At 60.8% G+C, this 104,191-nt stretch carries 105 protein-coding genes and 1 pseudogene (1 of these 106 running past the window's edge); 61 read left to right on the top strand and 45 right to left on the bottom strand.

Features of this window, described 5'->3' with window-relative positions:
* Positions 1–203: 203 nt before the first annotated feature.
* Together CAF87_RS27890 and CAF87_RS27885 are read right to left on the bottom strand one after the other, a co-directional pair.
* Complete coding sequence (locus CAF87_RS27890) at positions 204–1,424, bottom strand: CaiB/BaiF CoA-transferase family protein (protein WP_085733815.1); 1,221 nt, start codon at positions 1,422–1,424, stop codon at positions 204–206.
* Between the two features lie 13 nt (positions 1,425–1,437).
* Entirely contained in the window at positions 1,438–2,619 is a 1,182-nt protein-coding gene (locus CAF87_RS27885) for an acyl-CoA dehydrogenase (protein WP_085712999.1), read from the bottom strand.
* A 158-nt stretch (positions 2,620–2,777) separates the two neighbouring features.
* Here CAF87_RS27885 and CAF87_RS27880 point away from each other — a divergent pair, with 158 nt between their 5' ends.
* The 11 genes from CAF87_RS27880 to CAF87_RS27830 all read left to right on the top strand — a co-directional run bounded on the left by CAF87_RS27880 (position 2,778) and on the right by CAF87_RS27830 (position 12,888).
* Complete coding sequence (locus CAF87_RS27880) at positions 2,778–3,677, top strand: LysR family transcriptional regulator (protein WP_085733816.1); 900 nt, start codon at positions 2,778–2,780, stop codon at positions 3,675–3,677.
* Positions 3,678–4,111: 434 nt separating this feature from the next.
* Complete coding sequence (locus CAF87_RS27875; RefSeq protein ID WP_085733817.1) at positions 4,112–5,233, top strand: Re/Si-specific NAD(P)(+) transhydrogenase subunit alpha; 1,122 nt, start codon at positions 4,112–4,114, stop codon at positions 5,231–5,233.
* 15 nt (positions 5,234–5,248) lie between these two features.
* Complete coding sequence (locus tag CAF87_RS27870) at positions 5,249–5,569, top strand: NAD(P) transhydrogenase subunit alpha (protein ID WP_003220416.1); 321 nt, start codon at positions 5,249–5,251, stop codon at positions 5,567–5,569.
* Positions 5,569–7,002 carry an NAD(P)(+) transhydrogenase (Re/Si-specific) subunit beta gene (locus CAF87_RS27865; protein ID WP_085733818.1) on the top strand — a complete coding sequence of 478 codons (1,434 nt, stop codon included), beginning with the start codon at positions 5,569–5,571 and terminating at the stop codon, positions 7,000–7,002. Before CAF87_RS27870 ends, CAF87_RS27865 begins: the two co-directional genes overlap by 1 nt.
* A 214-nt stretch (positions 7,003–7,216) precedes the next feature.
* Entirely contained in the window at positions 7,217–8,710 is a 1,494-nt protein-coding gene (locus CAF87_RS27860) for an acetyl-CoA hydrolase/transferase family protein (protein ID WP_085733819.1), read from the top strand.
* A 320-nt stretch (positions 8,711–9,030) separates the two neighbouring features.
* The gene (locus CAF87_RS27855) at positions 9,031–9,246 is read left to right on the top strand and encodes a DUF1127 domain-containing protein (RefSeq protein WP_003220409.1); all 216 of its coding nucleotides are present in this window, start codon (positions 9,031–9,033) and stop codon (positions 9,244–9,246) included.
* 256 nt (positions 9,247–9,502) lie between these two features.
* On the top strand, positions 9,503–9,712 hold the full coding sequence (locus tag CAF87_RS27850) for a DUF1127 domain-containing protein (RefSeq protein ID WP_085733820.1): 210 nt from the start codon (positions 9,503–9,505) through the stop codon (positions 9,710–9,712).
* A gap of 135 nt (positions 9,713–9,847) precedes the next feature.
* Positions 9,848–10,165 (top strand): DUF2388 domain-containing protein, encoded by a 318-nt coding sequence (locus CAF87_RS27845; RefSeq protein WP_085713004.1) that lies wholly within the window; start codon positions 9,848–9,850, stop codon positions 10,163–10,165.
* A gap of 107 nt (positions 10,166–10,272) precedes the next feature.
* Entirely contained in the window at positions 10,273–10,581 is a 309-nt protein-coding gene (locus CAF87_RS27840; RefSeq protein WP_085733821.1) for a DUF2388 domain-containing protein, read from the top strand.
* Positions 10,582–10,609: 28 nt separating this feature from the next.
* Entirely contained in the window at positions 10,610–10,930 is a 321-nt protein-coding gene (locus tag CAF87_RS27835) for a DUF2388 domain-containing protein (protein ID WP_085733822.1), read from the top strand.
* Entirely contained in the window at positions 10,927–12,888 is a 1,962-nt protein-coding gene (locus tag CAF87_RS27830; RefSeq protein ID WP_085733823.1) for a DUF4105 domain-containing protein, read from the top strand. The genes CAF87_RS27835 and CAF87_RS27830 overlap by 4 nt, the downstream gene beginning before the upstream one ends.
* A gap of 69 nt (positions 12,889–12,957) precedes the next feature.
* Here CAF87_RS27830 and CAF87_RS27825 read toward each other — a convergent pair whose 3' ends face one another.
* From CAF87_RS27825 to trpB, 3 genes are all read right to left on the bottom strand, one after another.
* Positions 12,958–13,401 (bottom strand): anti-virulence regulator CigR family protein, encoded by a 444-nt coding sequence (locus tag CAF87_RS27825; protein ID WP_085713007.1) that lies wholly within the window; start codon positions 13,399–13,401, stop codon positions 12,958–12,960.
* A gap of 120 nt (positions 13,402–13,521) precedes the next feature.
* The gene (trpA, locus tag CAF87_RS27820) at positions 13,522–14,334 is read right to left on the bottom strand and encodes a tryptophan synthase subunit alpha (RefSeq protein WP_085713008.1); all 813 of its coding nucleotides are present in this window, start codon (positions 14,332–14,334) and stop codon (positions 13,522–13,524) included.
* The gene (trpB, locus tag CAF87_RS27815; protein ID WP_085733824.1) at positions 14,334–15,566 is read right to left on the bottom strand and encodes a tryptophan synthase subunit beta; all 1,233 of its coding nucleotides are present in this window, start codon (positions 15,564–15,566) and stop codon (positions 14,334–14,336) included. The genes trpA and trpB overlap by 1 nt, the downstream gene beginning before the upstream one ends.
* Positions 15,567–15,678: 112 nt before the next feature.
* Here trpB and CAF87_RS27810 point away from each other — a divergent pair, with 112 nt between their 5' ends.
* The gene (locus tag CAF87_RS27810; RefSeq protein WP_085733825.1) at positions 15,679–16,596 is read left to right on the top strand and encodes a LysR family transcriptional regulator; all 918 of its coding nucleotides are present in this window, start codon (positions 15,679–15,681) and stop codon (positions 16,594–16,596) included.
* Here the strand turns inward: CAF87_RS27810 and CAF87_RS27805 are convergent.
* Positions 16,569–16,895 carry a YqjD family protein gene (locus CAF87_RS27805; RefSeq protein WP_007953918.1) on the bottom strand — a complete coding sequence of 109 codons (327 nt, stop codon included), beginning with the start codon at positions 16,893–16,895 and terminating at the stop codon, positions 16,569–16,571. The genes CAF87_RS27810 and CAF87_RS27805 overlap by 28 nt on opposite strands.
* Before the next feature lie 156 nt (positions 16,896–17,051).
* On the opposite strand from CAF87_RS27805, the gene CAF87_RS27800 reads away from it, so the two are divergent.
* Positions 17,052–17,267 carry a dodecin gene (locus tag CAF87_RS27800; RefSeq protein WP_003220389.1) on the top strand — a complete coding sequence of 72 codons (216 nt, stop codon included), beginning with the start codon at positions 17,052–17,054 and terminating at the stop codon, positions 17,265–17,267.
* A 128-nt stretch (positions 17,268–17,395) separates the two neighbouring features.
* Positions 17,396–17,620, top strand: coding sequence for a DUF1161 domain-containing protein (locus CAF87_RS27795; protein WP_085713011.1), 225 nt, complete (start codon positions 17,396–17,398; stop codon positions 17,618–17,620).
* 70 nt (positions 17,621–17,690) lie between these two features.
* On the opposite strand, the gene CAF87_RS27790 is transcribed toward CAF87_RS27795, so the two are convergent.
* Entirely contained in the window at positions 17,691–18,698 is a 1,008-nt protein-coding gene (locus CAF87_RS27790; RefSeq protein ID WP_085733826.1) for an LLM class flavin-dependent oxidoreductase, read from the bottom strand.
* 243 nt (positions 18,699–18,941) lie between these two features.
* Between CAF87_RS27790 and CAF87_RS27785 the strand changes: the two genes are divergently transcribed.
* A complete protein-coding gene (locus tag CAF87_RS27785; protein WP_065260634.1) occupies positions 18,942–19,373 on the top strand; it encodes an OsmC family protein in 432 nt (143 codons plus the stop codon).
* A gap of 102 nt (positions 19,374–19,475) precedes the next feature.
* Complete coding sequence (locus CAF87_RS27780) at positions 19,476–19,715, top strand: DUF1161 domain-containing protein (RefSeq protein ID WP_085733827.1); 240 nt, start codon at positions 19,476–19,478, stop codon at positions 19,713–19,715.
* Positions 19,716–19,721: 6 nt separating this feature from the next.
* Here CAF87_RS27780 and CAF87_RS27775 read toward each other — a convergent pair whose 3' ends face one another.
* Together CAF87_RS27775 and CAF87_RS27770 are read right to left on the bottom strand one after the other, a co-directional pair.
* Entirely contained in the window at positions 19,722–20,141 is a 420-nt protein-coding gene (locus tag CAF87_RS27775; protein WP_085733828.1) for a hypothetical protein, read from the bottom strand.
* A gap of 40 nt (positions 20,142–20,181) precedes the next feature.
* Positions 20,182–20,604 carry a hypothetical protein gene (locus CAF87_RS27770; protein ID WP_085733829.1) on the bottom strand — a complete coding sequence of 141 codons (423 nt, stop codon included), beginning with the start codon at positions 20,602–20,604 and terminating at the stop codon, positions 20,182–20,184.
* Positions 20,605–20,663: 59 nt separating this feature from the next.
* Between CAF87_RS27770 and CAF87_RS27765 the strand changes: the two genes are divergently transcribed.
* Positions 20,664–21,749 carry an aminopeptidase gene (locus CAF87_RS27765; protein WP_085733830.1) on the top strand — a complete coding sequence of 362 codons (1,086 nt, stop codon included), beginning with the start codon at positions 20,664–20,666 and terminating at the stop codon, positions 21,747–21,749.
* 3 nt (positions 21,750–21,752) lie between these two features.
* On the opposite strand, the gene CAF87_RS27760 is transcribed toward CAF87_RS27765, so the two are convergent.
* Both CAF87_RS27760 and CAF87_RS27755 read right to left on the bottom strand, forming a co-directional pair.
* Positions 21,753–22,403 carry an HAD family hydrolase gene (locus tag CAF87_RS27760; protein ID WP_085733831.1) on the bottom strand — a complete coding sequence of 217 codons (651 nt, stop codon included), beginning with the start codon at positions 22,401–22,403 and terminating at the stop codon, positions 21,753–21,755.
* A gap of 28 nt (positions 22,404–22,431) precedes the next feature.
* Positions 22,432–22,977 (bottom strand): gamma carbonic anhydrase family protein, encoded by a 546-nt coding sequence (locus tag CAF87_RS27755; RefSeq protein WP_085733832.1) that lies wholly within the window; start codon positions 22,975–22,977, stop codon positions 22,432–22,434.
* A gap of 89 nt (positions 22,978–23,066) precedes the next feature.
* Between CAF87_RS27755 and prlC the strand changes: the two genes are divergently transcribed.
* From prlC to CAF87_RS27740, 3 genes are all read left to right on the top strand, one after another.
* Positions 23,067–25,118: an oligopeptidase A gene (gene prlC, locus CAF87_RS27750; RefSeq protein WP_085733920.1), complete on the top strand. Its 2,052-nt coding sequence runs from the start codon at positions 23,067–23,069 to the stop codon at positions 25,116–25,118.
* Entirely contained in the window at positions 25,115–25,405 is a 291-nt protein-coding gene (locus CAF87_RS27745; RefSeq protein ID WP_007953955.1) for a YheV family putative zinc ribbon protein, read from the top strand. The genes prlC and CAF87_RS27745 overlap by 4 nt, the downstream gene beginning before the upstream one ends.
* 112 nt (positions 25,406–25,517) lie before the next feature.
* Positions 25,518–27,569 carry a M3 family metallopeptidase gene (locus CAF87_RS27740; RefSeq protein WP_085733833.1) on the top strand — a complete coding sequence of 684 codons (2,052 nt, stop codon included), beginning with the start codon at positions 25,518–25,520 and terminating at the stop codon, positions 27,567–27,569.
* On the opposite strand, the gene CAF87_RS27735 is transcribed toward CAF87_RS27740, so the two are convergent.
* Positions 27,556–28,200, bottom strand: a complete 645-nt coding sequence (locus CAF87_RS27735; protein WP_085733834.1) for a dual specificity protein phosphatase family protein — start codon at positions 28,198–28,200, stop codon at positions 27,556–27,558. The two genes, CAF87_RS27740 and CAF87_RS27735, sit on opposite strands and share 14 nt — an antisense overlap.
* Positions 28,201–28,500: 300 nt before the next feature.
* On the opposite strand from CAF87_RS27735, the gene CAF87_RS27730 reads away from it, so the two are divergent.
* The 3 genes from CAF87_RS27730 to CAF87_RS27720 are packed head-to-tail and all read left to right on the top strand — an operon-like array spanning position 28,501 to position 32,348.
* The gene (locus CAF87_RS27730; protein WP_085733835.1) at positions 28,501–29,247 is read left to right on the top strand and encodes a gluconate 2-dehydrogenase subunit 3 family protein; all 747 of its coding nucleotides are present in this window, start codon (positions 28,501–28,503) and stop codon (positions 29,245–29,247) included.
* Between the two features lie 2 nt (positions 29,248–29,249).
* Positions 29,250–31,034, top strand: a complete 1,785-nt coding sequence (locus CAF87_RS27725; protein WP_085733836.1) for a GMC family oxidoreductase — start codon at positions 29,250–29,252, stop codon at positions 31,032–31,034.
* Between the two features lie 12 nt (positions 31,035–31,046).
* Positions 31,047–32,348 (top strand): cytochrome c, encoded by a 1,302-nt coding sequence (locus tag CAF87_RS27720; RefSeq protein WP_085733837.1) that lies wholly within the window; start codon positions 31,047–31,049, stop codon positions 32,346–32,348.
* A gap of 53 nt (positions 32,349–32,401) precedes the next feature.
* Here CAF87_RS27720 and CAF87_RS27715 read toward each other — a convergent pair whose 3' ends face one another.
* Positions 32,402–32,704, bottom strand: coding sequence for a hypothetical protein (locus tag CAF87_RS27715; protein WP_085733838.1), 303 nt, complete (start codon positions 32,702–32,704; stop codon positions 32,402–32,404).
* Between the two features lie 233 nt (positions 32,705–32,937).
* Between CAF87_RS27715 and CAF87_RS27710 the strand changes: the two genes are divergently transcribed.
* The 3 genes from CAF87_RS27710 (at position 32,938) to CAF87_RS27700 (ending at position 36,583) form a co-directional block, all read left to right on the top strand.
* Entirely contained in the window at positions 32,938–33,996 is a 1,059-nt protein-coding gene (locus CAF87_RS27710; protein ID WP_085733839.1) for a PA0069 family radical SAM protein, read from the top strand.
* Positions 33,997–34,234: 238 nt separating this feature from the next.
* Positions 34,235–34,966 (top strand): carbonic anhydrase, encoded by a 732-nt coding sequence (locus tag CAF87_RS27705; protein ID WP_085690433.1) that lies wholly within the window; start codon positions 34,235–34,237, stop codon positions 34,964–34,966.
* Positions 34,967–35,056: 90 nt separating this feature from the next.
* The gene (locus tag CAF87_RS27700; protein ID WP_085733840.1) at positions 35,057–36,583 is read left to right on the top strand and encodes a SulP family inorganic anion transporter; all 1,527 of its coding nucleotides are present in this window, start codon (positions 35,057–35,059) and stop codon (positions 36,581–36,583) included.
* A gap of 54 nt (positions 36,584–36,637) precedes the next feature.
* Here the strand turns inward: CAF87_RS27700 and CAF87_RS27695 are convergent, their stop codons facing one another.
* Positions 36,638–37,270 carry a hypothetical protein gene (locus CAF87_RS27695; protein WP_085733841.1) on the bottom strand — a complete coding sequence of 211 codons (633 nt, stop codon included), beginning with the start codon at positions 37,268–37,270 and terminating at the stop codon, positions 36,638–36,640.
* 369 nt (positions 37,271–37,639) lie between these two features.
* Between CAF87_RS27695 and coxB the strand changes: the two genes are divergently transcribed.
* From coxB to CAF87_RS27675, 4 genes are all read left to right on the top strand, one after another.
* Entirely contained in the window at positions 37,640–38,767 is a 1,128-nt protein-coding gene (gene coxB / locus CAF87_RS27690; protein WP_085733842.1) for a cytochrome c oxidase subunit II, read from the top strand.
* Positions 38,768–38,849: 82 nt separating this feature from the next.
* A complete protein-coding gene (ctaD, locus tag CAF87_RS27685; RefSeq protein WP_085713028.1) occupies positions 38,850–40,436 on the top strand; it encodes a cytochrome c oxidase subunit I in 1,587 nt (528 codons plus the stop codon).
* A 27-nt stretch (positions 40,437–40,463) separates the two neighbouring features.
* A complete protein-coding gene (locus tag CAF87_RS27680) occupies positions 40,464–41,015 on the top strand; it encodes a cytochrome c oxidase assembly protein (RefSeq protein ID WP_085733843.1) in 552 nt (183 codons plus the stop codon).
* Positions 41,016–41,040: 25 nt separating this feature from the next.
* Complete coding sequence (locus CAF87_RS27675; RefSeq protein ID WP_085733844.1) at positions 41,041–41,928, top strand: cytochrome c oxidase subunit 3; 888 nt, start codon at positions 41,041–41,043, stop codon at positions 41,926–41,928.
* Positions 41,929–41,941: 13 nt separating this feature from the next.
* On the opposite strand, the gene CAF87_RS27670 is transcribed toward CAF87_RS27675, so the two are convergent.
* Complete coding sequence (locus CAF87_RS27670; protein WP_065260656.1) at positions 41,942–42,145, bottom strand: twin transmembrane helix small protein; 204 nt, start codon at positions 42,143–42,145, stop codon at positions 41,942–41,944.
* A gap of 71 nt (positions 42,146–42,216) precedes the next feature.
* Between CAF87_RS27670 and CAF87_RS27665 the strand changes: the two genes are divergently transcribed.
* Genes CAF87_RS27665 through CAF87_RS27645 form a run of 5 tightly spaced genes read left to right on the top strand, consistent with a single transcriptional unit; the run spans position 42,217 to position 46,125 of the window.
* Complete coding sequence (locus CAF87_RS27665; protein ID WP_085733845.1) at positions 42,217–42,957, top strand: SURF1 family protein; 741 nt, start codon at positions 42,217–42,219, stop codon at positions 42,955–42,957.
* Positions 42,923–43,516 carry a hypothetical protein gene (locus CAF87_RS27660; protein ID WP_085733921.1) on the top strand — a complete coding sequence of 198 codons (594 nt, stop codon included), beginning with the start codon at positions 42,923–42,925 and terminating at the stop codon, positions 43,514–43,516. Before CAF87_RS27665 ends, CAF87_RS27660 begins: the two co-directional genes overlap by 35 nt.
* Positions 43,517–43,526: 10 nt before the next feature.
* Entirely contained in the window at positions 43,527–44,606 is a 1,080-nt protein-coding gene (locus tag CAF87_RS27655) for a heme A synthase (RefSeq protein ID WP_085733846.1), read from the top strand.
* The gene (cyoE, locus tag CAF87_RS27650) at positions 44,594–45,493 is read left to right on the top strand and encodes a heme o synthase (RefSeq protein WP_085733847.1); all 900 of its coding nucleotides are present in this window, start codon (positions 44,594–44,596) and stop codon (positions 45,491–45,493) included. Before CAF87_RS27655 ends, cyoE begins: the two co-directional genes overlap by 13 nt.
* Complete coding sequence (locus CAF87_RS27645) at positions 45,490–46,125, top strand: SCO family protein (protein ID WP_085733848.1); 636 nt, start codon at positions 45,490–45,492, stop codon at positions 46,123–46,125. The genes cyoE and CAF87_RS27645 overlap by 4 nt, the downstream gene beginning before the upstream one ends.
* Before the next feature lie 60 nt (positions 46,126–46,185).
* Here the strand turns inward: CAF87_RS27645 and CAF87_RS27640 are convergent, their stop codons facing one another.
* The 3 genes from CAF87_RS27640 to CAF87_RS27630 all read right to left on the bottom strand — a co-directional run bounded on the left by CAF87_RS27640 (position 46,186) and on the right by CAF87_RS27630 (position 48,712).
* On the bottom strand, positions 46,186–46,956 hold the full coding sequence (locus CAF87_RS27640; protein WP_085733849.1) for a MetQ/NlpA family ABC transporter substrate-binding protein: 771 nt from the start codon (positions 46,954–46,956) through the stop codon (positions 46,186–46,188).
* A 74-nt stretch (positions 46,957–47,030) separates the two neighbouring features.
* Complete coding sequence (locus tag CAF87_RS27635; protein WP_065260662.1) at positions 47,031–47,705, bottom strand: methionine ABC transporter permease; 675 nt, start codon at positions 47,703–47,705, stop codon at positions 47,031–47,033.
* On the bottom strand, positions 47,705–48,712 hold the full coding sequence (locus tag CAF87_RS27630) for a methionine ABC transporter ATP-binding protein (protein ID WP_085733850.1): 1,008 nt from the start codon (positions 48,710–48,712) through the stop codon (positions 47,705–47,707). Before CAF87_RS27630 ends, CAF87_RS27635 begins: the two co-directional genes overlap by 1 nt.
* Before the next feature lie 194 nt (positions 48,713–48,906).
* Here CAF87_RS27630 and katE point away from each other — a divergent pair, with 194 nt between their 5' ends.
* Positions 48,907–51,114 carry a catalase HPII gene (gene katE, locus CAF87_RS27625; protein WP_256576063.1) on the top strand — a complete coding sequence of 736 codons (2,208 nt, stop codon included), beginning with the start codon at positions 48,907–48,909 and terminating at the stop codon, positions 51,112–51,114.
* Between the two features lie 121 nt (positions 51,115–51,235).
* Here katE and CAF87_RS27620 read toward each other — a convergent pair whose 3' ends face one another.
* From CAF87_RS27620 to zur, 4 genes are read right to left on the bottom strand one after another with little or no spacing between them, the layout of a single operon-like run.
* Positions 51,236–51,949 (bottom strand): PA5502 family lipoprotein, encoded by a 714-nt coding sequence (locus CAF87_RS27620; protein WP_085733852.1) that lies wholly within the window; start codon positions 51,947–51,949, stop codon positions 51,236–51,238.
* A gap of 37 nt (positions 51,950–51,986) precedes the next feature.
* Positions 51,987–52,775: a zinc ABC transporter permease subunit ZnuB gene (gene znuB, locus CAF87_RS27615; RefSeq protein ID WP_065260666.1), complete on the bottom strand. Its 789-nt coding sequence runs from the start codon at positions 52,773–52,775 to the stop codon at positions 51,987–51,989.
* Positions 52,768–53,553 (bottom strand): zinc ABC transporter ATP-binding protein ZnuC, encoded by a 786-nt coding sequence (gene znuC, locus CAF87_RS27610; protein WP_085733853.1) that lies wholly within the window; start codon positions 53,551–53,553, stop codon positions 52,768–52,770. Before znuC ends, znuB begins: the two co-directional genes overlap by 8 nt.
* Complete coding sequence (gene zur / locus CAF87_RS27605; RefSeq protein WP_011331783.1) at positions 53,553–54,035, bottom strand: zinc uptake transcriptional repressor Zur; 483 nt, start codon at positions 54,033–54,035, stop codon at positions 53,553–53,555. Before zur ends, znuC begins: the two co-directional genes overlap by 1 nt.
* Positions 54,036–54,101: 66 nt before the next feature.
* Here zur and CAF87_RS27600 point away from each other — a divergent pair, with 66 nt between their 5' ends.
* Positions 54,102–55,022, top strand: a complete 921-nt coding sequence (locus tag CAF87_RS27600; RefSeq protein ID WP_085733854.1) for a zinc ABC transporter substrate-binding protein ZnuA — start codon at positions 54,102–54,104, stop codon at positions 55,020–55,022.
* 40 nt (positions 55,023–55,062) lie between these two features.
* Here the strand turns inward: CAF87_RS27600 and CAF87_RS27595 are convergent, their stop codons facing one another.
* Together CAF87_RS27595 and CAF87_RS27590 are read right to left on the bottom strand one after the other, a co-directional pair.
* Positions 55,063–56,016 (bottom strand): homoserine kinase, encoded by a 954-nt coding sequence (locus tag CAF87_RS27595; protein WP_085733855.1) that lies wholly within the window; start codon positions 56,014–56,016, stop codon positions 55,063–55,065.
* A 60-nt stretch (positions 56,017–56,076) separates the two neighbouring features.
* Positions 56,077–56,367 carry a DUF2782 domain-containing protein gene (locus CAF87_RS27590; protein ID WP_085733856.1) on the bottom strand — a complete coding sequence of 97 codons (291 nt, stop codon included), beginning with the start codon at positions 56,365–56,367 and terminating at the stop codon, positions 56,077–56,079.
* Between the two features lie 74 nt (positions 56,368–56,441).
* Between CAF87_RS27590 and polA the strand changes: the two genes are divergently transcribed.
* Positions 56,442–59,246, top strand: coding sequence for a DNA polymerase I (gene polA / locus CAF87_RS27585; protein WP_085733857.1), 2,805 nt, complete (start codon positions 56,442–56,444; stop codon positions 59,244–59,246).
* Between the two features lie 426 nt (positions 59,247–59,672).
* Here the strand turns inward: polA and yihA are convergent, their stop codons facing one another.
* Positions 59,673–60,317, bottom strand: coding sequence for a ribosome biogenesis GTP-binding protein YihA/YsxC (yihA, locus tag CAF87_RS27580; RefSeq protein ID WP_085733858.1), 645 nt, complete (start codon positions 60,315–60,317; stop codon positions 59,673–59,675).
* Positions 60,318–60,508: 191 nt separating this feature from the next.
* On the opposite strand from yihA, the gene CAF87_RS27575 reads away from it, so the two are divergent.
* From CAF87_RS27575 to CAF87_RS27540, 7 genes are all read left to right on the top strand, one after another.
* Positions 60,509–60,814 (top strand): cytochrome c5 family protein, encoded by a 306-nt coding sequence (locus tag CAF87_RS27575; RefSeq protein WP_085713044.1) that lies wholly within the window; start codon positions 60,509–60,511, stop codon positions 60,812–60,814.
* Between the two features lie 32 nt (positions 60,815–60,846).
* Entirely contained in the window at positions 60,847–61,458 is a 612-nt protein-coding gene (locus CAF87_RS27570; RefSeq protein ID WP_065260178.1) for a cytochrome c, read from the top strand.
* A gap of 210 nt (positions 61,459–61,668) precedes the next feature.
* Entirely contained in the window at positions 61,669–62,310 is a 642-nt protein-coding gene (locus CAF87_RS27560; protein WP_085713046.1) for a thiol:disulfide interchange protein DsbA/DsbL, read from the top strand.
* Between the two features lie 14 nt (positions 62,311–62,324).
* The gene (locus tag CAF87_RS27555) at positions 62,325–63,203 is read left to right on the top strand and encodes an endonuclease/exonuclease/phosphatase family protein (RefSeq protein WP_085733859.1); all 879 of its coding nucleotides are present in this window, start codon (positions 62,325–62,327) and stop codon (positions 63,201–63,203) included.
* A complete protein-coding gene (locus tag CAF87_RS27550; protein ID WP_085733860.1) occupies positions 63,200–65,302 on the top strand; it encodes a diguanylate cyclase in 2,103 nt (700 codons plus the stop codon). Before CAF87_RS27555 ends, CAF87_RS27550 begins: the two co-directional genes overlap by 4 nt.
* Before the next feature lie 95 nt (positions 65,303–65,397).
* On the top strand, positions 65,398–66,177 hold the full coding sequence (locus CAF87_RS27545) for an N-acetylmuramoyl-L-alanine amidase (protein ID WP_085733861.1): 780 nt from the start codon (positions 65,398–65,400) through the stop codon (positions 66,175–66,177).
* Between the two features lie 72 nt (positions 66,178–66,249).
* Positions 66,250–67,866, top strand: coding sequence for an EAL domain-containing protein (locus tag CAF87_RS27540; protein ID WP_085733862.1), 1,617 nt, complete (start codon positions 66,250–66,252; stop codon positions 67,864–67,866).
* On the opposite strand, the gene CAF87_RS27535 is transcribed toward CAF87_RS27540, so the two are convergent.
* Complete coding sequence (locus tag CAF87_RS27535; protein ID WP_085733863.1) at positions 67,863–69,653, bottom strand: KinB sensor domain-containing domain; 1,791 nt, start codon at positions 69,651–69,653, stop codon at positions 67,863–67,865. The two genes, CAF87_RS27540 and CAF87_RS27535, sit on opposite strands and share 4 nt — an antisense overlap.
* Positions 69,654–69,663: 10 nt before the next feature.
* Positions 69,664–71,010 carry a sigma-54-dependent response regulator transcription factor AlgB gene (algB, locus tag CAF87_RS27530; RefSeq protein WP_085733864.1) on the bottom strand — a complete coding sequence of 449 codons (1,347 nt, stop codon included), beginning with the start codon at positions 71,008–71,010 and terminating at the stop codon, positions 69,664–69,666.
* 427 nt (positions 71,011–71,437) lie between these two features.
* Here algB and CAF87_RS27525 point away from each other — a divergent pair, with 427 nt between their 5' ends.
* The 5 genes from CAF87_RS27525 (at position 71,438) to CAF87_RS27500 (ending at position 75,782) form a co-directional block, all read left to right on the top strand.
* Positions 71,438–71,722 (top strand): hypothetical protein, encoded by a 285-nt coding sequence (locus CAF87_RS27525; RefSeq protein WP_085733865.1) that lies wholly within the window; start codon positions 71,438–71,440, stop codon positions 71,720–71,722.
* Between the two features lie 67 nt (positions 71,723–71,789).
* Positions 71,790–71,954 carry a DUF1328 domain-containing protein gene (locus CAF87_RS27520; protein WP_003177151.1) on the top strand — a complete coding sequence of 55 codons (165 nt, stop codon included), beginning with the start codon at positions 71,790–71,792 and terminating at the stop codon, positions 71,952–71,954.
* Between the two features lie 2 nt (positions 71,955–71,956).
* Entirely contained in the window at positions 71,957–72,421 is a 465-nt protein-coding gene (locus CAF87_RS27515; RefSeq protein WP_085733866.1) for an inhibitor of vertebrate lysozyme family protein, read from the top strand.
* A 697-nt stretch (positions 72,422–73,118) separates the two neighbouring features.
* Positions 73,119–74,450 (top strand): glutamate/aspartate:proton symporter GltP, encoded by a 1,332-nt coding sequence (gene gltP / locus CAF87_RS27505; RefSeq protein WP_011331769.1) that lies wholly within the window; start codon positions 73,119–73,121, stop codon positions 74,448–74,450.
* A gap of 102 nt (positions 74,451–74,552) precedes the next feature.
* The gene (locus CAF87_RS27500) at positions 74,553–75,782 is read left to right on the top strand and encodes a nucleoside recognition domain-containing protein (protein ID WP_085713054.1); all 1,230 of its coding nucleotides are present in this window, start codon (positions 74,553–74,555) and stop codon (positions 75,780–75,782) included.
* A gap of 3 nt (positions 75,783–75,785) precedes the next feature.
* Here the strand turns inward: CAF87_RS27500 and CAF87_RS27495 are convergent, their stop codons facing one another.
* From CAF87_RS27495 to CAF87_RS27455, 9 genes are all read right to left on the bottom strand, one after another.
* On the bottom strand, positions 75,786–76,412 hold the full coding sequence (locus CAF87_RS27495) for an ABC-type transport auxiliary lipoprotein family protein (RefSeq protein WP_085733867.1): 627 nt from the start codon (positions 76,410–76,412) through the stop codon (positions 75,786–75,788).
* Positions 76,409–77,347 carry an MlaD family protein gene (locus tag CAF87_RS27490; protein ID WP_085733868.1) on the bottom strand — a complete coding sequence of 313 codons (939 nt, stop codon included), beginning with the start codon at positions 77,345–77,347 and terminating at the stop codon, positions 76,409–76,411. The genes CAF87_RS27495 and CAF87_RS27490 overlap by 4 nt, the downstream gene beginning before the upstream one ends.
* A 1-nt stretch (position 77,348) precedes the next feature.
* Positions 77,349–78,152, bottom strand: coding sequence for an ABC transporter ATP-binding protein (locus tag CAF87_RS27485; RefSeq protein ID WP_085733869.1), 804 nt, complete (start codon positions 78,150–78,152; stop codon positions 77,349–77,351).
* Complete coding sequence (locus tag CAF87_RS27480) at positions 78,149–79,297, bottom strand: ABC transporter permease (protein WP_085733870.1); 1,149 nt, start codon at positions 79,295–79,297, stop codon at positions 78,149–78,151. The genes CAF87_RS27485 and CAF87_RS27480 overlap by 4 nt, the downstream gene beginning before the upstream one ends.
* Before the next feature lie 55 nt (positions 79,298–79,352).
* Positions 79,353–80,381 (bottom strand): DUF5924 family protein, encoded by a 1,029-nt coding sequence (locus tag CAF87_RS27475; protein ID WP_085733871.1) that lies wholly within the window; start codon positions 80,379–80,381, stop codon positions 79,353–79,355.
* Positions 80,382–80,476: 95 nt separating this feature from the next.
* Entirely contained in the window at positions 80,477–81,865 is a 1,389-nt protein-coding gene (locus CAF87_RS27470; protein ID WP_085733872.1) for a pitrilysin family protein, read from the bottom strand.
* Between the two features lie 94 nt (positions 81,866–81,959).
* Positions 81,960–83,618 (bottom strand): Na/Pi cotransporter family protein, encoded by a 1,659-nt coding sequence (locus CAF87_RS27465; protein ID WP_085733873.1) that lies wholly within the window; start codon positions 83,616–83,618, stop codon positions 81,960–81,962.
* Positions 83,619–83,831: 213 nt separating this feature from the next.
* Positions 83,832–84,599, bottom strand: a complete 768-nt coding sequence (locus CAF87_RS27460; protein WP_085733874.1) for a TerC family protein — start codon at positions 84,597–84,599, stop codon at positions 83,832–83,834.
* A gap of 70 nt (positions 84,600–84,669) precedes the next feature.
* A complete protein-coding gene (locus tag CAF87_RS27455; RefSeq protein WP_085733875.1) occupies positions 84,670–85,977 on the bottom strand; it encodes a CitMHS family transporter in 1,308 nt (435 codons plus the stop codon).
* A 324-nt stretch (positions 85,978–86,301) separates the two neighbouring features.
* Between CAF87_RS27455 and CAF87_RS27450 the strand changes: the two are divergent.
* A pseudogene (locus CAF87_RS27450) lies at positions 86,302–86,412 on the top strand (GFA family protein); the annotation flags it as partial.
* A 3-nt stretch (positions 86,413–86,415) separates the two neighbouring features.
* Here CAF87_RS27450 and CAF87_RS27445 read toward each other — a convergent pair.
* Positions 86,416–86,742: a DOPA 4,5-dioxygenase family protein gene (locus CAF87_RS27445; protein ID WP_085733876.1), complete on the bottom strand. Its 327-nt coding sequence runs from the start codon at positions 86,740–86,742 to the stop codon at positions 86,416–86,418.
* An 84-nt stretch (positions 86,743–86,826) separates the two neighbouring features.
* Between CAF87_RS27445 and CAF87_RS27440 the strand changes: the two genes are divergently transcribed.
* On the top strand, positions 86,827–87,486 hold the full coding sequence (locus CAF87_RS27440; RefSeq protein WP_085733877.1) for an NAD(P)-dependent oxidoreductase: 660 nt from the start codon (positions 86,827–86,829) through the stop codon (positions 87,484–87,486).
* A gap of 4 nt (positions 87,487–87,490) precedes the next feature.
* Here the strand turns inward: CAF87_RS27440 and CAF87_RS27435 are convergent, their stop codons facing one another.
* Complete coding sequence (locus tag CAF87_RS27435; RefSeq protein ID WP_085733878.1) at positions 87,491–88,441, bottom strand: LysR family transcriptional regulator; 951 nt, start codon at positions 88,439–88,441, stop codon at positions 87,491–87,493.
* A gap of 114 nt (positions 88,442–88,555) precedes the next feature.
* On the opposite strand from CAF87_RS27435, the gene betC reads away from it, so the two are divergent.
* The 3 genes from betC (at position 88,556) to CAF87_RS27420 (ending at position 92,674) form a co-directional block, all read left to right on the top strand.
* On the top strand, positions 88,556–90,070 hold the full coding sequence (betC, locus tag CAF87_RS27430) for a choline-sulfatase (RefSeq protein ID WP_085733879.1): 1,515 nt from the start codon (positions 88,556–88,558) through the stop codon (positions 90,068–90,070).
* 16 nt (positions 90,071–90,086) lie between these two features.
* Entirely contained in the window at positions 90,087–91,004 is a 918-nt protein-coding gene (choX, locus tag CAF87_RS27425) for a choline ABC transporter substrate-binding protein (RefSeq protein ID WP_085733880.1), read from the top strand.
* Positions 91,005–91,105: 101 nt separating this feature from the next.
* Positions 91,106–92,674, top strand: coding sequence for a SulP family inorganic anion transporter (locus CAF87_RS27420; RefSeq protein ID WP_085733881.1), 1,569 nt, complete (start codon positions 91,106–91,108; stop codon positions 92,672–92,674).
* 6 nt (positions 92,675–92,680) lie between these two features.
* On the opposite strand, the gene aroE is transcribed toward CAF87_RS27420, so the two are convergent.
* Both aroE and hemF read right to left on the bottom strand, forming a co-directional pair.
* On the bottom strand, positions 92,681–93,502 hold the full coding sequence (gene aroE / locus CAF87_RS27415) for a shikimate dehydrogenase (RefSeq protein WP_085733882.1): 822 nt from the start codon (positions 93,500–93,502) through the stop codon (positions 92,681–92,683).
* A 9-nt stretch (positions 93,503–93,511) separates the two neighbouring features.
* Complete coding sequence (gene hemF / locus CAF87_RS27410; protein WP_085733883.1) at positions 93,512–94,426, bottom strand: oxygen-dependent coproporphyrinogen oxidase; 915 nt, start codon at positions 94,424–94,426, stop codon at positions 93,512–93,514.
* Positions 94,427–94,578: 152 nt separating this feature from the next.
* Between hemF and CAF87_RS27405 the strand changes: the two genes are divergently transcribed.
* Positions 94,579–95,556: an NADPH:quinone reductase gene (locus CAF87_RS27405; RefSeq protein WP_085733884.1), complete on the top strand. Its 978-nt coding sequence runs from the start codon at positions 94,579–94,581 to the stop codon at positions 95,554–95,556.
* Between the two features lie 43 nt (positions 95,557–95,599).
* Here CAF87_RS27405 and CAF87_RS27400 read toward each other — a convergent pair whose 3' ends face one another.
* From CAF87_RS27400 to CAF87_RS27390, 3 genes are all read right to left on the bottom strand, one after another.
* Entirely contained in the window at positions 95,600–96,157 is a 558-nt protein-coding gene (locus tag CAF87_RS27400) for an L-threonylcarbamoyladenylate synthase (protein ID WP_085733885.1), read from the bottom strand.
* Between the two features lie 54 nt (positions 96,158–96,211).
* Positions 96,212–97,309: a DNA-processing protein DprA gene (dprA, locus tag CAF87_RS27395; RefSeq protein ID WP_371850995.1), complete on the bottom strand. Its 1,098-nt coding sequence runs from the start codon at positions 97,307–97,309 to the stop codon at positions 96,212–96,214.
* An 82-nt stretch (positions 97,310–97,391) separates the two neighbouring features.
* On the bottom strand, positions 97,392–98,417 hold the full coding sequence (locus CAF87_RS27390; RefSeq protein ID WP_085733887.1) for a LysM peptidoglycan-binding domain-containing protein: 1,026 nt from the start codon (positions 98,415–98,417) through the stop codon (positions 97,392–97,394).
* 169 nt (positions 98,418–98,586) lie between these two features.
* Here CAF87_RS27390 and def point away from each other — a divergent pair, with 169 nt between their 5' ends.
* The 5 genes from def to CAF87_RS27365 are packed head-to-tail and all read left to right on the top strand — an operon-like array spanning position 98,587 to position 103,150.
* Positions 98,587–99,093: a peptide deformylase gene (def, locus tag CAF87_RS27385; protein WP_085733888.1), complete on the top strand. Its 507-nt coding sequence runs from the start codon at positions 98,587–98,589 to the stop codon at positions 99,091–99,093.
* A gap of 56 nt (positions 99,094–99,149) precedes the next feature.
* Positions 99,150–100,109, top strand: a complete 960-nt coding sequence (gene fmt, locus CAF87_RS27380) for a methionyl-tRNA formyltransferase (protein ID WP_085733889.1) — start codon at positions 99,150–99,152, stop codon at positions 100,107–100,109.
* Positions 100,106–101,416, top strand: coding sequence for a 16S rRNA (cytosine(967)-C(5))-methyltransferase RsmB (rsmB, locus tag CAF87_RS27375; RefSeq protein ID WP_085733890.1), 1,311 nt, complete (start codon positions 100,106–100,108; stop codon positions 101,414–101,416). Before fmt ends, rsmB begins: the two co-directional genes overlap by 4 nt.
* Positions 101,417–101,438: 22 nt before the next feature.
* Complete coding sequence (gene trkA / locus CAF87_RS27370; RefSeq protein WP_085733891.1) at positions 101,439–102,815, top strand: Trk system potassium transporter TrkA; 1,377 nt, start codon at positions 101,439–101,441, stop codon at positions 102,813–102,815.
* A 20-nt stretch (positions 102,816–102,835) separates the two neighbouring features.
* A complete protein-coding gene (locus tag CAF87_RS27365) occupies positions 102,836–103,150 on the top strand; it encodes a tetratricopeptide repeat protein (RefSeq protein ID WP_085733892.1) in 315 nt (104 codons plus the stop codon).
* A 51-nt stretch (positions 103,151–103,201) separates the two neighbouring features.
* Here CAF87_RS27365 and CAF87_RS27360 read toward each other — a convergent pair whose 3' ends face one another.
* Both CAF87_RS27360 and tag read right to left on the bottom strand, forming a co-directional pair.
* Positions 103,202–104,089 (bottom strand): lysophospholipid acyltransferase, encoded by an 888-nt coding sequence (locus CAF87_RS27360; protein ID WP_085713088.1) that lies wholly within the window; start codon positions 104,087–104,089, stop codon positions 103,202–103,204.
* 40 nt (positions 104,090–104,129) lie between these two features.
* Positions 104,130–104,191, bottom strand: partial view of a DNA-3-methyladenine glycosylase I gene (gene tag, locus CAF87_RS27355; RefSeq protein WP_085713089.1) — the end only. Its footprint extends 496 nt past the window's final position; the window shows 62 of its 558 coding nt (coding positions 497–558); its start codon lies beyond the right edge, outside the window — the gene reads right to left on this strand; it ends in the stop codon at positions 104,130–104,132.

Below are 104,191 nucleotides of genomic sequence, written 5' to 3'. Positions count from 1 at the left end.
AACGTGTAACTCATTGAGTTTCAAGGAGTTTTCCGTTTCGACTGCGCCGGAAGTGGGGCGAATTATAGGCCTCCAGAATCTGCCGTCAACCCTTAATTTCGCTTTTCTTTCAATAACTTGCGGATGGGCTAAAAAACACTCAAGACCCTCTATATAGAAGAAGGATTCAGTACCCCTCCTATATAGATATATAGAGAGAACCCTCAGAGCACTCCATCCGCTTTCATCGCAGTCACTGCACCCGCCCCAAGACCCAGCACCCGCTGCAAAACCTCCAGCGTATGCTCGCCCAACAAAGGAGGCGCACGGCGATACTCGACAGGAGTCCGCGACAACCGGATCGGACTAGCCACCTGCGGCACCATCCCCGCCAGCGCGTGAGGCAGCTCAATCGCCAACCCGCGAGATTTCACCTGCGGATCCTCGAACACCTGCGACAGATCATTGATCGGCCCACACGGCACACCCGCTTGCTCCAGTTGAGCCACCCATTCGGCGGTCGTCTTGAAGACTGTCACCTGACGGATCAGCGGAATCAGTACCGCCCGGTTCGCCACCCGTAGCTTATTGGTCGCGAAACGTGGATCGTCTGCCCACTGTGGCTGCCCGGCCACCTCGGCAAACTTGCGGAACTGTCCGTCATTACCCACGGTAAGAATGAAGTCACCATCAGCCGTAGGAAAATCCTGGTACGGCACGATATTCGGATGTGCATTCCCTAGCCGCTTTGGCGCATTACCCGTCGTCAGGTAGTTCATCGCCTGGTTGGCCAGACACGCCACCTGTACATCCAGCAGCGCCATATCGATATGTTGGCCGCCGCCATCGTGATCACGGTGAGCCAGCGCCGCCAGGATCGCCACGGTCGAATACAGCCCCGTGAGGATATCCGTGAGCGCCACACCCACTTTCACCGGCCCGGCGCCCTCATCACCTTCAGGTCGACCTGTGAGACTCATCAGCCCGCCAAGCCCTTGGATCATGAAGTCGTAACCCGCGCGCTTGGCATACGGCCCGGTCTGGCCAAAACCGGTGATCGAGCAATAGATCAGATCCGGATTGATCGTCTTCAGCGACTCGTAATCCAGGCCATAAGCCGCCAGACCACCCACCTTGAAGTTCTCGATCAGGATGTCCGACTTGGCTGCCAACTCCCGTACCAGTTTCTGACCTTCGGGACGTGTGAAGTCGATCGTCACCGATTGCTTGTTGCGGTTGGCCGACAGGTAATAAGCCGCCTCGCTGGTATTCTCGCCGTAAGCGTCCTTCAGGAAGGGCGGCCCCCAGGCACGAGTGTCGTCACCATTGCCCGGGCGCTCGACCTTGATAACTTCCGCCCCAAGGTCGGCAAGAATCTGCCCGGCCCACGGACCGGCCAGCACTCGCGACAAATCCAGTACCCGCAGATGCGACAACGCGCCCATGGTCGCTCTCCTATTAATAGAACGCCTGCAGGCCGGTCTGTGCACGACCCAGGATCAGCGCATGAACGTCGTGAGTACCTTCATAGGTATTCACCACTTCCAGGTTGACCAAGTGACGGGCCACCCCGAACTCATCGGAGATCCCGTTGCCGCCCAACATGTCACGGGCCATGCGAGCGATATCCAGCGATTTGCCACAGGAGTTGCGCTTCATGATCGAAGTGATTTCAACCGCAGCGGTGCCTTCATCTTTCATGCGCCCCAGACGCAGACAGCCTTGCAGCGCCAGAGTGATTTCGGTCTGCATGTCAGCCAGCTTCTTCTGGATCAACTGAGTAGCAGCCAACGGACGACCGAACTGCTGGCGATCCAGGGTGTACTGGCGTGCGGTGTGCCAGCAGAATTCAGCCGCTCCCAACGCACCCCAGGAGATGCCATAACGAGCAGAGTTGAGGCAGGTGAACGGACCTTTCAGGCCACGCACATCCGGGAAAATGTTTTCTTCCGGCACGAACACGTTGTCCATGACGATTTCGCCAGTGATCGAAGCCCGCAGGCCGACCTTGCCATGAATCGCCGGAGCGCTCAGACCTTTCCAGCCCTTCTCCAGAACGAAACCACGGATGTCGCCCGCATCGTCCTTGGCCCAGACGACGAACACATCGGCGATCGGGCTGTTGGTGATCCACATCTTGGCGCCGGTCAGGCTGTAGCCGCCTTCGACTTTGCGTGCACGCGTAATCATCGCACCCGGGTCGGAACCGTGGTTCGGTTCGGTCAGACCAAAGCAGCCGATCCACTCGCCGGACGCCAGTTTCGGCAGGTACTTCTGTTTCTGTGCTTCGGTGCCAAATTCGTTGATCGGCACCATCACCAGCGAAGACTGCACGCTCATCATCGAACGGTAGCCGGAATCCACGCGCTCGACTTCACGGGCAATCAGGCCATAGCTGACGTAGTTGAGGCCGCTGCCACCATACTGCTCGGGGATGGTCGCGCCCAACAGGCCGACTTCGCCCATTTCACGGAAGATTGCCGGGTCAGTCTTCTCATGGCGGAAGGCTTCAAGAACACGTGGCGCGAGGCTCTGCTGGGCGAATTGCTCGGCAGTGTCGCGGATCATGCGTTCTTCTTCAGTCAGCTGTTGATCCAGCAGCAGGGGATCGATCCAGTTGAAGCTAGCTTTACCGCCCATGAGTGAGTCCTCGCAAATCGGGTGAATTAACGTGGCATTGATCCTAGGCCCGCTTCGCCATCCCGGCAAACGAGGATTTCGCATCCTGTTGTGCTAATTTCTCACTCCGAAACGTCGCCAAGTGCCTTATATGCGACGTATTAGTGAGGTTGACGTACATGCGCCGCAAGATACCCAGCACCACCGCCCTGATCAGCTTCGAGGCAGCCGCCCGCCACGAGAGCTTCACCAAGGCCGCCGAAGAACTTTCCCTCACGCAGGGCGCCATTTGCCGACAGATCGCCAGCCTTGAGGACTTCCTCAGTGTCGAACTCTTTCGACGCTCGCGACGCGGAGTGAAGCTGACCGAAGCGGGCCTTTCCTACAGCCGCCGGGTTGCCACCCAACTCGATGCCGTGGAGCGCGACACCCTGTCAGTGATGGGTCAGCAAGGCACCAACGTGATCGAGCTCGCTGTGGTGCCCACCTTCGGCACGCAATGGCTGCTGCCAAGACTCAAGGACTTTCAGCTCAAACATCCGGAGGTGACGGTCAACCTGACCAACCGAACCCGCCCGTTCCTGTTTGCCGACACGGAATTCGATGCCGCCATCTACTTCGGCGATGCCGATTGGTCGGGTACCGAATCCCACAGGCTGATGGGCGAGAATCCGATGCCGGTGTGCAGCCCCGCCCTGCTCGGCAACAAGATGCATCTGACGCCGGATGAAATCGCCGATCTGCCACTGCTCCAGCAAACCACCCGCCCCTACGCCTGGCGACAGTGGTTCAACTCGCAACACCTGAACATCCCCCGCGACATGACAGGTCCGCGCTACGAGCTATTCTCCATGCTGGCCCAGGCAGCCATGCACGACATGGGGATCGCGCTGATCCCACCGTTCCTGATCCAGCGCGAATTGGCCGAGAAACGCTTGGTGATAGCCAACCCGAATGCACTCTCCAGCATCAAGGCGTATTACCTGATGATTCCGGAGCGAAAGGTCGAATCGGCGTCACTCAAGGCTTTTCGCGATTGGTTGGTAAACCAGGCACACAGCTACAACCTTGAAGGCTAAAGGCTTTCAGCGATTACTAACCCCGTAGTCAGAAAAATCAAAGCCCTACAGATATAACTATTTGTCGCAAATCGACAGACTGTATCCGAAAGTCGTACAGACGTCCCACAAGCGCCTGCCGACGTGGCTTTGCGCCCTCATTCGCGACTCATTGAGGACTATTCACGTCACCGATGAGAAAAATCTTCAAATTCATCCAGACTCCTTGAAAGGCACGGCCTGCAAGGGATTCAACTGGCCATCTGCGACATTCGGTCACGGGATGACTTGTAGTTAATTTTCCGTCACCCGTCATAATCCCTTGAAGGGCATAAACTTCGCCTGCAAAATGCCGCGCCCCGCCCTGATTTGGCGGGATCGTGCTGATCGGCCGCCCCAGTCGCACCATCCGTAGTGCATGGGTTTACTCAATAAGATCACGCAGGAGATTTGACGTGCACATTGGTGTTCCTCTCGAAACCCAGACCGGTGAAACACGGGTTGCTGCAACCCCGGAAACCATTAAAAAGCTGATCAGCCAAGGTCATAAGGTCACTGTGCAAACCGGCGCCGGCGTTAAAGCCAGTGTTGTCGACAGTGCCTATGAAGCGGCAGGCGCAACCATTGGCAGTGCCAATGACGCGTTTGGCGCCGAGCTGATTCTCAAAGTGGTCGCGCCAAGCGATGCCGAACTGACGCTGATCAAGCGCGGCACCGTGCTGGTGGGCATGCTCAACCCGTTCAACAACGACACCATCGCGAAGATGGCCGAGTGCGGGATCACCGCGTTCGCTCTGGAAGCAGCGCCACGTACGTCCCGGGCCCAGAGCCTTGACGTGCTGTCGTCCCAGGCGAACATTGCCGGCTACAAGGCCGTGCTGCTGGCCGCCCACTACTATCCGCGCTTCATGCCGATGCTGATGACCGCTGCGGGCACCGTGAAAGCGGCACGCGTGCTGATTCTGGGCGCTGGTGTGGCTGGGTTGCAGGCGATTGCCACGGCGAAACGTCTGGGCGCCGTCATCGAAGCGTCTGACGTACGTCCGGCCGTGAAGGAGCAGATCGAGTCCCTCGGCGCCAAATTCGTCGACGTGCCTTACGAGACCGATGAAGAACGCGAATGCGCGGTTGGCGTCGGCGGTTATGCGCGTCCGATGCCGGCGAGCTGGATGCAGCGTCAGGCCCAAGCCGTGCACGAGCGCGCCAAACAGGCTGACATCGTCATCACCACCGCACTGATCCCGGGCCGCAAGGCACCGGTTCTGTTGAGCGCGGACACTGTGGCGCAAATGAAACCCGGCTCGGTGGTCATCGACCTCGCTGCAGCCCAGGGTGGCAACTGCCCGCTGACCATGGCTGATCAAGTTGTGATCGAGAACGGCGTGACCATCGTCGGCCCGACCAACCTCGCCGGTGAAGTCGCTGCAGACGCTTCGGCGCTGTATGCCCGCAACCTGCTGGACTTCCTGAAGCTGGTGTTCACCAAAGAAGGCCAGTTCGAAGTGAACCTCGAAGACGACATCGTCGCCGCATGCCTGATGTGCCGCGACGGCCAAGTCATCCGCAAAAACGCCTAAGCAGGGATTCAGACGATGGAAGAGCTTATCTCCCCCGGTATCTACAACCTGATCATCTTCGTGCTGGCGATTTATGTCGGTTACCACGTGGTCTGGAACGTTACACCCGCATTGCACACGCCGCTGATGGCGGTGACCAACGCCATTTCGGCGATCGTGATCGTCGGCGCCATGCTTGCCGCCGCACTGACCGTCACTCCACTGGGCAAGACCATGGGCACCCTCGCCGTGGCGCTGGCCGCGGTCAACGTGTTCGGTGGCTTCCTGGTCACCCGCCGCATGCTTGAGATGTTCAAGAAGAAAGCCCCGAAAGCAAAAGAAGAGGCGCCCAAGTAATGAGCATGAACCTCGTCACGACGCTCTACCTGATCGCGTCGATCTGCTTCATCCAGGCCCTCAAGGGTCTGTCGCACCCGACCACGTCGCGCCGCGGCAACCTGTTCGGCATGCTCGGCATGGCGTTGGCGATCCTTACCACCGTCGGCCTCATCTATAAGCTGGGCGCTGAGCTGGCCACCGCCGGTATCGGCTACGTAATCGTCGGCCTGCTGATCGGCGGCACCGCCGGTTCGATCATGGCCAAGCGCGTTGAAATGACCAAGATGCCGGAACTGGTTGCGTTCATGCACAGCATGATCGGCCTGGCAGCGGTGTTCATCGCCATCGCCGCCGTGGTCGAGCCGCAGTCCTTGGGCATCGTCAAGCAACTGGGCGACTCGATCCCGGCGGGTAACCGACTGGAGCTGTTCCTAGGCGCAGCCATCGGTGCTATCACCTTCTCCGGTTCGGTGATCGCCTTCGGCAAGTTGTCGGGCAAGTACAAGTTCCGTCTGTTCCAAGGGGCACCAGTACAGTTCAGCGGTCAGCACAAGCTGAACGCGGTGCTGGGTCTGGCGACGCTGATCCTCGGCGTCACCTTCATGTTGACCGGCAACCTTACCGCGTTCGCACTGATGCTGGCTCTGGCGTTCGTCATGGGCGTGCTGATCATCATCCCGATCGGTGGCGCCGACATGCCGGTGGTGGTGTCGATGCTCAACAGCTATTCCGGCTGGGCAGCGGCGGGTATCGGCTTCTCGCTGAACAACTCGATGCTGATCATTGCCGGCTCGCTGGTGGGTTCGAGCGGTGCGATCCTCTCGTACATCATGTGCAAGGCGATGAACCGCTCCTTCTTTAATGTACTGCTCGGCGGTTTCGGCAATACCGCAGACTCCGGTCCTGCCGGCGAGAAGGAAGCTCGCCCGGTGAAATCCGGCTCGGCTGACGACGCGACCTTCCTGCTGACCAACGCCGACACCGTGATCATCGTGCCGGGCTACGGCCTGGCGGTGGCCCGTGCACAGCACGCATTGAAAGAGCTGACCGAGAAGCTGACCCACCATGGCGTGACCGTGAAGTACGCGATCCACCCGGTGGCCGGTCGGATGCCTGGCCACATGAACGTACTGCTGGCCGAGGCCGAAGTGCCGTACGACCAGGTGTTCGAGATGGAAGACATCAACTCCGAGTTCGGCCAGGCCGACGTGGTGCTGGTGCTCGGCGCCAACGACGTGGTCAACCCCGCTGCCAAGAACGATCCGAAGTCGCCGATTGCAGGCATGCCGATTCTCGAAGCCTTCAAGGCCAAAACTGTCATCGTCAACAAGCGCTCGATGGCCAGCGGCTACGCCGGTCTGGACAACGAACTGTTCTACCTGGACAAGACCATGATGGTGTTCGGCGACGCGAAGAAAGTCATCGAAGACATGGTCAAAGCAGTCGAGTAACCCTCGCAGGCAATACCAAACGCCCCGACTTGTCGGGGCGTTTTTGTTTGCGAAAACCGTCGGACAATTTGCCGCGTTGTTGCAGATCCGGTAACGGTGTTTTACTTGAAACCCGCTAAATAGACGCCTCGTTTGCGACCTTGGTAGCGGGACAGGCGCCCGCGAAATTCACTAGACTGCGCATCCTGCTACTCGCTGCCCGAGAAAATAATCCATGTACCGTGACCGTATTCGCCTGCCTTCGTTGTTGGATAAAGTGATGAGCGCCGCCGACGCCGCTGCGCTGATTGAGGACGGCATGACCGTCGGCATGAGCGGCTTCACCCGCGCCGGCGAAGCCAAGGCCGTTCCCCACGCACTGGCCGAGCGAGCCAAGGTCACGCCGCTGAAGATCAGCCTGATGACCGGCGCCAGCCTGGGCAACGACCTCGACAAGCAACTGACCGAGGCCGGTGTACTGTCGCGGCGCATGCCGTTCCAGGTCGACAGCACTTTGCGCAAGGCGATCAACGCCGGCGAAGTGATGTTCATCGACCAGCACCTGTCGGAAACCGTCGAACAACTGCGCAACCAGCAACTGAAGCTGCCGGACATCGCAGTGATCGAAGCCGTGGCCATCACCGAACAGGGCCATATCGTGCCGACCACGTCGGTGGGCAACTCGGCGAGCTTCGCGATCTTCGCCAAACACGTGATCGTCGAGATCAACCTGGCGCACAACGCCAACCTCGAAGGTCTGCATGACATCTATATCCCGACCTATCGCCCGACCCGCACGCCCATCCCGCTGGTAAAGGTCGACGACCGTATCGGCAGCACCGCGATCCCGATCCCGCCGGAGAAGATCGTCGCGATCGTCATCACCCAGCAGCCCGATTCGCCGTCCACCGTGTCTTCGCCGGATGTCGACACCAAAGCCATCGCCGATCACTTGATCACCTTCCTCAAGCAGGAGGTCGATGCCGGACGCATGACCAACAAGCTCGGCCCGTTGCAGGCAGGCATCGGCAACATTGCCAACGCGGTGATGTGCGGACTGATCGATTCGCCGTTCGAAGACTTGACCATGTACTCCGAAGTGCTGCAGGACTCGACCTTCGACCTGATCGATGCCGGCAAGTTGAGCTTCGCCTCGGGCAGTTCGATCACGCTGTCGGAACGGCGCAACAGCGACGTGTTCGGCAATCTGGAGAAGTACAAGGACAAACTGGTGCTGCGCCCGCAGGAGATCTCGAACCATCCGGAAGTGGTTCGTCGCCTGGGCATCATCGGCATCAACACGGCCCTTGAGTTCGACATCTACGGCAACGTCAACTCCACCCACGTCTGCGGTACGCGGATGATGAACGGCATTGGCGGCTCGGGCGACTTCGCACGCAACGCGCACCTGGCGGTGTTCGTGACCAAGTCGATCGCCAAGGGCGGCGCGATTTCCAGCGTAGTGCCGATGGTCAGCCACGTCGACCATACCGAGCATGACGTCGACATCCTGGTGACCGAGGTCGGCCTGGCCGACCTGCGCGGCCTGGCGCCACGGGAACGCGCACGAGTCATCATCGACAACTGTGTGCACCCGGATTACCGCCAGGCACTGAACGACTATTTCGACAAAGCCTGCGCCATTGGCGGCCACACCCCGCATATCCTGCGTGATGCCCTGAGCTGGCACATCAATCTGGAAGAAACCGGACGCATGCTGAAGGCGTAATCCGCACAGATATTCCGCTGGCGCAAACACAGTTTCGCCAGCGGGATTTGAAAACTTCCGATCTCGTCAAAAACTGTACTTCTGTACCGGTCTTTTTCTACGGCTTTTGCCTTCTTCTCTCACCGAATTGAGCAAAAATGCACCAAATAGGCGCAGACAGGTACAGTTTGCGCGATTTTGACCCGTACACCCCCTATAAACAGTTAACTGGTCACTCACAATACAAGTGAACTGTATCTAGAGAGTCTGGCCAAACGAGAGGATCATGGGCACCAGTTAAACCACTACCTGATCCCGCCACAAGCGGAAGGATGTCAACCATGGAACGTACACTCAGTTCCGAACTGTTCTTCGAAGACAAAGCTGCAAAAACCCAGGCTTCCCTGCCTCTGCGCGTTATCGCCAACCTGATGTTGTGGCAGCGCCGCATCTCCAGCCGCCATCAACTGGCTCGTCTGGATTCGCGTCTGCTGGCTGACGCCGGTATCAGCGAAGCACAACGCTACGAAGAGCTCAGCAAGCCGTTCTGGCGCTAAGTAGCGTCGCTGGCTCTGGTCGCCAGACCCACCGCCAGCAACCCGAATTGAACAAACAAGACCCGTCGCGGGAAACCGCGACGGGTCTTGTCGTTTTGGGCTCGGAAAACATGCGATACAGGTGCTTGTATCGCAGACAGGTACAGTTTTACTTAAAAAAAACTGAACCAGTACAATTTTGTCACGGTGTATCTGCCGTGCTCACAGCATTGAGATCAACATGACCTTCCGCCTCCACTGACTTAAGGAAGACGTCATGAATCACTTACAGGATGTTTCAGCAGTTACAGTCGATCGCTCTCCCCGCTACGGCCTTCTATGGCGACTATTCAAAGGCTTCTGGCGAGGCCTGGAGCGCGCCAGAACACGGCGCCTGCTGGCCCAACTCGATGGGCGGGATCTCGCCGATCTCGGCCTCAGCCACGCGGATCGACTGAATGAGCTGGAGAAACCCTTCTGGCGCTAGCACTTTGCCCTCTGTGCGAAACCTCCCACACAGGCCTAATATCCGGGCAGAACGTGGCGAATGCCGTGCGACTGGCGTCTGACTTCCCAGACACCAAGCCACCTCTCAATACGATATTTCCAGAGGAGTTACACCATGTCCCGTCTTCGCCTGCTCAGCGCTGCCGCCCTGCTGGCCGTGGCTGCCAATGCCAGCGCCACCAGCTTCATCGTGACCACCGACGCTGTTGTCGGCGCGCTGAAGTCCTCTTCGGACGCGACTTCCGACGTCAGCTCTTCGCTGCGTGACAACAAAGTCGTGATCGCTGCCCGTGACGATGCTGCCAGCTTCGTTGCCAGCGAAGGCCAGATCCGCGGCGTAAAACTTGAAAGTGCCCTGGACCTCATCCGCCATCAGGCCCCGCAACTGAATGCGACCGACGCACAACTGGCACAAGCCATCCTGGCGATCTGAGCCGACATTGCAGGAAGGGACACGCCAGTCGTGTCCCGATGTTTCGCAGCTGGCTCTAGACCGGGCATTGCGCTAGCCTTGGGGCTCGCTAACAGCTCCTGAGACCCATGCGTTTTTATCAAAATCTGCTTATCCCTTCCGTCCTGGTCACTGCCTGCTGGGCAACGTCGGTCGATGCCTTTGACGTCTCGACGCAAAACACCGTCGTCAGCGGTTACGCCACCAGCATGGTGTCTTCCGCGCCTTTCGACCGTAAACTGTTGTTCGCCGCCCACGACGATGCGGCGGCATTCGTTGCCAGTGACGGCCAATTACGAGGCGCCCAGCTGGAATCCGCACTGCATTACCTGCGTAAATCCCGGCCAAAACTTCATGTAAGCGACCTTGAACTGGCACAGGCAATTCTCGTCCAATAGTTATTCTTGTCCCCTCCGGAGTCGTTCCATGCGTAGCCCGCTGATTGCTGCCACCCTTGGCCTGTTGTTGTTGGCCGATATGGCCCAGGCGCACACCCTGGTAGCCACCAGTAACATCATCGTTCGTGCCTCCCAGCGCACCATCGATTTCACTTCCGACACCACCACGTCGATCCGCGATTCGAAAATCATCCGCGAAGCCCATGACGACGCCGCCAGCTTCGTCGCCAGCAACGGTGATATCCGTGGTGCGCACCTGGAAGCCGCCCTCAACACCTTGCGCACCCGCGTGCCGGAAGCCCGCGACGCCAGTGATCAGGTACTCGCCGAAGCCATCCTCGCATTGTGAAGTCTCTCAGCGCCTGGCTGCTGGCCGGGGCGCTGCTGCTGATCGGCAGCAACGCCCACGCCAGCCTGCAATTACGGCTCAAGACCGACGGTCTGAGTCCTGTCCAACAACAGGCCAGCCAGGCGCTGCTCGATGAAGCGATGCAGAAACTGCCGCCCAGCTTCATCGAACGTCTGGATCGACGCATCGATGTCGGCTGGACCGACGACATGCCCGCCAACGCCTACGGCCAGGCGACACTCGTCTCCGAGCTGGACCTGAACCGCAAACTGCTCGCCAGTCTCACCGACGGCAGCGCGGCCAAACAAAAGACCAGTCGCCCCCACGGCACTGTGCGGCAGGAATTGCTGGCCACGGTGCTGCACGAAATCACCCACATTTATGATCGCGCACGCCTGTGGCCAGCTGCCGAACGCACGCTGATCCAGCGCTGCACCCGCCGCAACAACAGCGCCGGACTGGTCGGCCTGCCGGACGAGTGCCGTGGACAGAACGACCGGCGCTTCACCCTCAGCGATGACCCGCGCCTGCTCGACCTCGCCGGCTGGCAGCAATACGTCGGTCGCCGTGGCGAACGTGAACAGCACAACCGGCAAATCGCCCGCAGCCCGGATCTGTACGAGATCTCCAGTCCGAAGGAATTCGTCGCGGTCAACATGGAGTATTTCCTCCTCGACCCGAGCTATGCGTGCCGCCGGCCTGCGCTGTATCGCTATTACAAGGAACATTTCGGCTGGGCGCCGCCGGAAAAGGACACCTGCGCCAAATCCTTCGCCTTCCTCAATGCCGGCAACGACTTTGCCAAACAGCCGTTAGGCCAGGTCGATCCGGAGCGGGTCTACGCCATCGACTATCTGCTGGCCGAAGCGAACCAGAACTGGGTCAGCCGCTGGGGGCACAGCATGTTGCGCCTGGTGATCTGCGCCCCGGGCCGCCCGCGTGGACCAGACTGCCGACTGGATCTGGACCAGCATCTGGTGCTGTCCTACCGCGCCTTCGTTGGCGATGTGCAGCTGTCGAGCTGGGACGGACTGGTCGGCAAATACCCGTCGCGCCTGTTTGTCCTGCCACTGGCGCAGGTAATCGACGAGTACACCAAGACCGAATTGCGCAGCCTCGCCTCGGTGCCGCTGAACCTGTCTCGCAGCGAGATCGAAGACGTGGTCGGACACGCCGCCGAAATGCACTGGAGCTACGACGGCAACTACTTCTTCCTGTCCAACAACTGCGCGGTGGAGAGCCTGAAACTGCTGCGCAGCGGTAGCAACAATGCCCAACTCACCGGCCTCGACAGCATCATGCCCAACGGCTTGCTGGAAGTGCTCAAGGGCCGGGGGCTGGCGGATACCAGCGTGCTGGACAATCCCAAAGAGGCGTTGCGTCTGGGTTACCGCTTCGACTCGTTCCGTGACCGCTATCAGGCAATGTTTGATGTGCTGAAGAAGCAATTGCCGATCAAGCAGACCAGCGTCGAGGAATGGCTTTCGCTGTCTGCCGAAGAACGTCGGCCATGGTTCGAACGCGCGGACCTGCGCACCAGCGCTGCGTTGCTGCTGTTGGAACAGGCGAGTTTCCGTCGCCAGTTGCTGCTGGCCCAGGATGAGGTCAAGCAACGCTACCTCGGTGCCCGGGAGCTGGAAAACGGCGGAATGGATAAAGCCAACGCGACCTTGCAGCAGATCCTCGCCAACAGCGGCTTCCTCAGTCGCCCGGCGGAATTGCTCGATTCTCGTGGTTACGGCCTGCCGCAACCCAGCGAATTCAGCCGGCTGGAAGCCGAAAGCAGCCAGCGTCAGAAACAGCTACTGGTGCTGAGCGGTGATCTGGACAAGGAAGTGCGTGCACTGCTGGAACCGAAGCGATCGGCAGAGATTGCCGCCAACGAGGCCAACGTGAAACAGATCGGCGAGCATTTGCGCAAACTGCACAAAGCTTCGGGTGGCCTGGAACTGCCCTGAATACAACGGCCCTGAAAAACAAAAGACCGCAGCCTGTGCAAGGCTGCGGTCTTTTTTATTGCCTGCAAATCAATACAGAACACCATCCAGAATCTCGTAGACGATCCCGGTACCGACCGCGATCAACACAATATCGCCACCGGCCCGTCGCCATTCATAGCCCGGATACACCGGCAAACGCCCCAACGCCCGGGGATCCAGCCGCTCACCGTAATAACCGTGTGGCAACGGCCGGCCGCGTTCCAGGCGAATACCCGGAGGTGGTGGTGCACCGCGAACGAAATAGCCGTGGTTGTCACGGATCACCTGGCGTACCGGCCCGAAGTCACGTGGTGGCGGGCCGCCACGGTGGCTGCTTTGCCAGTCATGGTGATCGCCACCGCGATCGTCGTAGTGGCCCTGCTGCGGGCCGCCGTGGTCGTGATCGTCGCGTGGGTCGGCGCTGGCTAGCAGCGGCGTGGCGCTGATCATCAGCACGCCCAGACTGGCAATCAGACGTTTCGGCATTTTCATGGGGTTTCCTCACTGCACTGACAGCAAAAAGGGACTCAGAACGTGATCCTGAACCCCTCGGTCTTGCTTGATTAGTCTGTGCCGCGAGGTGCTAATTCCTCTGTATCAGGAACTTTACCTTCAGCTGACGCGGGCCTTACGCACGCCTTCGGACAGCGCCGAGCACAGGCTCAGCACGCCGTCGATGGCCTGAGCCGGCGTGGTCGCATTGGCGATGTGATCGATCAGCGCCGAGCCCACCACCACGCCATCGGCCAGACGCGCGATGGACGCAGCCTGCTCCGGCGTACGGATACCGAAACCGATGCTGATCGGCAGGTCGGTATGACGACGCAGGCGCGCCACGGCTTCCTCGACGTGTTCCAGAGTCGCCGCACCGGCACCGGTCACCCCGGCGACCGACACGTAGTAAACGAAGCCGGAGCTGCCGTTCAACACTTTCGGCAGACGTGCGTCATCGGTGGTCGGCGTGGTCAGACGGATGAAGTCGATGCCTGCAGCCTGGGCCGGGTCGCACAGCTCCGAGTTGTGCTCCGGCGGCATGTCGACCACGATCAGGCCGTCAACGCCAGCCTCTTTGGCTTCGGCGATGAAGCGCTCGACACCGAACTTGTGGATCGGGTTGAAGTAGCCCATCAGCACCAGCGGCGTGTCGCTGTTGTCCTTGCGGAACTCGCGGACCATTTGCAGGGTTTTGATCAGGTTCTGCTTGGCGCCCAAGGCACGGATGTTCGCCAGTTGAATCGCCGGGCCGTCGGCCATCGGATCGGTGAACGGCATGCCCAGTTCGATCACGTCGGCGCCGGCTTTTGGCAAGCCTTTGAGAATTGCCAGCGAAGTGTCGTAGTCCGGGTCGCCGGCGGTAACGAAGGTCACCAGGGCGGCGCGATTCTGTTCCTTGAGTTCGGCAAAGCGGGTTTGCAGGCGGCTCATCAGTGTTTCTCCTGCTTGGATTGTTCCATGTGGTGCATGACGGTCTGCATGTCTTTGTCGCCGCGACCGGACAGGTTGACCACCATCAGGTGATCCTTCGGCAGCTTCGGTGCGCGTTTGAATACTTCGGCCAGGGCATGGGCGCTTTCCAGTGCCGGGATGATGCCTTCGAGGCGGCAGCACTGGTGGAACGCAGCGAGTGCTTCGTCGTCGGTCACCGAGGTGTACTGAACGCGGCCGATGTCATGCAACCAGGCGTGCTCAGGGCCGATGCCCGGGTAGTCGAGGCCGGCGGAAATCGAGTGGGCGTCGATGATCTGGCCATCGTCGTCCTGCAGCAGGAAGGTGCGGTTGCCGTGCAGCACACCCGGTACGCCACCGTTGAGGCTGGCCGCGTGTTTGCCGGTCTCGATGCCGTAACCGGCGGCTTCGACGCCGATGATCTCGACGCTCTTGTCGTCGAGGAACGGGTGGAACAGGCCCATGGCGTTGGAGCCACCGCCGATGCATGCCACCAGGCTGTCCGGCAGACGACCTTCCTGGGCTTGCAACTGCTCGCGGGTTTCCTTGCCGATCACGGCCTGGAAGTCGCGAACCATTGCAGGGTAAGGGTGCGGACCGGCCACGGTGCCGATCAGGTAGAAAGTGCTGTCGACGTTGGTCACCCAGTCACGCAGCGCTTCGTTCATTGCGTCTTTCAGGGTGCCGGTGCCGGCGACCACCGGGATCACCTCGGCGCCCAGCAGCTTCATGCGGAACACGTTGGCCTGCTGGCGCTCGATGTCGGTGGTGCCCATGTAGATCACGCAGTCCAGGCCGAAACGCGCAGCCACGGTGGCGGTGGCCACGCCGTGCATGCCGGCGCCGGTCTCGGCGATGATACGTTTCTTGCCCATGCGCCGCGCCAGCAAAATCTGGCCGATGCAGTTGTTGATCTTGTGCGCGCCGGTGTGGTTCAGCTCTTCGCGCTTGAGGTAGATCTTGGCGCCACCGCAGAACTCGGTCAGGCGCTCGGCGAAATACAGCGGGCTCGGACGGCCGACGTAGTCGCGCTGGAAGTAGGCCAGTTCCTCTTTGAACGCCGGATCTTCCTTGGCCGCTTCATATTCGCGAGCCAGGTCGAGGATCAACGGCATCAGGGTTTCGGCAACGTAACGGCCGCCGAACGAGCCAAACAGGCCGTTGGCGTCAGGGCCGTTACGCAGATCGGAGGTGTTCGAAGTCTGGGTCATGGTTCGCTCCAGCGGATTTCACGAGAAGACAATGGCGTTCACTCTACCCCTGACCTTCCAGGCTGAAAACCGATAAGATCGCCACAACCTGTCAGGAAAACTCACAGATATCATGAGCCATGACCTTCCCCCGTTGAACGCCCTGCGCGCCTTCGAAGCGACCGCACGGCTGAACAGCGTCAGCCAGGCTGCCGAACAACTGCACGTTACCCACGGCGCTGTTAGCCGACAGCTAAAGGTGCTGGAAGAGCACCTCGGCGTCAGCCTGTTCGTCAAGGATGGTCGCGGCTTGAAACTCACAGATGCCGGCATCCGTCTGCGGGACGCCAGCGGCGAGGCGTTCGACCGCTTGCGCAGCGTCTGCGCCGAACTGACCCAAAGCACCGCCGATGCTCCCTTCGTGCTCGGCTGCTCCGGCAGCTTGCTCGCGCGCTGGTTCATTCCACGACTGGGAAGACTGAATGCCGACCTGCCGGACTTGCGCCTTCACCTGTCGGCCGGAGAAGGCGACCTCGATCCGCGCCGCCCGGGACTCGATGCATTGCTGCTGTTCGCCGAGCCGCCATGGCCGGCGGACATGCAAGTCTACGAGTTGGCTAGCGAACGCATCGGGCCGGTCATGAGCCCGCTGTTCAGCGGTTACGAGCACCTAAGATCAGCACCGCCCGCAGCCTTGCTCGGCGAACCCTTACTGCACACGACTTCACGCCCGCAAGCCTGGCCAAGCTGGGCGCAGCAAAGCGGCGTCGACGCCAAAGCGTTGAAACTGGGACAAGGTTTCGAGCATTTGTACTACTTGCTGGAGGCCGCCGTCGCCGGATTGGGCGTGGCGATTGCGCCGGAGCCCTTGGTGGCCGAGGACTTGAAGGCCGGTCGCCTGGTCGCGCCATGGGGTTTCAGTGAAACCCCGGCGCAACTGGCGTTGTGGCTACCCAAGCGCGCCGCAGACGGGCGCGCCCGGCAATTGGCGCAGTGGCTCAGGAATGAGCTGCGCCAGGCGGATCACTCGCCGCGCTTGAACAGCAAGTAAGCGGCCAGCAGACCCAGCGCACCGACCGCGACACCGGCGGTCGTCCACGGATGTTCCTGCGCGTAATCACGGGTGGCGATCCCGGTTTCGCGAGTTTTGACTTTGACTTCTTCGTAGGCATCGCTGAGCAGGCTGCGCGAATGTTTCAGCGCACTTTCGGCGTTGCCCTTGAGCGCCTTGAGGGTCTTGCGCGACTCGTCCGAAGCGTCGTCTTTCAGGCTTTCCAACGACTTGAGCAGACTCTCGATCTCCGCTTCCATGCTTTGCAACGAGGCTTTGCGTAACGAGGTGTTGGCCATGGTGGCTCTCCTGCATTGGTGATGAGTGGCGTGTGTTGTTTGGGACTTCACGGGTTCTGGAAAGTGCAGAAAATCTGAACTCCGGTTTCTCCCGGCGACCGAAATCAACAGCGCAAATCGCTGCTAGGCTCAATTCCACACGTCAAGGAGATCGCCATGAGTGACCATCACACCTACAAGAAAGTCGAGCTGGTCGGTTCTTCCACCAGCAGCATCGAAGACGCCATCAACAACGCGCTGGCCGAGGCCAACAAGAGCATCAAGCATCTGGAATGGTTTGAAGTGGTCGATACCCGTGGCCACATCAAGGATGGCAAGGCTGCCCACTTTCAAGTGACCCTGAAAGTCGGGTTCCGGATTGCCAGCAGCTGAGTTTGGGCTACGCTTCTGAACTTGCGCGCTGGCCGAATGCCATAGGAATGGCAAAGCGCTACAGGGTGAGCGCATCGGGTAAATGACCTGATGCCCGCCTCTTTTAATCCGACCAGGGAGTGCGACCGATGAAGAAGTTCATATTGGCAGTAGGTTTGTTGAGCCTTGCGGGTGGTGCGTTTGCTGCCGGCAAGCCCTGTGAAGAAGTGAAAGCCGAGATTGCGGCGAAACTGGACGCGAAACACGTCTCCGGTTATTCACTGGAAATCGTCGATAAAGGTGCTGCCGCTGGCGGCAAGGTTGTCGGCAAGTGCGAGGGTGGCACCAAGGAAATCGTCTACAAGCGCGGTTGATCGCGCCTGAAATGCAAAAGCCGACGCAATGCGTCGGCTTTTTTGTACCCGGCTATCTTTTACACAACTATCAGACCTCACCCTTCATCACCTGCGCCAGCAGCTCGTAGGAATGCAGGCGGTCGGTGTGTTCATACAGGTCGCAGGTGAAGATCAGTTCGTCAGCCTGGGTCTGTTCGATCAGCACTTCGAGTTTCGCGCGGACTTTCTGCGGGCTGCCGACCATCGCCAGACCGAGGAAATCACCCACCGCTTCACGCTCGTGGGGCAGCCACAAGCCGTCCATGGTTTTCACCGGCGGACGCTGCACCAGACTTTGCCCACGCATCAGCGCGAGAATTCGCTGGTACACCGAGGTTGCCAGGTAATCGGCTTGCTCGTCGGTGTCGGCAGCCACCAGCGGCACGCCGAGCATCACGTACGGCTTGTCGAGCACCGCCGATGGCCTGAAGTGGTTGCGGTAGACGCGAATCGCCTCGTGCATGAAGCGCGGTGCGAAATGTGAGGCAAAGGCGTAGGGCAAACCGCGCTCGCCGGCCAGTTGCGCACTGAACAGGCTGGAACCCAACAGCCAGATCGGCACATTGGTGCCGGTACCCGGCATCGCAATCACACGTTGATCCGGCGTACGCGGGCCGAGGAAACGCGCCAGTTCGGCCACGTCTTCCGGGAAGTCGTCGGCACTGCCGGAGCGTTCACGGCGCAGGGCTCGGGCGGTCATCTGGTCGGAGCCGGGTGCGCGGCCCAGGCCGAGGTCGATCCGCCCCGGATACAGGCTTTCAAGGGTGCCGAACTGCTCGGCAATCACCAACGGCGCGTGGTTGGGCAGCATCACACCGCCAGAGCCGACACGGATGGTCGACGTGCCGCCGGCCAGGTAACCCAGCAGCACCGATGTGGCGGAACTGGCGATGCCGTCCATATTGTGGTGCTCGGCGACCCAGAACCGGGTGTAGCCGAATTTCTCGACATGCTGCGCCAGATCCAGCGAGTTGCGCAGCGACTGGGCCGGGCTGCCGTTCTCGCGCACCGGAACCAGATCGAGGGTGGAAAACTTTACGTCGGACAGTTGCTTCATGAACCTGCATCTCCGATTGAGGGCGCCGGTTTGTTCCTGACGAACGCAAACCTGCCCAATTCATAAGCGTGTTCTCTGCAATAAGGGCATATACCCGAGTTTCAATAGCCGATCCGAAATTTCCTACTAAAAAAGTCAACGATTCAACCAGGCTGAACTTTGTTCCGGCGTCTATCCTCAGAAGCCTTGCAGGCAAAAACCACAACGGCGCGGCGTTTCGCGCCCGAATTGAAGGAGGCACACATGGCTATCGTGAAGAAGGCATCCGCACATTGGGAAGGTGACCTGAAGACCGGCATCGGCTCGATCTCCACCGAGACCGGCGTCCTGCGGGAAGCGCCCTACGGCTTCAAGGCCCGCTTCGAGGGCGGCAAGGGCACCAACCCGGAAGAACTGATCGGCGCCGCCCATGCCGGCTGTTTCTCCATGGCGTTCTCGATGATCCTCGGCGACGCCGGGCTGAAGGCCGAAAGCATCGATACCCAGGCCGAAGTCACCCTTGATCAGGTTGACGGCGGTTTCGCGATCACTGCAGTGAAGCTGATTCTCAAGGCGAAGATTCCGGGCGCCACCCAGGCGCAGTTCGAAGAACTGAGCAACAAGGCCAAGGAAGGTTGCCCGGTGTCGAAGGTATTGAATGCGAAGATCAGCCTGGATGCGTCGCTGGTCAGCTGATCGACTTGAGCAGAATCAGAACCCGCCAGGCAAAAATGTGGTCGAATAAATGACAGCAGCTTTCGCGCATCGTCGTGCGCACTGCTCCCAGGAGCTTCAACCATGAAACGTTTTGCTTTGGCGGTTATCTGTGGCGTGCTGGCAACTTCGGCCATCGCGGCACCCAAAGATTGCGAAGAACTCAGGAAAGAGATCGAAATCAAGATTCAGGCGAATGCTGTGCCTTCCTACACCTTGGAGATAGTTTCCAAAGAGGAAGCCGAAAAGCACGACGTCGCCATGATCGTCGGCACTTGCGAGAACGGCACCAAGGCCATCATCTACCAGAAGAACGACAGCTGACTGACGCTAGATAGCGCAATAGGTGTCGCGATCCTCGGCGACGATTTCCCGCTTGGCGTTATACAGCCGGGCACTGGGAGTAAACATCAGGGAGCGACCCTCCAGCACGTAACGCTGACCCGCTTCGAAATGGTCGAAGCGGATGGTCAGGTAGCACAGGCGCTCCACAGGGTCGTTCAACATGCCAGCGCCTCCACCGGGTGCCTCGAAATCGAAACGCACCAGCAATTCATGGCTGCCGGGCGTTACCTGGAAAAAACGTCCGTCAGTCAGGCGCTGTTTGTCGAGACGTTCGGCCATCAGCAGTTTTCCGCCCGGGGTCGGCGTCGAAAACTCGACCCAGGCCATGTTGGGGTCGACCGGGGGCATCGGCGTCTGACAACCGGCGAGCACACCGGCAATCAGCAACAGCATTGACTTGCGCATGATGAATGTCCGTGGATTCGGACATCCAGCATAACGCCGATCAGGTGCGCTGACAGCCCGCCGGTTTGCCCTGACCGACTACATTTTTCTGTTGGTCATAGAGCTTGGCCCACGGCCGGAATCCGATATAGCCCGCCTGGAGCTGATAGCGCTGGCCGGCGTTGAAGTCCGTGAATTTCAGGCTCAACTGGCAATCGCGCCACAGAGGCTCGGCGTCCGGGCCGATGTTGGTCGCCTCCACCGGAAACTGGTAGCGCACCTTAAGTTCATGACTGCCAGGCTGTACTTCGAAGTAACGTTTGTCGACGGCGGCCTTCCTGTCGACTTCCAGCGCTTGCAGCGCCGTGTCCTGTTGCCGGGCGTCCAGATCGATCCAGGCTTGCGTGGGGTCAGGCGAAGGCATTCCGAATCCGGCACAACCGGCCAGCGTCAGCAGGCCTCCCGTCAGTATCAAGATGCGCATGGCGAAGCTCCAATGGGCGGGATAGTCTTGCGATCAGACTTTCCAGGGATGTTTTTATTGTGATCAGGCCGTTTCCAAGCCTTGGGTTACTTGATCGCGTTTTGCGGGTTTTGTTTCCGGGTGCGTTGTTTTTGTTGCTCAACGGTTGCTCCAGCATCAGCTACTACAGCCAACTGGCCAGCGGTCAACTGCAATTGCTGCGGGCGCGAGAGCCGGTGGCCGAGGTGATTGCCGACCCGAACCGCGACGCAACACTGCGCGCCCACCTGGCCCAGGCACAAAAGGCCCGGGATTTCGCCAGCCAACACCTGCACCTGCCGGATAACCAGAGCTATCGCCTGTACGCCGACATCCACCGGCCGTACGTGGTGTGGAACGTGTTCGCCACCCCGGAGTTTTCCCTGAGTCCGCAGAACCATTGCTTCCCGATTGCCGGCTGCGTGGCCTATCGCGGCTACTACAGCCAGAGTGCGGCGCGGGGTGAGGCAGCGATTCAGCGCCTGCAAGGCATGGATGTGTCGATTGGTGGCGTCGAAGCCTATTCGACCCTGGGCTGGTTCAACGACCCGATCCTCAATTCGATGATGGGCTGGGGCGACGAGCGCTTGGCCACGCTGATCTTCCATGAGCTGGGCCATCAGCGTTTCTATGTGAAGGACGACACCGAGTTCAACGAGTCCTACGCCACCTTTGTCGAGCAGGAAGGCACCCGGCAGTGGCGGGCGTTTCGTGGCTTGCCGCCAGAGAACGATGCCCAGATCAAACGTCGCGACCAGTTCATTCAACTGATCCTCGATACCCGTGCCCGGCTGGAAAAGCTGTACACACAACAGATGCCCGTCGAGCAGATGCGCGAACGCAAGACTGCCGAGTTCGAACGGTTTCGCCGGGACTATCGGGAGATGCGCGACAGCCAGTGGGCCGGGGACAAGCGTTATGACGCCTGGGTCAATGCGCCGTTGAACAATGCGCGATTGTTGCCGTTCGGGTTGTATGACCAGTGGGTGCCGGCGTTTGCTGCCCTGTTCAGGCAGGTGGGCGGGGATTGGCAGAAGTTCTATGCACAGGTGGAAAAACTCGGCGGATTGCCGACTGACAAGCGAAAGACAGCCCTGCGTGAGCTGGCCGCCGTTCGCTCCGACTGACGGTCAGCGCTGCAAAAACGCCTGATGCAACTCGGCCAGGGTTTCGAAGTGGTAGGCCGGCGCCTCGGCGCTCAGCTCTTCATGACTACCGAAGCCATAACCCACGGCTGCCGCATCCAGACCATTGCTGCGGGCGCCGATCAGGTCGTGTTTACGGTCACCGATCATCAGCGTGCTGGCCGGATCCAGCCCTTCTGCTGACATCAGGTGGGCAATCAGCTCGACCTTGTTGGTGCGGGTGCCGTCCAGTTCGCTGCCGTAGATCACCTTGAAGTGTCTGGCGAAATCGAAGTGCCGGGCGATTTCCCGGGCGAACACCCACGGCTTCGACGTCGCGATGTACAGCTGCCGGCCCTGGCTGCCCAAGGTTTCCAGCAACGGTGTGACGCCCTCGAAAACTCGGTTCTCGTAAAGGCCGGTGACCTTGAAGCGCTCGCGATAGAAATTCACCGCCTCCCAGGCCTTGGCTTCATCGAAACCATAAAACTGCATGAACGCCTGCAACAGCGGCGGACCGATGAAGTGTTCCAGTTTGGTCAGGTCCGGCTCATCGATACCGAGTTTGCTCAAAGCAAACTGGATGGAGCGGGTGATGCCCTCACGCGGGTCGGTGAGAGTGCCATCGAGGTCGAACAGTACAGTCTGGTAATGCATGAAAAATCCCGGGCAATAGAGAGAAAAATCAGAGCTGGTCGTAGCCTTCAGCCAGATGCAGATCCTTGAGCTTCACGTAGTTCGCCGCGCTGTAGGTGAAAAAGGCGTTTTCCTTGTCGGTCAAAGGGCGAACCTGTTTCACCGGGCTGCCCACGTACAGAAAGCCGCTTTCCAGGCGTTTACCCGGTGGCACCAGGCTGCCGGCGCCGATGATCACGTCGTCCTCGACCACCGCACCGTCCATGACGATGCTGCCCATGCCGATCAGCACGCGGTTGCCGACGGTGCAGCCATGCAGCATGACCTTGTGGGCGATGGTCACGTCATCGCCGATCAGCAGCGGGAAACCGTCCGGGTTGAACGGGCCGGCGTGGGTGATGTGCAACACGCAACCATCCTGCACGCTGGTGCGCGCACCGATGCGGATGCGGTGCATGTCGCCACGGATCACCGTCAACGGCCACACGGAGCTGTCTTCGCCGATTTCGACGTCGCCGATCACCACCGCCGAGCCGTCGACAAAAGCGCCTTGGCTCAAGCGTGGGGTGTGATTCTGGTACTTGCGAAGGGACACGATTAGTTCTCTCTCTGTCGCCGATAGCTGCGGTGGGTGTCGATTGTAATTAAGATGGGCGCATGTTTCTTCCAGCCAAGGTGCCAACCGTGAGCGTGAACAACCCTCTTCTGCAGTCCTACGACCTGCCGCCGTTCTCCGCGATCCGTGCCGAACACGTGCAGCCGGCCATCGAAACCATCCTGGCCGAAAACCGCGCAGCCATCGCCGAAATCCTCAAGACCCAAGGCCAGAACCCGACCTGGGCCGGGCTGGTGCTGGCGATGGACGAGCTCAATGATCGCCTGGGCGCTGCCTGGAGCCCGGTCAGTCACCTCAATGCCGTGTGCAACAGCGCCGAACTGCGTGAAGCCTACGAGTCGTGCCTGCCGGCCTTGAGCGCCTACTCCACCGAGATGGGCCAGAACCGCGAGCTGTTCCAGGCCTATGAAGCCCTGGCCAATAGCCCGGAAGCCGCCGGTTTCGACGTGGCGCAGAAAACCATTCTGGAACACGCCCTGCGTGATTTCCGCCTGTCGGGTATCGACTTGCCGGAAGCCGAGCAGAAGCGCTACGCCGAAGTGCAGAGCAAGCTGTCCGAGCTGGGCAGCCGCTTCTCCAACCAGTTGCTCGACGCCACTCAGGACTGGACCAAGCACCTGACCGACGAAGCCGCCCTCGCCGGCCTGACCGATTCGGCCAAGGCGCAGATGGCCGCTGCGGCACAGGCCAAAGGCCTCGACGGCTGGCTGATCACCCTGGAATTCCCGAGCTACTACGCGGTGATGACCTACGCCCAGGACCGTGCGCTGCGTGAAGAAGTCTACGCCGCCTACTGCACCCGTGCGTCGGATCAAGGCCCGAACGCCGGCCAGAACGACAACGGCCCGGTGATGGGCGAAATCCTCGACCTGCGTCAGGAGCTGGCAAAACTGCTCGGTTTCTCCAGCTTCTCCGAGCTGAGCCTGGCGACCAAGATGGCCGAGTCCAGCGATCAGGTGCTGAGCTTCCTGCGTGATCTGGCCAAGCGCAGCAAACCTTTTGCCGCCCAGGACCTGCAACAGCTCAAGGCTTATGCCGCCGAACAAGGCTGCGCCGATCTGCAAAGCTGGGACAGCGGTTTCTACGGGGAAAAACTCCGTGAACAACGCTACAGCGTCGCCCAGGAAACCCTGCGCGCCTACTTCCCGATCGACAAGGTACTGGGCGGCCTGTTCGCCATCGTTCAGCGTCTGTACGGCATCGAAATCGCCGAACTGAAAGGCTTCGACACCTGGCATCCGGACGTGCGCCTGTTCGAGATCAAGGAAAACGGCCAGCGCGTCGGCCGCTTCTTCTTCGACCTCTACGCCCGCGCCAACAAGCGCGGCGGTGCCTGGATGGACGGCGCCCGCGACCGTCGCCGCACCATCGACGGCGTGCTGCAAAGCCCGGTGGCCAACCTGGTGTGCAACTTCACCCCGGCCGACAGCGGCAAGCCTGCGCTGCTGACCCACGATGAAGTCACCACCCTGTTCCACGAATTCGGCCACGGCCTGCATCACCTGCTGACCCGCGTCGAACATGCCGGCGTATCCGGCATCAACGGCGTAGCGTGGGACGCGGTCGAGCTGCCGAGCCAGTTCATGGAAAACTGGTGCTGGGAGCCGGAAGGCCTGGCGCTGATCTCCGGCCACTACGAAACCGGCGAGCCATTGCCGCAGGATCTGCTGGAAAAAATGCTCGCGGCGAAGAACTTCCAGTCCGGCCTGATGATGGTGCGCCAGCTGGAATTCTCGCTGTTCGACTTCGAACTGCACGCCACCCACGGCGATGGCCGCAGCGTTGCGCAGGTGCTGGAAGGTGTGCGAGATGAAGTCTCGGTAATGCGACCACCGGCTTACAACCGCTTCCCGAACAGCTTTGCGCACATCTTTGCCGGCGGTTACGCGGCGGGTTACTACAGCTACAAGTGGGCGGAAGTGCTGTCGGCGGACGCCTTCTCCAGGTTCGAAGAAGACGGCGTGCTGAATGCCGACACCGGTCGTGCCTTCCGCGAAGCAATCCTGGCCCGCGGCGGCTCGCAGGAGCCGATGGTGCTGTTCGTCGACTTCCGTGGCCGTGAGCCATCGATTGACGCACTCTTGCGCCACAGCGGCCTGAGTGAGGACGCGGCAGCATGAGTGAGGCACCTGTGAAAACGAAAAAACGCTTTATCGCCGGGGCGGTCTGCCCGGCGTGCAGCGAGCCGGACAAGCTGATGATGTGGAGCGAGGACGATGTTCCGCACCGCGAATGCGTGGCGTGCGGCTACAGCGATACGCTCAATGCCCAAGGGTTGTCGGTTCCGAAGGAACTGGGCACGCGGGTCAACACCAGCGCGCTCAAGCCTGCACCGGACAAGACGGTTCAGGCAGTGCAGTTCTTCCCGAACCCGAAGCTGAAGAAAAAGCCCGACGAGCAACACTGATCCGGCACCACCTTCCACCGATTTCCGATGGAAGGTGGTATTGGCTTAACACCTGTCCCCCGCACTTGCTTCGTAGGCTGGCCGTTTCCGCCATGCCTAGAAGGAAGTTGCCGTGCCCGACACCAATCCCCTCCTGCAACACTGGACCCTGCCACCCTGGCCGGATATTCGCGCCGAGCATCTGCTGCCGGCAATCAACAGCATCATTGCCGACAACCGACAAATCATTGCGCAAGTGATTGCCAGTCAGACCGAGCAGCCCGGTTGGGATGATCTGGTGCTGAGCATCGACGAAGCGGATGCCCGTATCGGTGAGTTCCGGTCGATTCTTGAAACACTGTACATGGTCAGATCCGACGATGCCGCGTGGCTAGTGGAAAGTGCCAAAGCGCATCTGGCGATCAATCAGTATCGTTCCGAAAAATCCCTGAACCGCCCTTTGTACGAGGCCTACCAGCGGCTGAAGCAGAGTTCGATCACGACCAGTTTCGATGAGTCGCGCAAAATTGCTCTGGCGCGAGTGCTGCGCAAATTCAAGCAGTCAGGCATTCAACTACCCACCGTGCAGCAGCAGGAACTGGCTCGATTGAATCGCGAGATCGGCGGATTGGAATCCGTGTTTTTGACCCATCTCGAGCGTTGGGCCCAAGCCTGGAGCAAACGTGTCGACGATGTGGCACTGCTCGCAGGCCTGTCCCCGGCGATGAAAGATCGGCTGGCACTCGCCGCGAACGAGGCCGGCCATGACGGCTGGCTGATCCGCCTGAATCAGAACACCTGCAATCACATCCTCAAATACGCCGAGAATCGTGCCCTGCGGGAAGAATGCTGTGTTGCCTACGCGACTCGCGCCTCCGATCAGGGGCCGTTGGCCGGCCGCTTCGATAACGGCCCGGTGCTGACTGCGCTGCTTGCACTGCGCCAACAGAAATCCCGTTTACTCGGCCACGAAAACGCCGCGCAACTGTGTATGGCAAAGGGCATGGCCGGATCGACGGCGTGGGTCAGTGGTTTTCTCCATCGCCAGGTTACTCAATTGGCTCTCACCCTTGAGCAAGACGCACAGCAACTGGCCGCATTCGCCCGGCAATACGGGATCGACCGGGTCCAGCCATGGGATGAAGATTTCCTCGCCGAACAGTGGCGCCAGCAGCAGTTTCCCGGCGCGCTGGATAACCTGCGGGACTATTTCCCGCTCGATGGCACGCTGCGCCGGCTCTGCCTGTTTTGCGAGCACATGTTCGGGATCCGCATCATCGAGCAGAGAGACCGCAGGCACTGGCATGACGATGTACGGCTGCTGGAAATCAGTGAGCACGAGCAAGTCATCGGTTACATCTACCTCGACCCGTTTCACCGCGACAACGCCACGGACTTCCCCGGCACTACTACGTTGCGCAATCGACGGATCAACGCCGAAGGCCGACCGGCGCTACCGATTGCCCTGCTCAGCAGCAACTTCACACCGGCCACTGACGCTCATCCGTGCCGGCTCGAACTCGACGACCTGCGGGTACTTTTTCATGAGTTTGGCCACTGCCTTCAGCACGTACTGACGCGCTCACCTCATCACACCCTGTCCGGCATCCTGCAACTGGGCCATGAGGCAGCGGAATTTTCCGGGCAATTGTTCGAGCAGTGGTGTCAATCGCGGGAGTTTGTGCTGTGGCTCGGCGCGCATTTCCAGACCGGTGAGCGCCTGAGTACCTCACGGGCCGACGCCGCCCTGACCGCCAGTCAGGCTCACGCAAACCGGCAAAAAGCCTTGATGCTGATGGGCGCGATCATCGATTTCGAACTGCACCTGACCCACGGTGATGGGCGCTCAGTCGAAGCAGTTTGCGCCGACGTGCAGAGAACGATGGCTCACCTGAAACTACCGGACGGTCACCGGTTCGCCAATGGTTTCGATTACTTGGTGACCCAATATGACGCGTCGGTTTACGCCTATGTCTGGTCGGGAGCGCTGGCTCAGGAAGCGTTCAAGCGTTTCAGCCGCGACGGGGTGTTCAACGCGCAAACCGGCCGGGCATTGCGCGAAACGTTCTTTGCACCCGGAGCCGGGCGCCCCTTGCTGGAAGCGGTAGAAGCATTCGTCGGCCGGCCGGTTAGTGAAGACCTGAGTGCCGGCCGTGCGACCATCCGGCGGGTTACTTCAGGTTGACGGTCTGAAACCAGCTCTTCATCGAGCAAGTAGCGAACGCACTGGTGCTGCAATCGCCATTGGCCAGCGCGGTACGCAGCTTGTCGACGTCGGCCTGCATCACGTAGCGCACGCCGTCCTTGAAGTGGCCGCTTTCACCGAAACCGCCTTGGGTCATTTCGTTCAGGGCGTCTTCCTTGCTCCAGCCCTGCACCACGATGCGGTACATCGCGGCCATCAGGCCGGTGCGGTCGGAGCCGTGCTTGCAATGCATCAGCACCGGGCCGTTGGCTTCGGCGGTCTGGATCGCACGCAGAGTCTTGAGGACATCGGCGTCATCGACATGATTGGTGCGATACGGCAATTGCACCTGATTGATGCCCGGGGTTTTCAGCCAGCTCGAGTCCGCTTCCGGCAGGAAGTTGATCACCGTGGCCACTTTCAGGTTCTGCAGCAACGGCACGGCACCGGCGTCAGGCAGCGCACTGCGGTAAAGCGTGGGCGACATCTGAAAAAAGTTGTATTTCACTTCGACCGGTTGCGCCCATTCCGGAGGACGAGAAACCGGCGCATCGGCGGCATGGGCCGGGATCGAGCCGAGCAGGGCAAGCAGCGAGAAACAGATCGCGGAGGAAAAACGCTTCAAGGACATGCTGTGTGGTGACCGTGTGGGATTCGTCAGTGAGGGCGGCAGCTTGAGGGTTGTCCAGTCAAATCCCTGTGAGACGTTTGTCAAAGAAACGTGAAGCCGAGGACTTCCTTCGTCGCATTTCCAGGCTTTTTTTAGGCTGAATCGATTCATCCGGTTTGTTAGGCTGCTACCATTTGTCACATCATGTTGCAGAAGCGTCCCCCTTTTCCGGGTCATTTCCCGCCACGTTGCAACCGACTACTCAAAAAGCCGTCCCCAGAAACGGCTGATAACCATCAATGCCTGATGAGGTGCCCCCCCATGTCTGATCAAGATCGAGACAACCCGCGGCGTGAGTTTTTGCGCAAATCCCTGACCCTGATCCCGGTGGTCACCCTCGCCGGCACCGGCCTGGCCAGCAGCGTGCTGCACGCCGCCCCGGAAAGCGCACCGGCTGCGGCACCGGCAAAACCGGCCGTCGCTGACGCGAGCGTGTATCAGCCGACCTATTTCACCGCCGAAGAGTGGGCGTTCATCAATGCCGCCGTCGCGCAGTTGATCCCCAACGATGCTCAGGGCCCCGGCGCTCTCGAGGCCGGCGTGCCGGAATACATCGACCGTCAGATGAACACCCCGTACGCCGCCGGCGCCCTGTGGTACATGCAAGGCCCGTTCAACGCCGACGCTGCGCCCGAAATGGGCTGGCAGAGCAAACTGGTGCCAAAGGAGATCTATCGCCTCGGCATCGCCGCCACGGATCAGTGGACAAAATCCCTCAACGGTAAAACATTTGCCGAGCAAGACAGCGCTACCCGAGACGATCTGCTCAAGCAGCTTGAAGCCGGAAAACCGCAATTCGACAGTGTTCCGGCGAAGATTTTCTTCAATCTTTTGCTGCAAAACACCAAGGAAGGGTTCTTCTGCGATCCGATCCACGGTGGCAATAAAGGCATGGTCGGCTGGACCATGATCGGCTTCCCCGGCGCCCGCGCCGATTTCATGGATTGGGTGGAACGCAACGAGAAATACCCCTTCCCGGCAGTTTCGATTCGCGGCGAGAGGGCGTGAGCATGGCAACGGCAATGAAGAAGGTCGACGCGGTGATCGTCGGTTTCGGCTGGACAGGCGCAATCATGGCCAAGGAGCTGACCGAGGCTGGCCTCAACGTGCTGGCGCTAGAGCGCGGGCCGATGCAGGACACCTACCCTGACGGCAACTATCCCCAGGTGATCGACGAACTCACCTACAGCGTGCGGAAAAAACTCTTCCAGGACATCTCCAAAGAGACCGTCACCATCCGCCACAGCGTCAACGACATCGCCCTGCCGAACCGCCAGTTGGGCGCGTTCTTGCCGGGCAACGGCGTCGGCGGCGCCGGCCTGCACTGGTCGGGTGTGCACTTTCGAGTCGATCCGATCGAGTTGCGCATGCGCAGCCACTACGAAGAACGCTACGGCAAAAACTTCATCCCCAAGGACATGACCATCCAGGACTTCGGCGTCAGCTATGAAGAGCTGGAACCGTTCTTCGATTTCGCCGAAAAAGTCTTCGGCACCTCCGGCCAGGCCTGGACCGTAAAAGGCCAATTGGTCGGCCAGGGCAAGGGCGGCAACCCGTACGCGCCGGATCGCTCGAACCCGTTCCCGCTGGAAGCGCAGAAGAACACGGTTTCCGCACAGCTGTTCGGCAAAGCAGCTACAGAGGTTGGTTACAAACCCTACAACCTGCCTTCCGCGAATACTTCGGGCCCATACACCAACCCTTACGGCGCGCAGATGGGTCCGTGCAACTTCTGCGGTTTCTGCAGCGGCTACGTTTGTTACATGTATTCCAAGGCCTCGCCGAACGTGAACATTCTGCCGGCGCTGAAACCGCTGCCGAATTTCGAACTGCGGCCCAACGCCCACGTGCTGCGGGTCAACCTCGACAGCACGAAAACCAAAGCCACCGGCGTCACCTACATCGACGGCCAGGGCCGTGAGATCGAGCAACCGGCGGACCTGGTGATCCTCGGCGCGTTCCAGCTGCACAACGTGCGGCTGATGCTGCTCTCCGGCATCGGCAAACCGTACGACCCGGTCAGCGGCGAAGGTGTGGTCGGACGTAACTTCGCCTACCAGAACATGGCGACCATCAAGGCGTTCTTCGATAAGGACACTCACACCAACAACTTCATCGGCGCCGGCGGCAACGGTGTGGCGCTGGACGACTTCAACGCCGACAACTTCGACCACGGGCCACACGGTTTCGTCGGGGGCTCGCCGATGTGGGTCAACCAAGCCGGCAGCCGACCGATTGCCGGCACCTCCAACCCGCCGGGCACCCCGGCCTGGGGCAGTGCGTGGAAACGCGCGACCGCCGATTACTACACCCATCAGGTGTCGATGGACGCTCACGGTGCGCATCAGTCCTACCGTGGCAACTACCTTGATCTGGACCCGGTGTACCGCGATGCCTACGGTATGCCACTACTGCGGATGACGTTCGACTGGCAGGAGAACGACATCAAGATGAACCGCTTCATGGTCGAAAAAATGGGCAAGGTCGCGCAAGCCATGGGCCCGAAAGCCATCGCCGTGCTTGGCAAGAAAGTCGGCGAGCACTTCAACACTGCGTCCTACCAGACCACCCACCTCAACGGTGGCGCAATCATGGGCACCGACCCGAAGACCAGCGCACTGAATCGCTACTTGCAGAGCTGGGACGTGCACAACGTGTTCGTCCCGGGTGCCTCGGCGTTCCCGCAAGGCCTGGGCTACAACCCGACCGGGCTGGTTGCCGCGCTGACCTACTGGTCGGCGAAAGCGATCCGCGAGCAATACCTGAAAAAACCTGGCCCGCTGGTTCAGGCTTAAGGAGCGATGACCATGAAGACTCTTGTTATCGCGACCCTGGCGCTGCTTGGCAGCGTTACCGCTCACAGTGCGGAAGTTGATCAATCCTTGATCAAAAAAGGCGAATACCTCGCCCGCGCCGGCGACTGCGTGGCTTGCCACACGGCCAAGGACGGCAAGCCGTTCGCCGGCGGCCTGCCGATGGAAACCCCGATCGGCACGATCTATTCGACCAACATCACCCCGGACAACACCGGGCTTGGCGGCTACAGCTTCGAGGAGTTCGACCAGGCCGTGCGTCATGGCGTCACCAAAAACGGTAGTACCTTGTACCCGGCAATGCCGTACCCGTCCTACGCCCGCGTCAGTCAGGATGACATGCAGGCGCTGTACGCCTACTTCATGCACGGCGTTGAACCGGTGGCACAGGAAAACAAGGCGAGCGACATCCCGTGGCCATTGAGCATGCGCTGGCCGCTGATGGGCTGGCGCTGGCTGTTCGCGCCAAAGGTCGAGGATTACAAACCCGCGTCGGACGATGCCGTTGTCAGCCGTGGGGCGTATCTGGTGGAAGGCCTCGGACATTGCGGCGCCTGCCATACGCCACGGGCCCTGACCATGCAGGAAAAATCCCTGAGCGCAGCCGAAGGCAGCAGTTTTCTGTCAGGCAGTGCGCCGCTGGAAGGCTGGATCGCCAAGAGCCTGCGCGGCGACCACAAGGACGGTCTTGGCAGCTGGAGCGAAGAGCAACTGGTGCAGTTCCTCAAGACCGGTCGCAGCGACCGCAGCGCAGTGTTCGGCGGCATGAGCGATGTGGTCACCCACAGCATGCAGTACATGACCGACGCCGACCTGACCGCGATCGCCCGTTACCTGAAATCGCTGCCGGCCAATGATCCTGTCGACCAGCCACATCAGTACGACGAGAAAGTCGCCAAGGCCTTGTGGAACGGTGACGACAGTCAACGTGGCGCCTCGGTGTACATCGACAACTGCGCGGCGTGCCATCGCACCGACGGCCATGGCTACACCCGGGTGTTCCCGGCGCTGGCGGGCAATCCGGTGCTGCAATCGGACGACCCGACTTCGCTGATTCACATCGTGCTCAAGGGTGGCACCCTGCCTGCGACGCACACAGCGCCGTCGACCTTCACCATGCCGGGTTTCGCCTGGCGACTGTCGGATCAGGAAGTGGCGGATGTCGTGAGTTTTATTCGTGGAAGTTGGGGTAACAAGGCATCCCCTGTCACTGCGAAAGATGTTGCCAAGTTACGGACAGATGATATGACCACAACATCAGCCGGTGATCTTGGACAAGTAACCAGCCATAACTAGGCGCAAAAACCCCTGCATGATCAATCATGCAGGGGTTATTTATTCAATCGCTGTTACGGATTGGTAATACTGGCATAGGCTTTGGCCAGGGCAACCAGTTTGGCCCGATCCTGCTCACCGATTTCACCGTCGCGATCCACATCGTGCTTCAGACGGCCAATGCTGAAGGTGTGGCCGCCATCCTGGGAGGTTGCGGTAACAAAAATCGGGTCGACCAGCCTTTCAATCTGCTCGCCGGCTTCGGCATCCCAACCCGACTCTTTACGCGCCAGTTGCATGGAAACCACTGTATTGGGCTCCGATGGGCCGGGCTGCATCAGTTGCAGAAAAATACCGCGCGAATTCAAAAACGACATCATCAATTCCTTTTGTATTTTATATAATAAAGCGTTGTGAAGCGGAGTAAATACTACGAACTTTAATAGAAAACGGACAGCCAACTTGTGTTTCCTTAATTTGCACAACTACAACTTTACATCTAAACAAACTTACAACTAATCGCGCGATTTATTGATGCACGGCTGAACGGTAGTGGATCATCCGTCATCTTGCGGATACTGTATGCATATACAGATCAAGGAAACCCGTGATGACCAGTCCCTTGCCCCCGCGCGGTCGCGGCACAGCGACCAACCCGCACAACCGCTTCGCGCCGAGTCGTTCGGTGGCCGAGGATGATGGCTGGTATCAGGAAGTGCCTCTGACCCAGGGCACCGAAGTCAGCTTCGAAACCGCGAAGACCATCATCACCCGCAACACATCGCCGGACTTGCCCTTCGACCGCTCGATCAATCCCTATCGCGGCTGTGAGCATGGCTGCATTTATTGCTATGCACGGCCCAGCCACGCCTATTGGGACATGTCGCCGGGGCTGGATTTCGAAACGAAGCTGATCGCCAAAACCAATGCCGCCCAGGTGCTGGAAGAACAGCTGGGGAAAAAAGGCTATCAGTGCGCGCCGATCAACCTCGGCTCCAACACCGATCCCTATCAGCCCATCGAACGCGAACACCGGATCACCCGCCAGACCCTCGAAGTGCTGCTGCGCTACCGACACCCGGTGACCATCGTCACCAAGGGCTCGCTGATCCTGCGTGACCTCGATCTGCTCACCGAACTGGCGCAACAGCGGTTGGTGGCGGTGATGATCAGCCTGACCACCCTGGACGACGAACTCAAACGCATCCTCGAACCCCGCGCCGCCGCGCCCAAGGCGCGGTTACGGGCGATCCGGGTGATGCGCGAAGCGGGGATTCCGGTCGGCGTGCTGTGTTCACCGATGATTCCGATGATCAACGACAGCGAGATCGAAAGCCTGCTGACCGAAGCCCATGCAGCCGGCGCCCAGAGCGCGGCCTACATGATGCTGCGGCTGCCGCTGGAGGTGGCGCCGCTGTTCGAGGAATGGCTTGAAGCGCATTACCCGCAGCGCGCCGCCCATGTGTTGAGCCTGATCCGCCAGAGTCGTGGCGGCGAGCTGTACGACAGCCGCTTCGGCGCACGAATGCGCGGTGAAGGGCCGTTCGCCGACCTGCTCGCGCAACGCTTCGTCAAGGCGTTGAAACGCCTGGGACTCAATCACCGCGAAGGTTTCAATCTGGATTGCACAGCCTTCTGTCCGCCTGGTCGCCAGATGGCGCTGATTTAGGGACCATTGACCTATGGTTGAGAGGACGGAATGCTTGGCCAAGTTCACGCCAGTCACGTTTTTTGTGACCTGGAACACACGTTCTAGAGCGCTTGATTCAGTTTGAGTTAAGTTTCGGCAGTTACCTTGTTCATCGAGTGACTGACGGGTCGGGATGACCTGGATGTTCTAAACAGCCACTGGCTTCACACCGGAATACACGGGAACGACTCCCCGAATCCGCCAATGAGGATGAATCATGAGTGACAAGGATAAACAGCCGTTGGCTGCGTCGGCGCAAGCCGCCTCTGTGGCGGAATCCGCCGATGCAGCGTTGAAGCAGATCGTTAACGGCTTTTTGCATTTTCATCATGAGGTCTTCCCGCAGCAGGAAGAACTCTTCAAGAAACTCGCCACGGCCCAGTCGCCACGGGCGATGTTCATCACCTGCGCCGACTCGCGCATCGTTCCCGAACTGATCACCCAGAGTTCCCCCGGCGATCTGTTCGTGACCCGTAACGTCGGCAACGTGGTTCCCCCCTACGGCCAGATGAACGGCGGCGTTTCCACCGCCATCGAATACGCGGTACTGGCGCTTGGCGTGCAGCACATCATCATCTGCGGCCACTCCGATTGCGGCGCCATGCGTGCGGTGCTCAACCCGGACAGCCTGGAAAAGATGCCGACGGTCAAAGCCTGGCTGCGCCACGCCGAAGTCGCGAAAACCATGGTGCATGACAACTGCAACTGCACCGACGAAAAAGAAAGCATGCCGATCCTCACCGAGGAAAACGTCATCGCCCAACTGCAACACTTGCGTACCCATCCTTCGGTAGCCTCGCGCATGGCGAACGGTCATCTGTTCATCCATGGCTGGGTCTACAACATCGAAACCAGCGAAATCAAAGCTTACGACGCGGATCAGGGACGCTTCCTGCCGCTCGACGGCAGCCATCCGATTCCGGTGGCAACGCCCAAAGCGCGCTTCTAAATCCTCCTAAAAATCCGTGTGGACTGACGCCGGTCGCTGTTTCAGCGACCAGGCTTCGCCACGTCTGAAGAATACTTCGGGAGAGTCATCATGCGTGCGGCTCAATTGAAAGCTGTGTTGCCACGGGAGCTGCTGGCTTCGGTGGTGGTGTTTCTGGTCGCCCTGCCGCTGTGCATGGGCATTGCGATTGCTTCGGGGCTGCCCCCGGCCAAAGGCCTGATCACCGGGATCATCGGCGGGCTGGTGGTGGGCTGGCTGGCGGGTTCGCCATTGCAGGTCAGCGGGCCGGCGGCGGGTCTGGCGGTATTGGTGTTCGAACTGGTGCGCCAGCACGGTATCGAGATGCTCGGGCCGATCCTGTTGTTGGCGGGTTTTCTGCAACTGGTGGCCGGGCGTCTGAAGCTCGGTTGCTGGTTCCGGGTCACGGCGCCAGCGGTGGTCTACGGGATGCTCGCGGGGATCGGTGTGCTGATCGTGCTCTCGCAAGTGCATGTGATGCTGGATGCCGCGCCGAAACCCTCCGGTCTGGACAACCTGACGGCGTTCCCCGGCGCAGTGGCGCAGGCATTGCCGTCCTTTGGCTGGCAGGCCGGATTGCTCGGGCTGTCGACCATCGCCGTGATGTGGCTGTGGGAGAAATTCCGCCCGCACTCGCTGCGTTTCATTCCCGGCGCGCTGCTCGGTGTCGGCCTGGCGACCGGCGCCAGCCTGTTGTTGGCGCTGCAGGTCAAACGGGTTGAAGTACCAGAGAACCTGGCCGAAGCCATCGACTGGCTGAAGCCGACAGATCTGCTGAACCTGGCCGACCCGACACTGTTGATCGCCGCGTTTACCGTGGCCTTCATCGCCAGCGCCGAAACCCTGCTGTCCGCCGCGGCGGTGGATCGCATGCACAGCGGTCCGCGCTCGGACTTCGACCGCGAACTGTCGGCGCAAGGGGTCGGCAACATGCTCTGCGGGCTGGTCGGCGCACTGCCGATGACCGGGGTAATCGTGCGCAGCTCAGCCAACGTCCAGGCCGGTGCGACCACACGTTACTCGACGATTTTCCATGGCCTGTGGCTGCTGGCCTTCGTGCTGTTGCTGTCGAGTGTACTGCAAAGCATTCCGGTGGCGAGCCTGGCCGGGGTGCTGGTCTACACCGGTTTCAAACTGGTGGATCTGAAAGCATTTCGTGGCTTGGGGCGGTATGGCCGGATGCCGATGTTCACCTACGCCGCCACGGCGCTGGCGATCATCTTCACCGACCTGCTGACCGGCGTGCTGATCGGTTTCGGTTTGACCCTGGTGAAACTGGCGTTCAAGGCTTCACGGCTGAAGATCAGCCTGATCGATCTGCCGCAGGACGGGGAAATGGAGCTGCGTCTGGTAGGTGCGGCAACATTCCTCAAAGTGCCGGCGCTGACTCAGGTGCTCGGCAGCATTCCGCCGGGCGCGACGGTGCATGTGCCGCTCAACAACCTGAGCTACATCGACCATTCGTGTCTGGAATTGCTCGAGGAGTGGGGCCGGGCCAACGCGGCCAAGGGTTCGAAGCTGTTGATCGAGTCACGCGGCTTGAAGCGCAGGCTTGAAGGACGGATCCGGACCACCACCGGCATCGGTGCGGCAGGCTAAAGCCTTTGGGGGGAAGCAGAATGATCTGTTTCCCCCCAAACGTTTGCGCAGCGATCAAGCCGCAGGCTGATCCAGCTCCAGGCCCACGCCCAAACGGCGACTCATGCACGGCCAGCGTTTCCACGCTGCGCCAGTGTCCGGGCTGCTGAGCTTCTCGCGGTAGGCTTCCACCGACTCCAGCGCAAAGCTGTCGTCGTCGAGCATGCTGTCCACCGCGTGGTGCACCACTTCATCAAGTTGATTGGCAAACTCCTCACCGAGCAACTGGTGAGCAATCAGATTGGCGACCGTCATGTCCAGGGGGATCAGTGGCTGGCCGAAATGCTTGATATACAGGTCGTTGACCTCTTCGACAAAGCGATGCGCCAGGTAGGCTTCGTCCAGCAGACTGTCCAGACCGACCGGCGGCTGGAGAAAGTACTGTTCGGCGATTTTCAGCACCGGTTTGATCTGTGACTCGATTCCCGCTTCCCTGGCGACTTCATTGGCTGCATCCAGCAGGTCTGGCACTTCATCGATGTAGGCGGCGACAAAACGCGTCAGCACGCCGTTGGCGTCGGTTTCCGGCAACTGGATCGCCGGGTGCAGGTGTTGCAGTTGGCTTTCGAGCTGACGGGTCAGCTTTCCGGTTTCGATCTCGTGTTGTCGGGCTATGTGGATCTGCTCGCGCAATGCGGCGGTGTTCATGAAAACTCCAGGAAACAAGGCAATGAAATAGGGAAGACATAACTTAGCTGGCTTACGAAAAATGCTAAGACGCATTTTTCATAATTATTTCATCCTTGATACACCTGCGTTATATCGGTTTGCCACCACTCGTCTGCATCCTTCTCCATTCGTGCCCTGGAACGCAAGTGCCAGCTGTTTCATCCGATTTACGTCCGCACATTGCATTTTTCCGCCGCTGTCTATACTCGCCATTGAATGGAGTTAGCTGATGACGCCCGACTGCACCCGCAGCAAGGCCCGGCGATTCAAGTTCGTAGTCTGATGCAGCCGCTCCCTTGCCGCAGGCGAAAGCCGGCGGGATAACAAGAACGATAAGGGGAACCCGCAATGATGCGACATCCACACGTCTGGATGGGCCTCCTGTTGTGGTCGATTTTCAGCCCGGCGCATGCAGCCTGGACTGTGAATATGGCGCCTGGAGCGACTGAAATCAGTCACGCAGTATTCGACCTGCACATGACCATTTTCTGGATCTGTGTGGTGATCGGGATCATCGTCTTCGGCGCCATGTTCTGGTCGATGATGGTGCACCGCCGTTCTACCGGGCAGGTCGCCGCAAAATTCCACGAAAGCACCACCGTCGAGATTCTCTGGACCGTCGTCCCGCTGCTGATCCTGGTTGCGATGGCCGTTCCGGCGACCGCCACGCTGATCCGCATGTACGACACCAGTGAACCGGACATCGATATCCAGATCACCGGTTATCAGTGGAAGTGGCATTACAAATACCTGGGCCAGGATGTCGAGTTCTTCAGCAACCTGGCCACCCCCGCCGAGCAGATCCACAACAAGGAAGCCAAGGGCGAGCATTACCTGCTTGAGGTCGACAAGCCACTGGTGCTGCCGATCGGCGCCAAGGTGCGCTTCCTCGTCACCTCTGCCGACGTCATCCACTCCTGGTGGGTACCCGCTTTCGCGGTCAAGCGCGATGCGATTCCCGGGTTCGTCAACGAAGCGTGGACGCGCATCGACAAGCCCGGCATCTACCGTGGCCAGTGCGCCGAGCTGTGCGGCAAGGATCACGGCTTCATGCCGATCGTGGTCGACGTCAAGGAGAAGGCCGACTACGAAAAATGGCTGGCCGACCGCAAGGCTGAAGCCGCGCAGCTCAAAGAGCTGACCAGCAAGGAATGGACTCTCGACGAGCTCAAGGAGCGCGGCGACAAGATCTATCACACCACCTGCGTGGCCTGTCACCAGGCCGAAGGTCAGGGCCTGCCGCCAATGTTCCCGGCACTCAAGGGCTCGCCGATTGCCACCGGGCCGAAAGCCGATCACCTGCACCGCGTGTACTTCGGCAAACCGGGCACCGCCATGGCGGCGTTCGGCAAGCAACTCTCGGAAGTCGATATCGCAGCGGTCGTGACCTACGAACGTAACGCCTGGGGCAACAACAAGGGCGACATGGTCACGCCAAAAGAAGTGCTGGAGCTGAAACAGGCGGAAAGCAAATGAGCCGGTCTATTGCGTACTTCGTGAATCGGTCGGGGCAAGGCGCCCCGGCCTGCCAAGTCCACTCACTTGAAGGAGACCGGCCATGAGCGCTGTCATCGATGACCACGGTCATGCCGACCACGCCCACGGCCCCGCCAAAGGCCTGATGCGCTGGGTGCTGACCACCAACCACAAGGACATCGGCACGCTGTACCTATGGTTCGCGTTCTGCATGTTCCTGCTCGGCGGCTCGTTCGCCATGGTGATCCGCGCCGAGCTGTTCCAGCCCGGTCTGCAGATCGTCGAACCGGCGTTTTTCAACCAGATGACCACCATGCACGGTCTGGTGATGGTGTTCGGTGCGGTGATGCCGGCGTTCGTCGGCCTCGCCAACTGGATGATCCCGTTGATGATCGGCGCGCCGGACATGGCCCTGCCACGGATGAACAACTTCAGTTTCTGGCTGCTGCCGGCGGCGTTTCTGCTGCTGGTCTCGACCCTGTTCACTGCCGGTGGCGGGCCGAATTTCGGCTGGACGTTCTACGCACCGCTGTCCACGACCTATGCGCCGGAAAGCGTGACCTACTTCATTTTCGCCATCCACTTGATGGGGATCAGTTCGATCATGGGCGCGATCAACGTGATCGCCACCATCCTCAACCTGCGCGCCCCCGGCATGACCCTGATGAAAATGCCGCTGTTCGTCTGGACCTGGCTGATCACCGCGTTCCTGCTGATCGCGGTGATGCCGGTACTGGCCGGGTGCGTGACGATGATGCTGATGGACATCCACTTCGGCACCAGTTTCTTCAGTGCCGCCGGTGGCGGTGATCCGGTGCTGTTCCAGCATGTGTTCTGGTTCTTCGGCCACCCCGAGGTGTACATCATGATCCTGCCGGCCTTCGGCGCCGTCAGCCAGATCATCCCGACCTTCTCGCGCAAGCCGCTGTTCGGCTACACCTCGATGGTCTATGCCACGGCGAGCATCGCGTTCCTGTCATTCATCGTCTGGGCGCACCACATGTTCGTGGTGGGCATTCCGCTGGTGGGCGAGTTGTTCTTCATGTACGCGACGATGCTCATCGCCGTGCCGACCGGAGTGAAGGTGTTCAACTGGGCCAGCACCATGTGGCAAGGCTCGCTGACCTTCGAGACGCCGATGCTGTTTGCCGTGGCGTTCGTGATCCTGTTCTCCATCGGCGGTTTCTCCGGGCTGATGCTGGCCATCGCCCCGGCGGACTTCCAGTACCAGGACACCTACTTTGTGGTCGCGCACTTCCACTACGTGCTGGTGCCGGGGGCGATCTTCGGGATCTTCGCCTCAGCCTATTACTGGCTACCGAAATGGACCGGCCACATGTACGACGAAACCCTGGGCAAGCTGCACTTCTGGCTGTCCTTCGTCGGCATGAACCTGACCTTCTTCCCGATGCACTTCGTGGGACTGGCGGGCATGCCACGGCGGATTCCGGACTACAACCTGCAGTTCGCCGACTTCAACATGGTCTCGTCGATCGGTGCGTTCATGTTCGGCGCCACGCAGATTTTCTTCCTGTTCATCGTGATCAAGACCATCCGTGGCGGCGAGCCGGCACCGGCCAAACCGTGGGATGGCGCCGAAGGTCTGGAGTGGAGCGTGCCGTCGCCGGCGCCGTATCACACCTTCACCACGCCGCCGGAAGTGAAATGAACCCCGTAGCCCTTGAGGGCCGTCGCCATGGCTGACTCGATTTCGCTGAAGAAACTGGTGACCCGACTGCTCGGCGTGGTGGTGGCGATGTTCGTCTTCGGTTTTGCTTTGGTGCCGATCTACGACGTGATGTGCAAGGCGTTCGGCATCAATGGCAAGACCGCCGGGCAGTACGAGGGCGAGCAGGTTGTGGACAAGTCCCGGCAGGTGCGGGTGCAGTTCTTGTCGACCAACAATGTCGACATGCCTTGGGACTTCTACCCCAAGCATGACGAACTGACGGCCAACCCCGGCGCGGTCAACGAGATGATCTTCATCGCCCGCAATCCCACCGACAAACCGATGAGCGCCCAAGCCGTGCCGAGCATCGCGCCGAGCGAAGCGGCAGCATATTTCCACAAGACCGAATGCTTTTGTTTTACCCAGCAGGTGCTGCAGCCCGGTCAACAGATCGAGATGCCGGTGCGTTTCATCGTTGACCGCGACATGCCCAAGGACGTGAAGCACCTGACGCTGTCCTACACGCTGTTCGATATCACCGCCCGACATCCTCCGGTGGCTGCAAACACTGGCGGTTAAGCGTGCCCGATAAGGAGAACAATAAATGGCAACTCATGAGCACTATTACGTTCCGGCCCAGAGCAAATGGCCGATCGTCGCGACCATCGGCATGGTCACCACGGTGTACGGCCTGGCGACCTGGTTCAACGATCTGAAGGCGGCACGCCCGGAATCCCACGGCCCGCTGATCTTTTTCGTTGGTGGCCTGTTGCTCGCGTACATGCTGTTCGGCTGGTTCGGCACAGTGATCAAGGAAAGCCGCGCGGGGTTGTACAGCCCGCAGTTGGACCGCTCGTTCCGCTGGGGCATGAGCTGGTTCATCTTCTCCGAGGTGATGTTCTTCATCGCCTTCTTCGGCGCGCTGTTCTATGTACGGCACATTTCCGGTCCGGCGCTGGGCGGCGAAGGCACCAAAGGCATTGCGCACATGCTCTGGCCGAACTTCCAGTTCACCTGGCCGCTGCTGCACACACCCGACCCGAAACTGTTCCCGCCGCCCAAGGAAGTCATCAGCCCCTGGGGCCTGCCACTGATCAACACCATCCTGCTGGTGAGCTCCAGCGTGACCATCACCATCGCTCACCATGCCTTGAAGAAAGGTCATCGCGGTGCGCTGAAACTGTGGCTGTTGATCACCGTGCTGCTGGGTTGCGGCTTCCTCGCCTTGCAGGCCGAGGAGTACATGCACGCCTATCACGAACTGGGGCTGACCCTCGGTTCGGGCATCTACGGCGCGACGTTCTTCATGCTCACCGGGTTCCACGGCGCTCACGTGACCATCGGCACGATCATTCTGTTCGTGATGCTCATGCGGATCATGCGCGGGCACTTCGACAACGAGCACCAGTTCGGCTTCGAAGCCGCGAGCTGGTACTGGCACTTCGTCGACGTGGTGTGGATCGGTCTGTTCATCTTCGTTTACGTGCTCTGAGGATCGGACAGAGCTACCAGGGCGCGTGCGACACCAGTTGGCCGCTGTAGAAACCCCAGGCAATCAAGCCGACGGTGCAAGCGGCCAATGCCACCCGAACACTCAAGGCGATAACCAGGCGATTCGAGCTGCTGTCGTCCTTGACCAGGAAAAACAGGCCGCTGAACAGGCTGATCACCGTGGCAATCAGCATCAGGACGATAGCTGCTTTGAGCATGGGAAGACTCCGGGGGTACAGGCGATGCAATCAAGTATAGCGGTCGCATTCACTGCTTTTCTGGCGCGGCCATGAAGCGCTTCCGGCCGGGCGTCGTGCCGACGCTGGTGGTCGCCTTGCTGCTGCCGCTGCTGATTTCGCTGGGCTTCTGGCAACTGGGCCGGGGCGCGGAGAAAACCGCCCTGCTCGCCAGTTACGCCGAGCGCCGGGCCGCCGAGCCGATGGCCAGCACCGAGTTGCTGCACAGCGCAGACCCGGCCTTTCGCCGGGTACATCTGCACGGCCAGTTCGATGCGGCGCACAGCCTGTTGCTGGACAACAGGCAGCGTGACGGCAAGGTCGGCGTCGAATTGCTGCAACCGTTTCAGGATCAACGCACCGGCCTGTGGCTGCTGGTCAATCGCGGTTGGCTGCCATGGCCGGACCGGCGTGTTACCCCGCAATTCAAGACCCCGGCCGATGCGGTGAATGTCGATGCCTGGGTGTATGTCGCCCCCGGCGCGACCTTCCAGTTGCACGCCGACCCGGTCAGCAGCATCTGGCCGCAAACCGTCACCGCCGTCGAACCCGCCAAATTGTGGAAAACCCTCGAGCGCGACGGCTTCGCTTACGAGCTGCGCGCAGAACCTGGCCCCGCCAGCTACCAGGCCGACTGGCCGGTGGTTGCCATGGGCCCGGAAAAACACCTCGGCTACGCCGTGCAGTGGTTCGCCATGGCCACCGCCCTGTTCGGTCTCTACATCTACCTCGGATTGCACAACGCGAAGGAGAAACACCATGGGAGCGGCCATGAATCCACCCAGCATGTCTGATGCCAAGGCCCCGGCCGGTCGCCGCCGCGGGCGCATTCAACTGCTGTTGATCCTGCTCGGCGTGATCGGCCCGATGATCCTCGCCACCGGCATGTATAAATTGCAGTTCTGGGTGCCGGAAGGACGCAGTTATCACGGCGAGCTGATCGGCAATGGCCAGAGCCGCGCCGACCTCGGCGTGACGGCTGACGAAGAACGCTGGCAGATGCTGGTGACCGCGCCGAAGGACTGCGCGGTGGACTGCCAGCAACTGGTGTACCTGGCGCGGCAGATCCAGATCGGCCTCGGCCGCGATGCCGGCCGCGCCAGCCATGCCCTCGCCGCCGCGCAACCGCTGACGGCCGACTACGAAGCCAAGCTGACCCGCGAATATCCACAACTTCAACGCTATCCGCTGGACGCCACCGCATTCAGCAAGGCGACCGGCGACAAGGCCACGCCGCAGCTGTGGATCATCGATCCCCACGGCAATCTCGTGCTGCGCTACGACCCGAGTGTGAAGGGCAAGGATCTGCTCAACGACCTGCGTCACCTGCTGAAACTGTCGAACATCGGATAAGGGCATCGTCATGGCCAAACCTGGATTTCGCCTCGCGCTATTTGCCACCCTGCTGGCACTGATCGTGGTGCTGCTCGGCGCCTATACCCGCCTGACCCACGCCGGCCTCGGCTGTCCGGACTGGCCCGGCTGCTACGGGTTCATCAGCGTGCCGAAAAGCGAAGCCCAACTGGCCCATGCCGAACTGCATTACCCCGACTCGCCAGTGGAGGCGCACAAAGGCTGGAACGAGATGATCCACCGCTACTTCGCCGGCACCCTGGGCATGCTGATCTCGATTCTGGCTGGTCGCGCGTGGGTTAACCGCCGTCATCCGGGGCAACCGCTGAAACTGCCGCTGTTTCTGCTGGCGGTGGTGTTCGCCCAGGCCGCGTTCGGCATGTGGACGGTGACGCTCAAGCTCTGGCCGCAAGTGGTGACCGGGCATTTGCTCGGTGGCTTCGCGACCTTGAGTCTGCTGTTTCTGCTGACATTGAGACTGTCCGGCGTGCTGCCGGCGCTGACTGTGCCCAAGCGTCTGCAATATTGGGCCACCGCCGGATTGCTGCTGGTGATCGGCCAGATTGCCCTCGGCGGCTGGGTCAGTTCCAACTATGCGGCGGTGGCCTGCATCGACTTCCCGACCTGCCACGGCCAATGGCTGCCGCCGGCGGATTTCGCCAACGGCTTTCACCTGACCCAACACATCGGCCCCAACTACCTCGGCGGGCAACTCGACAGCGATGCGCGCACGGCGATTCACCTGACCCACCGCATCGGCGCTCTGCTGGTGACGATTGTTCTGCTTGGTCTGGCGTGGCAACTGAAAGGCGTGGGCATGACGCGACTGGCCGGGCTGGTGCTGATCGCCCTCGCTGCGCAAATCACCCTCGGAATCAGCAACGTGCTGTTTCATCTGCCACTGCCGGTGGCCGTGGCGCACAACGCCGGCGGCGCAGCGCTTTTGCTGACCATGGTGCTGGTCAACTATCACGCGCGGACCAGTCTGGTTCGGGTCAAGCAGCCGATGCTCGTGGGCTGGCGTCTGAGCCCGCGTAAACAGTCGGCGGCGCCCATCACAATAAAAGGAGAGACGCCATGGCGATTCTGATCGGCGAACGTCCCGCGCAGGCGTTGTGGCGAGACTATCTGGAGCTGACCAAACCGAAAGTCGTGGTGCTGATGCTCATCACCTCGCTGGTCGGCATGTTCCTCGCGACCCGCGCCGGGGTGCCGTGGACGGTGCTGGTGTTCGGCAATCTGGGGATCGCGTTGTGTGCCGGTGGTGCGGCGGCGGTCAATCATGTGGTGGATCGGCGCATCGACGCGGTCATGGCGCGCACCCACAAACGGCCGCTGGCCGAGGGCCGGGTTTCGCCCACGGCGGCGCTGACCTTTGCGCTGGTATTGGCGCTGCTTGGTCAGGCCTTGCTGCTGACCTTCACCAATCCGCTGACCGCCTGGCTGACCCTGGCCTCGCTGCTCGGCTACGCGGTGATCTACACCGGTTTCCTCAAACGCGCGACGCCACAGAACATCGTCATCGGCGGTCTGGCCGGCGCCGCACCGCCGCTGCTTGGCTGGACCGCCGCCACCGGCCACGTCAGCGCCGAACCGTTGCTGCTGGTGTTGATCATCTTCGCCTGGACCCCGCCGCACTTCTGGGCGCTGGCGATCCACCGCAAGGAGGAATACGCCAAGGCCGACATCCCGATGTTGCCGGTCACCCACGGCGAGCACTACACCAAGGTGCACATTCTGCTGTACACCTTCGCGCTGCTGGCGGTCAGCCTGTTACCGTACGTGATCCATATGAGCGGCGCGCTGTATCTGATCTGTGCCCTCGGGCTGGGCGCGCGGTTTCTGCAATGGGCCGTGGTGCTGTACCGTGGCACTCGGCCGCACGCGGCGATCAACACCTTCAAGTACTCTATCTGGTACTTGTTTCTGCTGTTCATCGCCCTGCTCGTAGACCACTACTTACTGTTGAACCTATGACTCGAACCCAGAAAACCGTCTTCATCCTCGTGGCCGTGATCGCGCTGATCCTCGGCCTGACCGTCAACAAAGTGCTGAGCGGCAAGGGCCAGGGCGACCCGACCGCGCTGATCGACGCCGGCATCATCCTGCTGCCGCAGAGCCGCAACCTGCCGGACGTGACGATGACCAATCAGGACGGCCAGCCAGTCACGGTCAACGAGCTCAAGGGTAAGTGGAGCCTGCTGTTCTTCGGCTACACCTTCTGCCCGGACATCTGCCCGACCACCCTCGCCCAACTGCGCCAGATCAAGAGCGAACTGCCGAAGGATGCAGTGGACAAGTTGCAGATCGTACTGGTCAGCGTCGACCCGAACCGCGACAACCCTGCGCAGTTGAAGCAGTACTTGGGCTACTTCGATCCGCAGTTCATCGGCCTGACGCCGAAATCGATCGAGGAGCTGCAGAAGGTCGCCAACGCAGTGAGCATTCCGTTCATTCCAGCGGACACCAGCAAGCCGAATTACACGGTGGATCACAGCGGGAATCTGGCGGTGATCGGGCCGGACGGAACGCAGCGCGGGTTCATTCGTGCGCCGTTGAACAATGCCAAGCTGGTGGCGCAGTTGCCGGTGATGCTGAACCGCAAGTAAAAACCCGGACCAAAAAAAACCGCAGCCTTAGCTGCGGTTTTTTATGCCTGTAAGCCGGGATCAGAACGCCGGCAACACCGCGCCTTTGTACTTCTCGGTAATGAATTTCTTCACTTCCGGGCTGTGCAGTGCAGCGGCCAGTTTCTTCATCGCATCGCTGTCCTTGTTGTCCGCGCGGGACACCAGGATGTTCACGTACGGCGAATCGTTGCCTTCGATGACCAACGCGTCCTTGGACGGATCGAGCTTGGCTTCGAGCGCGTAGTTGGTGTTGATCAGCGCCAGGTCGACCTGGGTCAGCACGCGCGGGATGGTCGCGGCTTCCAGTTCACGGATTTTCAGGTCTTTCGGGTTCTGGGCGATGTCCTTGACGGTCGACAGGATGTTGGTCGGATCCTTCAGGGTGATCACGCCAGCCTTGGCCAGCAGCAACAGCGCACGGCCGCCGTTGGTGGCGTCGTTCGGGATCACCACGTTGGCGCCGCCTGGCAGCTCGTCAAGCTTCTTGAACTTGCTGGAGTAAGCGCCCAGCGGCTCCAGGTGCACACCGGTCACGGCCACCAGGCTGGTGCCCTTGGCCTTGTTGAACTCATCGAGGTACGGCTGGTGCTGGAAGAAGTTGGCGTCCAGACGCTTCTCGGCCACCTGCACGTTCGGCTGGATGTAGTCGGTGAAGACCTTGACCTTCAGATCCACGCCTTCTTTGGCCAGTGCCGGCTTCACGAATTCGAGGATTTCCGCGTGCGGCACCGGGGTGGCAGCAACGGTCAGGGTTTCAGCGTGGGCCGAAAAAGCGGCTACGGCAGCGAAAGCAGCGATCAGTTTTTTCATTCAGCTAACTCCTTTTTACGGCGCCCGTCTGGCGCCTGCCAGCGAATGGCCGGCTCATGTCATTACAAAACCGGTTATTTGCGCGAGAAATGAACGACCAGTCGGTCGCCAACCATTTGCAGCACTTGCACCAGAATCAGCAGCAACACCACGGTGACGATCATCACATCGGTCTGGAAACGTTGGTAGCCGAAACGGATCGCCAGGTCACCCAGGCCACCAGCGCCAACCACACCGGCCATCGCCGTGTAGGAAACCAGTGTAATCGCCGTCACCGTAATCGCCGCGAAGATGCCCGGACGGGCCTCCGGCAGCAAGGCGTTCATGATGATCTGGCGAGTGGTCGCGCCCATGGACTGGGTCGCTTCGATGATGCCGCGATCGACTTCACGCAGGGCGGTTTCCACCAGCCGCGCGAAGAACGGCGTTGCACCCACGACCAGCGGCGGAATCGCACCGGCCACGCCCAGCGAGGTGCCAGTGATCAGCACGGTGAACGGGATCATCACGATCAACAGAATGATGAACGGCAGCGAACGCAGGATGTTCACCACCAGCGACAGCAAGGCATAAACACCTTTGGCTTCGAGTAACTGACGCGGGCTACACAGAAACAGCAGCACGCCCAGCGGCAGACCTAGCAGGACCGTGAACAGCAGCGAACCGCCGAGCATCATCATGGTGTCGCCGGTGGCCAGCCAGATTTCGTACCAGTCGATATTGGTGAAGAAACTCATCAGGTCTGCCATTAGCGCAACACCTCCATGTGAACGTCAGCGGCGGTGAAGCGGGCGAACGCCGCGTCCATGTCGCCACCGGTGACGGCGAGGGTCAATTGCCCGTAAGGAATATCTTTGATGCGGTCGATGCGACCGGCCAGGATGCTGTAGTCCACGCCGGTTTCCCGGGCGACGGTTCCGAGCAACGGCGCGTAGGTCGCTTCGCCCTGGAAGGTCAGACGTACGATGCGGCCCGGCACGTGAGCGAAGTCATCGCGCTGCTCGCTTTCGTCGATCTGCTCGTCTTCCTGGACGAAACGCTTGGTGGTCGGGTGCTTCGGATGCAGGAACACCTCGGCCACCGAGCCTTGCTCGACGATCACGCCGGCATCCATCACCGCCACCTGATCGCAGACACGGCGGATCACGTCCATCTCGTGGGTGATCAGCACGATGGTCAGTTTCAGCTCGCGGTTGATCTCGGCCAGCAGTTGCAGGACCGAAGCGGTGGTCTGTGGATCGAGGGCGCTGGTGGCTTCGTCGCACAGCAGGATTTTCGGCTTGGTCGCCAGGGCGCGGGCGATGCCGACGCGCTGCTTCTGGCCACCGGACAACTGTGCCGGATACTTCCTGGCGTGATCGGACAGGCCGACCCGCGCCAGCAATTCGGCCACACGCTGATCGATTTCGGCGCGGGACAGTTCACCGGCCAGGGTCAGCGGCAGCGCAACGTTGTCGGCCACGGTCTTGGACGCCAGCAGGTTGAAGTGCTGGAAGATCATCCCGACCTGCTGACGGAAACGGCGCAGGCCGTTGGCGTCCAGCGCGGTGACTTCTTCGCCGTCGACGATGATCTTGCCGCCACTGGAATCTTCCAGGCGATTGATCAGACGCAGCAGGGTACTTTTTCCCGCGCCGGAATGGCCAATCAGGCCGAACACCTGACCGTTCTCGATGGAGAGACTGGTCGGATGCAGCGCGGTGATGTCCTTACCGGCGACGCGGTAAGTCTTATGGACGTTTTGAAACTCGATCACGTAGCGAACCTTGTGGGGCGCGTTGGAAAAGGATCAGCGGTTAGCCGGGCGCGCATTTTAGCCTGTCCGTATAGAGGTTCTTAGCATTTATTTCGCAATTAACCTTCGATTTGGCAATAACAAGATCAAAGGTCATAAAAAAGGAACGCCCAAATTCCTCGTCAGTCACTAGGTAAGCGACTTCAAAACCCTGGGTGCCGTGCCCGGGAGCCACTCAAGCGTCCCGGCGCAACGCCGGGGCAAACAGGAGTTCACGACTGATGAGTACGAAAAAAACTGCCACAGACAAAACCCAGATGGCCGGCACCGACACCCCGGATCGCGCCAATACCAACGCCAAACTAGACAGCCTGGAAAAATTTCGTTCCGACGCCACCGGCCAGGCCCTGCGCACCAATCAGGGCGTGAAGGTCGCGGACAACCAGAACACCCTCAAGGCCGGGCCGCGCGGGCCGTCGCTGCTGGAAGACTTCATCATGCGTGAGAAAATCACGCACTTTGACCATGAGCGGATTCCCGAGCGCATCGTCCATGCTCGCGGCACGGGTGCACATGGTTTCTTTCAAACCTACGAGAACCATTCCGCACTGACCAAGGCCGGATTCCTACGGGATCCGGGTAAGAAAACCCCGGTGTTCGTACGCTTTTCCACGGTGCAGGGGCCACGCGGTTCCGGCGACACGGTGCGTGACGTGCGTGGTTTTGCCGTGAAGTTCTTCACCGACGAAGGCAACTTCGATCTGGTCGGCAACAACATGCCGGTATTTTTCATACAGGACGCGATCAAGTTTCCCGACTTCGTCCATGCCGTGAAACCCGAGCCACACAACGAAATCCCCACCGGTGGCTCGGCCCACGACACATTCTGGGACTTCGTGTCGCTGGTGCCGGAGTCGGCACACATGGTCATCTGGGCCATGTCCGACCGAGCCATCCCGAAAAGTCTGCGCAGCATGCAGGGCTTCGGCGTGCACACCTTCCGACTGATCAACGCCGAGGGCAAATCGCGCTTCGTCAAATTCCACTGGCGCCCTACTGTCGGCACCTGCTCGCTGGTGTGGGACGAGGCGCAGAAGCTGGCCGGTAAAGACACCGACTACCATCGGCGCGATCTCTGGGAGGCCATCGAGATGGGTGACTACCCGGAATGGGAACTTGGCGTACAGGTCATCGAGGAGGAAAACGAGCACGACTTCGATTTCGACATCCTTGACCCGACCAAACTGATTCCCGAGGAAATCGTCCCGATCACGCCGCTGGGCAAGATGACCCTCAACCGCAACCCGGATAATTTCTTCGCCGAGACCGAGCAGGTCGCGTTCTGCCCCGGCCATATCGTGCCGGGGATCGACTTCTCCAATGACCCTTTGCTGCAAGGCCGGTTGTTTTCCTACACCGATACGCAGATCAGCCGACTCGGCGGGCCGAACTTTCATGAACTGCCGATCAATCGCCCGGTCGCACCGTTCCATAACGGCCAGCGCGATGCCCAGCACCGTACGGTGATCGACAAAGGCCGTGCCTCTTACGAACCGAATTCCATCGATGGCGGATGGCCCAAAGAAACACCACCGGCCGCACAGGACGGCGGGTTCGAGAGCTACCCGGAGCGCATCGACGCCAACAAGATCCGCCAGCGCAGCGAATCGTTCAGCGATCACTTTTCCCAGGCGCGACTGTTTTTCAACAGCATGAGCCCGCACGAGAAAGAGCACATCATCGCTGCCTACAGCTTCGAGTTGGGCAAGGTTGAGCGTGAATTCATCCGGGCGCGGGAAGTGAACGAGATTCTCGCCAACATCGACCTGGAGTTGGCCAAACGCGTGGCGGCCAACCTGGGTCTGCCAGCGCCAGGCAAAGGTACCGTGGACGTGCCGAAAACATCACTGGAGCGCTCGCCAGCGTTGAGTCAGGCCAACCTGTTGCCGGAAAACATCAAGACACGGAAAGTCGCGATCCTTGCGGCCAACGGTGTCGATGATGCGGCGATTGATGCGATGAAGAAGGCGCTGGCGGCAGAAGGTGCGCACGCCAAGCTGCTTGGCCCGACTTCGGCGCCAGTGAAGACCGCCGATGGCAAAACCCTGGCGGTGGATGCGTCGATGGAAGGCATGCCATCAATTGCGTTCGACGCGGTATTCGTGCCGGGTGGCGCGACGTCGGTCAAGGCGTTGAGCGGTGACGGCGTGGCGTTGCACTACCTGCTGGAGGCGTACAAACACTTGAAGGCAATCGCGCTGCATGGCGAGGCCAAACAGTTGCTGGACGTGCTGAAGCTGGAGACGGATGCCGGATTGCTGGAGGGCAAGGATGTTGGCGCGCTGACCAAGCCATTCTTTGCTGCGATCGGGCAGCATCGGGTTTGGGACCGGGAGCCCAAGGCCAAGGCTATTCCAGCTTAAGGCTGTTGGTTGACTGAAAGGACGCCTTCGCGAGCAAGCCCGCTCCCACATTGGTTCTGTGTCGCACACGAACCTAAATGTGGGAGCGGGCTTGCTCCGGGCGGCGTTCCGATGAAGCTTTTCAAGGTTTGCGCGGGCTCAGAACCATCTGCGCCGGCACCGTGCGCAGAATCTGCTTCTCGATCTTCAAATCGAAATCCGGATCAAGCTTCTTCACGCGCTTGGTGATCAACGTCGCCAGCCACGGGTAATCATTGGTGCGCGGGGCCTGAATGCTCACCGCACAGTCGTAATTCACCACATCGGCGGCGATCGCATCCAGTTGGCGGCGAAGTTTGCGGCTATCGGTGATATTCAGCGCAACCGTGGTGCTTTCGGCAGTCGGATCGATCACCTTGGCCTTCGGCTTGGCTTCAGCGGCCTGGAGCGCTGCTTCGGCTTTCTCCAGCTCAGCCTTGCGCGCTTCGGTGATGGCGCCGTTGACGCCACCAGTCAGCGCCGGGGCCTTGGGCATCAGCGCGCGGGCACGGGCCAAAGCGGTTGCGGCAGCATTCACATCGCCCTTTTGCAGGACGATCTGGCTGCGGCGCAGATAGGCTTCGGCCAACTGACGCTGGTATTGCTCCAGGGATTGATCGTTGGGTGTTTCGGCCTGCAAGGCTGCCAGTTGGTCTTCGGCAGTGGCCAGTTCGCTGCTGGCCAGGCTTTGCTCCAGCTGTGCGATGGCCGTGGCCCGCGCATCGGGGACTTCGGCCACCGGCGGCGTGCTTTGGCAGGCGCCCAGCAGCATTGAAAATGCGACAAGGAGCAGATAACGGGAGGCGAACGGCTTCATTCCTGCGACTCTCTATTTGCGCAAAAAACGAGCAAGTCTACACCCCTCGACGGGGCAGAACAAAACTCAGCAGAAACAGTGCGGCCGCCGTCACAACGATTGACGGACCGGCCGGGGTGTCCTTGAACCAGGACAGCGCCAGCCCGCCACACACGGCGAGCATGCCCAGCAGGCTCGCGCCCAGTGCCATCTGCTCCGGCGAACGGGCGTGACGTTGTGCCGCAGCCGCCGGGATGATCAACAGAGACGTAATCAGCAACACACCGACGATTTTCATCGCCACGGCGATCACCACCGCGATCAGCAACATCAACGCCATGCGCAAACCGGCCACCGGCAGGCCTTCGACCCGGGCCAGTTCTTCGTGCACGGTGATCGCCAGCAACGGCCGCCATAGCGTCACCAGCAACACCAGCACCGCCGCGCTGCCGCCGAGGATCCACGCAAGATCAGTCGGGCTGATCGCCAGCAGGTCGCCGAACAGGTAGGCCATCAGGTCGATCCGCACTTCATGCATGAAGCTTAGTACTACCAGGCCGAGAGAGAGCGTGCTCGGCGCAAGAATGCCCAGCAACGTGTCGGACGCCAGCGGCTGACGCTGTTGCAGGGTCACCAGCAGCACCGCCAGCAACAGGCAGCCCACGGTGACCGCGACGGTCGGGCTGACATCCAGCAGAAAGCCCAGCGCCACGCCGAGCAGCGCGGCGTGGGACAGGGTGTCGCCGAAATAGGCCATGCGCCGCCAGACCACGAACGAGCCCAGCGGCCCCGCGACCACCGCCAGCGCCAGACCTGCAAGCAGGGCGTAGAACAGAAAATCAGCCATGCTTGCAGCTATCTCCGTGAACGTGAGGTTGGCCCGTCACAGGCCCTTTGACCACCGAGCCATGCAGGTCATGGGCGTGGTCGTGATGGTGGTGATAGACCGCCAGGCTCGGCGCGTGATTGCCGAACAGCTCAACGAAGGCCGGGTCGCCACTGACCTGCTCGGGATGCCCGGAGCAGCAGACATGACGGTTGAGGCACACCACTTGGTCGGTGGTGCTCATCACCAGATGCAGGTCGTGGGACACCATTAACACGCCGCAGCCATGACGGTCGCGCAGGCGGGTGATCAGGCTGTACAGCTCGGCCTGGCCGGCGACATCGACACCTTGCACCGGCTCGTCGAGCACCAGCAGTTCGGGCTCGCGCAACAGCGCCCGGGCCAGCAGCACGCGCTGCATTTCACCGCCGGAAACGCTTTGCACCGGGCTGTCGATGACGTGCTCGGCGCCGACTTCCTTGAGTGCCGCCAGCGCACGCGGGCGATCGACGCCCGGTACCAGTCGCAGAAAGCGCAGGACTGACAACGGCAGGGTCGGATCAACGTGCAGCTTTTGCGGCATGTAACCGATGCGCAGTTTCGGCTTGCGCCAGACGCTGCCGCTGTCGGGTCTCAGCAGCCCGAGCACGGCGCGCACCAGCGTGGTCTTGCCGGCGCCATTGGGGCCGATCAGGGTGACGATCTGCCCCGGCTCGACGCTAAGGTGAATGTTGTCCAGCACGTTCTGCCCGGCAAACCGGACAGCCACCTGCTCCAGACGGATCAACGCATCGCTCATCAAGCCCCCCGGCAACCGGAGCAGAGGCCGACCACTTCGACGGTCTGGGCTTCGACGATGAAGCCGACGTCCTTGGCGCTATGAACGATGGCGTCGCTGATGGTTTTTTGCTCAAGCTCGATGGCCGCATGGCACTCGCGACAGATCAGGAACTGACCCTGGTGCGAATGTTTCGGGTGAACGCAGCCGACAAAGGCGTTCAGCGAGGAGATGCGGTGCACCAGGCCGTTTTCCAGCAGGAAATCCAGTGCGCGGTACACAGTCGGCGGCGCAGCGCGACGGCCGTCCTGCTCGCTGAGCACCGCCAGAATGTCGTAGGCACCCAGCGGCTTGTGGCTCTGCCAGACCAGTTCCAGCACCCGCCGACGCAATGCGGTCAGGCGCAGGCCTTTCTGTGCACACAAGGCATCGGCCTCGGACAGGGCGCTGTGGACGCAATGGGAGTGGTCGTGGGGACGGCTGGCAATCGGGGTAATAGGCATGAGCGGCGACGAGTTTGGTTAGAGACGTTATTATGTTACCCGTTCTCGCCTCCTTGAGTGGTCATCGTGTCCCGACTTTTTTCTGTTTTTGTGGCATTTGTCGCCAGTTTTCTGCTGATCGGTTCGGCTCAGGCCGAAGTCAGAGTCCTCACCAGCATCAAGCCGCTGCAATTGATTGCTGCCGCCGTGCAGGACGGCGTGGCGATTCCGGAAGTGTTGCTGCCGCCGGGGGCCTCCCCGCATAACTACGCGTTGCGCCCGTCCGACGTGCGCAAGGTGCAATCGGTGGATCTGCTGTACTGGATTGGCCCGGACATGGAAGGTTTCCTGCCCCGCGTGCTGAACGGTCGTACGCTGCCGAGCGTCGCCGTGCAGGATCTGCCGGGCATGAAGCTGCGCCGCTTCGCCGAAGACAGCCACTCCCACGCCGAAGACGCCGACGAGCATGATCACGATCACCGCCCAGGCACCCTCGATGCGCATTTGTGGCTATCGCCGGTAAACGCGCGGGTTATTGCCGACAAAATGGCCGCTGATCTGAGCGCCGTCGATCCGGCCAATGCCGAACGCTATCAGAGCAACGCCAAGGCGTTCGACGAGCGTCTCGATGCATTGGATCAGCGCTTGAAGAAACGTCTGGCCAGCGTTGAAGGCAAACCCTACTTCGTCTTCCACGAAGCCTTCGACTACTTCGAAGATGCCTACGGCTTGAAACATACCGGTGTGTTCAGCGTGGCGGCGGAAGTGCAGCCGGGCGCTCAGCATGTGGCCGCGATGCGCGCACGCTTGCAGGAAGTCGGAAAGACGTGCGTATTCAGCGAGCCGCCGCTGCGCCCACGACTGGCCGAAACTCTGGTGGCGGGCCTGCCGGTGAAGCTGGCGGAGCTGGATGCGTTGGGCGGGTACACGCCAGCGACGGCTCAGGGTTACGAGCACGTGCTGGAGAAGCTGGGGAATGATCTGGCGGGTTGTCTCGAATCGCTCTGATACAAAAAACCGCAGCCTGCACAGGCTGCGGTTTTTCCTTTTACAGGGCGAAAGGTAGCGGCGTATTGACCGTCTGACGCTGCGCCAGCCGCTGCTCGAACTCTTTCGGATCGTGAATCAGCACGTCCTGCCCGGCGAACGATTCCGCCGCAATCAACCGCGACAGCCAGAACCGCACACATGCTACTCGCAACATGGTCGGCCACAACTCGGCCTCGGCCGCGGTGAACGGGCGCAGCGCCGCGTAGGCACCCAGGAAGGCCCGCGCACGCGGACCGTCGATCAGGCCGTCATCGTCTGAACACCAGTCGTTCAAGGCAATCGCCACATCGTAGAGCATTGGCCCCGAGCAGGCGTTGTAGAAGTCGATCAGCCCGGTCAGGTGCGTGCCTTCGAACATCGCGTTGTCGCGAAACAGGTCAGCGTGGATATTCGCCCGTGGCAGTGCGAGAATTTTCTCTTTCTGTTGGGTGATTTCTTCCAGCGCCTTTTGCAGCAGCGCACGCGGCTCGTCGCTCAGGTGCGAAAGAAACTCGGTGCCCTCCTCCAGCATCCAGTCCAGGCCACGATCGGTCTTGCGCTTGATCATGCTGTCGCCCTGGGTCGCCAGGTGCAGGTGCGCCTGCAAGTCACCGACCTGCGCGCAATGCTGGGCATTGGCCTGCTTGATGTGCTTGCCGGCAAGGCGCGGCTGCAGCAGCGCCGGCTTGCCTTTCAGCTCGCGCAGGGCCACGCCATCAATGGTGCGCAGTGCGTAAGGCACTGGCAGGTCGGCTTCGTGCAGGACGTCGAGCAGGTCGATGAAGAACGGCATTTCCTGCACCGGGCCGCGCTCGACCAGGGTCAGGACGAACTCGCCCTTTTCCATGCTGATGAAGAAGTTGGTGTTTTCGCTGCCGGCGGCGATCCCCTGGAAATCGAGCAGACGGCCGAGCCCGTATGGGGCGAGAAAGGTTTCCAGCTCGGGCCGAGCCAGGGGGGTAAACACAGACATGGTTAAAAACTGCTCAGTTCTGGCGCCGCCATCGAGCCGGCGCCGGTTGAAATTAAGAAACTACTTCCACTCGAAAATCTTCCACGCCGGGATCAGCATATCCGGCTGGTCCGAGCGGATGAAGTTTGCATCAGTACCGTCCGCGCGCACCAGAAAATAGGGCGGAAAACCCTTCTTGGTCACCTTGATCGCGTACAGGAAACCGTTCTGCCGGTACTCCTGGATGGTTTTGTCACCCTCGGTGCGGATGGTGACTTCCGGCTCCGCTGACGGCGCATCATCCGCCGCGATCGCAGGCAACGGTGAGAGAGCAATCAAACTGACCAGCAGCAAGCGATTTAACGTACGCATGATAACCTTGTCCCTTTGTCGTCAACGGTCCCGCTATTCTAGCGCCGGACCCGCCGAAAAGGTTGATCCTGCTCATGAGCCAAGCCCCCCTCGTCCTGGTGGACGGTTCGTCTTACCTTTACCGCGCTTTTCACGCGCTGCCACCGCTGACCACCTCCAAAGGCATGCCGACCGGTGCGGTCAAAGGCGTGTTGAACATGCTCAAGAGCTTGCGCAAACAGTATCCGGACAGCCCGTTCGCCGTGGTGTTCGACGCCAAGGGCGGGACATTTCGCGATGAGATGTACGCCGAGTACAAGGCCAACCGCCCAAGCATGCCCGACGACATGCGCCTGCAGATCGAGCCGCTGCACCAGAGCGTGAAAGCCCTCGGCTTCCCGCTGCTGTGCGTCGAAGGCGTCGAGGCCGATGACGTGATCGGCACCCTGGCCCGCAGCAGCGCGGCCGCCAATCGTCCGGTGATCATTTCCACCGGCGACAAGGACATGGCGCAACTGGTCGACGGTCACATTACCTTGGTCAACACCATGTCCGGTAGCTCGATGGATGTGGAGGGCGTGAAGGAGAAATTCGGCGTCGCTCCGGAGCAGATCATCGATTATCTCGCCCTGATGGGCGACTCTTCCGACAACATCCCCGGTGTTCCCGGCATCGGGCCGAAAACCGCTTCCGGCCTGCTGGTCGGCGTCAACGGCGGCCTGACCGAGCTCTATGCGCACCTCGACATCGTGCCGACCCTGCCGATTCGCGGCGCCAAGACCCTGCCGGCCAAGCTCGAAGAGCACAAGGAGATGGCATTCCTCTCCTATCAACTGGCGACCATCAAGGTCGACGTGCCACTGGACATCGGCCTCGACGACCTGCAAATGGGCCCGGAAGATCCGGCCAAGCTGCTTGAGCTTTACACCCTGCTGGAGTTCAAGAGCTGGATCAACGACCTGGAGCGCGATGCCAAGCGTCTGGAGCTGAGCAGCGCCGCTGCACCGGAACCGGCCGTCGATCTGTTCAACGCACCCGCTGAGGAAGCGCCTGCCGCTCCGACTGAAGCCGCGTACGAGACCATCCTCGATCAGGCCCGCTTCGACGTCTGGCTGGAAAAACTCAAGAACGCCAAGCTGTTTGCCTTCGACACCGAAACCACCGGCGTCGACGCGCAACAAGCGCAACTGGTCGGTCTGTCCTTCGCGGTGCAAGCCAACGAAGCGGCCTACATCCCGCTGACCCACTCCTACATCGGCGTGCCGGAGCAACTGGATCGCGACACCGTGCTGCGCGCGCTCAAGCCGATCCTGGAAGACCCGAACAAACTCAAGGTCGGCCAGCACGCCAAGTTCGACATCAACATCCTGGCCAACTGCGCCATCGGTGGCGACCAGAACGAAGGCATCACCGTGCGCGGGATTGCCTTCGACACGATGCTTGAGTCCTACGTGCTCAACTCCACCGCCACCCGCCACGACATGGACAGCCTGGCGCAGAAGTACCTGGATCACACCACCGTGAGTTTCCAGGACATCGCCGGCAAAGGCGCCAAGCAACTGACCTTCGACCAGATCGCGCTGGAGCAGGCCGGACCGTACGCCGCCGAAGATGCCGACGTGACCCTGCGCCTGCACCAGACGCTGTTTGAAAAGCTCAGCGCCATCCCGAGCCTGGCCAGCGTGCTGACCGACATCGAGATTCCGCTGGTGCCGGTACTGGCGCGCATCGAGCGTCAGGGTGCGTTCGTTGACGCGGCACTGCTCGGCGTTCAGAGCATCGAGCTGGGCGACAAGATGGTTGCGCTGGAGCGTGAAGCCTTCGAAATTGCCGGTGAAGAATTCAACTTGGGTTCACCGAAGCAACTGGGCGTGATCCTCTACGAAAAACTCGGCCTGCCGGTGCTGAAGAAAACCGCCAAGGGCCAGCCGTCCACTGCCGAAGAAGTCCTGGCAAAACTGGCCGAAGACGATCACCGCCTGCCGAAAGTGCTGATGGAACACCGCTCCATGAGCAAGCTGAAAAGCACCTACACCGATCGCCTGCCGGAGCAGATCAACCCGCGTACCGGGCGCATTCACACCTCGTACCATCAGGCGGTGGCATCGACCGGCCGCTTGTCGTCGAGCGATCCGAACCTGCAGAACATTCCGGTGCGTACCGCTGAAGGCCGACGCATCCGTCAGGCCTTTGTCGCGCCGAAAGGCTACAAACTGCTGGCGGCGGACTACTCGCAGATCGAATTGCGGATCATGGCGCACCTGTCCCGCGACGAAGGGCTGATGAACGCCTTCCGCAACAACCTGGACGTGCACACCGCCACTGCGGCGGAAGTGTTCAAGGCCAAACTGAACGAAGTGACGCCCGACCAGCGCCGTGGCGCCAAGGCGATCAACTTCGGCCTGATCTACGGCATGGGTGCGCAGAAGCTGGGCAAGGACATCGGCGTCGACACCAAGACCGCCAAGGCCTACATCGACACCTACTTCGCGCGCTACCCCGGCGTTCGTGAATACATGGATCGCACCCGCGCGCAGGCTGCCGATCAAGGCTACGTGGAAACGATTTTCGGCCGCCGTCTGTACCTGCCGGACATCAACTCCAACAAGCCACAGGAACGAGCTGCCGCTGAACGCACGGCGATCAACGCGCCGATGCAGGGCACCGCAGCTGACATCATCAAGAAAGCCATGGTGGCGGTGGACAACTGGCTGAGCGTTTCCGGGCTGGACGCCAAAGTCATCCTGCAGGTGCACGACGAACTGGTGCTGGAGGTTCGTGAGGATCTGGTCGATCAGGTTCGCGACGAAATTCGCGTGCACATGAGCGAAGCGGCGAAGCTGGATGTGCCGTTGCTGGTGGAAGTGGGAGTCGGCAACAACTGGGACGAGGCGCACTGAGGCCTCTGGGACGGGATTTTGCCGCGACATGACGTCGCGGCAAAGGCATCGAAAGGGGCTTAGTTCTGATCGATCTTGAGCTTATTCCAAAGTTTTTTGAAAAGAATCTGAACTAATCTTGCGACAGGCCACTCAGAGATACTGAATGGCTGGTGAAGCCCTTCGATGCTCCTATGTTGTGTTAAGTGTTGGCAGATATCTGAACCCCGCCCTAGCGGTTCGGAACTTGAACCCCGGAACTTCTCCCTCCCCATATGAAGTCCGGGGCTTTTTTTGCCCAAAAATTGGCTGTAGCACGGTCATGCTGCGTTAAAAGCGGTACTAAAAATGCTCATTCAGGTCCCCTAAAGTCGAGCGCGACCCCGGCCGTTTTACTAACACTTTTGCCTTGCCTGACCGCACTACAGCCAATTTTCCATATTCCGATTATTCGGTCGCCGCTTCTGCGCCTTTGTCTGCCAACTCCATCCAGCCCGCCAGTTTGGTGTAGGCCTCTTCCAGGCCCATGCGTTTTGGAGCGGAGAACAGCTGGATCGTCACCAGATCGCCCCACCCCTTACGGATTTCCGACTGCACCTTGAGCAGCGTGTTCTTGGCTGCGCCGTAGGTCAGCTTGTCCGCCTTGGTCAGCAGAATGTGCATCGGCATGCCGGCCGCAACGGCCCAATCGAGCATCAGCAGGTCGAAGTCGGTCATTGGATGACGGATGTCCATCATCAGAATCAAACCCTTCAAACTCTCGCGGCCACCGAGGTAAGCCTCGAGGTGACGCTGCCAGTGTTGCTTGAGCGGGATCGGTACTTTTGCATAACCGTAGCCCGGGAGGTCGACCAGACGCCGTTCATCGTCTAGCTTGAAGAAGTTCAACAGCTGTGTGCGACCCGGGGTTTTCGAGGTGCGCGCCAGGCTGGCGTGAGTCAGAGTGTTCAGCGCGCTGGATTTACCGGCGTTGGAACGACCGGCGAACGCCACTTCGAAGCCTTCGTCGTCGGGGCACTGATCGACTTTGGCGGCACTGAGCATGAACGTGGACTGTTGGCACAGGCCGAGGATGGGATTCTTGAGTTGCATGGGATTTCCGATGTGGGCGGCGCCGGGATTGGGCGCGGAACGCGGTGTCGCTTCCGTTTCAGTGACGCCAGTATATAATGCCGCAGATTTTGTGTGTGCTTTGTCCCAGCGAAGGATGAAGTTCACGAGAGCGACAGACTTTGATTGCGCAACAGAACGCAGATCGCTCTCAACCCTGAAAAGGTCGTTTTATGACGAAATGGCTGCTGGCTGCCGGAGTTCTGATGCCGCTTTACAGCGCACAGGCTACACAGGATCCGGAAGCCGTGTACAACCGTGTTTGTGGTGCCTGTCATTCCGGCCAACTACCCATGGCGCCCAGAAGAGGCGATCAGGAAGCTTGGACGCCGAGGTTGGCGAAAGGTATGGAGACGCTGGTGCAACACGTGACCCAGGGTTTCAAGGCGATGCCGCCGCGTGGTTTGTGCATGGACTGCAGTGCCGAGGATTACCAGGCCATCATCCTCTGGATGAGCGGAAGTAAACCCGGTCCATAACTCTTAACCCTTAGCCGTAGTTGGATTAGCTGATGAACAAATTGATCGTGAGTCTGCTGTTGACCGTGGGAATTTCAGGTTTCGCCCATGCTGCAGGCGATGCCGCCGCAGGCCAGGCGAAGGCTGCCGTATGCGGGGCCTGCCATGGCCCGGATGGCAACAGCATGGCGCCAAACTTTCCAAAACTGGCCGGCCAGGGTGAACGCTACCTGACCAAGCAACTGCACGACATCAAGTCAGGCAAGCGCACCGTTCTGGAAATGACCGGGCTGCTGACCAACCTTAGCGATCAGGACCTGTCCGACATCGCCGCCTACTTCGCCAGCCAGAAAGGCAGCGTCGGCGCCGCCGATCCGAAGATCGTCGCTCGCGGTGAAGCCCTGTTCCGTGGCGGCAACCTGGAAAAAGGCCTGCCAGCCTGCACCGGTTGCCACTCGCCAAACGGCGCCGGCAACGCAGCCGCCGGCTTCCCGCACCTGGGTGGCCAGCACGCTCAATACATCGCCAAACAGCTGACCGATTTCCGCAAGGAAGAAGCCGGTCGCAACAACGACGGCGATGCCATGACCATGCGCACCATCGCTCGCAAGCTGAGCGACGAAGACATCGCGGCGGTCTCCAGCTACATTCAAGGCCTGCACTAAGGCCAGGCGTGCGATGGTGATTCGAGCGTTGCGTGCGAAGGGCAAAGCCCGCCACTTTAACGCTCGATTAATCCGTTGCATGAAGTATAAAAAGGGTGGCTTTGGCCGCCCTTTTTTGTGGCCGCTGCCGTTACACTACAGAACTCATGCCCGCCAGGATCTGTCTGAAAACAGGTCGCGCGAGGCGACCAATTTGCCCAGGAGTAAAGCATGCGTAATCTGATCATCAGCGCCGCCCTCGTCGCTGCCAGCCTGTTCGGCGTGACGGCCCAGGCCGCCGAAGCACCTGCCGCCCCGTACGTCGAACTGAGCAATCCGGTACCGGTTGCCGTACCTGGCAAGATCGAAGTGGTGGAGCTGTTCTGGTACGGCTGCCCGCACTGCTATGCCTTCGAACCCGTGATCAATCCATGGGTTGAAAAACTGCCTTCCGACGTCAACTTCGTCCGCATTCCTGCCATGTTCGGCGGCCCTTGGGACGCACACGGTCAGATGTTCCTGACCCTGGAGGCCATGGGCGTCGAGCACAGCGTTCACGCAGCCGTGTTCAACGCGATCCAGAAAGAACACAAGAAGCTGACCGACAAGAACGACATGGCCGACTTCCTCGCCACCCAAGGCGTAGACAAGGACAAGTTCCTGGCCACCTTCGACTCCTTCGCCATCAAGGGTCAGATCGTCAAGGCTCGTGAACTGGCCAAGAAATATGAAATCTCCGGCGTTCCAACCATGATCGTCAACGGCAAATACCGCTTTGACATCGGGTCTGCCGGTGGTGCCGAGGAAGCTCTGAAACTGGCTGACCAACTGGTGGCCAAAGAACGAGCGGCCAACAAGGCGGCCGCCAACTAAGCGCGGCAATCGCCATGCGCCGCTGGGGAACCGAACGACTCGTCGGCCTGCATGATCCGCAGGTCAACGAGCATCACCTGGAATCCACGGGCCTGCCCGCAGACAGCCGTTTGCGCTTGCTCAGCTTCAATATCCAGGTCGGCATCAGCACCGAGCGGTATCGGCACTACCTGACTCGCAGCTGGCAGCATCTGCTGCCACACACCGGGCGCTCCGGCAATCTGCAAAAGATCGGCAATCTGCTCGGCGACTTCGACCTGGTCGCTCTGCAGGAAGCCGATGGCGGCAGCCTGCGTTCAGGCTATGTCAATCAGGTCGAACACCTGGCCCATCTCGGCGCCTTTCCCTACTGGTATCAACAACTCAATCGCAACCTCGGCCGACTGGCCCAGCACAGCAACGGCGTGCTCAGTCGCCTGCGCCCGTGGGCGATCGAAGACCATCCGCTGCCGGGGCCGAAAGGTCGCGGGGCAATTCTGGTGCGTTTCGGCGAAGGTCCCGAGGCGCTGGTGGTGGTAATGATGCACCTGGCGCTCGGCGCCCGGGTACGCACCATGCAACTGGCCTATATCCGCGAGCTGATCGGCGGCTACAAGCATCAGGTGCTGATGGGGGACATGAACACCCACGCCAGCGACCTGCTGCAACGCTCGCCCTTGCGCGACCTCGGTCTGCTGGCCCCGCAACTCGAAGCGACGTTCCCCAGCTGGCGCCCGCAGCGCTGCCTGGACCATATTCTGCTCAGCCCGACCCTGACGCTGGAAAAGGTCGAAGTGCTGGCCCAACCGATTTCCGATCACCTGCCCGTCGCGGTAGAGATTCGTCTGCCGGGTTCGCTCACGGCCGATGCATTGCCCGCGTTGAGTCCTGCCCCTCGCGGAACGCCTGAATGAGCGACGAAGCCCAGCGCTGGAAAGAGAAATACCTCAAAAGCATCGAACAACAGGAAAAGCTTGAACGTCGATGGGACGCCCGGCTCGATCTGCTGCGCCGCGGCCTGGTACGTAGCACACTCGCGGCGGAAGGCACCGATCGTGTGGTCGACCAATGCATGAAGGAAATGCGCGATGTAGTGCGCACCGACGACATGGATGCCGGCCTCGCCGCCCTGTTGCCGCGCCTTGAAAAAGCCGTGCTCGACTCCGAGCAACGCCGTGAAACCCGGATCGAGCAGGTCAGCACCGCGCTGAACTCGCTGGTTACTCAGTTGCAAGCGCTGCCGCTATCCCGTGAAGTCGCCCAGCCGTTGAAGAAATTCGCCAAGCAGCTCGACGGACGAGTCAGTCAGGCCCGGGAAATGCCGCTATTGCTGAGCGAACTCAGCGGTTTGCAGGGCAAGGCGTTGAGCCAACTGGAGACACCGGCGGAACCGGGACGTCCGGGATTGTTGCAGCGCCTGTTCGGCAGCCGTGACAGCGAGGAAACCCCTGCACCTGTGGCTCAGCCTGCCGTGACCTCTCCAGCCGCTCAGCCAGAGCAACCGCACCCCGCGCCTGAAAGCACGCCAATGCCAGAAGCGCCTGCCGCAATCGCCGAACCGGCAGCCATTGCCTCCGTCAGTGAAGCACCGGTCGCCGCACCTCTGGTCGCGCCACTGCAAGCTTCAGCACCAACGCCAATATCAACACCCGAGCCTGTTGCAGAGCCGGAAGTGGTTGCCTTCGAGCCTGCCCGGATCATCACAGAAGTCGTTACGGCTCCCAGCGAACCGGAACCCTCCGAGCCAGAACCCGAGCCGCAAGCCTTCACGCCGCCTCCAGTCTTTGCGCCATCGACACCGATCGCCATCAACCCTGACGAACTGATCCACCCCGGCGACAACCCGCCTCCGGTCTTCCTCGACAGCCTGCCCCTGCCCGAGCCCATCGCGCAGGCCCTGGCGGCCATCGATCCGGAGCAGTCCGAGCACGACATTCTCTACGCCCTGCCGGATTCGCCCGAACCCTCCTACAGCTCAGTGGCCAAGCACATCGAAGACACGCTGATCGGCCTGCTGGACGACCTGACCCTGCCGGAACGCCACCGCCCGCAAGCCGAAGCCATGCGCGACCGGCTGAAAAATGGCCTGAACTGGTACGAACTGTTACCGATCCTCGACGATCTGGCGACCTTGATGCTGGCCATCACCGATAGCGGTCAGCACGAATTCGAGACCTACCTGCAACGACTCAACGAACGCCTCGAAGCGTTTCAGAGCAACCTGCAGGCGGCCAGCGAAGGTCACGCCGACAACAGCTCTGCGGCGCGAGCGATGGACACGCAGATTCGTGAACAGGTCGATGGCCTGCAGAACAGCGTGCAGGAAGCGGCGGACCTGAACGACCTCAAGCAGGTACTGGAAAACCATCTCGAAGGCCTGCTCGGCACGATGGACCAGCACCAGAAACAACGTGACGCCCGGGAGCAGGAAGTGGCCGGACGCCTGAAAAGCCTGGCCGAGCGTGTGGCGCACATGGAACAGGAAGCCCTTGGTTACCGCGAGCACCTTGAAGAGCAGCGCCAGAAAGCCCTGATCGATCCGCTTACCGGCCTGCCCAACCGCGCCGCCTGGAGCGAACGGCTCGACCACGAAATCGCCCAATGGCAGCAGCATGGCAATACTCTGAGCCTGGCGATTCTCGACCTCGATCACTTCAAACGGATCAACGACAACTACGGGCACCTGGCCGGCGACAAGGTGTTGAAGATCATCGCCACAGTGCTGCGCAAACGCCTGCGTGGCAGCGATTTCATTGCCCGCTTCGGCGGTGAAGAGTTCGTCTTGCTGCTACCGGCCACCCCGCCCACCGTCGGTGTCAAACTGCTGGAAACCATGCGCGCCGCCATCGAGGCCTGCCCGTTCCACTTCAAGGGTGAGCGAGTCACGATCACCATTTCCATGGGACTGGCGGCGTTCAGGCCGGGAGAACACAGTGATCTGGTGCTCAAAAGAGCCGATCAGGCGTTGTACCGAGCCAAAAACGCAGGTCGCAACCGGGTGGAGTTGGGCTGAAGACAATTGTTCCATTTCATTTAAATCCGCCCTTTTGCCGTTCGCACGCAAGTCAGTACGTTACACTGTTGCATTACTGACTTACGTGTACTGCCATGAAATTCCTTGCCCTCATCACGTCGCTGCTCATTCTGGCCGGTTGTGCCAGCGGCCCGCGCTATGACACCAGCCATCCTTCTGCCAATCACGACAGCCGCGCGCAATTCGTGATCGTGCATTACACCTCCGCCTCCCTCGAGCGTTCGCTGCAACTGCTGACCCACGGTGAAGTCAGCAGCCACTACCTGATCGGCGACGACAAGAACGGCACAATCTACAAGTTGATGGACGAAAACCTGCGCGCCTGGCATGCCGGCGAAAGCGAATGGCAGGGTCGTACCTGGCTCAACTCAAGCTCGATCGGCATCGAAATCGTCAACCCTGGCTTCAAGGACACTCCGACCGGGCGCGTGTGGTATCCATACAGTGAAGCCCAGGTTCAGTCGCTGATCGTCCTGCTCAAGGACATCAGCAAACGCAACGGCATCAGCCCGGACCACATCATCGGACACAGCGATATCGCACCGTTGCGCAAGCTTGATCCGGGCCCATTGTTCCCGTGGAAGCGCCTGGCTGCCAAAGGCCTTGGCTTGTGGCCTGACGAACAGGCAGTAGCCCGTCAGCAAGTGCGGTTCGAGGTGGAGTTACCGAGCATCAGCTGGTTCCAGACCCAACTGGCGCGCCTGGGCTACGCAACGCCGCAGAACGGCGAGCTGGACGTGGCGACCCGCCATGTCCTCGCAGCCTTCCAGATGCACTTCCGCCCTTCCCGCTTCGACGGTACTCCGGATGCGCAAACGGCAGCGTTGCTGCTGGTGCTGAACCAGACAAAATAATGACGCCCGCCCGACGGTCAGGGCAAAAGTGCAATCAGCAGCTATAACTCATTGGTAACTCTTCGGATATCCATGATGGTTGCTACCCGAGAGACGCTGCGTAGCTGGTTCTATCGCCCCTGGTTTCTGGCGATGCTGGCGGCTGTCCTCAGTGCAGGCCTGCTGATTACCGGCGGATTGTTCGTCGCCATGCATCAGGTCGAACAAAACGAAAGCCAGGAAATGAACGCCCAAGGCGAGCGTTTCCTAGCCCGCCTCGAGCAATTGTTCGGCCAGTTGCGTGAAAGCCTCGACGACCTCGAGGCCCAGCCCCTTCGCAGTTGCGATGACGAAATGATCGCCACGCTGCAGCAAGTGACCTTCAACTATCGCTTCGTCTATGAAGCCGCCTACATGGATGCCTCGCGCATCTGTTCCAACCGCCCGCGCCAGGAAGGCCTGTCAGTCGTCCGCCCGCCGGACATCAAGGGCCCGACCTACAGCTACTGGTTGAATACCACCACCGAACCCGATGAAAACCGCGCGGCGCTGATGCTCGGGCGCGGCAACTTTCGCGTAGCTACTTCCCGCGGGCATCTGACCGACATGGTCGACCTGTCCCCCGGCAGCAGCCTGCTGGTGGTGCTGGATCACGGAACCCGGGCGATTCCGGTGCTTGGCGTGCCACAGGCCTGGCCGCCCACTGAACCGTGGCCACCGAAGTCCACCGACGCGTTGCAGGTTACCCAGACACATCTCATCTATCGCATGCCCACCGACAACCCGGAATATCAGTTGGTACTGATCAGTCCGCGCACAGGCATGCACATTCCGGAGCTGTGGTGGTGGATGGTGCCGTTCTGTCTGGTGCTCGGAGCGCTGGTGGGTGTGCTGGTGTTCTGGATCGTGCGTCAGCGTCAGTCTCTGGATGCCGAGCTGCACGGCGCGATCCGCCGGGGCGAGTTGCAGGTGCTGTATCAACCGATCTTCGACCTCGACAGCCGCAACTGCGTCGGCGCCGAAGCCCTGCTGCGCTGGCGCCGGCCGGACGGCACGCTGACCAGCCCCGACCTGTTTATCCCGATGGCGGAAAACACCGGACAGATCCGCCAGATGACCGATTTCGTCCTCCAGCGCCTGCTGGAGCAACTGGGTCAATTGCTGCGGGCCAACCCGCAGTTGTACATCTCGGTGAACCTGGCGGCCTGTGACGTGATGGTGCCGCGCATCGGCCAGGTCATGGCACGGCTGCTGACCCTGCATCGGGTGGCGGCACGGCAGATTGCGTTCGAAGTGACCGAGCGCGGCCTGATCGATGTGGTGGTGGCGCGGGAAAACCTGCAAGCGCTGCGCGATGTCGGTCATCAAGTGCTGATCGACGATTTCGGCACCGGCTATTGCAGCCTCGCCTACCTGCAGACCCTGCCGGTGGATTGCCTGAAAATCGACAAGGCGTTCATCGATGCGCTCGGCCATGACGCCGCCAGCAGCGGCGTGGCACCGCACATCATTCACATGGCCCAGGCACTGGATCTGAAAGTAATCGCCGAAGGCATCGAATATGAATCCCAGGCGGCGCTACTCAGCAGCGAAGGCGTGAAGTTCGGTCAGGGCTGGTTGTTCGCCCATGCCTTGAGCGCCGTGCAATTCATCGAGTTGATCACCCGAGGGCGGCGGCTCGCCGGCCGGCGGATGGACGACGAAGCCTAGACCGCCAGCGCCATGTAGAACTGCGTGCCCTGCCCCGGCCGCGAATAGACCCCCATCCGCCCGCCGTGCAACTGGACGATTTCCTTGCACAGCGCCAGCCCGAGCCCGGCCCCGCCCTTTTTACGTCCGACCTGAACGAACGGTTCGAAGATCCGCCCTTGCTGACCGTAGGCGATGCCTTCGCCATTGTCCTCGACGCTGATGATCACCCGCTCGCCGTGGCGGCGCGCCTGCAAACGGATCAGGCCGTCGCGGGCGGTGTGACGCAAGGCGTTGTCGATCAGGTTGTCCAGGACCCGATCCAGTTGCGCCTGATCGGCCTGCAAGCGTGGCAAGGGGCTCTGTACCTCGACGTTCAATGCAACGCCCTTCTGCGCCGCCGTCTCGGCAAAACGTGATTGCGCCTGAGCCAGCAAATCCTCGATGGAGCACGGCGCCAGCGTGAGTTTCTGCAAACCGCTTTGATATCGCGAGAAATTCAGCAAGTCGTTGATCAACTGCATCAAGCGCTGCATTTCTTCATTGACCGTGTCGAGCAGGTCCGATTCGCGGGATTCGGCCGGAAACTTCGCCCGCTCGCGAAACAACCCGAATGCCATGTGCATGCCAGTCACCGGTGTGCGCAATTCGTGGGACGCGCGCAACACGAATTCGCTGCGCACCCGTTCAAAGGCACGCTGTTCGGTGACGTCGTGCAACACCATCACCGCACCGAGGATATGCCCCTGGGTGTGGCTGACTGGCGTCAGGCTGTAGGTCAGTAGTCGCGACTCGCCATCGACTTCGATGCTCAGGTCTTCAGGCGCGCGCTCAAGGGAGCCACCGCGCAGCACCAGTTGCAGTTGTGCATCCAGCTCCGGGCGCTGGAGCGCCGTGCCCAGGCCTTCGCCGAAACGGTCGCTGTCCCAGCCCAATTGCCGCTGGGCCACCGGGTTCAAGTGCTCCAGATGCCCCTGGCGGTCGATCATCAGCAAGCCGTCATCGATACTGTCGAGCACGGCCTGCAACCGCTGCTGCCCGGCCAGTAGTTCATCGACATTGGTCGCCTGATGCTCGCGCAGCGCTTCGGCCATCAGCCCGAAACGCCGGGTCAACAGGTTGATTTCCATGGCCGAGGACACCGGCAGAGTCACTTCGAAATTGCCCTGGCCGATGTTGTCCGCCGCTTTCGCCAGCGCCTCGATCGGTGCACCGAACCGGCGGGCAATTCCTTGAGCGGTGATGAAGCCGATGATCAACACCGCCAGCCCCACCAGCCCTAACAGGCCGGCAATCAGCAGGGCCCGGTCGCGGGCGGCGTGTTGTACGGAGTTGATGTTATCCAGTGCGTGCTTGTGCTCGGCGATCAAGCCGTTGCGCAGGGTGTTGAAGCGTTCACGCAGATCGCCGCTGCCGCTCAGGGCCGCCGCCGGGTCGCGGGACACATCGAACGCCTGGAGGAATTTCAGATAATCCGCTTTGGCCTGACTGAACCCGTACTGGCGTCCGTCGTCCTTCTGTTCCTGGGCGATGCCCTCGTCGAGCAGTTCGAAGTAATGCTGTTTCGATGCTTCGAAGGCCACCGGATCGGGCTTCTCGGCAAGCATCATGATCAGTTGATCGCCCAGGGTCTGGCGCAGCTTGAGGCCCAGGTCGAGGGTGACGAAGTTGTTGCGAATCAGCGCCTCCTGATTACCGGCCATCTGCATCACGCTGACCAGCCCGAGCATCAGCCCGAGCAAGGCCACGGTGATCAGCGCGGAAATGCTCAGGAACAAGCGGGTCCGCAACTTCATCGCCAGTTTCATCGGCGCACGCTCACAGGTTGTACTGCTTGCGCTTGCGATACAGGGTCGAGGCATCGATCCCGAGGGTCTTGGCAGCCTGGTCGAGGGTGCCGGCGGTCGCCAGCACTGCGCCGATATGAGCCTTCTCGAGCTCGTCGAGGCTCAAGGCCGCGCCAACCCGCGGGGCATTGTTGGCCGGCTGTTCAGCCATACCGAGGTGGCTGATTTCCACGCGTTCCTGCGGGCAAATGATGCTCGCACGCTCGACCACGTTGCGCAGCTCGCGGATGTTGCCGGGCCAGCGGTAACCCAACAGTGCTTCCCGGGCCTCGTCACTGAAGCCACGGGCCGGGCGCGCGTATTCCTTCACGAAACGGGCGAGGAAGCGGTCGGCCAGGGTCAGGATGTCTTCGGCCCGCTCACGCAACGGTGGCAAATGCAGGGTGATGACGTTCAGACGATACAGCAGGTCTTCGCGGAATCGCCCGTCGCGCACCATGTCCTCTAGATTGAGGTTGGTGGCTGCGAGGATGCGCACATCGGCGCGGCGAGTAACCGGATCCCCTACCCGCTCGTATTCCTTGTCCTGGATAAAACGCAGCAACTTGGGTTGCAACGTCAGAGGAAAGTCGCCGATCTCGTCGAGAAACAGCGTGCCGCCATCCGCCTGATTGACCCGACCCAGCGTGCTTTCGCTGGCCCCGGTGAACGCGCCGCGACTGTGACCGAACAGCTCGCTTTCCATCAGTTCGGCGGTCAGCGACGGGCAATTGATGGTGACGCAGGATTTCTTCTCGCGCTTGCTCCAGCCGTGAATCGCCCGGGCCAGCTCACCTTTACCGGTGCCGGACTCGCCGAGGATCAGGATATTGGCGTCGGTGCTCGCCACCTGCCGCGCGGTTTCCAGTACGACTTTCATCGCCGGGCTGTGGGAATCGAGACCATCCTTGGGTTTGCGGATCTCGCCTTCAAGGGCTTCCAGACGCGCCGAGAGCTGGCGGACTTCGAGCTGCTTGGCGGTGGCCAGACGCAACTGGTCAGGGCTGCATGGTTTGACCAGATAATCGGCAGCACCGGCCTGAATCGCGTCCACCGCCGTATCGACAGCCGAATGCGCGGTGACGATCACCACCCGCATCCACGGCGCCTGAATACGCATTTGCGCCAGCACGTCGAGGCCGTTGTCTTCGCCGAGGCGCAGATCGAGGAAGCACAGATCAAACACCTGACGCTGCAGCAGCGCATCAGCCTGGGCTGCGCTGTTGGCGGTGGCGACCGAATAACCTTCGTCTTCGAGGCAATAACGGAAGGTTCGCAGGATGGCGGATTCATCGTCCACCAGCAGAATGCGGCCTTGGTGCTCAGTGGCTGATTCCATTTTTCCTACGCTCCATAAGTGAATGTCTTGGGTTAGTCCCGGAAAAATCGGGCAAGTTGCATGGTTGATTCTGATCGATTCCAGTCATAGCAGGGTAGCTCTCTCCTGCCCTCACGGCTAATTCACTGAATTTGTTGATTTTTTAAACAACCGGCGTTTTTCAGGCATTTGCCTGCTTTCTTTTCTGACATCCGCACCCTGCTCTCAATTCAAAAAGAATGATTTCTCCTACGAAGCATTCGTGCAATTCGCACGACCGTGGATGAGCCATCGTGCAGGATGCGTCGTCATGATTTCTCATTATGTTTATAACTATCTGATTTTATTAGTTTTTTTAAAACAAAAAAGCTGGCATGCAGGCTGCAATACCTCTCTCAGCCCGGGCAGATATGCACTGCCCTAACCGAATAAGAGTGAGGAACCCAGGATGACTCGCCAACGTGCCGCCCAAATGCGTATCTCGCCGCTGCATCTGCAGCAGGCTCTGTTTGGCGCACTTGCGCTGCTGATTACCCTGATCGCCTGCCAGCAGTACCTGCGCTGGGAACAGAGTCAGCAACCTGAGCCCCTGATCTCCATGCAGCACGCGACGCAAACGCACTTCAGCGCCGTCAGCAGCAGCCAGTCCGACAACGGTGCGATGCGCATGATGGACGTCGACCAGCCGCAGCCGCTGGGCGACATGCCACGCGAAGAACGCTGGGTTTTCTAATCAACGAATCTGGGCGCCGTTGCGCCGAGACCGGCAACACCCCTAAATAGAAACAAGGAGAATCACCATGTTGAGCTGGGCAATCACATTCCTGATCATTGCCATCATCGCTGCAGTACTGGGCTTCGGTGGTATCGCGGGCACCGCCACGGGTATCGCCAAAATTCTCTTTGTCGTGTTCCTGGTGATGTTCATCGCCTCGTTCTTCTTTGGCCGTCGCGGCCGAGGTTGACCATGAGTGCTTTAAAGACACTGGCAGCCGCCCTGCTTCTGGGCGGTAGTGCCGTGGCGATGGCGGCCAATGATGGCCAGACGCGGGTCAATGAGCTTTTGAGTTCGGACCCGCACTACAGGGAAACCTGGGAAGGCGTGGTGAAGAAGGAAGAACGCTTGCCGGAATGGGTGATGAACCTCTCCGGTACGCCAGACCAACAGATGAATGCCATCACTGAAGACGGCGACAAGTATCTGGTCGGGCCGCTCTGCGAATCGCAGGACAAATGCCTCAACCATCGCTTGATCGTCGCATTCAGCTTCGACAAGAAACACGCTTACGCCATGCTGGTCGATGTGCCCGAAGGATTGCCGGCCGACAAGTCGCCCACGCGACATGCCACCTACCGCTTCCTCGGCAAACCCGATCAGGGCATGCAGGATCTGTTGATGGAAACGCTGAAGAAAGATCCGAACTGGTATTGAACATGAAGGCACTCGATAACTGCCTTCCATTGCGCCTGCCCGAGGAAGGCCGGTGCATGACCAGGGGGCCGGGACGTTCTGACTGTTGCAGGGTCGGAGTGACCTACGGGTACAGGGAGTGCCTGCGATGAGGGCCGGGTCAGGGTAAAAGCTGCGACGCAAGTTCGCCAACCCGGAGCGGTTCGACGGACTTGCGCTGAGCTTTCAAAGTGACAAAACATTGATCCAGAGCGTTCTGCTCGTCTTTTTATCGATCACACTGCGCGCGAAAAGCGTTTCGCAGTGTTTCCTCGCGACCGTATATCGAGAAAGAGTCGATAAAGCCAGTCGGCGTTTTAGATTCCAAACGTAGGCTTTTTCCGAAAATTTTCGTCGAAATCACTCGTTCAAAAAATAACCAATCTACGCTGTAATGGCCGGTTCACGGCACTTATGCCTGCCGAAATGTCGTATTCGAACCGGTTGGGACGCCAGTTTCATTTAAAAAAGCTCATGCCGATTCGGCATAGGGTAGGCGTTTACGGCATTAGACGGCGCAACCCCGCATCGGAATAGTTGCGCCTTTTTTCGCCTGCCGGAGAGCCGTAAACACGCGCTTCGGGGCACCTTATACGGAGGCAGATGCACAGACTTTTCCGCCAAGAGCGTTCCAGTTCCTGCATGTGCCTTGAGTCAAACGCAAGTAAGGGTAAAGAATATGAAGAAGGCAAAGCTTAGCCTCGCCTGGCAGATCCTCATCGGTCTGGTATTGGGGATTGCAATCGGTGCGTTGCTCAACCATTTCAGTGCCGAAAAGGCCTGGTGGATCAGCAACGTCCTGCAACCGGCAGGCGATATCTTTATCCGTCTGATCAAGATGATCGTGATCCCGATCGTCATTTCTTCCCTTATCGTCGGCATCGCCGGCGTGGGCGACGCCAAGAAGCTCGGGCGTATCGGCCTGAAAACCATCATCTACTTCGAAATCGTCACCACCATCGCCATTGTCGTCGGCCTGCTGCTGGCCAACCTGTTCCATCCGGGTGCCGGTATCGACATGAGCACCCTGGGCACCGTGGACATCTCCAAGTACCAGGCAACCGCCGCCGAAGTACAGCATGAACACGCGTTCATCGAGACCATCCTCAACCTGATTCCGTCGAACATCTTCGCGGCCATGGCTCGCGGCGAGATGCTGCCGATCATCTTCTTCTCCGTGCTGTTCGGTCTTGGTCTGTCGAGCCTGCAGTCGGACCTGCGCGAGCCGCTGGTGAAGATGTTCCAGGGTGTCTCGGAAAGCATGTTCAAAGTCACCCACATGATCATGAACTACGCGCCAATTGGTGTGTTCGCCCTGATCGCGGTGACCGTGGCCAACTTCGGTTTCGCTTCGCTGCTGCCGCTGGCCAAACTGGTGATTCTGGTTTACGTCGCCATCGCCTTCTTCGCCTTCGTGATTCTGGGCCTGATCGCCAAGATGTTCGGTTTCTCGGTGATCAAGCTGATGCGCATCTTCAAGGATGAGCTGGTGCTGGCTTACTCCACCGCTTCCTCGGAAACCGTGCTGCCACGCGTGATCGAGAAGATGGAAGCCTACGGCGCACCGAAAGCCATCTGCAGCTTCGTGGTGCCGACCGGTTACTCGTTCAACCTAGACGGTTCGACCCTGTATCAGTCCATCGCAGCCATCTTTATTGCTCAGCTGTATGGCATCGACCTGTCGATCAGCCAGCAACTGCTGCTGGTCCTGACCCTGATGGTTACCTCTAAAGGTATCGCCGGCGTGCCGGGCGTGTCCTTCGTGGTACTGCTGGCCACTCTGGGCAGCGTGGGTATTCCGCTGGAAGGCTTGGCCTTCATCGCCGGTGTCGACCGTGTGATGGACATGGCGCGTACCGCCCTGAACGTCATCGGCAACGCCCTCGCCGTACTGGTCATCGCACGTTGGGAAGGCATGTACGACGACGCGAAAGGCCAGCGCTACTGGAACTCGCTGCCGCACTGGCGCAGCAAGGAAAAACTGCCGGCCGGTGACGTTTCGAAAAACTGATCCCCGCCCGCAAGGCACCCTGACAAACCCCGGAGAAATCCGGGGTTTGTCGTTTCTGGCGACCCCGCTATCATTCGCCGCATCTTCCGGGGGATTTGACTGATGCTTAATGGCCTGTGGCTTGGCTTCTTCATCGTGGCAGCCGTGTCGGCACTGGTGCAGTGGCTGGTCGGCGGTAACGCCGGAATCTTCGCGGCGATGGTGGAAAGTATTTTTGCCATGGCCAAGCTGTCGGTCGAAGTCATGGTGCTGTTGTTCGGCACCCTGACCCTGTGGCTGGGATTCCTGCGCATTGCCGAGAAAGCCGGGATTGTCGAATGGCTGGCCAAGGTACTCGGGCCGCTGTTCCTGCGGCTGATGCCGGAGGTGCCGGCCGGGCATCCGGCGCTGGGCCTGATTACCCTGAACTTCGCCGCCAACGGCCTGGGCCTGGACAACGCCGCCACGCCGATCGGCCTGAAGGCAATGAAGGCGCTGCAGGAACTCAACCCCAGCTCGACGATCGCCAGCAACGCGCAGATCCTGTTTCTGGTGCTCAACGCGTCGTCCCTGACCCTGTTGCCGGTGACGATCTTCATGTACCGCGCCCAGCAAGGCGCGCCGGACCCGACGCTGGTGTTCCTGCCGATCCTGCTGGCCACCAGTTGCTCGACCATCGTCGGCTTCCTGTCGGTGGCGTTCATGCAGCGCCTGCGGGTCTGGGACCCGGTGGTGCTGGCTTACCTGATCCCCGGCGCGCTGATTCTCGGCGGCTTCATGGCGTTGCTCGCGACGATGTCCGCCACTGCGCTGGCGGGGCTGTCGTCGATCCTCGGCAACCTGACGCTGTTCGGCCTGATCATGCTGTTCCTGGTGATCGGCGCATTGCGCAAGGTGAAGGTCTACGAGGCATTCGTCGAAGGAGCGAAGGAAGGTTTCGACGTCGCCAAGAACCTGCTGCCGTATCTGGTGGCGATGCTTTGTGCGATCGGCGTATTGCGCGCGTCAGGCGCATTGGATTTTGGCCTCGACGGCATTCGTCATCTGGTGCAGTGGGCAGGGTGGGACACGCGCTTCGTCGACGCGCTGCCGACCGCGATGGTCAAACCGTTCTCCGGCAGCGCCGCCCGGGCAATGCTCATCGAAACCATGAAAACCTCCGGCGTCGACAGCTTCCCGGCACTGGTGGCGGCGACGATCCAGGGCAGCACAGAGACCACGTTCTACGTGCTGGCGGTGTACTTCGGCGCGGTGGGCATCCAGCGCGCCCGGCATGCCGTCGGTTGCGCATTGCTGGCCGAGCTGGCAGGTGTGCTCGGCGCTATTGGCGTCTGCTACTGGTTCTTCGGCTAATCCTCAAGGCCGGGCGGTTGGCGCAACCTTCTGGCCTTGTTCCACCGCCCAAGCCACCACCTTCGCTGTCAGCCGATCACTGGCCTGACCGAATCCGGCCACCACCGCCGGGACTTTCACATCATTCAGCGGCTGGCGTTCTTCGAAGCGGCGGCTGGCGAGGATGCGCTGGTCATAGCCGCGCACCAGCAACGCATCCACCCGCACGACGACGCTGGCCTGATTGCCCTGGTACTCGGTCTGAAACGCCTGCAAGCTGCCGCCCAGCTCAAGATCCGCAGCAAAATTGCTGTCATCGGTACTCAACAGCGACACCCGGCCGTCACGCTGGAAACCATCGAGCAGCCGATTACGCACCAGCACGGGTGCCGGATCACTCCAACGCGAAGCCTTATAGCTGCTGATCACGTCACCTTGGGGAATCACCGCGATGCCCGGTCGGTTCAGCGTCTCGCTGGCCTGCAATTTGTTCAGGCGCAGCGACCAGTGCTGAGTCGCCGCCGAGCTGGCCGAGGCGGGCGCCTGTGCGGCCGGCAAGCGGTAGACGTCCAGCGGCTCGGACTTGGGCAGGATCGAGCAGGCGCCGATCAGCGTGAAGCCGGCGAGGAGGGCGAGGCGAGTCAGCTTCATGGCGTGAACTCCTTGTTCTTGTCACTGCCCAGCAGGTAACCACTGGGGTTGGCCTCCAGACGTTGGGAAATGGCCCGCAGCGAGGTCAGGGTTTCACGCAGTTCGCGCACTGCCGGCGCAAGGCCGTTGAGGCCCTGCATGCCGCTGTCGAGGGAATTCTGGTTCTTGCTGAGCAAGCCGTTGATGGTGGCGCTGCTCTGTTCCAGCGACTTCATCGCTTGTTCGGCGCTGCCCAGCGCCTGTTTGCCCTGATCGTTGAGCAGGCCGTTGGCATTGCGCATCAGCAGCGATGTCTGCTCGAGCATGCTGCCGGCCTGTTTGCCGACGGTCGCCAGTTGTTGCATGGCCTGGCGCAGGTCACCGCGCTGATCATTGATCGAACCGGTGGTCTGCTCCAGGTGCTCAAGGGTTTTGCTCACGCGCTCGATGTTGTCGGAGGAGAACATCTGATTGGCATTGCTCAGCAGCGTACTGACCCCGCTCATCAGGTCGTTGCTGTCATTGAGCAGCCGCGAGATAGGCGAGGGCGAGGCGACGATGGTCGGCAAATTGCCGTCATGGCCGCGCAGTTTCGGACTTTCCGGCGTGCCGCCGCTGAGCTGGATGATCGAAGTGCCGGTGATCCCGGCCAGGGCCAGTTTGGCCAGGGTGTCCTCCTTGACCGGCGTGTCGCCGCCGAGGCGAATCCGCGCCAGCACCCGGCGTGGGTCCTGCGGATCGAGCCGCAGGCTGACCACGTCGCCGACCTTGATCCCGCTGTACTGCACCGGGCTGCCCCGGGACAGGCCGCTGACCGCCTCGTTGAAGACGATTTCGTAATCCTTGAACTCGGTGTCGACGCTGGATTTCGCCAGCCAAAGGCCGAAGAGCAGGGCGCCGGCCACCACAATCACCGTGAACAGGCCGATCAACACATGATGGGCTCGGGTTTCCATGTCAGACCTCGTTGAGCAGTTTGGCGGCGTCCAGCGCCGAGCGGCCGCGAGGGCCGTGGAAATATTCGTGAATCCACGCGTCGTCGGTTTCCGAGACCACGTCGATGGGCCCGGCCACCAGCACTTTCTTCTGCGCCAGCACTGCCACCCGGTCGGTGATGGTGTAGAGCGTGTCGAGGTCGTGGGTCACCAGAAACACACTCAGGCCCAGCGCATCGCGCAGGGTCAGGATCAATTGGTCGAACTGCGCCGCACCAATCGGATCGAGACCGGCAGTGGGTTCGTCGAGAAACAGGATATCCGGGTCCAGTGCCAGCGCCCGGGCCAGCGCCGCCCGCTTGATCATGCCGCCGGACAGCGACGCCGGGTATTTGTCTGCCGCCGACAGAGGCAGCCCGGCCAGCGCAAGCTTCACCGCCGCCAGATGCTCGGCGTCGTCACGGCTCAGGCCGGCATGTTCGATCAGGGGCAGGGCGACGTTCTCGGTGACGGTCAGCGACGAAAACAGCGCGCCTTTCTGGAACAGCACGCCAAAACGCCGTTCGACCAACGAGCGCTCATGCTCGGACAGGCTCGGCAGGTTCTGACCGAACACTTTCACGTTGCCTTCGCTGGGCCGGCGCAAGCCGACGATGCTGCGCAGCAACACCGACTTGCCGCTGCCGGAACCACCGACCACGGCCAGGATCTCGCCTTTGTACAAGTCCAGATCGAGGTTCTCGTGCACGCTCTGGCTGCCGAAGCGATTGCACAGGCCACGGACTTCGATCACCGCCTCGGACGGCACGCGGGGTAGACGACTCACCAGCCCATCTCCATGAAAAACAGCGCGGCGACCGCATCGAGCACGATCACCACGAAGATCGATTGCACCACGCTCGAGGTGGTGTGGGCGCCGACCGATTCGGCGCTGCCACTGACCTTGAAGCCTTCCAGACAGCCGATGGCGGCAATCAGGAACGCAAAGATCGGAGCTTTGACCAGGCCAACCAGGAAATGTTGAATCCCTATGTCGCTTTGCAGCAGCGACAGGAACATCGCCGGCGAAATATCCAGCGACACCGCGCAGACCACCGCGCCGCCGACGATCCCGCAGATCATCGCCAGAAAGGTCAGCATCGGCAGCGCCACCAGCAGCGCCAGCACCCGCGGCACCACCAGCAATTCCATGGGGTCGAGGCCGAGTGTGCGGATCGCGTCGATTTCTTCGTTGGCCTTCATCGAGCCGATCTGCGCGGTAAAGGCACTGGCGGTACGGCCGGCCATCAGGATCGCCGTGAGCAACACGCCGAATTCCCGCAGGAAGGCAAAACCCACCAGATCCACGGTGAACACGCTGGCACCGAAACTGGCCAGCACCGTCGCCCCGAGAAACGCCACCACGGCGCCCACCAGAAAGGTCAGCAACGCAACGATGGGCGCGGCGTCGAGGCCGGTCTGTTCAATGTGCGCGATCATCGGCGTGATCCGCCAGCGCTTGGGCCGGAACAGACTGCGGGCGATGGTTTCGAGGATCAGGCCGACGAAGCCGAGCAATTGCAGGGTGTCTTGCCAGACCGTGTCGACGGCCCGGCCGATGCGGGTCAGCAGTTGCACGCTGACGCTGATTTCCGGTTCCTTGATCGGAACGCAGAAATCGGTCAGCGAGCGATACACGGTTTGCAGCAACGCGCGGTCGGCCGTGGAAATCGTGCAGTCGGGATGTTCGGCGGATTTGCCCAGACGCTCGGAGCCGAGCAGTTCCACCAGCAGCGAGGCGCCGGCGGTATCGAGGGCGCCGAGGCCGTTGAGATCGATGGTGGTGCTGGCGTCGTACTGACCGCGGAGCGTTTCGCTCAGGTGCTTGAGTTCGGCGTAATGGGCAAGCGTCCAGTCCCCGGTGACCCGCAGGCGGGCAGGGCTGATCGTGGTGTCCAGTCGGGCATTACCGGTCATCGAGCTGCTGGTCATAAGCTCCGTGCTTGTTCGGCTGAATTCGCGAACCTACGTAATAGCACGAACCGGATTACTTTTCTTTGGTCGGTGTGCTGTCCGTGACTTCGAAGCGCAGCACGCCGATCACCTGGTCGTCTTCGGTCAGCACTCGCACCTGCCAGTCACCGACCGGGTTGCCGGGGAAAACCTGCTTGTGGGTCCACGCCCGGTAGCCTTCCTTGCGCCCGCCATGGATGTCGAGGGCAATGCGGTCGACCTCTTTGCCGTTGAACTGCCACACGTGATAGATCCGCTCATCGAGCCCGCGCGGTGCGTTGATCGCGGTGTAGGCGTAGAGCCCGCCGTTGCGGATCTGCTCGGCGCTGACTTGTTCGAGGCTGGCGCCGGGAGTGCGGTCCTGCAACTGGGTGCTGATCGCAACATCAGTCATCCACAGCGTCGCCGGCGGCACCCACGAACGCAGGACCCAGCCGACGCCGCCGATACCGATGGTGATGCTGAGGATCGCCAGCGCGTTGCGCACGGTGCGGATCGGGAAGATCGACGCCAGGCTCGGGAACGACAGCACCACGGCAGTCCCCAGCGCCCATTTGAAACTCTGCGACGTGGTCAGGTGCATGATCACCGGCAACGCGGTGAGCAGGGCGGCGAACAATGTCAGGGTATGCAACGCAAGGAACGCCCAGCGCCGGGGCGCCAGCCATTTGTAGTAGAGCGGGTCGACAATCGAGATCAGCGCGGCGATGCACAGCAACCCGGTGAACACCAGTTGGCCGCTGTTCCAGGTGGTGGTGATAAAGAAGAAAGGCAGGACGAAAAACAGGCTTTCCTGATGGATCATCTGCGTCGCATAACGCAGCAGCGGCTGGGGGATTTCCCGTTTAAAGACTCGGGTGAACAGCTCGGTCAGGCTGTTTTCCAGCATCAGCCAGATCCAGCTCAGCAGCATGATCGTGGTGATCCAGCTCGCCAGCCCCTGTTGCCGGTCGACCAGGATGAAACTGCCGACTCCGGAGATGAAACCACCAAGCGCAATGACCCCGGGGTAGCGCTTCATCAGTTTGAGGATGCGCTGGATCAGGAGGGTCAATTTGGGCATTTGGGCAGTTCACGACAGTCGAAGAAAAAAACCTCGACAGAGTACCGCCCGCCGGGGGCTGTGGCGAGGCTGTCGATCAGTAAAAACCCACGGGATCAAGACTTGGCCGTGGGACCACGATGCAGCCGCCAGCCCAGCAGGATCAGCAGCAGAACACCCAGCCCGCCCGCCACCAGCCACAACACCTCGTCATCACTGAGCAAGGGCTGCTCGATCCGCAGGTATCCCGGTTGCATCAGCAGTTCGCGCATGGCCTTGTTCGCGGCTTCCAGCGTCACGCCTTGCAGCTCCAGAGCCGGGTTGGCAAAACGACCATCCTCGTAGTCGCCCAACGCGCTCCAGTAATAGTCGGCCATGCCGCTGTTGCCTTGCACGGCCCAGGCCTGATGGGCGATGGCTGCCTGTTTGATGCGATTGAACGTATCAGCATCAAGACCATTTTTCAGCAGGTCCGCCTTGAGGTCTTCCAGCACCTGTTCGGCTTCGGTGATATCGCCACGATCCAGATCGGCGTTGAGACTCATGAAGCCAACGCCACCGAACACCTCGCGCTCGGCCCAGGGCCCGTAGGACAGGCCATGGTTCAAGCGCAACTCGCGGTAAAGCGCCCACTCCAGATATTCCTTGAGCAGGTCGAAAGTCTCGTCGTACTGATCGTCCAGCACCGGCTCCGGCACCAGCCAGTGCAGCTTGGCGCTGTTGCCGATGAAACCGCGAGTGATGGTGCGTTCGTGGGCGGCGCTGGCACGGATGTCCGGCAACGGCCGGTGTTCGCTCGGGTCGACCGCTTCCAACGCGCCCCACGCCCGCTCCAGATAGGCCGGCAGCAACTTGTCGAGGTCGCCGACGACGATCAGGGTCATGTTGTTCGGTGCGTACCAGGCCTTGCGCACCTTATCCAGCTGTTCGCGGGTCAGGCCCTCGACTTCGGCACGTTGCGGGCATTTCAGGCCCAGCTCGACCGCCAGTTGATTGCTCGCGCTGTGGCCCAGGTCTTGACGGTCGAGAAAGCGTCGCAGACGGGTGTAATGGCCGCCATCCTCGCGCTCGACCACCCGTTTGGCGGCGTTGATCGCGTTGTCGTCGAAACGGGTCTGGGTCAGCAGGTCCAGCAGCAGGTCGAGCACCTTGCGCTGGTTTTTCGCCGGGGCTTCGATGACGAACGTGGTGTCGGCGTTGCTGGTGAAGGCGTTCCAGTCGCCGCCCAAAGCCTGCATACGTTCTTCGAGGCCACCTTCGCCGGTGGCGTCGATGCCGCTGAACAACAGGTGTTCGAGCAGGTGCGGCAGCTCTTTCTCATTGCAGTCGAAGTCGTCGAGACCGACGCCCACCACCAGCCTGATCGCCACGTGCCCGCGTTCTGTGCCGGGCTTGAGCAGCAATTGCAGGCCGTTGGGCAGCGCATAACCTTCGACCTGGAAACGATCCAGAGCGAAGGCGGGCAGGGAACCGAGTAGCAGACAAGCGAACAACAGGCAACGCATAACGAGCTTCCATACAGCTGAATTGGAGATCCGTGTCATCAGTACGGCCGTGAGGCTGAACCTTGAGTTACTGACTGACCACAGCCCCAGACGTTCAAGGCGAATGCGTGATGTCCGCTATATCTTCGGTCTCGAGCGCTCCGGTATCGGCGGTTTCCAGCACCACGTAGGCGCTGCTGCAGAACAGCGAGTTCAAACGTTTCATGTCAGCAATCAACTCCAGGTGCAGCGAACTGGTCTCGATACTTTGCACGATCTTGCGTTGCAAACGGCTGACATGGGCGTGGGCCAGACGACGTTCCTGTGCGCGAAAACGCCGTTTTTCGCGCAGCAACTGGCGAGCGCTTTCCTTGTCACCGCTGAGAAACACCGACAGCCCCAGCCGCAGATTGGAGATCAATTGGCTGTGCAGCCCGGCAAGTTCTTCCAGCCCGTCTTCGGAAAACGAGCGGCGCTGCGAGGTCTTCTGCTGTTGCACCTTGCGCAACATGCGTTCGATCAGATCGCTGGCAAGTTTGAGGTTGATCGCCAGCTCGATGATTTCCGCCCAACGTCGACTGTCCTGCTCGCCAAGATCTTCGCGTGGCATCTGCGCCAGATACAGCTTGATCGCGCTGTACAGCGCCTCGACGTCATCGTTCAGCCGACGCATTTCCATGGTGACCGCGGTTTGTTTGCCGCGCAGCACGTCGAGGGTCGCGTCGAGCATGTTGTCGATCAGGTCGCCCATGCGCAGGGTTTCCCGGGCGGCGTTGGCCAGCGCCAGACTCGGCGTGACCAGTGCGGTCAGGTCGAGGTGACGCGGTTTGGCGGTGCCATTGACTTCCGGACGTTCCGGCAACAGCCAGGCGCACAGCCGCGCCATGGGTGCGACCGTCGGCAGCAGGATCAGGCAGCGCGCGGTGTTGTAGAGCAGGTGGAAGCCGATGACCATTTCCTGCGGGCTGTAATCGAGGCTGTCGATCCAGTGCACCAGCGGATCGAGCACCGGGATGATCAGCAACAGCCCGATCAGTTTGTACAACAGGCTGCCCAGCGCGACCTGACGGCCGGCGGAGTTCTGCATGCTGGTGCTCATGAACGCCAGCACGCCGCTGCCGATGTTGGCGCCGATCACCAGACCGAGCGCCACCGGCAGGCTGATCACATTGGCGCCGGCAAGGGTTGCGGTCAGCAGCACGGCGGCGAGGCTGGAGTAGGAAATCATCGCGAACAATGCGCCGACCAGGGCGTCGAGCAGGATGTCGCCGGTCAGCGAGGCAAAAATCACCTTCACGCCCTTGGCATGAGTGATCGGCCCGGCGGCCTCGACGATCAGTTGCAACGCCAGAATGATCAGCCCCAGCCCGATGGCTACACGACCCATCTGCCCGAGCCGCGTCTGTTTGCGCGACAGAAAGAAAATCACCCCGAGAAAAATCAGCAGCGGCGACAGCCATGACAGATCGAACGTCAGCACCCGCGCCATCAACGCCGTACCGACGTCGGCACCGAGCATGGTGGTCAACGCCGGGGTCAGCGCCATCAGGCCCTGGCCGACGAAGGAGGTGACGAGCATGGCGGTAGCGTTACTGCTCTGCACCATCGCGGTCACGAGGATGCCGGCGATGAAGGCGAGCCAGCGTCTGGACATGTTCTGGCCGATCACATGCCGCAGATTGGTGCCGTACACCCGCAGGATGCCGGTTCGAACGATGTGCGTGCCCCAGATCAGCAGAGCCACGGCAGAAAGCAGATTGAGCAGGGTGAGCATGCAGACCCCCTGTAGTTGCAGCGCCCCAAAGGGGCGAGTTGACGATATCGCGCGATTTCTACGTGTTGTTCTTAAGCTGTAGTTGGCTAACGGTCCGGGCGCCAGCATTGCACAGCTAAAGTGGGGATTGAAACAAAAGCGTCATGAAAACAGGTTCATGCAGCCATGAAAAAAGGGCCCGAAGGCCCTTTGATCATCAGCGCAGCGTTCCGGTTACTGACCCGGAACATCCTTACGCAGTTTCACCGGATCCTGCTGTTTCTTCTTTTTTGCCATCGCAGTGCGCAGCTTGATGTTGATGGCCTCAACCGCCAGCGAGAAGCCCATGGCGAAGTAGACGTAGCCTTTCGGTACGTGCACGTCGAACGCTTCGGCGATCAGCACGGTGCCGACCACCAGCAGGAACGACAGTGCGAGCATTTTCAGCGACGGATGCTTGTCGATGAATTCGCTGATCTTGCCCGAGGCCGCCATCATCACCAGCACCGCCACGATGATCGCCGCCACCATGACCGGCACATGGGACACCATGCCGACGGCGGTAATGACCGAGTCCAGCGAGAACACGATGTCGATGATCGCGATCTGGATGATGGTGTAGAGGAAGTTGCCGCCCTTGCCGCCGGGCGTCTCCTCGCTTTCATCTTCACCTTCGAGCGCGTGGTACATCTCCTGGGAGCTTTTCCACAGCAGGAACAAGCCACCGAAGAACAGGATCAGGTCACGCCCGGAAATACCCTGGCCGAACACCACGAACAGGTCGGCGGTAAGGCGCATGACCCAGGTGATCGACAGCAGCAACAGGATCCGCGTGATCATGGCCAGGCCAAGACCGAAGATCCGGGTGCGCTGCTGCATGTGTTTGGGCATGCGGCTGACCAGGATCGAAATCATGATGATGTTATCGATGCCCAAGACGATTTCCAGGGCGGTCAGGGTGAAGAAGGCAACCCAGATCTCAGGGTTGGTCAGCCATTCCATGTGTATTCCTTTGAGCGTGTGTTAAACCAGGACGCCAGCAAGCAGCTGGCGTTCTGGTGAGTTGATGCCGTTACAAAGTGCTGAACAGCGGGAAAGTCCCCAACAGCAAGGCTGCGGCCAGTATGCACAGGCAGACCAGCACTGCCCACTTCAGGGTGAAACGCTGGTGATCGCCGAACTCGATCCCGGCCAGTGCCACCAGCAGATACGTCGACGGCACCAGTGGGCTCAGCAGGTGAACCGGCTGACCGACGATCGAGGCACGGGCCATTTCCACGGCGGTGATGCCGTAATGGCTGGCCGCTTCGGACAACACTGGCAGCACACCGTAGTAGAACGCGTCGTTCGACATGAAGAACGTGAACGGCATGCTCACCAGCGCGGTAATCACCGCCAGGTACGGGCCGAGGAAATCAGGGATCACTGCCAGCAGGCTTTTCGACATGGCATCGACCATGCCGGTGCCCGACAGGATACCGGTGAAGATGCCCGCCGCGAAGATCAGACTGACCACCGACAGCACGCTGCCGGCGTGAGCCGCGACGCGATCCTTCTGCTGTTGCAGGCAAGGGTAGTTGACGATCATGGCAATACTGAACGCCACCATGAACAGCACCGGCAGCGGCAGCAGGCCGGCGATCAGGGTGCACATCAGCGCCAGAGTCAGCAGACCGTTGAACCAGATCAGTTTCGGACGACGGGCATCCGGGAACTGCGACACGCTGATTTCGCTGTGATCGATTTCGTCGCCGATCAGGTGCAGTTCACCCAGACGCGCACGCTCACGTTTGCCGTAGAAGTAGGCAATGATCAGGATCGCCACCACACCGGCAGCCATCGCCGGGATCATTGGTACGAAGATGTCCGACGGGTCCACGTGCAGCGCACTGGCGGCACGGGCGGTCGGGCCGCCCCATGGGGTCATGTTCATCACGCCGCCGGCGAGGATGATCAGGCCGGCCATGATCCGCGGGCTCATGCCGATGCGGCTGTACAGCGGCAGCATGGCGGCCACGCAGATCATGTAAGTGGTCGCGCCGTCACCATCGAGGGAAACGACGAGCGCCAGTACGGCGGTGCCGACCGAAACTTTCAGCGGGTCGCCCTTGACCAGTTTGAGGATCTTGCGCACAGCCGGGTCGAACAGGCCGGAGTCGATCATCAGGGCGAAATACAGAATCGCGAACATCAGCATCACGCCGGTCGGCGCAAGCTTGGTAATACCTTCGAGCATCATCGGGCCGATCTTCGGCGCGAAGCCACCGAACAGGGCGAACAGGATCGGGATGATGATCAGAGCGATCAGCGCGGACAGGCGCTTGGTCATGATCAGGAACATGAACGTGATGACCATGGCGAAGCCAAGGAAAGTCAGCATGGGAATACTCCAGGCGTAGCGCGGCTAGGTAAGTGAGCGGATCGGGCGGGATCAGCGCAGAACGGGAAGCACGAGACGTACGGGCGGAGTTGGAGCAAGGAGGCGGGTTACAGAGGACATCAGAATCACCATTGTTGTTGTTAATTGGGCCTGTCGCGGGAGCAATCACACGCGTTGGCCAACCGGTCTGTTGCCGGCAGTGGCGGCGATCCTAATGGGGCAACCTTTCAGCCAGCTTTCGCAGGTGAAAGCATCGATGCGAACGGCCAACCGACCGTCGGATGCGACTAGAGGCAATGAACACGGATACGTGAGGGCGGGACAATGAGTGAATTGCACAGCGGCGGCTGCCATTGCGGACATATCCGTTATCAGTTCAGCGGAGCCTTGCGCGACATTGCCCATTGCCACTTCTCGACCAGCAAAGAAACAGCCTGATCAAAAAATAGACAGATCCAGCGGCCGCATCGCGCCCATCCAGATTGCGTGCTCGGTGTGGTCGAGCAAGTCATCACCGGTGTCCGGGTGCAGGAACACCACCAACCCCTTGCGATTGAGCGCCAGCCACGGCAGCACTTCGCCGATCAGCTCGGGCCCGAAGGCCAGTTGGCAGCTCCAGTCCGGATGCGGGCCGACCGGGCGTTCGTGCACACGGCCCATCTTCAATGGGAATAATTTCGCGGCCTGCTCACACAGCGTCCGCGCCTGTTCGATGGTGCTGGCGTCGTAATAAACGTGAGCGTGATAACCCTTGATCGTCTGCATCGCAAACCCTCTGTATCGGTTCGAACCCTCGGCGTTGGCCGTATGTCACACGCCATACAAGGGAAAACAAAAGGGACCTCAGCCATGAAAAATGCCGAAACCCCGGTGGTAAAAGTGGTGCTCTATGGTGCCATGAGTAGCCTGGGCAGTGCGTTGATGGCTGAACTGCTGCGCCGCCAGCACGAAGTCATCGCGATCCTCGACGATCTGACGGCGCTCGCGCCACGGCCGGGCCTGCGTACTAAAAGCGGCGACCTGCTGGACGCCAAGCGGGTCAATCAGAGCGTGGCCGGCAGCTCGGCGGTGATCTGCCTGCTCAATGCGCCGGGCCTGCCGTTGAGCAGCGATCATGTCGAGAAATCCGTGGTGCTGGGGCCTGTGGAACAGGTTTTGGCGGTGGATGCGTTGATCGACGGGTTGCAGGCTGCGAACGTCTCGCGGCTGTTTGTCATCGGCGAATTCGAAGCACTGGACGATCCGGAAAACGCCGACCCATTGCAACGCCACGCCGCCAAGGAAATACGCGAAGCCCTGCAAAGCAGCCCGCTGCACTGGACGCTGGTCAATGCACCGCGCAGTGTCGCCGGGCTGACAATCGAGCATTTCAGTCAGGTCGGCCGCACGCTTGAACCGGGTCTCGCCGAGCCGCTGGAACGCCTGAGTCGGGTGGCGGTGGGGATTTCCGATGAGCTGCGGTTGAATCTGCATCTGCGTCAGCACGTGGATTTTGTTGCTGCTACCTGATCCCTTACACAGCAATCGAGGGTAACGGCAGTCCGGCCAGGGACTCGGCGCTGCTGGCCTGTTCGGCCATCAGCCAATCCACGAACGTCTGGATCAACGCGCCCCGGCGTTTGCGCTGCGGCAACACCACGTAATAACCGAGGCGCGACAGGGTGGTCTCGGCGATCGGCCGGCACAACAGCCCTTGGGTTAATAAGTTATCCACAAGGTGCCGCCAGCCGATGGCCACACCCTGACCGCCAATCGCCGCTTGAATCAGCAAGGTGTAGTTGTCGAAACGCAGTTGGCCCGGCGCGGGCGGCGTGTTGATGCCGAGTTCGCGGAACAGACCGCTCCAGTCGAACCAGTTGCTGCTGTTCTCACCGCGCAAATGCAGCAGCGGAAACTCCAGCAGCGCCTGTAGCGGCAAGGGCAGGGCGCGATCCTTGAGCAATTGCGGACTGCACACGGGAAACACTTCTTCGCTGAACAGCCAGTGACTTTCGCCCTGCTTGAAACGACCGTCGCCGAACAGTACGGCAACGTCGATATCCGGGCGCAGCATGTTGTGATTGCGCTCGCTGGTGACCAGGCTCACGTCCACCTGTGGATAAGCTTCATGGAAACGGTACAGGCGTGGCATCAGCCAGTACGCGGCGAAGGCGAAATCGGTGGCGACCTGCAGCACTTCATGTTGCTGCTGCGTGCTGATTGCGCTCAATCCTGCGTCGATATTCTGCAAACCGAGGGTAACCTGCTCAAACAGGATCGAACCGACCTCGGTCAGCTCAATGCCTCGGTAGATCCGGTCGAACAGCCGTGTTCCGAGCTGCTCCTCCAGCCTTTTGATCTGCTGACTGATGGCCGGCTGAGTGGTGCCGAGCTCCACCGCTGCAGCGGTAAAACTGCGATGACGGGCAGCCGCCTCGAAGGCACGCAGCAGATCCAGCGACAAATCACCGAGGGCTTCATACATAAGCTGTGCTTATCCTAGTCATTGTCCGGCGCGGGCTTTACCGGAAATTGCGTGGAATCCATGCTCGATCGCAGCAATGTCGCATAAATATTCACTATGGAATGCCGCGATCACATGAAGCGCAAGAACATTCTTTTCATCATGGCCGATCAAATGGCCGCGCCAATGTTGCCGTTCTACGGCCAGTCGCCAATCAAACTGCCGAATCTCAGCCGCCTCGCCGAACAAGGCGTGGTGTTCGATGCCGCGTACTGCAACAGCCCGCTGTGCGCACCGTCGCGTTTCACCTTGGTCAGCGGCCAGTTGCCGAGCAAGATCGGCGCCTACGACAACGCCGCCGATTTCCCCGCCGACATCCCCACCTACGCCCATTACCTGCGCCGCCTCGGTTACCGCACCGCGCTGTCGGGCAAGATGCATTTCTGCGGCCCCGATCAACTGCACGGTTACGAAGAGCGCCTGACCAGCGACATCTACCCGGCCGACTACGGCTGGGCGGTGAACTGGGACGAGCCCGACGTGCGGCCGAGCTGGTATCACAACATGTCGTCGGTGTTGCAGGCCGGGCCGTGCGTGCGCACCAACCAGCTCGACTTCGACGAAGAGGTGGTGTTCAAGGCGCAGCAATACCTGTTCGATCACATCCGCGAAGATGGCGACCAGCCGTTCTGCCTGACGGTGTCGATGACTCACCCCCACGACCCGTACACGATTCCCAAGGCGTTCTGGGATTTGTACGACGATGCGGATATCCCGCTTCCAACGACGCCGGATCAGCATTCTCTTGATCCGCACTCCCAGCGATTGCTCAAGGTTTACGACCTGTGGGACAAGCCGCTGCCTGTGGATAAGATTCGCGATGCGCGTCGCGCTTATTTCGGCGCCTGTAGCTATATCGACGCCAACGTCGGCAAACTCCTGCAAACCCTCGAGGATACAGGGCTTATCGATGACACCATCATCGTGTTCTCCGGCGATCACGGCGACATGCTTGGGGAAAAAGGCCTCTGGTACAAAATGCACTGGTTCGAGATGGCAGCGCGAGTGCCCCTGTTGATAAGTGCTCCGGGTCAGTTCAATGCGGGCCGTGTGAGCGCCGCCGTGTCCACTGCCGACCTGCTGCCGACCTTCGTGGAGCTGGCCGGCGGCAGCCTGGAAGAAAATCTGCCGCTGGATGGCCGCTCGCTGGTGTCGCACCTGCAAGGGCAGGGTGGCCATGACGAGGTGTTCGGCGAATACATGGCCGAAGGCACCGTCAGCCCGCTGATGATGATCCGGCGTGGCGCCTACAAATTTATCTACAGCGAGACCGACCCTTGCCTACTCTTCGATGTGGATAACGATCCACGGGAGCAGGAAGAACTCAGTCAATCCGCGCAATATCGCCAGCTTTTCGACGATTTTCTCGCCGAAGCACGGGCCAAGTGGGACATTCCGGCGATCCACCGCGATGTCCTCGAAAGCCAGCGGCGCCGGCGCTTCGTTGCCGAGGCGCTGACCATCGGCAAGCTGAAGAGCTGGGATCACCAGCCGCTGGTGGACGCCAGTCAGCAGTACATGCGCAACCACATCGACCTCGATGACCTGGAGCGCAAGGCCCGTTATCCACAACCCTGCCAAAACCAATAACGTTAAGGGGAAGTCCATGGTCAAGTTATCCACAGTCGTGACGGTCAGTCTGCTGGCACTGGGCAGCGCATCCGCGTTCGCCGAGAGCTGCGACACGGTGAAAATGGCCGATCCCGGCTGGAGCGACATCGCCGCGACCAATGCCATCACCGGGTTTCTGCTGGATGGCATGGGCTACAAGGCCAAGGTCGACACCCTCGCGGTGCCAATCACCTTCGGTGGTTTGAAGGACGGCCAGGTCGACGTGTTCCTCGGCAACTGGATGCCGGCGCAGCAGGGTTTCTACGACAAGTTCGTCGCCACCGGCGATGTCACGCAGCTGGCGAAGAACCTCGACGGCACCGAATTCACCCTGGCCGTGCCGGATTATGTGTGGGATGCGGGTGTGCATAACTTTGCTGACCTGAACAAGTTCGCCGACAAGTTCGAGCGCAAGATCTACGGCATCGGCTCCGGCGCGCCGGCGAACATTTCGCTGCAAGAGATCATCAAGAAGAACGACTTCGACATGGGCCAGTGGAAGCTGATCGAGTCCAGCGAACAGGCGATGCTTGCCGAGGTCTCGCGGGCGGTGAAGAAACAGAAATTCGTCACCTTCCTCGGCTGGACCCCGCACCCGATGAACGTGCAGTTGAAAATGCATTACCTCAAGGGCGGCGAGAAATACTTCGGCGACACGGGCAGCGTCTACACCCTGACCCGCAAGGGCTACGCCGAGGCCTGTCCGAATGTGGGTAAATTGCTGACCAATCTTTCGTTCACTCAGGAGATGGAGAACAGCATCATGGCTGAGGTGGTGAACAAGAAGGTCAGCAATGCGGATGCGGTGAAGGCTTGGATCAAGGCAAATCCGGGGGTGTTGGATAAGTGGCTTGATGGTGTGAAAACCGTGGACGGCAAAGATGCGTTGCCGGCCGTAAAAGCCAAACTGTAACTACGCGGCCGATCGTTCCCACGCTCTGCGTGGGAACGCCGCAATGGACGCTCGGCGTCCCGGGCTGCGTACAATGCGCAAAATTTCACCCGAGAGGATCCATGGCCCTCCCCAGCCGTCGCTCACTTTTCCCCTTCCTGACCTGGCTGCCCCGGCAGACCCGCGCCAGCGTCGGGCGGGATCTGGTCGTCGGCCTCAGCGGCGCGATTCTCGCGTTGCCGCAGTCGATTGCCTACGCCCTGATCGCCGGGCTCCCACCCGAGTACGGCCTGTATGCCGCGATCATCCCGGTACTGATCGCCTGCCTGTGGGGCTCGTCGTGGCATTTGATCTGCGGCCCGACCGCTGCCATTTCGATTGTCCTGTTCGCCAGTGTCAGTCCACTGGCCGTGCCTGCATCACAGGACTACATCACCCTGATTCTGCTGCTGACGTTCCTGGCGGGGATTTTCCAGTGGCTGCTTGGCCTGTTGCGCTTCGGCGCGCTGGTGAATTTCGTCTCGCACTCGGTGGTGCTGGGTTTCACCCTCGGCGCGGCGGTGGTGATTGCCATCGGTCAACTGCCGAATCTGCTGGGGCTGGATCTGCCGGCCAAGGCCACGGCATTGGCCAGCCTGATGGATCTGCTGCGGCATCTGGGGGCTGTGGATAAACCGTCGCTGGTTCTCGGTGTCGCTACGGTGGTGGTTGGCGTATTGCTCAAACAACTGCTGCCACGCTGGCCGACGCTGCTGATGACCTTGGTGCTCGGCAGTCTGGTGGTGTGGCTGTGGCCGGCGATGTTCGGCCATGTTCAATTGGTCAGCGCTTTTGTCGGGCGCCTGCCGCCGTTCAGCGGGTTACCGCTGGATGTAGATCTGGTCCTGCGCCTGCTGCCGAGCGCCGTAGCGGTGGGCATGCTCGGGCTGGTCACCAGTCTGTCGATCGCCCGTTCGATTGCCGCGCGTTCCCAGCAACTGCTCGATGCCAATCAGGAAGTCCGTGCCCAGGGACTTTCCAACATCGTCGGGGCGTTCTTTTCGGGATCATTGTCAGCCGGCTCGTTCACCCGCTCCGGACTGAGCTATGAGGCCGGGGCCTGTTCACCGCTGGCCGGGGTGTTTTCGGCGTTGTGGGTGGCGCTGTTCGCGATTTTCGGCGCCGGGTTGATTGCACACATTCCGATCCCGGCCATGGCCGGCAGCATTCTGTTGATCGCCTGGGGGCTGGTGGATTACCGTGGCATTCGTGCGTTGCTGCGGGTCAGCCGGGCCGAGTTTGTGGTGATGAGCCTCACCTGCGTTGCCACGTTGCTGCTGGAATTGCAGACGGCGATTTATGCCGGGGTGCTGGCGTCGCTGTTTTTCTACCTCAAGCGCACCTCGCAACCCCGGGTGCAGCATTGGCGCGATGGCGAAGACGATGTTTTGCGGGTCGGCGGGTCGATCTTTTTCGGCGCCAGCCACTACCTGCAAGTGCGTCTGCAACGGATGCATGGCGCGCGGGTGGTGATCGAGGCGCAGCAGATCAACTTCATCGACTATTCCGGCGTGGAAATGCTTCATCAGGAGGCCCGGCGCCTGCTGCGTCAGGATCGCAGCCTGACCTTGCGTCAGGCGCGACCACAGGTAGTTGAGGAGTTGCGCAAACTCGAAGGGCCGGAGAAATGCCCGATCCGCTTCGAAGACTAAAGCGCCTTACAGCGTCAGTTGTCGACGCAACTCCGCCAGAACCGGCGCAGTGTCGGGACGCACACCGCGCCACAGGAAGAAGGCTTCCGCCGCCTGTTCCGCCAGCATGCCCAAGCCATCCATCACCACGCCCGCACCATGCTCGCTGGCCCAGCGGCAGAACGCGGTCGGTTCCTTGCCGTACATCATGTCGTAGCACAGGGTCTTGCCGGGTTCGATCAGGCTTTCTGCAATCGGCGGCACATCGCCGGTGAGGCTGGCGGAGGTGGCGTTGATGATCACGTCCACCGGTTCACGCAACCAGTCGTAACCACTGGCCGACACCGGCCCCAGATCACAAAACAGTTCAGCCAGCAGCTCGGCCTTGTCCACTGTGCGGTTGGCGATGATCACCGAGGCCGGTTTTTCTGCCAGCAACGGCTCCAGCGCACCGCGCACCGCGCCACCCGCACCCAACAGCAGAATACGTTTGCCGGTGAGGCTGAACCCGGCGTTGACCGTCAGATCGCGCACCAGCCCGGCACCATCGGTGTTATCCCCGAGCAAGGTGCCGTCGGCGAGCTTGCTCAAGGTGTTCACCGCCCCCGCGCGCCGGGCACGGTCAGTCAGGCTGTTGGCCAAGCGGTAGGCGTCTTCCTTGAACGGCACGGTCACGTTGGCGCCGCGACCTTCCTGGAAAAACGCCGTGGCGCAGCCGGAAAAATCGTCGAGCGGCGCCAGCAGCGTGCTGTAGTCAAGGCTCTGCCCGGTCTGTTCGGCGAACAGTTTGTGAATCATCGGCGACTTGCTGTGGCCGATCGGGTTACCGAAAACGACGTAACGATCCATCAGAAGTCCTCAGGCCTGGGCCAGCCAGTCGCGGTCTTGCAGGAAATACTCGGTCAGGCGTGCTTCTTCGCTGCCCGGCTCGGCTTTCCAGTCGTAGGCCCAGCGCACTTGTGGCGGCAGCGACATCAGGATCGACTCGGTTCGCCCGCCCGACTGCAGGCCGAACAGGGTGCCACGGTCGTAGACCAGGTTGAACTCGACGTAGCGACCGCGACGGAACTCCTGGAACTCACGCTGTTTGGCGGTGAACGCATCGTTCTTGCGGCGTTGCACGATTGGCAGGTAAGCGTCGATGTATGCATCGCCGATGGCGCGCATGAAGGCGAAGCTGGTATCGAAGTCCCACTCGTTCAGGTCATCGAAGAACAGGCCGCCGATGCCGCGTGGCTCGTGGCGATGCTTGATGTGGAAATAGGTGTCGCACCAGGCCTTGTAGCGCGGATAGACGTCCGGGCCGAACGGCGCGCAGGCCTGCTCGGCGATGCGGTGCCAGTGGATGCAGTCTTCTTCGTTGCCGTAATACGGCGTCAGGTCGAAGCCACCGCCGAACCACCAGACCGGCTCCTCGCCTTCCTTCTCGGCAATGAAAAAGCGCACGTTGGCGTGGGACGTCGGCACATGCGGGTTGTGCGGATGGATGACCAGCGACACGCCGAGGGCTTCGAAACCACGCCCGGCCAGTTCCGGCCGATGGGCGCTGGCGGACGGTGGCAGGCCACTGCCGAAGACGTGGGAAAAGTTGACGCCGCCCTTTTCGATTACTGTGCCGTTCTCGATCACCCGGGTGCGACCGCCACCGCCGGCTGCACGGGTCCAGGCGTCTTCGACGAAGCGCGTGCCACCGTCTTCGGATTCCAGGGCCGCGCAGATGCGGTCTTGCAGGTCGAGCAGATAGGCCTTTACGGCGTCGGTGCGGGTCGTCATGGCTTCACCTTGGATCGGGCATCGCCTCGTGGGCGAGGGGGTGGCGCAAATGGGCGCGTAGCATACCATCGCAGGTAGGCACGCCGCAGTTGACGAAGATCAAGCAGGGGAGTTCGATAGGGGCCTTCCGAATCGTCCCAAGGAGTAGGCAGATGGCAAAGCGAATCCAGTTCCGCACCCATGGCGGCCCCGAAGTGCTCGAATACGTTGACTACCAGCCCGCCGAACCCGGCCCGCAGCAGGTTCGCGTGAGCAACAAGGCCATCGGCCTGAACTTCATCGACACCTACTACCGCAGCGGTCTCTACGCGCCACCGTCATTGCCGTCCGGAGTAGGGGCGGAAGGCGCGGGCATCGTCGAGGCAGTGGGCAGCGCCGTCACCCGGTTCAAGGTCGGTGACCGCGTGGCGTATGGCAGCGGCCCACTGGGCGCGTACAGCGACGTGCACGTCCTGCCCGAGGCCAATCTGGTGCACCTGCTGGACGCCATCAGCTTCGAAACCGCCGCCGGCGTGATGCTCAAGGGCCTGACCGTGCAGTACCTGCTGCGTCAGACCTATGAACTCAAGGGCGGCGAAACCATTCTGTTCCACGCGGCGGCCGGCGGCGTCGGTTTGCTGGCCTGCCAATGGGCGAAAGCGCTGGGAGTGAAGCTGATCGGCACCGTCAGCTCGCAAGCCAAAGCCGATCTGGCCAAGGCCCATGGCGCCTGGGAAACCATCGACTACAGCCACGAAAACGTTGCCCAGCGGGTGCTGGAATTGACCGACGGGAAAAAAGTCCCGGTAGTCTACGACGGCGTCGGCAAGGACACCTGGCTGGCCTCGCTGGACAGCGTGGCGCCCCGTGGGCTGCTGGTGAGCTTCGGCAATGCGTCGGGCGCGGTGGAAGGCGTGAATCTGGGGATTCTGGCGGCGAAAGGATCGCTGTACGTCACCCGGCCAACGCTCGCGACCTACGCCAACAACGCAGAGAACCTGCAACGCATGGCGGATGAGCTGTTCGGGATGATCACCAGCGGCAAGCTGAAAGTGGATATCAGCCAGCGTTATCCACTGGCTGAAGCGGCAAAAGCGCAGACCGAGTTGTCGGCGCGACGCACGACAGGTTCGACTGTTCTATTGCCTTGAGTGCGCCATCGCCGGCAAGCCGGCTATTGCAGGCAACGCGGAGTCAGGACGGGCGCACAACCCTGCCACTCGCCAGATCGCGAATCAGGCTCGGGTTCTTGCGCCCACCGAGCATTCCGCCCAACACCAGATCGACCTGACCACGGAAATACTGCTCGACCCGCAAGCGACTCTTCGCCGCCGGCCGGCCTTGCGGGTTGGCCGAGGTCGAGATCAACGGCCCGACCAGCGAGCACAAGTCCCGCACCTGCGGATGATCACTGACCCGCAATGCCACGGTGTCATGCACCCCGGTCACCCACTCCGGCAACAGGTTCTGGTGCGGCACCAGCCAGGTGTTCGGCCCCGGCCAGGTACTGGCCATGCGATCGATCCAGTCCTGGGGGAAATCCTCGAACAGGAAATCGAACTGACGAATGTTGTCGGCGACCAGGATCAACCCCTTGTCCACCGAACGGTTCTTGATCGCCAACAGGCGATCCACCGCTTCTTCATTCCACGGATCGCACCCCAGCCCCCAGACGGCTTCGGTTGGATAGGCAATCACCGCCCCGGCGCGAATCTCTCGTGCGGCTTGTTGCACACGCCAACTGTTGACCATGAAAAACTCTCCGAAAACAGGTTTTGCGCAGTTTACCGATCTTCAATGTAAAACCTAGCTTACCCGCGCAAACCAGCGGCCGTTTTCGCACACCGCGCGGCCATCCATCTCCAATTCGGTCAACGCCGCCAGCACTTTGGGCAAAGCCCAGCCACTGCTGTCGGCCAAGCCCTCACTGGTGTGAGGTGCCGCGTGCAGCAGGCGCAGCAACGGATTGTCCGTAGCCGGTGCAGTGGTGGATACCGGCAAGTGCTGCCAGCCACGCAGGGCCTCGAGGATATGCTCGATGGTTTCTACCAGTACCGCGCCATCGCGGATCAGTTGATGGCAACCGCGCGCGCCGGGGTGGTGAATCGAGCCGGGAATCGCATAGACCTCACGACCCTGTTCCGCTGCCAGTCGCGCGGTGATCAGCGAGCCGCTGGCCACACTGGCCTCGACCACCAGTACGCCGAGGGACAAACCGCTGATGATCCGGTTGCGCCTGGGGAAGTTGCTCGCCGTCGGTCCGGCGTCCAGTGGAAACTCCGAAATCACCGCGCTGCCAGAGGCAATCATCGTCTCCGCCAGCCGCCGATTGCGCTGTGGATAAAATTTTTCCAGCCCGGTGCCCAGCACACCCACGGTTTGCCCGCCGACGTCGAGCGCGGCTTGATGCACGGCGGCATCGATGCCCAGCGCCAGGCCACTGGTGATGACGAAACCGGCTCCGGCCAGGCTGCGGGCAAACGCCGTGGCGGTGTCCATGCCCGGACGTGAAGCGCGGCGGCTACCGACCATCGCCAGTTGCGGTTTTTCCAGGATCAGCGGTTTACCGGCGACGAACAGCAGCGGTGGTGGATCAGGAATCTGCGCCAGCAATGCCGGGTAATCCGGCTGGTCCCACATCAGCAAATGCTGGCCCGGGCGCTCTAGCCAGGCCAATGCGCGACTGGCGCCATCACGCACTTCAGGACAACGGCGGGCGTCGGCGCTCGCCACCGGCAAACCCAGCGAACGCCAGGCACTGGCCGGCGCACTGATGGCTTTGGAGGCGGAGCCGAACGCTTCGAGCAACCGGGAAAAACGTTTCGGGCCGATTTCCGGCAAGCGGTGCAGGCGCAAACGCGCTTCCAGTTCCGCCGGGGAAACCGGCGTAGAGACAGACATCATCATGGATCATCCTTGATCGTTATAAGCCCCGAACCTTTCGGAACAAGCTGTGGATAACTCTGTTGGTAACTTGTTAAGCCAGCTAAGGATTTCGCACCTTGTCCAGCACTGCCAGCGAGCGCGATGCGTTGAGTACCAGGCCGTAACTGAGCTTGTCATAGGTACGGAACACCATCAGCAATCCGGCACGTTCATCGGGGATTTTCAACGGCTGGCCGGTGATCCGGTCACGCACGGTTTCCCCGGTCTTCATCACCACCAGCACGTTGCCTTCGACCAAACCGTCGCGTTTGCCCTTGTTCAGGGTCACCACGTCCATTGCGCCGATCTGTGTTACGCCCCGTGGCACGTCGATGATCAGGCCTTTGATGTCGGTGGAGGGAGCGCTGGGCATGAAGGTCGAGTTGATCGAACGCTCTTCGCCGCTGAACAGACGGTCGCCGAGGCGCACTTCCTGGGTGGTGCGTTGCAGGGCGAGGGTGGCGACGTCGCCCTCGGTGGCGACGATTTCACCGCCGCCGATGTCATCGGCGTTGATCCCCAGAAACTCCTTGCTCTGCGGATCGGTGTAGACCTTGCCCTGGCGGAAGATGCCGTAGACCGGCTGGTTCGGATCGAAATGCCCGCGGGCGAAGATCCGGTCGCCGGTGCCGCTGAGCACGCGCTCGGCATCGCCAGCGACGATGTATGGCGCCTTGTCGAAGTCCTCGACCTTGTCGACGATGCGGTTGCTCAGCAGAAAGCTGTTGATGGATTTCAGCGGAATGCTCGGGATCGCCTCGGCGACGGGGCTGCTGCGGATCCGTGGCGACAGCTTGATCGTGCCGCGCGACTCCCCGCGATTGAGGGTCAGGCGGGGCTGGCCGTTGACGTAACTGAGCGTCAGCGTGTCGCCCGGATAGATCAGGTTGGGGTTTTCGATCTGCGGATTGGCCCGCCACAGCTGCGGCCACTGCCAGGGTTCGCGCAAATATTTACCGGAGATGTCCCAGAGCGTATCCCCGGAAACCACTGTGTATTGCTGTGGAAAACCTTCCTTGAGTTGCACTTGCCCGTGCGCTGCGCCGGCCGAAGCCAGAAACAGCAGGGCGAGTAGTGATTTCCTCATGCGGTGAATCCCTTTATTATGTGCGTTCGCGTGAAACGCCAGAGCCCCCGTGGCTCGCTCCCTGCTCTATGCTTAAAAGCAAGGAGCTACGTTTCACAACGGTAGCCTGCATCTTCGGACCCGCCAGGCCATCGCCCGACTTTACCTCACACGTGCAGCAATCAAGCTTATGGCCATTTTGAACATCCTCGAATTTCCGGACCCGCGTCTGCGCACTATCGCCAAACCTGTGGCTGTAGTGGACGACGAAGTGCGTCAGCTGGTCGATGACATGTTTGAAACAATGTATGAAGCGCCGGGCATCGGCCTTGCCGCGACCCAGGTCAACGTGCACAAACGTATCGTCGTGATGGACCTTTCCGAAGACCGCACCGAACCCCGGGTGTTCATCAACCCCGAGTTCGAATCGCTGACCGACGAAATGGAGCAATACCAGGAAGGCTGCCTCTCGGTGCCGGGTTTCTACGAAAACGTCGACCGCCCGCAGAAGGTCAAGATCAAGGCTCTGGATCGTGACGGCCAGCCTTACGAACTGATCGCCGAAGGCCTGCTCGCCGTGTGCATCCAGCACGAATGCGACCACCTCAACGGCAAGTTGTTCGTCGATTACCTGTCCACGCTCAAACGCGACCGGATCAAGAAGAAACTGGAAAAGCAGCACCGCCAGAACGCTTGATGCCCCTCTCCAAAGGCTTGCTGCGGCAAGCCTTTTTCTTTTTATGAGACTCCCCCATGACTGAGCCACTGCGCATCGTTTTTGCCGGCACCCCGGAATTCGCCGCCGAACACCTCAAGGCCTTGCTGGACAGCCCTTACGAGATCGTTGCGGTCTACACCCAACCGGATCGTCCGGCCGGTCGTGGGCAAAAACTGATGCCGAGCCCGGTCAAACAGCTCGCTCTGGAAAACAATATCCAGGTGTTGCAGCCGCCGACCCTGCGCAACGCTGACGCTCAAGCCGAGCTCGCAGCTCTCAAGCCTGACTTGATGGTGGTGGTCGCCTACGGCCTGATCCTGCCGCAAGTGGTGCTGGATATTCCGCGCCTGGGTTGCATCAACAGCCACGCCTCGCTGCTGCCACGCTGGCGTGGTGCGGCGCCAATCCAGCGCGCCGTGGAAGCGGGCGATGCCGAAAGCGGCGTGACCGTGATGCGCATGGAAGCGGGCCTCGATACCGGGCCGATGCTGCTCAAGGTCGTCACCCCGATCAGCGCCGAAGACACCGGTGGCAGCCTCCACGACCGTCTCGCCGAGATGGGCCCGCCAGCCGTCGTGCAAGCGATTGCCGGTCTGGCCGCTGGCACCCTGGAAGGCGAAGTGCAGAACGACGACCTCGCCACCTACGCGCACAAACTGAACAAGGACGAAGCGCGCATCGACTGGAGCCGTCCGGCCGTCGAGCTGGAACGTCTGGTCCGCGCCTTCAATCCATGGCCGATCACCCACAGCACGCTCAACGGCGAAGCACTTAAAGTGCTGGCGGCGACACTGGCCGAAGGCAAAGGCGCACCGGGCACCATCCTCGGCGCCAGCAAGGACGGTCTGCTCGTCGCCTGTGGCGAACAGGCGCTGTGCCTGACCCGCTTGCAATTGCCCGGCGGCAAGGCGCTGAACTTCAGCGATCTGTTCAACAGCCGTCGTGAGAAATTCGCCACCGGCACCGTGCTGGGCGCAACGGTGGACGCGCAATGAACCCGCGTCTGGCTGCCGCCAAGGCACTCGCCGCCGTCCTGGGCGGCAAGGCTTCGCTCAACAGCTCTCTGCCGACGCAACTGGACAAGGTCGAGGATCGCGATCGCGGTTTCACCCAGGATCTGGCGTTCGGCACCGCCCGCTGGCAGCCACGTTTGTCGGCGCTGGCGGAGAAACTGCTGCAGAAGCCGTTTAAGGCCGCCGACGCCGATGTCGAGGCGTTGCTGCTGGTCGGTCTCTATCAGTTGCTCTACACCCGCGTCCCGCCGCACGCCGCCATCGGCGAAACCGTCGGTTGCGCGGACAGGCTGAAAAAGCCGTGGGCCAAAGGCCTGCTCAACGCCGTACTGCGCAGCGCCCAGCGCGAAAGTGAGGCGATCTTCGCCGAACTGGAACGCGACCCGGTGGTGCGCACCGCCCACCCGCGCTGGCTACAAAAATCCCTGAAAGCATTCTGGCCTGAGCAATGGGAAGCGATCTGCGAGGCCAACAACGCGCATCCGCCGATGATCCTGCGGGTCAACCGCCGTCATCACAGCCGTGACGCCTACCTCGGTCTGCTGACTGAAGCGGGCATCGCCGCGCAGCCGTGCACCTTCAGCCGCGACGGCATCGTCCTCGACGCCGCCGCTGACGTGCGCAGCCTCCCGGGTTTCGCCGAGGGCTGGATCAGCGTGCAGGACGAAGCCGCGCAACTGGCCGCAGACCTTCTTGATCTCGCGCCGGGCCAACGAGTGCTGGACGCCTGCTGTGCACCGGGCGGCAAGACCTGCCACATCCTCGAAGCCGAACCGGCACTGGCCGGTGTGGTCGCGGTGGACCTGGAAGCCAAGCGTCTGGTGCGGGTGAAAGAAAACCTCGAACGCCTCGGTCTGAACGCCGAACTGATCGCCGCCGACGGTCGCGACACGGCGGCATGGTGGGACGGCAAACCGTTCCAGCGCATCCTGCTCGACGCGCCGTGCTCGGCCACCGGGGTGATCCGCCGCCATCCAGACATCAAGCTGACCCGTCAGGCCGACGACATCGTCGCCCTCGCACAACTGCAAGGCGAGTTGCTCGACGCGATGTGGAAAACCCTCGAAGTGGGCGGCATCCTGCTGTATGCCACCTGCTCGACCTTGCCGACCGAGAACACCGAAGTCATCGGCGCATTCCTTGAGCGCACGCCAGGTGCCCGGGAACTGGATCTGGCCACCGCAGCCGGGATCAAGCAGCCCCATGGTCGCCAATTGCTGGCCCAGCAGGGCGGGCATGACGGGTTCTACTACGCCAAGCTGATCAAGATCGCTGCCGCGCGCGGCTAAACGGATTCAATGGAGTGACTGGATGAAAATCATCATCCTCGGTGCAGGGCAGGTCGGCGGTTCGCTGGCTGAACATCTGGCCAGCGAAGCCAACGACATCACCGTGGTCGACACCGATGGCGACCGTCTGCGCGACCTTGGCGACCGTCTCGATATCCGCACCGTTCAGGGCCGTGGCTCGCTGCCGACCGTGCTGCGTCAGGCCGGTGCCGACGACGCCGACATGCTGGTGGCGGTGACCAACAGTGACGAAACCAACATGGTCGCCTGCCAGGTTGCCCACACCCTGTTCCACACCCCGACCAAGATCGCCCGGGTACGCGAAGCCTCGTACCTGACCCGCGAGGAGCAACTGTTCCAGAACGAAGCGATTCCGGTCGACGTGCTGATCAGCCCCGAGCAAGTGGTCACCAACTACATCAAGCGTCTGATCCAGCATCCCGGCGCCTTGCAGGTGATCGACTTCTCCGAAGGCCAGGCGCAACTGGTGGCGGTGCGCGCCTATTACGGTGGGCCGCTGGTGGGGCAGCAATTGCGTCAGTTGCGTGAACACATGCCGAATGTGGAAACCCGGGTGGCGGCGATTTTCCGTCGTGACCGTCCGATTCTTCCTCAGGGTGACACGGTGATCGAGGCCGACGACGAAGTCTTCTTCATCGCCGCCCGTGAGAACATTCGCGCGGTAATGAGCGAAATGCGCCGTCTCGACGAAACCTACAAGCGCATCGTTATCGCCGGCGGCGGCCAGATCGGTGAGCGCCTGGCCGAGGCCATCGAAAGCCGCTATCAGGTGAAGATCATCGAGATGAACCCGGCACGCTGCCGTTATCTCTCCGATACCCTCGACAGCACCGTGGTGTTGCAGGGCAGCGCTTCAGATCGCGACCTGCTGCTGGAGGAGAACATCGCTGACGCGGACATTTTCCTCGCGCTGACCAACGACGACGAAGCCAACATCATGTCGTCGCTGCTGGCCAAGCGTCTGGGTGCGAAGAAGGTGATGACGATCATCAACAACCCGGCCTACGTCGACCTGATCCAGGGTGGCGACATCGACATCGCCATCAGCCCGCAACTGGCGACCATCGGTACCTTGCTGGCCCACGTGCGTCGGGGCGACATCGTCAGCGTGCACTCGTTGCGCCGTGGCGCGGCGGAAGCGATCGAAGCGGTGGCCCATGGTGATTCGAAGTCCAGCAAGGTTATCGGCAAGGCCATCGAGAACATCGCCCTGCCTCCCGGAACCACCATCGGCGCAATCATCCGTGATGAAGAAGTGATCATCGCCCACGACGACACGGTGATCGCTGCCGGCGACCATGTGATCCTGTTCCTTGTGGATAAAAAGCATATTCGCGATGTGGAGAAGCTGTTCCACGTGGGCCTGAGTTTCTTCTGACCGACCAAGAGGCGAGAGCGATGATCGAATCCCTGGAAAAAATGCTCGCCAAGGGTGTGGATAACTCGCTGCTGCGCTTCGGTCTGGGCAAGGGTTATCTGGATCTGGGAGAGAACGCGAAGGCGGCCGAGCATTTTCAGCGTTGCGTCGGCTTCGATCCGAAGTACTCGGCAGCGTGGAAACTGTTGGGTAAGGCACACTTGGCGCTGGGGGATCTGGCGTCTGCGCGGCAGGCATGGGAGCAAGGTCTGGAAGCGGCCCGGGCCCATGGCGACAAGCAGGCGGAGAAGGAAATGACGGTGTTTCTGAAGAAGCTCGAACGGCAGAAGCCGTGACGGCTGTGGATAACCCGTTTTGTCAGGTTATCCACAATTGCCCATCGCCGATCAGTACCAGCGCGCCTCACCCGGCGGACGCTTCTTGAAGCGTTTCATGCTCCACATGTACTGGCTCGGATACGCCGCCACATAACGCTCGACCACCTGACTCATCGCTGCGCAGGAGGTTTCGGTGTCGGTGCTGTACATGGCTTCCGGCGCCGCTTCCAGAATCACCTTGTAGCCAGAACCGTCCGGCAGACGCAGGGCATGCAGGAATACCCCGACGGCCTTGCCGCCAGCGAGCATGTTCGGCACGAACTTGCTGGTCAGGGCCTGGGTCGCGAAGAACGGCACGAAGATCCCGGCGGATTCGGCCGGCTCCGGGTCTGCGGGAATCCCCACCTGCCCCCCCTTGCGCACTTCCTTGATGACACTGAGGATGCCTTCCTTGGTCGACGCCGCCACGCGGTTGCCCAGTTGCACCCGCTGCTTGCGCAGCAATTCATCCACAGCCTTGAGCTTCGGCGGGCGATAGAAAATGATCGGTTTGCACTGGCTGCAATAGAAGTGGTTGAGCACTTCCCAGTTGCCCAGGTGGCTGGTGATGCCGACCACGCCTTTGCCCGACGCCAGCGCATCCTTGAGGATGTCGAGGCCTTCGACTTCGCGCACCAGGTCGATGGAACGCTGGGCCGGCCAGATCCAGGCGCAGGCGCTTTCGGTCAGGGACTTGCCGATGTCTTTCAGGCTCTGGCCGACCAGACGCTCACGTTCGGCCGGATCCATCTGTGGAAAACATTTGGCGAGGTTGATCCGCACCACGTCGCGGGAACGGTTGGGGGTTTTCCACATGATCCAGCCGATCGCCGAACCCACGGCCTGCACGGCCCGCCACGGAAGCAGGGCAAACAGCCGCAGAGCGCCAACCAGCATGGCGCCTTTAAACTTTTCCACAGGTCACTCCTGATCTTGTGCTGTGCGCGAGGCGGCCATTCTAACCGGCGTTGACGAGCTGCGCGTAGCGGTCGCAGTCCTGAGTGTGATCCATGACCATGC

This window comes from Pseudomonas sp. R38(2017) (assembly GCF_002112395.1).
Taxonomy (GTDB): domain Bacteria; phylum Pseudomonadota; class Gammaproteobacteria; order Pseudomonadales; family Pseudomonadaceae; genus Aquipseudomonas.
This window is presented reverse-complemented; position numbering and strand designations above follow the sequence as displayed.

Coding starts and splice junctions, on each gene's coding strand:
- CAF87_RS27890 (WP_085733815.1), bottom strand. CDS start 1,424: ATGGGCGCGTTGTCGCATCTGCGGGTACTGGATTTGTCGCGAGTGCTG.
- CAF87_RS27885 (WP_085712999.1), bottom strand. CDS start 2,619: ATGGGCGGTAAAGCTAGCTTCAACTGGATCGATCCCCTGCTGCTGGAT.
- CAF87_RS27880 (WP_085733816.1), top strand. CDS start 2,778: ATGCGCCGCAAGATACCCAGCACCACCGCCCTGATCAGCTTCGAGGCA.
- CAF87_RS27870 (WP_003220416.1), top strand. CDS start 5,249: ATGGAAGAGCTTATCTCCCCCGGTATCTACAACCTGATCATCTTCGTG.
- CAF87_RS27865 (WP_085733818.1), top strand. CDS start 5,569: ATGAGCATGAACCTCGTCACGACGCTCTACCTGATCGCGTCGATCTGC.
- CAF87_RS27860 (WP_085733819.1), top strand. CDS start 7,217: ATGTACCGTGACCGTATTCGCCTGCCTTCGTTGTTGGATAAAGTGATG.
- CAF87_RS27855 (WP_003220409.1), top strand. CDS start 9,031: ATGGAACGTACACTCAGTTCCGAACTGTTCTTCGAAGACAAAGCTGCA.
- CAF87_RS27850 (WP_085733820.1), top strand. CDS start 9,503: ATGAATCACTTACAGGATGTTTCAGCAGTTACAGTCGATCGCTCTCCC.
- CAF87_RS27845 (WP_085713004.1), top strand. CDS start 9,848: ATGTCCCGTCTTCGCCTGCTCAGCGCTGCCGCCCTGCTGGCCGTGGCT.
- CAF87_RS27840 (WP_085733821.1), top strand. CDS start 10,273: ATGCGTTTTTATCAAAATCTGCTTATCCCTTCCGTCCTGGTCACTGCC.
- CAF87_RS27835 (WP_085733822.1), top strand. CDS start 10,610: ATGCGTAGCCCGCTGATTGCTGCCACCCTTGGCCTGTTGTTGTTGGCC.
- CAF87_RS27825 (WP_085713007.1), bottom strand. CDS start 13,401: ATGAAAATGCCGAAACGTCTGATTGCCAGTCTGGGCGTGCTGATGATC.
- trpA (WP_085713008.1), bottom strand. CDS start 14,334: ATGAGCCGCCTGCAAACCCGCTTTGCCGAACTCAAGGAACAGAATCGC.
- trpB (WP_085733824.1), bottom strand. CDS start 15,566: ATGACCCAGACTTCGAACACCTCCGATCTGCGTAACGGCCCTGACGCC.
- CAF87_RS27810 (WP_085733825.1), top strand. CDS start 15,679: ATGAGCCATGACCTTCCCCCGTTGAACGCCCTGCGCGCCTTCGAAGCG.
- CAF87_RS27805 (WP_007953918.1), bottom strand. CDS start 16,895: ATGGCCAACACCTCGTTACGCAAAGCCTCGTTGCAAAGCATGGAAGCG.
- CAF87_RS27800 (WP_003220389.1), top strand. CDS start 17,052: ATGAGTGACCATCACACCTACAAGAAAGTCGAGCTGGTCGGTTCTTCC.
- CAF87_RS27795 (WP_085713011.1), top strand. CDS start 17,396: ATGAAGAAGTTCATATTGGCAGTAGGTTTGTTGAGCCTTGCGGGTGGT.
- CAF87_RS27790 (WP_085733826.1), bottom strand. CDS start 18,698: ATGAAGCAACTGTCCGACGTAAAGTTTTCCACCCTCGATCTGGTTCCG.
- CAF87_RS27785 (WP_065260634.1), top strand. CDS start 18,942: ATGGCTATCGTGAAGAAGGCATCCGCACATTGGGAAGGTGACCTGAAG.
- CAF87_RS27780 (WP_085733827.1), top strand. CDS start 19,476: ATGAAACGTTTTGCTTTGGCGGTTATCTGTGGCGTGCTGGCAACTTCG.
- CAF87_RS27775 (WP_085733828.1), bottom strand. CDS start 20,141: ATGCGCAAGTCAATGCTGTTGCTGATTGCCGGTGTGCTCGCCGGTTGT.
- CAF87_RS27770 (WP_085733829.1), bottom strand. CDS start 20,604: ATGCGCATCTTGATACTGACGGGAGGCCTGCTGACGCTGGCCGGTTGT.
- CAF87_RS27760 (WP_085733831.1), bottom strand. CDS start 22,403: ATGCATTACCAGACTGTACTGTTCGACCTCGATGGCACTCTCACCGAC.
- CAF87_RS27745 (WP_007953955.1), top strand. CDS start 25,115: ATGAGTGAGGCACCTGTGAAAACGAAAAAACGCTTTATCGCCGGGGCG.
- CAF87_RS27735 (WP_085733834.1), bottom strand. CDS start 28,200: ATGTCCTTGAAGCGTTTTTCCTCCGCGATCTGTTTCTCGCTGCTTGCC.
- CAF87_RS27730 (WP_085733835.1), top strand. CDS start 28,501: ATGTCTGATCAAGATCGAGACAACCCGCGGCGTGAGTTTTTGCGCAAA.
- CAF87_RS27725 (WP_085733836.1), top strand. CDS start 29,250: ATGGCAACGGCAATGAAGAAGGTCGACGCGGTGATCGTCGGTTTCGGC.
- CAF87_RS27720 (WP_085733837.1), top strand. CDS start 31,047: ATGAAGACTCTTGTTATCGCGACCCTGGCGCTGCTTGGCAGCGTTACC.
- CAF87_RS27715 (WP_085733838.1), bottom strand. CDS start 32,704: ATGTCGTTTTTGAATTCGCGCGGTATTTTTCTGCAACTGATGCAGCCC.
- CAF87_RS27710 (WP_085733839.1), top strand. CDS start 32,938: ATGACCAGTCCCTTGCCCCCGCGCGGTCGCGGCACAGCGACCAACCCG.
- CAF87_RS27705 (WP_085690433.1), top strand. CDS start 34,235: ATGAGTGACAAGGATAAACAGCCGTTGGCTGCGTCGGCGCAAGCCGCC.
- CAF87_RS27700 (WP_085733840.1), top strand. CDS start 35,057: ATGCGTGCGGCTCAATTGAAAGCTGTGTTGCCACGGGAGCTGCTGGCT.
- CAF87_RS27695 (WP_085733841.1), bottom strand. CDS start 37,270: ATGAACACCGCCGCATTGCGCGAGCAGATCCACATAGCCCGACAACAC.
- coxB (WP_085733842.1), top strand. CDS start 37,640: ATGATGCGACATCCACACGTCTGGATGGGCCTCCTGTTGTGGTCGATT.
- ctaD (WP_085713028.1), top strand. CDS start 38,850: ATGAGCGCTGTCATCGATGACCACGGTCATGCCGACCACGCCCACGGC.
- CAF87_RS27680 (WP_085733843.1), top strand. CDS start 40,464: ATGGCTGACTCGATTTCGCTGAAGAAACTGGTGACCCGACTGCTCGGC.
- CAF87_RS27675 (WP_085733844.1), top strand. CDS start 41,041: ATGGCAACTCATGAGCACTATTACGTTCCGGCCCAGAGCAAATGGCCG.
- CAF87_RS27670 (WP_065260656.1), bottom strand. CDS start 42,145: ATGCTCAAAGCAGCTATCGTCCTGATGCTGATTGCCACGGTGATCAGC.
- CAF87_RS27665 (WP_085733845.1), top strand. CDS start 42,217: ATGAAGCGCTTCCGGCCGGGCGTCGTGCCGACGCTGGTGGTCGCCTTG.
- CAF87_RS27660 (WP_085733921.1), top strand. CDS start 42,923: ATGGGAGCGGCCATGAATCCACCCAGCATGTCTGATGCCAAGGCCCCG.
- CAF87_RS27655 (WP_085733846.1), top strand. CDS start 43,527: ATGGCCAAACCTGGATTTCGCCTCGCGCTATTTGCCACCCTGCTGGCA.
- cyoE (WP_085733847.1), top strand. CDS start 44,594: ATGGCGATTCTGATCGGCGAACGTCCCGCGCAGGCGTTGTGGCGAGAC.
- CAF87_RS27645 (WP_085733848.1), top strand. CDS start 45,490: ATGACTCGAACCCAGAAAACCGTCTTCATCCTCGTGGCCGTGATCGCG.
- CAF87_RS27640 (WP_085733849.1), bottom strand. CDS start 46,956: ATGAAAAAACTGATCGCTGCTTTCGCTGCCGTAGCCGCTTTTTCGGCC.
- CAF87_RS27635 (WP_065260662.1), bottom strand. CDS start 47,705: ATGGCAGACCTGATGAGTTTCTTCACCAATATCGACTGGTACGAAATC.
- CAF87_RS27620 (WP_085733852.1), bottom strand. CDS start 51,949: ATGAAGCCGTTCGCCTCCCGTTATCTGCTCCTTGTCGCATTTTCAATG.
- znuB (WP_065260666.1), bottom strand. CDS start 52,775: ATGGCTGATTTTCTGTTCTACGCCCTGCTTGCAGGTCTGGCGCTGGCG.
- znuC (WP_085733853.1), bottom strand. CDS start 53,553: ATGAGCGATGCGTTGATCCGTCTGGAGCAGGTGGCTGTCCGGTTTGCC.
- zur (WP_011331783.1), bottom strand. CDS start 54,035: ATGCCTATTACCCCGATTGCCAGCCGTCCCCACGACCACTCCCATTGC.
- CAF87_RS27595 (WP_085733855.1), bottom strand. CDS start 56,016: ATGTCTGTGTTTACCCCCCTGGCTCGGCCCGAGCTGGAAACCTTTCTC.
- CAF87_RS27590 (WP_085733856.1), bottom strand. CDS start 56,367: ATGCGTACGTTAAATCGCTTGCTGCTGGTCAGTTTGATTGCTCTCTCA.
- polA (WP_085733857.1), top strand. CDS start 56,442: ATGAGCCAAGCCCCCCTCGTCCTGGTGGACGGTTCGTCTTACCTTTAC.
- yihA (WP_085733858.1), bottom strand. CDS start 60,317: ATGCAACTCAAGAATCCCATCCTCGGCCTGTGCCAACAGTCCACGTTC.
- CAF87_RS27575 (WP_085713044.1), top strand. CDS start 60,509: ATGACGAAATGGCTGCTGGCTGCCGGAGTTCTGATGCCGCTTTACAGC.
- CAF87_RS27570 (WP_065260178.1), top strand. CDS start 60,847: ATGAACAAATTGATCGTGAGTCTGCTGTTGACCGTGGGAATTTCAGGT.
- CAF87_RS27560 (WP_085713046.1), top strand. CDS start 61,669: ATGCGTAATCTGATCATCAGCGCCGCCCTCGTCGCTGCCAGCCTGTTC.
- CAF87_RS27555 (WP_085733859.1), top strand. CDS start 62,325: ATGCGCCGCTGGGGAACCGAACGACTCGTCGGCCTGCATGATCCGCAG.
- CAF87_RS27550 (WP_085733860.1), top strand. CDS start 63,200: ATGAGCGACGAAGCCCAGCGCTGGAAAGAGAAATACCTCAAAAGCATC.
- CAF87_RS27545 (WP_085733861.1), top strand. CDS start 65,398: ATGAAATTCCTTGCCCTCATCACGTCGCTGCTCATTCTGGCCGGTTGT.
- CAF87_RS27540 (WP_085733862.1), top strand. CDS start 66,250: ATGATGGTTGCTACCCGAGAGACGCTGCGTAGCTGGTTCTATCGCCCC.
- CAF87_RS27535 (WP_085733863.1), bottom strand. CDS start 69,653: ATGAAACTGGCGATGAAGTTGCGGACCCGCTTGTTCCTGAGCATTTCC.
- algB (WP_085733864.1), bottom strand. CDS start 71,010: ATGGAATCAGCCACTGAGCACCAAGGCCGCATTCTGCTGGTGGACGAT.
- CAF87_RS27525 (WP_085733865.1), top strand. CDS start 71,438: ATGACTCGCCAACGTGCCGCCCAAATGCGTATCTCGCCGCTGCATCTG.
- CAF87_RS27520 (WP_003177151.1), top strand. CDS start 71,790: ATGTTGAGCTGGGCAATCACATTCCTGATCATTGCCATCATCGCTGCA.
- CAF87_RS27515 (WP_085733866.1), top strand. CDS start 71,957: ATGAGTGCTTTAAAGACACTGGCAGCCGCCCTGCTTCTGGGCGGTAGT.
- gltP (WP_011331769.1), top strand. CDS start 73,119: ATGAAGAAGGCAAAGCTTAGCCTCGCCTGGCAGATCCTCATCGGTCTG.
- CAF87_RS27500 (WP_085713054.1), top strand. CDS start 74,553: ATGCTTAATGGCCTGTGGCTTGGCTTCTTCATCGTGGCAGCCGTGTCG.
- CAF87_RS27495 (WP_085733867.1), bottom strand. CDS start 76,412: ATGAAGCTGACTCGCCTCGCCCTCCTCGCCGGCTTCACGCTGATCGGC.
- CAF87_RS27490 (WP_085733868.1), bottom strand. CDS start 77,347: ATGGAAACCCGAGCCCATCATGTGTTGATCGGCCTGTTCACGGTGATT.
- CAF87_RS27480 (WP_085733870.1), bottom strand. CDS start 79,297: ATGACCAGCAGCTCGATGACCGGTAATGCCCGACTGGACACCACGATC.
- CAF87_RS27475 (WP_085733871.1), bottom strand. CDS start 80,381: ATGCCCAAATTGACCCTCCTGATCCAGCGCATCCTCAAACTGATGAAG.
- CAF87_RS27470 (WP_085733872.1), bottom strand. CDS start 81,865: ATGCGTTGCCTGTTGTTCGCTTGTCTGCTACTCGGTTCCCTGCCCGCC.
- CAF87_RS27465 (WP_085733873.1), bottom strand. CDS start 83,618: ATGCTCACCCTGCTCAATCTGCTTTCTGCCGTGGCTCTGCTGATCTGG.
- CAF87_RS27460 (WP_085733874.1), bottom strand. CDS start 84,599: ATGGAATGGCTGACCAACCCTGAGATCTGGGTTGCCTTCTTCACCCTG.
- CAF87_RS27455 (WP_085733875.1), bottom strand. CDS start 85,977: ATGCTGACTTTCCTTGGCTTCGCCATGGTCATCACGTTCATGTTCCTG.
- CAF87_RS27445 (WP_085733876.1), bottom strand. CDS start 86,742: ATGCAGACGATCAAGGGTTATCACGCTCACGTTTATTACGACGCCAGC.
- CAF87_RS27440 (WP_085733877.1), top strand. CDS start 86,827: ATGAAAAATGCCGAAACCCCGGTGGTAAAAGTGGTGCTCTATGGTGCC.
- CAF87_RS27435 (WP_085733878.1), bottom strand. CDS start 88,441: ATGTATGAAGCCCTCGGTGATTTGTCGCTGGATCTGCTGCGTGCCTTC.
- betC (WP_085733879.1), top strand. CDS start 88,556: ATGAAGCGCAAGAACATTCTTTTCATCATGGCCGATCAAATGGCCGCG.
- choX (WP_085733880.1), top strand. CDS start 90,087: ATGGTCAAGTTATCCACAGTCGTGACGGTCAGTCTGCTGGCACTGGGC.
- CAF87_RS27420 (WP_085733881.1), top strand. CDS start 91,106: ATGGCCCTCCCCAGCCGTCGCTCACTTTTCCCCTTCCTGACCTGGCTG.
- aroE (WP_085733882.1), bottom strand. CDS start 93,502: ATGGATCGTTACGTCGTTTTCGGTAACCCGATCGGCCACAGCAAGTCG.
- hemF (WP_085733883.1), bottom strand. CDS start 94,426: ATGACGACCCGCACCGACGCCGTAAAGGCCTATCTGCTCGACCTGCAA.
- CAF87_RS27405 (WP_085733884.1), top strand. CDS start 94,579: ATGGCAAAGCGAATCCAGTTCCGCACCCATGGCGGCCCCGAAGTGCTC.
- CAF87_RS27400 (WP_085733885.1), bottom strand. CDS start 96,157: ATGGTCAACAGTTGGCGTGTGCAACAAGCCGCACGAGAGATTCGCGCC.
- dprA (WP_371850995.1), bottom strand. CDS start 97,309: ATGATGTCTGTCTCTACGCCGGTTTCCCCGGCGGAACTGGAAGCGCGT.
- CAF87_RS27390 (WP_085733887.1), bottom strand. CDS start 98,417: ATGAGGAAATCACTACTCGCCCTGCTGTTTCTGGCTTCGGCCGGCGCA.
- def (WP_085733888.1), top strand. CDS start 98,587: ATGGCCATTTTGAACATCCTCGAATTTCCGGACCCGCGTCTGCGCACT.
- fmt (WP_085733889.1), top strand. CDS start 99,150: ATGACTGAGCCACTGCGCATCGTTTTTGCCGGCACCCCGGAATTCGCC.
- rsmB (WP_085733890.1), top strand. CDS start 100,106: ATGAACCCGCGTCTGGCTGCCGCCAAGGCACTCGCCGCCGTCCTGGGC.
- trkA (WP_085733891.1), top strand. CDS start 101,439: ATGAAAATCATCATCCTCGGTGCAGGGCAGGTCGGCGGTTCGCTGGCT.
- CAF87_RS27365 (WP_085733892.1), top strand. CDS start 102,836: ATGATCGAATCCCTGGAAAAAATGCTCGCCAAGGGTGTGGATAACTCG.